The organism is Streptomyces sp. NPDC031474, from assembly GCF_055581185.1.
Genome location: NZ_JBVIJX010000020.1, coordinates 1 through 95698, shown reverse-complemented (window position 1 = coordinate 95698; position 95698 = coordinate 1). Strand labels below are relative to the sequence as shown.

79 protein-coding genes, 2 tRNA genes and 1 pseudogene are annotated in these 95698 nt (G+C 70.2%); 19 read left to right on the top strand and 63 right to left on the bottom strand.

From position 1 onward, the window contains the following. Positions 1 to 23 precede the first annotated feature (23 nt). Entirely contained in the window at positions 24 to 977 is a 954-nt protein-coding gene (gene era, locus ACZ5SK_RS36450; RefSeq protein WP_334579955.1) for a GTPase Era, read from the bottom strand. 173 nt (positions 978 to 1150) lie between these two features. Here era and ACZ5SK_RS36445 point away from each other — a divergent pair, with 173 nt between their 5' ends. Both ACZ5SK_RS36445 and ACZ5SK_RS36440 read left to right on the top strand, forming a co-directional pair. After that, a complete protein-coding gene (locus ACZ5SK_RS36445) occupies positions 1151 to 2461 on the top strand; it encodes an ammonium transporter (RefSeq protein ID WP_468577036.1) in 1311 nt (436 codons plus the stop codon). Further along, entirely contained in the window at positions 2458 to 2796 is a 339-nt protein-coding gene (locus tag ACZ5SK_RS36440; RefSeq protein WP_334579953.1) for a P-II family nitrogen regulator, read from the top strand. Before ACZ5SK_RS36445 ends, ACZ5SK_RS36440 begins: the two co-directional genes overlap by 4 nt. Positions 2797 to 2821: 25 nt before the next feature. On the opposite strand, the gene ACZ5SK_RS36435 is transcribed toward ACZ5SK_RS36440, so the two are convergent. The 5 genes from ACZ5SK_RS36435 to ACZ5SK_RS36415 all read right to left on the bottom strand — a co-directional run bounded on the left by ACZ5SK_RS36435 (position 2822) and on the right by ACZ5SK_RS36415 (position 7034). Further along, a complete protein-coding gene (locus ACZ5SK_RS36435; RefSeq protein WP_334581354.1) occupies positions 2822 to 3886 on the bottom strand; it encodes a WxL protein peptidoglycan domain-containing protein in 1065 nt (354 codons plus the stop codon). 106 nt (positions 3887 to 3992) lie between these two features. Next, entirely contained in the window at positions 3993 to 5333 is a 1341-nt protein-coding gene (locus tag ACZ5SK_RS36430; protein ID WP_334579952.1) for a beta-xylosidase, read from the bottom strand. A 172-nt stretch (positions 5334 to 5505) separates the two neighbouring features. Next, the gene (locus tag ACZ5SK_RS36425) at positions 5506 to 5982 is read right to left on the bottom strand and encodes a hypothetical protein (RefSeq protein ID WP_334579951.1); all 477 of its coding nucleotides are present in this window, start codon (positions 5980 to 5982) and stop codon (positions 5506 to 5508) included. Between the two features lie 277 nt (positions 5983 to 6259). After that, positions 6260 to 6613 carry a cytidine deaminase gene (locus ACZ5SK_RS36420; protein ID WP_334579950.1) on the bottom strand — a complete coding sequence of 118 codons (354 nt, stop codon included), beginning with the start codon at positions 6611 to 6613 and terminating at the stop codon, positions 6260 to 6262. 64 nt (positions 6614 to 6677) lie between these two features. Next, positions 6678 to 7034, bottom strand: a complete 357-nt coding sequence (locus ACZ5SK_RS36415) for a hypothetical protein (RefSeq protein ID WP_334579949.1) — start codon at positions 7032 to 7034, stop codon at positions 6678 to 6680. 44 nt (positions 7035 to 7078) lie between these two features. Here ACZ5SK_RS36415 and ACZ5SK_RS36410 point away from each other — a divergent pair, with 44 nt between their 5' ends. Then, positions 7079 to 7558, top strand: a complete 480-nt coding sequence (locus ACZ5SK_RS36410; protein ID WP_334579948.1) for a hypothetical protein — start codon at positions 7079 to 7081, stop codon at positions 7556 to 7558. A 15-nt stretch (positions 7559 to 7573) separates the two neighbouring features. On the opposite strand, the gene ACZ5SK_RS36405 is transcribed toward ACZ5SK_RS36410, so the two are convergent. The 7 genes from ACZ5SK_RS36405 to ACZ5SK_RS36375 all read right to left on the bottom strand — a co-directional run bounded on the left by ACZ5SK_RS36405 (position 7574) and on the right by ACZ5SK_RS36375 (position 14888). Further along, complete coding sequence (locus tag ACZ5SK_RS36405; protein WP_361706654.1) at positions 7574 to 7933, bottom strand: MmcQ/YjbR family DNA-binding protein; 360 nt, start codon at positions 7931 to 7933, stop codon at positions 7574 to 7576. Continuing rightward, positions 7930 to 9234, bottom strand: a complete 1305-nt coding sequence (locus ACZ5SK_RS36400) for a hemolysin family protein (protein ID WP_319336781.1) — start codon at positions 9232 to 9234, stop codon at positions 7930 to 7932. The genes ACZ5SK_RS36405 and ACZ5SK_RS36400 overlap by 4 nt, the downstream gene beginning before the upstream one ends. Continuing rightward, positions 9231 to 9728 carry an rRNA maturation RNase YbeY gene (ybeY, locus tag ACZ5SK_RS36395; protein ID WP_334579946.1) on the bottom strand — a complete coding sequence of 166 codons (498 nt, stop codon included), beginning with the start codon at positions 9726 to 9728 and terminating at the stop codon, positions 9231 to 9233. The genes ACZ5SK_RS36400 and ybeY overlap by 4 nt, the downstream gene beginning before the upstream one ends. A 13-nt stretch (positions 9729 to 9741) precedes the next feature. After that, the gene (locus tag ACZ5SK_RS36390; RefSeq protein WP_334579945.1) at positions 9742 to 10800 is read right to left on the bottom strand and encodes a PhoH family protein; all 1059 of its coding nucleotides are present in this window, start codon (positions 10798 to 10800) and stop codon (positions 9742 to 9744) included. A gap of 147 nt (positions 10801 to 10947) precedes the next feature. Further along, on the bottom strand, positions 10948 to 12090 hold the full coding sequence (locus ACZ5SK_RS36385) for a carbohydrate kinase family protein (RefSeq protein ID WP_334581353.1): 1143 nt from the start codon (positions 12088 to 12090) through the stop codon (positions 10948 to 10950). A 609-nt stretch (positions 12091 to 12699) separates the two neighbouring features. Beyond that, positions 12700 to 13995: a glucarate dehydratase family protein gene (locus ACZ5SK_RS36380; protein ID WP_457494342.1), complete on the bottom strand. Its 1296-nt coding sequence runs from the start codon at positions 13993 to 13995 to the stop codon at positions 12700 to 12702. Beyond that, complete coding sequence (locus ACZ5SK_RS36375) at positions 13992 to 14888, bottom strand: 5-dehydro-4-deoxyglucarate dehydratase (RefSeq protein ID WP_334581352.1); 897 nt, start codon at positions 14886 to 14888, stop codon at positions 13992 to 13994. Before ACZ5SK_RS36375 ends, ACZ5SK_RS36380 begins: the two co-directional genes overlap by 4 nt. A 149-nt stretch (positions 14889 to 15037) precedes the next feature. Here ACZ5SK_RS36375 and ACZ5SK_RS36370 point away from each other — a divergent pair, with 149 nt between their 5' ends. Both ACZ5SK_RS36370 and ACZ5SK_RS36365 read left to right on the top strand, forming a co-directional pair. Next, positions 15038 to 15820 carry an IclR family transcriptional regulator gene (locus tag ACZ5SK_RS36370; RefSeq protein ID WP_334579943.1) on the top strand — a complete coding sequence of 261 codons (783 nt, stop codon included), beginning with the start codon at positions 15038 to 15040 and terminating at the stop codon, positions 15818 to 15820. A gap of 207 nt (positions 15821 to 16027) precedes the next feature. Further along, positions 16028 to 17314, top strand: coding sequence for an MFS transporter (locus tag ACZ5SK_RS36365; RefSeq protein ID WP_334579942.1), 1287 nt, complete (start codon positions 16028 to 16030; stop codon positions 17312 to 17314). Between the two features lie 43 nt (positions 17315 to 17357). Here ACZ5SK_RS36365 and ACZ5SK_RS36360 read toward each other — a convergent pair whose 3' ends face one another. After that, the gene (locus tag ACZ5SK_RS36360) at positions 17358 to 18044 is read right to left on the bottom strand and encodes a glycoside hydrolase family 75 protein (protein WP_334579941.1); all 687 of its coding nucleotides are present in this window, start codon (positions 18042 to 18044) and stop codon (positions 17358 to 17360) included. A gap of 247 nt (positions 18045 to 18291) precedes the next feature. Here ACZ5SK_RS36360 and ACZ5SK_RS36355 point away from each other — a divergent pair, with 247 nt between their 5' ends. Genes ACZ5SK_RS36355 through ACZ5SK_RS36335 form a run of 5 tightly spaced genes read left to right on the top strand, consistent with a single transcriptional unit; the run spans position 18292 to position 27888 of the window. Beyond that, on the top strand, positions 18292 to 19491 hold the full coding sequence (locus tag ACZ5SK_RS36355; protein ID WP_334579940.1) for a glycoside hydrolase family 88/105 protein: 1200 nt from the start codon (positions 18292 to 18294) through the stop codon (positions 19489 to 19491). Between the two features lie 4 nt (positions 19492 to 19495). Continuing rightward, positions 19496 to 20284, top strand: a complete 789-nt coding sequence (locus tag ACZ5SK_RS36350) for a polysaccharide lyase family protein (RefSeq protein ID WP_334579939.1) — start codon at positions 19496 to 19498, stop codon at positions 20282 to 20284. Between the two features lie 11 nt (positions 20285 to 20295). Next, the gene (locus ACZ5SK_RS36345; RefSeq protein WP_457494345.1) at positions 20296 to 23577 is read left to right on the top strand and encodes a glycosyl hydrolase family 28 protein; all 3282 of its coding nucleotides are present in this window, start codon (positions 20296 to 20298) and stop codon (positions 23575 to 23577) included. Then, positions 23574 to 25832, top strand: a complete 2259-nt coding sequence (locus ACZ5SK_RS36340; RefSeq protein ID WP_334579937.1) for an alpha-galactosidase — start codon at positions 23574 to 23576, stop codon at positions 25830 to 25832. Before ACZ5SK_RS36345 ends, ACZ5SK_RS36340 begins: the two co-directional genes overlap by 4 nt. 10 nt (positions 25833 to 25842) lie before the next feature. Further along, a complete protein-coding gene (locus tag ACZ5SK_RS36335; RefSeq protein WP_334579936.1) occupies positions 25843 to 27888 on the top strand; it encodes a PQQ-dependent sugar dehydrogenase in 2046 nt (681 codons plus the stop codon). Between the two features lie 35 nt (positions 27889 to 27923). On the opposite strand, the gene ACZ5SK_RS36330 is transcribed toward ACZ5SK_RS36335, so the two are convergent. From ACZ5SK_RS36330 to hrcA, 10 genes and pseudogenes are all read right to left on the bottom strand, one after another. Continuing rightward, positions 27924 to 28913, bottom strand: coding sequence for an adenosine deaminase (locus tag ACZ5SK_RS36330; protein WP_334579935.1), 990 nt, complete (start codon positions 28911 to 28913; stop codon positions 27924 to 27926). Positions 28914 to 28933: 20 nt separating this feature from the next. Further along, positions 28934 to 29839, bottom strand: coding sequence for a ribonuclease Z (locus tag ACZ5SK_RS36325; RefSeq protein ID WP_334579934.1), 906 nt, complete (start codon positions 29837 to 29839; stop codon positions 28934 to 28936). Between the two features lie 6 nt (positions 29840 to 29845). Continuing rightward, positions 29846 to 30199: a histidine triad nucleotide-binding protein gene (locus ACZ5SK_RS36320; protein WP_079662349.1), complete on the bottom strand. Its 354-nt coding sequence runs from the start codon at positions 30197 to 30199 to the stop codon at positions 29846 to 29848. Positions 30200 to 30332: 133 nt separating this feature from the next. Further along, positions 30333 to 33539, bottom strand: a complete 3207-nt coding sequence (locus ACZ5SK_RS36315) for a S41 family peptidase (RefSeq protein ID WP_334579933.1) — start codon at positions 33537 to 33539, stop codon at positions 30333 to 30335. 63 nt (positions 33540 to 33602) lie between these two features. Beyond that, positions 33603 to 34091, bottom strand: coding sequence for a hypothetical protein (locus tag ACZ5SK_RS36310; RefSeq protein WP_361706634.1), 489 nt, complete (start codon positions 34089 to 34091; stop codon positions 33603 to 33605). Positions 34092 to 34164: 73 nt separating this feature from the next. Next, positions 34165 to 34558, bottom strand: a pseudogene (locus ACZ5SK_RS36305) (VOC family protein). A 15-nt stretch (positions 34559 to 34573) separates the two neighbouring features. Continuing rightward, complete coding sequence (locus tag ACZ5SK_RS36300; RefSeq protein WP_468157795.1) at positions 34574 to 35329, bottom strand: 16S rRNA (uracil(1498)-N(3))-methyltransferase; 756 nt, start codon at positions 35327 to 35329, stop codon at positions 34574 to 34576. After that, on the bottom strand, positions 35326 to 36465 hold the full coding sequence (locus tag ACZ5SK_RS36295) for a nitronate monooxygenase (RefSeq protein ID WP_468157793.1): 1140 nt from the start codon (positions 36463 to 36465) through the stop codon (positions 35326 to 35328). Before ACZ5SK_RS36295 ends, ACZ5SK_RS36300 begins: the two co-directional genes overlap by 4 nt. Positions 36466 to 36596: 131 nt before the next feature. Continuing rightward, complete coding sequence (dnaJ, locus tag ACZ5SK_RS36290; RefSeq protein ID WP_334579929.1) at positions 36597 to 37733, bottom strand: molecular chaperone DnaJ; 1137 nt, start codon at positions 37731 to 37733, stop codon at positions 36597 to 36599. Continuing rightward, positions 37734 to 38750 (bottom strand): heat-inducible transcriptional repressor HrcA, encoded by a 1017-nt coding sequence (gene hrcA, locus ACZ5SK_RS36285; RefSeq protein ID WP_334579928.1) that lies wholly within the window; start codon positions 38748 to 38750, stop codon positions 37734 to 37736. A 164-nt stretch (positions 38751 to 38914) separates the two neighbouring features. Here hrcA and ACZ5SK_RS36280 point away from each other — a divergent pair, with 164 nt between their 5' ends. Continuing rightward, the gene (locus ACZ5SK_RS36280; RefSeq protein ID WP_334579927.1) at positions 38915 to 39631 is read left to right on the top strand and encodes an MBL fold metallo-hydrolase; all 717 of its coding nucleotides are present in this window, start codon (positions 38915 to 38917) and stop codon (positions 39629 to 39631) included. A gap of 33 nt (positions 39632 to 39664) precedes the next feature. Continuing rightward, positions 39665 to 40504 (top strand): DUF3097 domain-containing protein, encoded by an 840-nt coding sequence (locus tag ACZ5SK_RS36275; RefSeq protein ID WP_361706620.1) that lies wholly within the window; start codon positions 39665 to 39667, stop codon positions 40502 to 40504. A 101-nt stretch (positions 40505 to 40605) separates the two neighbouring features. On the opposite strand, the gene hemW is transcribed toward ACZ5SK_RS36275, so the two are convergent. The 4 genes from hemW to lepA form a co-directional block, all read right to left on the bottom strand. After that, positions 40606 to 41838: a radical SAM family heme chaperone HemW gene (hemW, locus tag ACZ5SK_RS36270; protein ID WP_334579925.1), complete on the bottom strand. Its 1233-nt coding sequence runs from the start codon at positions 41836 to 41838 to the stop codon at positions 40606 to 40608. Positions 41839 to 42000: 162 nt separating this feature from the next. Continuing rightward, positions 42001 to 44049 (bottom strand): ATP-binding SpoIIE family protein phosphatase, encoded by a 2049-nt coding sequence (locus tag ACZ5SK_RS36265; RefSeq protein ID WP_334579924.1) that lies wholly within the window; start codon positions 44047 to 44049, stop codon positions 42001 to 42003. A gap of 201 nt (positions 44050 to 44250) precedes the next feature. Beyond that, on the bottom strand, positions 44251 to 46128 hold the full coding sequence (locus tag ACZ5SK_RS36260) for an AMP-dependent synthetase/ligase (RefSeq protein ID WP_468415680.1): 1878 nt from the start codon (positions 46126 to 46128) through the stop codon (positions 44251 to 44253). Between the two features lie 205 nt (positions 46129 to 46333). Further along, the gene (gene lepA, locus ACZ5SK_RS36255) at positions 46334 to 48202 is read right to left on the bottom strand and encodes a translation elongation factor 4 (protein ID WP_079662338.1); all 1869 of its coding nucleotides are present in this window, start codon (positions 48200 to 48202) and stop codon (positions 46334 to 46336) included. A 196-nt stretch (positions 48203 to 48398) separates the two neighbouring features. On the opposite strand from lepA, the gene rpsT reads away from it, so the two are divergent. Then, positions 48399 to 48665, top strand: coding sequence for a 30S ribosomal protein S20 (gene rpsT / locus ACZ5SK_RS36250; RefSeq protein ID WP_020127768.1), 267 nt, complete (start codon positions 48399 to 48401; stop codon positions 48663 to 48665). Positions 48666 to 48863: 198 nt separating this feature from the next. Here the strand turns inward: rpsT and ACZ5SK_RS36245 are convergent, their stop codons facing one another. The 9 genes from ACZ5SK_RS36245 to leuS form a co-directional block, all read right to left on the bottom strand. Continuing rightward, entirely contained in the window at positions 48864 to 49262 is a 399-nt protein-coding gene (locus ACZ5SK_RS36245) for a nuclear transport factor 2 family protein (RefSeq protein ID WP_079665079.1), read from the bottom strand. A gap of 67 nt (positions 49263 to 49329) precedes the next feature. Then, the gene (holA, locus tag ACZ5SK_RS36240) at positions 49330 to 50316 is read right to left on the bottom strand and encodes a DNA polymerase III subunit delta (RefSeq protein ID WP_334579922.1); all 987 of its coding nucleotides are present in this window, start codon (positions 50314 to 50316) and stop codon (positions 49330 to 49332) included. A 51-nt stretch (positions 50317 to 50367) separates the two neighbouring features. Beyond that, on the bottom strand, positions 50368 to 50613 hold the full coding sequence (locus tag ACZ5SK_RS36235; protein WP_334579921.1) for a hypothetical protein: 246 nt from the start codon (positions 50611 to 50613) through the stop codon (positions 50368 to 50370). A gap of 160 nt (positions 50614 to 50773) precedes the next feature. Then, the gene (locus ACZ5SK_RS36230) at positions 50774 to 51655 is read right to left on the bottom strand and encodes a YceI family protein (protein ID WP_334579920.1); all 882 of its coding nucleotides are present in this window, start codon (positions 51653 to 51655) and stop codon (positions 50774 to 50776) included. A gap of 466 nt (positions 51656 to 52121) precedes the next feature. Continuing rightward, positions 52122 to 54758 (bottom strand): ComEC/Rec2 family competence protein, encoded by a 2637-nt coding sequence (locus tag ACZ5SK_RS36225; RefSeq protein ID WP_468577024.1) that lies wholly within the window; start codon positions 54756 to 54758, stop codon positions 52122 to 52124. A gap of 263 nt (positions 54759 to 55021) precedes the next feature. Next, entirely contained in the window at positions 55022 to 56245 is a 1224-nt protein-coding gene (locus ACZ5SK_RS36220) for a ComEA family DNA-binding protein (RefSeq protein ID WP_334579918.1), read from the bottom strand. Between the two features lie 120 nt (positions 56246 to 56365). Further along, positions 56366 to 57211, bottom strand: a complete 846-nt coding sequence (locus ACZ5SK_RS36215) for a DegV family protein (protein WP_334579917.1) — start codon at positions 57209 to 57211, stop codon at positions 56366 to 56368. A gap of 163 nt (positions 57212 to 57374) precedes the next feature. Beyond that, positions 57375 to 58121, bottom strand: a complete 747-nt coding sequence (locus ACZ5SK_RS36210; protein ID WP_457494351.1) for a hypothetical protein — start codon at positions 58119 to 58121, stop codon at positions 57375 to 57377. A 225-nt stretch (positions 58122 to 58346) separates the two neighbouring features. Next, positions 58347 to 61232, bottom strand: coding sequence for a leucine--tRNA ligase (leuS, locus tag ACZ5SK_RS36205; RefSeq protein WP_334579915.1), 2886 nt, complete (start codon positions 61230 to 61232; stop codon positions 58347 to 58349). Positions 61233 to 61660: 428 nt separating this feature from the next. On the opposite strand from leuS, the gene ACZ5SK_RS36200 reads away from it, so the two are divergent. Further along, positions 61661 to 62971, top strand: a complete 1311-nt coding sequence (locus ACZ5SK_RS36200) for a ferric reductase-like transmembrane domain-containing protein (RefSeq protein ID WP_334579914.1) — start codon at positions 61661 to 61663, stop codon at positions 62969 to 62971. Beyond that, positions 62968 to 64578: an NADH-quinone oxidoreductase subunit NuoF family protein gene (locus ACZ5SK_RS36195; RefSeq protein WP_079662328.1), complete on the top strand. Its 1611-nt coding sequence runs from the start codon at positions 62968 to 62970 to the stop codon at positions 64576 to 64578. Before ACZ5SK_RS36200 ends, ACZ5SK_RS36195 begins: the two co-directional genes overlap by 4 nt. Positions 64579 to 64706: 128 nt before the next feature. Here ACZ5SK_RS36195 and ACZ5SK_RS36190 read toward each other — a convergent pair. The 10 genes from ACZ5SK_RS36190 to ACZ5SK_RS36145 all read right to left on the bottom strand — a co-directional run bounded on the left by ACZ5SK_RS36190 (position 64707) and on the right by ACZ5SK_RS36145 (position 70242). Next, positions 64707 to 64779: transfer RNA gene (locus ACZ5SK_RS36190), tRNA-Ala, on the bottom strand. Between the two features lie 148 nt (positions 64780 to 64927). Then, on the bottom strand, positions 64928 to 65161 hold the full coding sequence (locus tag ACZ5SK_RS36185) for a hypothetical protein (RefSeq protein WP_003976229.1): 234 nt from the start codon (positions 65159 to 65161) through the stop codon (positions 64928 to 64930). A gap of 3 nt (positions 65162 to 65164) precedes the next feature. Then, on the bottom strand, positions 65165 to 65338 hold the full coding sequence (locus tag ACZ5SK_RS36180; RefSeq protein ID WP_107472648.1) for a hypothetical protein: 174 nt from the start codon (positions 65336 to 65338) through the stop codon (positions 65165 to 65167). Positions 65339 to 65886: 548 nt separating this feature from the next. Further along, a tRNA-Ala gene (locus ACZ5SK_RS36175) sits at positions 65887 to 65959 on the bottom strand. Between the two features lie 93 nt (positions 65960 to 66052). Then, on the bottom strand, positions 66053 to 66724 hold the full coding sequence (locus tag ACZ5SK_RS36170; RefSeq protein WP_334579913.1) for a histidine phosphatase family protein: 672 nt from the start codon (positions 66722 to 66724) through the stop codon (positions 66053 to 66055). Continuing rightward, positions 66721 to 67167, bottom strand: coding sequence for a ribosome silencing factor (gene rsfS / locus ACZ5SK_RS36165; RefSeq protein WP_319336687.1), 447 nt, complete (start codon positions 67165 to 67167; stop codon positions 66721 to 66723). The genes ACZ5SK_RS36170 and rsfS overlap by 4 nt, the downstream gene beginning before the upstream one ends. Before the next feature lie 78 nt (positions 67168 to 67245). After that, positions 67246 to 69066 (bottom strand): LCP family protein, encoded by a 1821-nt coding sequence (locus ACZ5SK_RS36160; protein ID WP_468577020.1) that lies wholly within the window; start codon positions 69064 to 69066, stop codon positions 67246 to 67248. A gap of 16 nt (positions 69067 to 69082) precedes the next feature. Further along, positions 69083 to 69709, bottom strand: a complete 627-nt coding sequence (nadD, locus tag ACZ5SK_RS36155) for a nicotinate-nucleotide adenylyltransferase (protein WP_334579911.1) — start codon at positions 69707 to 69709, stop codon at positions 69083 to 69085. A gap of 97 nt (positions 69710 to 69806) precedes the next feature. Further along, complete coding sequence (locus ACZ5SK_RS36150) at positions 69807 to 69971, bottom strand: hypothetical protein (RefSeq protein ID WP_334579910.1); 165 nt, start codon at positions 69969 to 69971, stop codon at positions 69807 to 69809. Between the two features lie 109 nt (positions 69972 to 70080). Then, on the bottom strand, positions 70081 to 70242 hold the full coding sequence (locus ACZ5SK_RS36145; protein ID WP_230195748.1) for a hypothetical protein: 162 nt from the start codon (positions 70240 to 70242) through the stop codon (positions 70081 to 70083). 137 nt (positions 70243 to 70379) lie between these two features. On the opposite strand from ACZ5SK_RS36145, the gene ACZ5SK_RS36140 reads away from it, so the two are divergent. After that, entirely contained in the window at positions 70380 to 71504 is a 1125-nt protein-coding gene (locus tag ACZ5SK_RS36140) for a M48 family metallopeptidase (protein ID WP_319337277.1), read from the top strand. Positions 71505 to 71578: 74 nt separating this feature from the next. On the opposite strand, the gene ACZ5SK_RS36135 is transcribed toward ACZ5SK_RS36140, so the two are convergent. From ACZ5SK_RS36135 to ACZ5SK_RS36075, 13 genes are all read right to left on the bottom strand, one after another. Continuing rightward, positions 71579 to 72649 carry an SCO2583 family membrane protein gene (locus ACZ5SK_RS36135; protein WP_457494354.1) on the bottom strand — a complete coding sequence of 357 codons (1071 nt, stop codon included), beginning with the start codon at positions 72647 to 72649 and terminating at the stop codon, positions 71579 to 71581. Between the two features lie 123 nt (positions 72650 to 72772). Continuing rightward, positions 72773 to 73339, bottom strand: coding sequence for an SCO2584 family spore wall biosynthesis protein (locus ACZ5SK_RS36130; RefSeq protein ID WP_334579907.1), 567 nt, complete (start codon positions 73337 to 73339; stop codon positions 72773 to 72775). A 102-nt stretch (positions 73340 to 73441) separates the two neighbouring features. Continuing rightward, positions 73442 to 74728, bottom strand: coding sequence for a glutamate-5-semialdehyde dehydrogenase (locus ACZ5SK_RS36125; protein ID WP_319672220.1), 1287 nt, complete (start codon positions 74726 to 74728; stop codon positions 73442 to 73444). 166 nt (positions 74729 to 74894) lie between these two features. Further along, the gene (locus ACZ5SK_RS36120) at positions 74895 to 75410 is read right to left on the bottom strand and encodes a hypothetical protein (RefSeq protein ID WP_468415844.1); all 516 of its coding nucleotides are present in this window, start codon (positions 75408 to 75410) and stop codon (positions 74895 to 74897) included. 224 nt (positions 75411 to 75634) lie between these two features. Further along, complete coding sequence (proB, locus tag ACZ5SK_RS36115) at positions 75635 to 76741, bottom strand: glutamate 5-kinase (RefSeq protein WP_334581349.1); 1107 nt, start codon at positions 76739 to 76741, stop codon at positions 75635 to 75637. 300 nt (positions 76742 to 77041) lie between these two features. Further along, the gene (locus ACZ5SK_RS36110) at positions 77042 to 78271 is read right to left on the bottom strand and encodes a glycosyltransferase family 2 protein (protein ID WP_361706599.1); all 1230 of its coding nucleotides are present in this window, start codon (positions 78269 to 78271) and stop codon (positions 77042 to 77044) included. A 186-nt stretch (positions 78272 to 78457) separates the two neighbouring features. Beyond that, the gene (locus ACZ5SK_RS36105; RefSeq protein WP_468577016.1) at positions 78458 to 80551 is read right to left on the bottom strand and encodes a hypothetical protein; all 2094 of its coding nucleotides are present in this window, start codon (positions 80549 to 80551) and stop codon (positions 78458 to 78460) included. A 179-nt stretch (positions 80552 to 80730) separates the two neighbouring features. After that, positions 80731 to 82230, bottom strand: coding sequence for a D-ribitol-5-phosphate cytidylyltransferase (locus ACZ5SK_RS36100; RefSeq protein ID WP_457494357.1), 1500 nt, complete (start codon positions 82228 to 82230; stop codon positions 80731 to 80733). Positions 82231 to 83088: 858 nt separating this feature from the next. Beyond that, a complete protein-coding gene (obgE, locus tag ACZ5SK_RS36095) occupies positions 83089 to 84525 on the bottom strand; it encodes a GTPase ObgE (RefSeq protein ID WP_468577014.1) in 1437 nt (478 codons plus the stop codon). Between the two features lie 172 nt (positions 84526 to 84697). Beyond that, positions 84698 to 84952 (bottom strand): 50S ribosomal protein L27, encoded by a 255-nt coding sequence (gene rpmA, locus ACZ5SK_RS36090; RefSeq protein ID WP_010041940.1) that lies wholly within the window; start codon positions 84950 to 84952, stop codon positions 84698 to 84700. A gap of 14 nt (positions 84953 to 84966) precedes the next feature. Further along, a complete protein-coding gene (gene rplU, locus ACZ5SK_RS36085; RefSeq protein ID WP_007381993.1) occupies positions 84967 to 85287 on the bottom strand; it encodes a 50S ribosomal protein L21 in 321 nt (106 codons plus the stop codon). Between the two features lie 203 nt (positions 85288 to 85490). Then, complete coding sequence (locus tag ACZ5SK_RS36080; RefSeq protein WP_457494359.1) at positions 85491 to 86201, bottom strand: Uma2 family endonuclease; 711 nt, start codon at positions 86199 to 86201, stop codon at positions 85491 to 85493. Further along, complete coding sequence (locus ACZ5SK_RS36075; protein ID WP_457494360.1) at positions 86194 to 86655, bottom strand: ATP-binding protein; 462 nt, start codon at positions 86653 to 86655, stop codon at positions 86194 to 86196. Before ACZ5SK_RS36075 ends, ACZ5SK_RS36080 begins: the two co-directional genes overlap by 8 nt. 243 nt (positions 86656 to 86898) lie before the next feature. On the opposite strand from ACZ5SK_RS36075, the gene ACZ5SK_RS36070 reads away from it, so the two are divergent. Continuing rightward, complete coding sequence (locus tag ACZ5SK_RS36070) at positions 86899 to 87750, top strand: helix-turn-helix domain-containing protein (RefSeq protein WP_457494361.1); 852 nt, start codon at positions 86899 to 86901, stop codon at positions 87748 to 87750. Between the two features lie 9 nt (positions 87751 to 87759). Continuing rightward, positions 87760 to 87987: a DUF397 domain-containing protein gene (locus ACZ5SK_RS36065; RefSeq protein WP_457494362.1), complete on the top strand. Its 228-nt coding sequence runs from the start codon at positions 87760 to 87762 to the stop codon at positions 87985 to 87987. Between the two features lie 225 nt (positions 87988 to 88212). Here the strand turns inward: ACZ5SK_RS36065 and ACZ5SK_RS36060 are convergent, their stop codons facing one another. Both ACZ5SK_RS36060 and ACZ5SK_RS36055 read right to left on the bottom strand, forming a co-directional pair. Then, entirely contained in the window at positions 88213 to 88653 is a 441-nt protein-coding gene (locus ACZ5SK_RS36060) for an SUKH-3 domain-containing protein (RefSeq protein ID WP_457494363.1), read from the bottom strand. Between the two features lie 11 nt (positions 88654 to 88664). Then, the gene (locus ACZ5SK_RS36055) at positions 88665 to 93122 is read right to left on the bottom strand and encodes a polymorphic toxin-type HINT domain-containing protein (RefSeq protein ID WP_457494364.1); all 4458 of its coding nucleotides are present in this window, start codon (positions 93120 to 93122) and stop codon (positions 88665 to 88667) included. 51 nt (positions 93123 to 93173) lie between these two features. On the opposite strand from ACZ5SK_RS36055, the gene ACZ5SK_RS36050 reads away from it, so the two are divergent. Then, positions 93174 to 93533, top strand: a complete 360-nt coding sequence (locus ACZ5SK_RS36050; protein ID WP_457494365.1) for a hypothetical protein — start codon at positions 93174 to 93176, stop codon at positions 93531 to 93533. Between the two features lie 220 nt (positions 93534 to 93753). Here the strand turns inward: ACZ5SK_RS36050 and ACZ5SK_RS36045 are convergent, their stop codons facing one another. Then, entirely contained in the window at positions 93754 to 95109 is a 1356-nt protein-coding gene (locus ACZ5SK_RS36045; RefSeq protein WP_457494366.1) for a VCBS repeat-containing protein, read from the bottom strand. Between the last annotated feature and the right edge of the window lie 589 nt (positions 95110 to 95698).

Below are 95698 nucleotides of genomic sequence, written 5' to 3'. Positions count from 1 at the left end.
ACGCGACACCCCTTCAACCAACCCTAGAAACCCAGCTTGCGCAACTGCTTCGGATCGCGCTGCCAGTCCTTGGCGACCTTCACATGGAGGTCGAGGAAGACCGGGGTGCCGAGCAGGGCTTCGATCTGCTTGCGGGACTTGATGCCGACGTCCTTGAGGCGCTTGCCCTTGGGGCCGATGATGATGCCCTTCTGGCTGGGGCGCTCGATGTAGATGTTCGCGTGGATGTCGAGCAGCGGCTTCTCCGCCGGACGGTCCGGGCGCGGGAGCATCTCCTCGACGACCACCGCGATGGAGTGCGGCAGCTCGTCCCGGACGCCCTCCAGCGCCGCCTCGCGGATCAGCTCGGCGACCATCACCTGCTCGGGCTCGTCCGTCAGGTCGCCCTCGGGGTACAGCGGCGGGCTCTCCGGCAGCATCGGGATCAGCAGGTCGGCCAGCAGCTCGACCTGCTGGTCACCGACCGCCGAGACCGGCACGATCTCCGCCCACTCGATGCCCAGCTCCTTGCCGAGCTGGTCGATCGCGATGAGCTGCTCGGCGAGCGTCTTGGAGTCCACGAGGTCGGTCTTCGTCACGACGGCGACCTTCGGCGTCCGCTTGATCCCGGCCAGCTCCTTGGCGATGAAGCGGTCGCCGGGGCCCAGCTTCTCGTTCGCCGGCAGACAGAAACCGATGACGTCGACCTCGGCCCAGGTGGTGCGCACGACGTCGTTCAGCCGCTCGCCGAGCAGTGTGCGCGGCTTGTGCAGGCCCGGCGTGTCGACCAGGATCAGCTGGGCGTCGGGGCGGTGCACGATGCCCCTGACCGTGTGCCTGGTCGTCTGGGGCTGGTTGGCGGTGATCGCCACCTTCTTCCCGACCAGAGCGTTCGTGAGGGTGGACTTGCCCGCGTTGGGGCGACCCACGAAGCAGGCGAAGCCGGCACGGTGTACGGACTCGGCCGACTGCTCGGATGACTGGTTACGAACGCTCATGGCCCCCATTCTCCCTGATCCACCAAGCCCCGCCGTACACACGAGCGGCGATGGCCCGCGCCGTGAGCTCCCGGAAACCTCCACGCAACGAAACGTCACGGAAACACATCCGTGCATTACCGGAAACGCGGGGCGGTGAACCTCTGACGAGCCCCCGCATCGTTGGAGACCCCGTGACTCTGGCCGCCGCCCAAGCGAACACCGGCGACACCGCCTGGCTGCTCGCCGCCACCGCCCTCGTCCTGCTGATGACCCCGGGCCTGGCCCTCTTCTACGGCGGCATGGTCCGCACGAAGAGCGTCCTCAACATGCTCATGATGAGCTTCGTGTCGATCGCGCTGGTCACGGTGGTGTGGCTGGCCGCCGGCTACTCGCTCGCCTTCGGCGACGACATCGGCGGCGGGCTGATCGGCGGCCTGAAGCACGCGGGGATGGCCGGTCTCGGTCCGGACAGCGTCCAGGGGACCGTCCCGACCCTGCTGTTCGCCACCTTCCAGCTCACCTTCGCGATCATCACGGCCGCGCTGATCAGCGGAGCGATCGCCGACCGGGCGAAGTTCGGCGCCTGGCTGGTCTTCGTCCCGGTCTGGGCGCTCCTCGTATACGTTCCCGTCGCCCACTGGGTGTGGGGCCCGGGCGGCTGGATCCTGGACCGGCTCGGCGCCCTGGACTTCGCCGGCGGTCTCCCCGTCGAGATCGCCTCCGGCGCCTCCGGTCTGGCGTTGTGCCTGGTCCTGGGCCCGCGGCTGGGCTTCAAGAAGGACGCGATGCGTCCGCACAATCTGCCCATGGTGATGCTGGGCGCGGGACTGCTCTGGTTCGGCTGGTTCGGCTTCAACGCCGGTTCCGCCCTGGGCGCGAACGGCCTGGCGGCCGCCGTCTTCCTCAACACCCTCGCCGCCGGCTGCACCGGTCTGCTGGGCTGGCTCTTCGTCGAACAGAAGCGCGACGGCCACCCGACGACGCTCGGCGCGGCCTCGGGCGCCGTGGCCGGTCTGGTGGCGATCACCCCGTCCTGCGGCTCGGTCTCCCTGCTCGGCGCACTGGTCGTGGGCCTCGCGGCCGGCGTCGTCTGCTCCTACGCGGTGAGCTGGAAGTTCAAGCTGAACTACGACGACTCCCTCGACGTCGTCGGCGTCCACCTGGTCGGCGGCGTCATCGGCACCCTCCTCATCGGCGTCTTCGCCGTGGACACCATGACCGGCGGCGCCGAGGGCCTCCTGTACGGCGGCGGGCTCGCCCAGCTCGGCAAGCAGCTGGTCGCGGTGGTCGTCGTGGCCGCGTACGCCTTCACCGTGACGTACGGCCTCGGCAAGCTGCTCGACAGGATGGTCGGCTTCCGTGCGGACGAGGACCACGAGCACACCGGCCTGGACCTTACGGTGCACGCCGAGACCGCATACGATCACGGCGTCCTGGGCCATGGCGCCCCGGTCGGCTCGCACTCCGTCCTCTCCGCCCAGAAGGTCAAGCCACAGGCATGAAGCTCATCACCGCGATCGTCAAGCCGTACCGCCTCGACGAGGTCAAGACGGCCCTGCAAGAGCTCGGCGTGCACGGGCTGACCGTGACCGAGGCCAGCGGCTACGGCCGTCAGCGCGGCCACACCGAGGTGTACCGGGGCGCCGAGTACCAGGTCGACCTCGTGCCGAAGGTGCGGATCGAGGTCGTCGTCGAGGACGCGGACTCCGACGCCGTGATCGACGCGGTGGTGCTGGCCGCACGGACCGGGAAGATCGGGGACGGAAAGGTGTGGGCGCTGCCGGTCGAGACGATCGTGCGGGTGCGGACGGGAGAGCGGGGGCCGGACGCGCTCTAGCGTTGGCCTCCGGCGGGCCGGCCGATCAATTTCCGGCCGGCTGGCCGATTTTTGTCTGCGGGTTCGTTGTGGCTGGTCGCGCCCTGCGGCGGAGCCGCAAAATGTCACGGCCCCGCGCCCCTTCAGGGCGCATTCGCCGACGCCTGATCAGTAGCCACACCCCTGCTGCCGTGACCGCCACCGCTGCTCCCGTCGCCAGCCAGGGCACCGCCACGAAGGACGCTGTCGCCGACTCGCGCGTGTCCTTGGCGCTGGCCGTCAGTTTCACGTCTGTCCAGTCGAGCTGGGGCGCGTGGCTCCAGCGTTCGGTGAGGTGGACTCGTTGGCCGGGGAGGAGCTGGGAGGGGAGCTTCTTCAGGTCTCGGGTGAGGAGTGTGCGGCCGAACAGGCCGCTCGCGGTCAGCTCCACCTTGGGTTCCAGGGTGACGTTTCCGGTGTTGTGCAAGGTGTAGGAAATCGTCGCCGTGCTGTCGCCGAGGCCGGGGATCAGGGGCTGGTGGTGGCTGATGTGGACGTTCTCGACGGCGAGTGCGGGCAGCGTGGGGCCTTTGACCTGGAGGTAGACCCGGGCGCCGACGGCCCGCTGGACGCCGAGCGCGACCCCGCCGTCGCCCTTGTCGACCCGTTCGTCGAGCGCGACGATCGCACCGGGATGGTCTCCGGGTTCGGCGCCCTCGGGGACCTTGATGCTGAACGGCACCGTGACCGTCTTGCCGGCGGGCACGGTGACCCGGTCCTTGGGGAGCCGGGCCCACACGCCCACGCCCCGCATCTTCTCCCCGAGCGACTTCACGGCGAACCCGCCGTCGCGGGCGGTGTTGTAGGCGTCGGCCGCGTACAGCCGGAAGGTGAGGGGCTCGTCCGTCTTGTTGGCGACGACGACGTTGTCCTTAATCGTCTGCCCGGGATCGGCCGAGACATAGAAGTAGGGCCGCGCGGCGACGGCCGAGGAGACGGGGTAGACGGACCAGCTGCCGTTGTCGGCGGCGTGGACCGGTGCGGCGAAGAGCAGACAGAGCAGGAGTGGCAGAAGAAACGGCAGGAGGAACGGCAGCAGGAACGGCTGGAGGAGGACGGGCGGTTTGCGCATGGGCATGGGTGCGGACCCCCCACGGGCGGGCTGCGACGGTTGGCGGACGGGCGGGTGCGGACCTGTGGGGCGGGCGCCCGGCCACCGGTGGACGTGGTGCGTACGCTCAGGTGAGCGTGAGGGTCAGGACGCCGGCGTAGCTGCCCGGAGGCGTGAACGCCGGTACGTCGAGGGAGAGTTGGGCGTTGGCGGTGAACTCGCCGCCGGTGGCGGTGCCGTCGGGCGTGGACGCCAGGGTCGCCCCCGAGGCGCCGACCGAGCCCGCCGAACCGGCCTGACAGGTGCTCGGGCTGCCCGCCTTGGTCGTGCAGGCGGGCGTCCAGCTCAGCTTGCCGGCGTCGATCTTGGCGCCGGGGCCGGTGAAGTCGGTGACCTTGCCGGTCAGGGACCAGCCCGCGGGTCCGCCGCGGAAGTCCTTGACCGTCACCGCGTTGAGGTTCCCGGTCGAGGCCTGGCCGGAGCCGAAGTCGACCGCGGACATCGCCACGGCGTCCCCGGCCTGGGACATCGACAGCGTGCCGGCCTTCACGGTGGTCGTCAGCTTCTGACTGCCCGCGGGTACGGGCGTGTCGTCGATGACGACGTACGCGGCGGGCGGGGTGCCCAGGCCGGCGCTCCAGGTGGTGCCCTCGTACGCCACGATCCCGGTGGTGGTGAGGTCGTTGACGACGAGCGAGCCGGAGATGGCGCCCTGCGCGTTGGCGGTCAGGGTCGTCCGGTCCCCGGTCTCGCCTGATCCGGACCGGCCGGCGACGGTGACCGCGGCGCCCGCCGTGAAGCCGCTGCCGTTGACCGTGACGCTCGCGCCCGGGCTGCCGGAGGCCGAACCCAGGTTGATGTTACGGGTGTTGGCCGGGGGGTTGTCGGCGGCGGTGACGGTCTCCGACACCGGGGCGGGCGGGTTGGTCACCGTGCAGGGGGTGTCCAGTTCCAGGATGTAGCTGGTGTGGATGTTGTAGTCGCCCGGCGAGAGGGTGATCGCGCCGGGTGCGGTGACCGTGAACGCGCCGGTCATGGAGAACGACGGGAAGACGCCGCGGCCGGGCACCGGGTCGTTCTTCTTCGGGCCCGCGACGGTGACGGCGCCGCTCTGCGCGCCGCCGAGCGTGACCTTCCCCGTCGGCGTCATGATGTCGGCCGGCAGGGCGAGGTCAGTGGGGTTGTTGGCGGCGGGCGTGACCACCGTGTAGGTCACGTTGACGGTGTCGCCGACCTTCGGGCTGGGGTTGTCCACCGTGACCTTGGCGGTGGTGGTGCCGTCGATCGGCGGGAGGCCGGCGATCGCCGGCGGGATGCAGTGCGTGGGGAAGTCCACGTTGGTCGCGGCGCCGGCCGGACACGCCAGCGCGCCGCCCGCGGTGACCGCGAGCGCGGTCGCCCCGAGCAGTGACGCCCAGCGCCGTCTTCGGGAACCTCGGGAACTTCCGGAACTTCGGGGTGAACCCATGATTGCCCCCTCCTCCGGGGTGCGGGCGCAGCGGCTCTTCTGCGCCGACAGGGGGCATTGAGGTGCGGATCGCACAAGAAGTCAATGCACACGACGAGGTCAACTGATGGACCGTCAGCTTCCTGGTCCCGCAAGGAAACTGACGGCCCGTCTGCTCAGTTTTCAACCGCTATCAGTTGAACACGAACGGCCCCGGCGACTGGGCGGCGGACGTCGTACAGGTGACCGTGATCCCGAAGACGACCATCTTCAGGGAGCCCTTGTAGAAGTCCAGCTTGTCACCGGAGGCCACGGTGCCGTTGAGCGGACCGACCGTGATCGGGTCGCCGACGGCCATGGCGGGGTTCACCGTGCCGGTGAAGACACGGGCGGCCCCGGTCGAGTTCGCCATCGTGAGGGTGGAGGCGATGGTGTTGGCGTTGATCGCGATCGGCGCGGTGATCGCGGTGGACGTGAGTTTGATGGTGGCGGCCGTGCCCGTCTGGGTGGCCGTGAGGGTGGCGGCGCCGCCCCCGAACAGACCGCAGTTGGCGGTCACGGTGGCCGTCGTCGGGGTGACGGCGGCGGCTGAGGGTGCGAGTGCCAGCCCGGTGACCGCGAGGGTCCCTGCCAGCAGTGCCGCACCTGATCCGATTCGCTTGCCTCTCATGGCGTTTCCGGCTCCTTCCCGGATGTGGGGAGACGGACGGCCGTGGCGGGACGGGTGGGTGCGGACACCGGTGCCGGTGGGGGGTGAATCTGACGGTCCGTCGGAAATTACGGTTCCATTGACGCGTCAGGGACAAGAGAAGGGCAAGGCTGAATTCCGGCCTTAGTCGAGCCGGTGAGTTCCGATCCGCCGGAGAAGGGTGGGACGCCGGTGACAGCGGGTCCAGGGGGCGGAGCCCCCTGGTGCGTCAGGGGGCGTCCGGGGGCGTCCGGGCGCGTCAGCCGGCGGAGACGGTGAGCCGCACGCTCCCGTCCGGCCCCGCCACGAGCACCGGCGTCCCCGCCCCGCCCAGATCGGCGACGGCGGCGCGGTCCTCGTCGGAGGCGCCCTCCGCCTCGGTGACCACGGCCGCCGCCTCCAGCGACTTGGCCCCCGAGGCCACCGCCATCGCCACCGCCGTCCGCAGCGCGCTCAGCCGCAGCGACGGCAGATCCACCGTCCCGGCGACATAGGTACGTCCTGTCTCGTCCCGCACGGCAGCCCCCTCGGGCACACCGTTGCGGGCCCGCGCGGAACGGGCCAGGGTGACGATCTTGCGGTCCTCGGGGTCGAGCCCGTTGCTGTCGGTCATGCCCCGAGCATACGAAGAACCGCCTGCGAGGACGGAGCGCCCCCTCAGCTTGTCGTTCAACCTCTCAGACGCAGTCGGCGATGATGACGTTTCCCAGGACGGCCGGGCCCTGACCGTTGATGACGAGACTCATGGTGTAGTTGCCGGCGGGCAGATTGAAGGTCGCCGACCGGGACACCGACTCCCCCGCCCCCAGGGCCGAACACTTGATCGACTGGCTGTCACCGGAGCCCTGGTCGTCCATGTCGAAGATGTCCTGGTAGTCGCCGGACGCCTCGTCACCGACGTTCTTCTCCTGCCAGGTGACCAGGAAGTCGGTCCCCGAACACGGGTTCACCGGGTCCGTGACGAAGGTGACCTGGTCGTCCAGAGTGATGTTCGCCGGCATGATGTCCTCCACGAGCTGGGCATTTTGTCGCATTTACCCCTTTTTCTTGTGCGGGAAACGACGAAAGGCTGCGGCGCATGGACTGGATGCCCCTGCTCTCCACACTGGCCGGTGCCGTCATCGGCATCACCGCCACACTGATCGCCGATCGCAACCGGTGGCGGCGCGAGGAGTCCCGGCACGCGCTCCAGGTGCGCCGCGAGGTGTACACGGAGTTCGTCTCCGCGCTCAAGACAGCGAGTGAGGAGATACGCGCCGTCGCGCTGGGTGATCACATGTCAGGAGCGGCGCGTGACGCGGCCGTCCGGGAGGCCTTCCGCGGCACCGGCCTGTACACGGCGAGCGAACGTCTCTGGCTCGTGGGCCCGCAACAGGTCGTGACCGCCGGGAACGAGGCGTTCCACAGCCTGCGCCGACTGCGCGACGCCTACGCCCGGGGCGTCACCGTCGGCTCCCCCGAGGACGCGCCCCTGATCGCACAGCGGCGGACGGCCATGGCCCGGATGCGCGACCTCATGCGCGAGGACCTGGGCATCGGGCCCCTGGGCATCGAGTGAGCGCCTGCCGTGGCCTCAGGGCCGGTCGAGACGGAGCCGCTCAGCGCGCGGCAGACCGGCGACGACCAGGTCGTAGGAGTCCTCCACCAGCTCCCGGACCAGCCGGTCGGGGAGGTCGCCGTCGACCGTCACCGTGTTCCAGTGGCGCTTGTTCATGTGGTAGCCGGGGGTGATCAGACCCGGGTGCTCGGTGCGCAGCCGCACCGCGTCGTCCGGGTCGCACTTGAGGTTCACGGTCAGGGGCTGTGCGTCCAGCGTCGTCAGGGCGAAGAGCTTCCCGCCGACCTTGAAGACCGAGACCTCCGGGCGGAACGGAAAGTCCTCCACGACCGCGTTGAAGGACAGGCAGAAGGCGCGCAGCTCCTGGGGCGTCACTCGGGCTTCTCCTCCTCGGGCGGGTCCGCCGGATCCACCGGCTCCACCAGCACCGTCACGATCTTGTTCCGGCGGCCGGCCGCGGCCTCCGCCGTCAGCCGCAGGGCCCGGCCGTCCGGGAGGTCGACCGTGCTCGACGCGCCCGCGATGGGGACCCTGCCCAGGGCCTTGGCCAGCAGCCCGCCCACCGTCTCCACGTCCTCGTCGTCGTACTCCTCCAGGCCGTACAGCTCGCCGAGGTCGGTGATGTCGAGGCGGGCGGTGACCCGGTGACGGTCGTCGCCGAGGTCCTCCACGGGCGGGAGTTCACGGTCGTACTCGTCGGTGATCTCACCGACGATCTCCTCGAGGATGTCCTCGATGGTGACGATGCCGGCCGTGCCGCCGTACTCGTCGATGACGACGGCGACGTGGTTGCGGTCCTGCTGCATCTCGCGCAGCAGATCGCCGGCGTTCTTGGTGTCCGGGACGAACGCGGCCGGCCGCATGGCCGTCGAGACCAGCTCGCCCTCGGCGTCCCGGCTGATGTGCGTCTTGCGGACCAGGTCCTTCAGATACACGATCCCGACGATGTCGTCCTCGTTCTCGCCGGTCACGGGTATGCGGGAGAACCCGGAGCGCAGCGCGAGGGTCAGGGCCTGACGGATCGTCTTGTAGCGCTCGATGACGACGAGGTCGGTCCTCGGGACCATGACCTCCCGGACGAGGGTGTCGCCCAGCTCGAAGACCGAGTGCACCATGCGGCGCTCGTCGTCCTCGATCAGGGACTCCTTCTCGGCGAGGTCGACCAGCGCGCGTAGTTCCGCCTCGGAGGCGAACGGGCCCCGGCGGAAGCCCTTGCCGGGGGTCAGCGCGTTGCCGATGAGGATGAGGAGGGACGGGATCGGGCCCATGATCCGCGCCAGCGGAAGCAGGACGTACGCCGCCGCCGTCGCCGTGTTCAGGGGGTGCTGGCGGCCGATGGTGCGCGGGGAGACGCCCACCGCGACATACGACACCAGGACCATGACGCCGATCGCGGCGAACAGCGCGGGGGCCGTGCCGTCGATCTCCTTCAGGCAGGCGTAGGTGACCAGCGCGGCGGCGGCCATCTCACAGGCGACGCGGACCAGCAGCGCCACGTTCAGATAGCGGGTGGGGTCGGCGGCGATCTGCGCCAGCTTGGCGCTGCCGCGCCGGCCGCCGCGCACGGCCTCCTCGGCGCGGAAGCTGGAGACGCGCGCGAGGCCCGCCTCCGCGCAGGCGGCGAGCCAGGCGACGACGACCAGGGCGATCGCGCCGGAGACGAGGGCGAGGCTCATGACACGGTCGGGGCCGGCGAGGGGCCGGTCAGGCCCTTCTCCGCACGCCACCCGTCCACGATGGCCGCCTGAAGGCCGAACATCTCGGCCTTCTCGTCGGGCTCCTCGTGGTCGTAGCCGAGCAGGTGCAGCACGCCGTGGACGGTGAGCAGTCGAAGCTCCTCGTCCATGGAGTGCTGCGTGGGTGCTTCCTCGCCCTGCTTCTTCGCGACCTCCGGGCACAGCACGATGTCGCCGAGGAGGCCCTGCGGGGGCTCGTCGTCGTCCTTGGACGGCGGACGCAGCTCGTCCATCGGGAAGGACATGACGTCCGTCGGCCCCGGCAGGTCCATCCACTGCATGTGCAGCTGCTCCATGGCGTCCTCGTCCACGACGATCACCGAGAGCTCGGAGAGCGGGTGGATGCGCATCCGCGCGAGCGCGTAGCGGGCGATGTCGAGGATCGCCTGCTCGTCGACCTCGGTTCCGGACTCGTTGTTGACGTCGATCGACATGGCGCTGGCTTGTCTACTTCCGCTTGTTACGGCCGCCCTTGTGGGTGCCGTTCTCCGTACCGTTGTGGCTGTCGTACTTCTCGTACGCGTCGACGATACGGCCGACCAGCTTGTGCCGGACGACATCCTGGGACGACAGGCGGGAGAAGTGGACGTCGTCCAGCCCCTCCAGGATGTCCTGGACCTGCCGCAGACCCGACTTGGTGCCGTTCGGCAGGTCGACCTGCGTCACGTCACCCGTGATCACGATCTTCGAGTCGAAGCCGAGGCGGGTGAGGAACATCTTCATCTGCTCGGGGCTCGTGTTCTGGGCCTCGTCCAGGATGATGAAGGCGTCGTTGAGCGTGCGTCCCCGCATATACGCCAGCGGCGCCACCTCGATCGTCCCCGAAGCCATCAGCTTCGGGATCGAGTCCGGGTCCAGCATGTCGTGCAGCGCGTCGTACAGCGGGCGCAGATAGGGGTCGATCTTCTCGTAGAGCGTGCCGGGCAGGAAGCCCAGGCGCTCGCCGGCCTCGACCGCCGGGCGGGTCAGGATGATGCGGGTGACCTGCTTGGACTGCAGGGCCTGGACCGCCTTGGCCATGGCCAGGTAGGTCTTGCCGGTACCGGCGGGGCCGATGCCGAAGACGATCGTGTGCTTGTCGATCGCGTCGACGTACCGCTTCTGGTTGAGGGTCTTGGGTCTGATGGTGCGGCCGCGCGAGGACAGGATGTTCTGAGTCAGTACCTCGGCCGGGGTCTCCTGGCCGTCACTCGTCCCGTTCTCACTCGCCCGCAGCATGGCGATCGAGCGTTCCACTGCGTCCTCCGTCATCGGCTGCCCGGTGCGGAGCACCAGCATCATCTCGTCGAACAGGCGCTGGATGAGGGCGACTTCCCGTGGGTCGCCGACCGCGCTGATCTCATTGCCCCGGACGTGGATGTCGGCCGCCGGGAAAGCCGTCTCTATCACGCGCAGAAGGGAGTCTCCGGACCCCAGCACCGTCACCATGGGGTGCTGGGCGGGAACCGTGAACTGTGCTCTCGCCTTGCCCTGCGCGGGCGTGTGAGCTGTGGGTGTCTGAGTCATAGGCCGGCCCTAAGGCCTCTACGTCCTCCCGGATGCGTCTCGCCTGCCACGAGGGCGGCCTGGCGAGTTCAAGGGTACGCCAGGGGGCTGACAACGCCGTAGGGCTTTTACCGGGACCGGCGCCCCGGCTCCGGTGCCCGTGTCGGACTATGCCGAGCGGCCGAAACCGATCGTCGGGACCGCTCTGCGCAGCGGCCACGGGGCGGCCTCGTCCTCCGCCAGGAGCGGCGCCGGGAGCAGGCCGTCCAGGAACGCGTACCGGCGCAGTGCCTCGGGGTCCTGGCCCTCGACCGACTGGACCTTGCGCCACCAGGCCGCGATCTCGGACCAGCCGGGGGCGGAGAGGGAGCCGCCGAACTCCTGGACGGAGAGGGCGGCGGTGAGGCCGGCGAAGGCGAGGCGGTCGGCGAGCGGCCAGTCGGCGAGGGTGCCGGTGACGAAGCCGGCCACGAAGACGTCCCCGGCGCCGGTGGGGTCGAGGGCCTCTACGGCGATGGCCGGGACCTCGGCGCTCTCGCCGGTCCGGCGGTCCACGGCGTACGCGCCCTCCGCGCCGAGCGTGACGACCGCGAGCGGGACGTGCGCGGTGAGGGCGTGGGCGGCGGCGCGGGGGCAGGTGGCGCCGGTGTAGCGCATGGCCTCCTCCGCGTTCGGCAGGAAGGCCTCGCAGTGCCGCAGGTCGGCGAGTCCGGCGAGGTTCCAGGCGCCGGTGTCGTCCCAGCCGACGTCGGCGAAGATGCGGGTGCCGCGGGCGGCGGCCTGCTCGATCCAGGGGTCGCGTTTGCCGGGGGTGAGGGAGGCGACGGCGGCGCGGGCGGGCGGCGGGCAGGTGGGGGCGGGCTCCTGCGGGGGCGGTTCGTGGCCGTGCGAGACCATCGTGCGCTCCCCCTCGTAGGCCATGGAGACGGTGACCGAGGAGTGCCAGCCGGGGACTGTGCGGGAGGTGCTGAGGTCGATGCCCTCGCCCCGTTCGAGGGCGTCCCAGCAGTACTCGCCGTAGTGGTCGTCGCCGAAGGCCGCGGCGAGGGAGGTGCGCAGGCCGAGGCGGGCGAGTGCGGTGGCCATGTTGGCGACGCCGCCGGGGCTCGATCCCATGCCACGTGCCCAGGACTCCGTCCCGCGCACCGGGGCCGAGTCGAGCCCGGTGAAGATGATGTCGAGGAAGACGGGGCCGGTGAGGTAGACGTCCCACGGCGGATCGTCGGGGGCGCGGTGGGCGGCCAGCGGGTCGACCCCGGCGGCCGGGCAGTCGCGGCCGCGCTGGCCGGCCGGACCGTTCGGACTGCTCAGGCCGGTCTGACGGGTCTGGTGGTGGTGTCCCTCTCCGGTGGACGCGGTCACGGTGCGCTCCCTGACGTGGTGCCGATCTGGCCAGTGTGCACCACACCACCGACAACCCGCGGCCAGTCACACACCCCACCGACGCACGGGGGCGCACCCCACGCCCCCGCGCCCCCTCACCACCCCACCCACCGCCCCCGACCGGGCACTGCGGTCCACACCCCCGGGATCGCCTCGACGACCGAGCCCCGGCCAGCTTCGCGGGCTGCGCCCGGTGCCACCTCGGGAGCCGCCATCTCCGGAACCTTCGCCAGACGGTCCCCCAGACCAAGGGGCCGGCCCCCGGCGGGGCCTGCGGGCTGCGCCCGGTGCCGCCTCGGCAGCCGGGGACGCCGGGGCTTTCGCAGGGCCGTTGCGGCAGGCCGGGGGGGGCGGTCCCGCGCGGATGCTGCGGGCTGCGGCCGGGATCGGGTCGGGGGCCGGGTTCGGTGGTGTGGGCTGTGCCTGGTGTCGTTTCGGGGGTCGGGGCGGCGGGGGCTTTGCCGGGTGGGTGTGGGGCAGTGGTGGGGTGTTGAGGGGCGGCGCGGTGTCGGGGGGCTTTTGGGGAGGGGTGGGTGGTTACCAGCGGGGGACGGGGGGTGTGGACCAGTCGGGGTCGACTGCGCGCATCGCCGCTGCGTCGTCGCGGTCGCGCAGGGCGCCGTCGTCGTCGAGCCAGCGTCGGTGGAGGAACGCCAGCTTGGCGTGGTCGAGTTCGACGCCGAGGCCGGGTGCGTCGGAGACGGTGACCTTGGCGTCGGTGAAGGTGAGGCGCTCGGTGAGGACGTCCTCCGACTGCCAGGGGTAGTGGGAGTCGCAGGCGTGGTGCAGGTTGGGGACGGTCGACGCGACGTGGGTCATCGCGGCCAGGCTGATCCCGAGGTGGGTGTTGGAGTGCATGGAGACGCCGACGCCGAACGTGCGGCAGATCGCGGCGAGTTGCTGCGTGTTGCGCAGTCCGCCCCAGTAGTGGTGGTCGGAGAGGACGACCTGGACGGCGTCCCGGGTGAACGCCTCCTTGATCTCGGCGAACGTCGTCACGCACATGTTGGTGGCGAGCGGCACGTCGGTCCTCGCGGCGACCTCGGCCATGGCCGGGGTGCCGAGGGCCGGGTCCTCCAGGTATTCGAGGAGGCCGCCGATCTCCTCGGCGACCTTGAGCGAGGTCCGAACGGACCAGGCGCCGTTGGGGTCGAGGCGCAGGGGGTGGCCGGGGAACGCCTCGGCCAGGGCGCGGACGGCGGCGATCTCCTCGTCCGGCGGGAAGACGCCGCCCTTGAGTTTGAAGGAGGTGAAGCCGTAGCGCTCCTTGAAGCGGCGGGCCTGCTCGACGACTCCGGCCGGGTCGACGGCGGCGCCCCAGTCGTCCTTCTCCGCAGCGACGCCCTCGGGGTGGTCGGCCCACTTGTAGAAGAGGTAGGCGCTGTACTCGACCGCGTCGCGCACCTTGCCGCCGAGCAGCGCGTGCACGGGCAGGCCGAGCGCCTTGCCGAGGGCGTCGAGGCAGGCGACCTCGAAGGCGGAGACGACGGACAGGCGCAGCTTGTCGGCGGTCTGGACGCCGCGCAGCCCGCCGACGTCGACCTGCCCGAAGACCCGGGAGCTGTCGACGGCCACCTCGTCGGCGACGGTGAACAGGCCGTTCAGATCGCTCACTTGACGCCCGGTCAGCCTCTTTGCGAAGGGGCGGGCCAGTTCCAGGTACTTGGTGTCGCCGTAGGTCTCGCCGACGCCGGTGGTGCCGTCGGCCGTGACGACCTCGACGATCAGCCGGGGGGTGTAGGGCTGGTGCACGCCCTGGGTGTTGAGCAGGGGCGGGTCGGCGACCAGGATCGGGGTCAGGCGGACGTCCGTGATCGTGAGGTCGCGGCTCACAGGGCGGCTCCTACGAGGTCGAGGCCGACGGTCAGCAGGGCCGTGAGGTCGGCCAGGTCGGCGGGCGAGGGGTCGGTGAGCGGGGCGCGGACGGGTCCGACGGGGCGTCCGCGCAGCCGGGCCGCGGCCTTCACCAGGGACACCGCGTATCCGGGTACCCGGTCGCGGAGCTCGACGAGCGGGACGTAGAAGTCGCGCAGCAGCCGCTCCACGGTCTTGTCGTCGCCGTCCCGCAACGCTCCGAAGAAGGCGTTCGCGATCTCGGGCGCGAAGGCGTGGACGGCGGAGGAGTAGGCGGGGACGCCGACGGTGGCGTAGGCGCGGGCCTGGATCTCGGCGGTGGCGGCGCCGTTGAAGAAGAGGAAGCCCTCGGGCGCCGCGAGAGTGAGGCGCTGGAGGCGGTCGAGGTCGCTGTGGCCGTCCTTCACGCCGATGACGGTCGGCAGGGCGGCGATGCGGCGCAACGAGGTTGCCGTGAAAGCGACTTGACCGCGCTGGTAGGCGATGAGGGGCAGCCGGGTGCGGGCGGCGATCTGCTCCAGCTGGGCGACGAGGCCGTCCTGCGGGGCGGCGACGAGGTAGTGCGGGAGGACGAGGAGGGCGTCGGCGCCGGCCTCCTCGGCGATGCGCGCGAACCGCACGGCCTGGGCCCAGCCGTAGCCGACCCCGGCGACGACGGGCAGGCGGCCGGCCGCCTCCTCGACGGCGATGGTCACCACCTGCCGGTACTCGTCCTCGTCGAGGGAGAAGAACTCGCCGGTGCCGCAGGCGGGGAAGACCGCGCCGGGGGCGGTCGCGATCTGGGCCGCGACATGCGTGCGGAAGCCGTCGGGGTCGAGGGCGCCGTCGTCGTGGAAGCTCGTGAGCGGGAACGACAGCACGCCCTGCGCCATGCCGTCCCGCAACCGCCTGCGGGTCGTGTCCGTAGCGAGGTTCACCCTCAGCCATCTCCCTATGTAGACATAATCCACGTATGAAGATGGAGATTAGGTATGCGAACCGGGCGCGTCAACAAGCCGCACCGCCCGACTACCATCGCCGCATGTCGGAGACAGGCGGCGTCCGCGAGGTCAAGTCGGCGGCGCGCACGGTCGAGCTGCTGGAGCTGCTCGCGGCGCGCGGCGACCGGCCGGCGCGGCTGCAAGAGCTGGCGGACGAGCTGGACGTGCCGCGCAGCTCGATGTACGCCCTGTTGCAGACCCTGATCAGCCGGGGCTGGGTGCGCACGGACGTCACCGGCTCCCTCTACGGCATCGGCATCCACGCCCTGCTGACCGGCACCAGCTACCTCGACTCCGACCCGCGTGTCCGGCTGGTGCGGCCGTGTCTCGACGAGGCGTCGGAGGCGCTGGGCGAGACCATCCACCTGGGCCGGCTGGACGGCCGGGGCGTCGCGTATCTGGCGACCCGCGAGTCGCACGAATACCTGCGCACCATCAGCCGGGTCGGACGGCGGCTGCCCGCACACGTCGGCGCGCTGGGCAAGGCGCTGCTCGCGCAGCGGCCGGACGAGGAGCTGCCCGAGGGGCCGTACGAGGCGCTGACCCCGCACTCCCACACCGACCGGGAGTCGCTGCTCGCCGACCTCGCGGGGGTGCGGGCGCGCGGGTACTCCGTGGACCGCGAGGAGGGCGTCCTCGGCATCGTCGGCTTCGGCTTCGCCCTGCGCTACGACATCCCCGCCCAGGACGCGATCAGTTGCTCGGTGCCGGTGGCCCGGCTGACGCCGGAGCACGAGGAGCGGATCGTGACGGTGATGCGGGAGATCAGGGCGAAGATCGAGGCGACGGCGCCGGGTTCCGGAGGGGCAGCCCACTGGCGTTAGCGGTCCGCCCGCCGACGCGAGGCGCTGCGGCTACCCCGGCTCCCCCGCCCCAAACGCAGCCCAAACGTAAAGTGATCCACATCACCCACCCCGCCCTTCTTCCGCGACCGCGTGCTTGATACAAATTGCCCGCGCGTTCCTGTCCGTCGACGGTCGGCGCCCCACCTCCTTTCCTGAGCCGTCCCTTTCGCATGCCCTGGAACGCCCGTGTTCGCCCCTCGCACCACCGTGCCCTGGCCCGTCGTCGCCCTTTTCACGGCCGGGTACCTCGCCCCCTACCTGCTGCCGACCGTCGTCGGCCGGCTCGATGCCGGGCTGCCGCTGTCCGCCACCGAGGCGGGCGCCGTCGGCAGCGCCCTGCTGCTGAGTTCGGCCGCCGCCGGGTTCCTGCTCGCCTCCCGCGTGGAGCGGATCGGGGCGCGGACCCTCGCCCGCATCGGACTGACCCTCGCCGTCCTCGGCTACGGCGGCGCCGCCCTCGCCGGTGACGTGCCGGCCGTGGTCGCGGGCGCGGTCCTCGGCGGCTTCGGATCCGGTACGGCCACGACGGTCGCCGCCACCCGCATCGCCGCCCAGTCCGATCCGCACCGCGCCTCCACGCTGGGCCTGCTCGCGGTCTCCGCGCTCGCGGGCGCCGTCTATCTGACGGTGCCGCACCTCGGCGCGGGACACGGGCAGCCGCTCGCCGCGATCGCGCTCACCGCGCTGGCCGTGTGGCCGCTGACCGGACGGCTGCCCGACCGGACGGCGCCCGCCCGCACCCGCCCCGAGGACCGCCCCGGCCGCCTCCCCCACCTGCGCTCCGGCCTCGTCCTGGCCGCCGCGATGCCCTGCTGGTCGCTGGTGCAGAACTCCCTGTGGGGCGTCAGCGGTCGTATCGGCCTGACGCAGGCTCACCTCTCCGAGGCCGCCGTCGGCGTCGTCTTCGCGGTGGCGCTGGGCGCCGGGCTCATGGGCGTGCTCGGCGCGAGCGCGCTCGGGACGCGGCTGGGGCGGGCGGCGCCGATCGGCGCCGGGACCGTCCTCATCGCCGGCTGTGTCGTCGCCAGCGCGTCCGCGACCGGGCCGGTGAGCTTCGCGGCCGGCGAGATCGCCTGGAACGTCTTCTACCCGATCGTGCTGTCGTACCTGATCGGGCTCGCCGCCTCGCTCGACCCGCGCGGACGCTGGGCGGTGCTCGTCGGGTCGGCGGGCTCGCTGGGGACGGCGGCCGGGCCGCTCACCGGGAGCGTGCTGGCGGCGCAGGCCGGGTTCCCGGTGATGGGGCTGGTGCTGGGCGCCGGACTGCTCGTCGTCGCCGTCCCGATGACCGCCGTAGCCCTGCACACGGGCGGACGTCCGGTGCTCGCGGGCGGGGTCCTGCGGCGGGGCGGCCGCAGGCCGGAGCAGCCGGTGGTGGAGATCGCGGTGGAGGTCCCGGCCGTGCCCGACCGGGACGCGTACGACACGGCCGGACCCCGGCCGGCGGGCGCCGCACCGGGGTCGGGAACCTGACAGCCCAAACGTCTTGGCTGGTTGCCGCGGCTGAACGCCTTGGCTAGTTGTTGCGGATGAACGTCTTGGCCAGTTGGTCGCCGAGGGTCACCGCCGCGCTGTGGCTCTCGATGGGGGACACCTTGGAGTTCTTGAAGAGGATGTAGGTGACGCCGGAGTCCGTGCCGCCGTTCTCCGGGTCCGGGTCGATGCCGAGCGCCTTGGCCGTCGCGTACGAGGCCTCGCCGATGATCTTCGTGGGGCCGGTGTCGCCGACGACCGCGTACTCCACCTTGTTCTGGTAGATCACGGCGACGACCCCGCCGCCCTTGATGCCCGCGGAGCCGTAGTTCCAGATGGAGCTGGAGCTGGGCACGACGACGTAGGGCAGCGAGTCGGCGCGCAGCGCCTTGCCGTCCGACTGGTGGAAGGCCGTGTCGTCCTGGTACCAGGGGTCGGTGTCCTCGCTGCACTTGGAGGTGCGCTGGCCGTCGCAGTCGACGTCCATGTCGGCCTTCCAGAAGACGGCGCCGTTCTTGCCGCAGACCGGGACGGAGGCGGATGTCTCGTCGTCGGTCTTGTACTTGCCGTTCGAGATCTGCGAGCAGGACGTCACCTTGGCGAGCAGGTCGGACGCGCTGACCGAGCCCTCCTGTGTCGAGGCGGGACCTGCGGAGGCGGTTGCCGGGAGGCCGGCGACGAGGAGGGCGGCCGCCGCGGCCGCGGTGAGGGGCAATGTTCGAGAACGCACTGTGGGGGGACCTTTCTTCTGATAGGAAAGTTTCCTTACCAAGTGCGCTACAAGGTGGACCCGCCCCACGGGCCCCGTCAACCCCCTTGCCTTGAGGGGATATTGGCCGGAAAAGAGCCCGAGCCGATCGGTCCGGACCATTGACCGCGCCCGGTCCGGCCGGGACTCTGTTCCCCATCCCTCAACCCAGTGCGTGAACCTCATACACATATGTGAACGACGGTCGAGTCCTGAAGGCGGGAAAGCCATGAGACGTTTCCGTGCCACACCGACCCTGCGTCCCGTGCTCACGGCGGGAGCGCTCGCCGCGGCGGGTCTGCTGACGGTCTCGGCCGCGGCCCCGCCCACCGCCGCGCCGCCCCCGTCCGTCACCCGTCCGGCAGCCGCCACCGACTGGTCCGTCGCCATGGTCGACTCCACCACGGCCCGCTTCACCCCGAGCACCATCGGCGGCTGGTCGTACCCCGTCGGCCTGTATCTCTACGGCCAGTACCTCACCTACCGGCGCACGCACGAGCCGCGGTACCTCTCGTACATCCGGAGCTATGTGGACCGCTTCGTGCACGGCGACGGCAGCATCGACCAGAAGTTCAACAGCCTCGACAGCATGCAGGCCGGCCGGCTGCTGGTGATCCTGCACCACGAGACCGGCGACGACCGCTACCGCATCGCGGCCCGCACCATCCGCGACCGGCTGGACAGCTACCCGCGCACCTCCGACGGCGGCTTCTGGCACGCCGACACCAGCAGCCGCGCCCACCAGCTCTGGTCGGACGGCGTCTACATGGTGAACCCCTTCCTCGTCGAGTACGGCAAGGAGTTCGGCGACTCGGCGTACGCCGACGACGAGGCGGCGAAGCAGCTCGCCGTCTACGGGCGCCACCTCCAGGTTCGGAACGGGCTGCTGCGGCATGCCTACGACGAGTCGAAGACCGTGAGCTGGGCCGATCCGCAGACGGGTCTCGCCCCCGAGCACTGGTGCCGGGCGGTCGGCTGGTACTCGATGGCCCTCGTCAACGTGCTCGACGCCCTCCCCACGGACCACGCCCGCCGTTCCGAACTCGTCGGCATCCTCCGGCGCCTGGCCGCCGGCCTGGAGCGGTACCAGGATCCGAAGACCGGGCGCTGGTTCCAGGTGATCGACAAGGGCAGCCGGAGCGACAACTGGACCGAGACCTCCTGCTCCAGCATGTTCACCTACGCCCTCTCGCGCGGCGCCCAGCGGGGATACCTCGACGCGCACTACCGGTCCGTCGCACAGCGCGGCTACGAGGGCGTCCTCGCGAGGATCTCGCTCGGCTCCGACGGCCGCACCGCGCTCACCGACATCTCCATCGGCACCAACGTCGGCGACTACGACTTCTACGTCGCACGCCCCCGGGAGACCAACGACCTGCACGGTCTCGGCGCATTTCTGATCATGAACGAACAAATGCGAGGTGATTAGTGTCATGAGCACATCAAGAAGGGCACTCCTGGGCGCCACTCTCGGCGGAGCCGCCGGAGCGGCCGTCGGTCTGCCCGCCACCACGGCGCACGCCGCCTCCTGGCAGCAGAAGTGGGCGCCGTCGGCGAGCGCCGACGGCCTCGGCGCGTTCGAGACGATCGAGGACGACCGCGCCGACTCGCACCCCGCCGGGCATCCGCACATCTTCGCCACCGGCAACAACTGGCGCTTCAACATGCACACCGTCGACCGAGACACCTCCACCGACCGGCAGCGTCACGAGGTCACCGGGCTGCGCAACGGCAGCGGCAGCAACTACCTCAAGTGGAACGAGGGCCAGACCTGGCGGGTCACGTACTCGATGTACATCCCCAGCTCCCTGAAGGCCACGACGACCTTCACCCACATCATGCAGATGAAGCAGCCCGGCGCCGGCAGCTCGCCCATCGTCGTGCAGTCGCTGCGGCGCGTGAACGGCGTCCAGACCATCGAGTTGAAGCTCGCCATCGACGACATCCTGGTCGGCCGGACGGATCTGGAGCCGCTGCACAACAAATGGATCGACGTCGACTTCCAGATCAAGGTCGGCAACGGCTCGGCGGGTACGGTCCGCTGGATCCTCAAGAACGGGTCCACGACCGTCATCGACAAGTCCAAGACGGGCGTCGACACCTTCCTCGCCGACCGTGTGCGGCCCAAGTGGGGCATCTACCGCTCGCTCGGTGACACCTCCGGGTCCCTGCAGGACTGCTACCTGCTCCTCACCAACCTGCGCGGCTACCAGCTGGTGTGAGGAGCCTCCCCATGAAACCCCCCACGCACCACAGGAGTTGGGTGGCATCCGCGTTCGTCGCGGTCCTCGCGTTCGCCGTCGTCCTCGGACTGAGCCACCCCTCGGCCCTCGCGGCCCCGAACCCCCGTCCCCGGGCAGGCGTCCACGACGTGCGCGACTACGGCGCCAAGGGCGACGGCTCGACCAATGACACGCCCGCGATCAACAAGGCGATCACGGCCGCCAACGACGCGGGCGGCGGCACCGTCCGCTTCCCGTCCGGGTCGTACAAGTCCAAGAACACCATCCACATGAAGAGCAACGTGACGCTCCAGGTCGACACGGGCGCCACGATCCAGGGCTCCTCGGCGGACACCTATGACCCGCCCGAGAGCAACCCCAACGACGACTACCAGGACTACGGGCACAGCCACTTCCACAACGCGATGATCTACGGCGACCGGCTGACGAACATCGGCTTCGTCGGCGGCGGAGTGATCGACGGGGCGGGCAACCTCATCACCGGCAACCCCGACTCCGGCGAAGCCGACAAGATCATCTCCCTGACGCGGTGCGACGGCCTGCGCATCGGCGACGGCCTCACGTTGCGTCGGGGAGGCCACTTCGCGGCCCTGATCAACGGCTGCAAGAACGTCACCTCGGACCACCTCGCCATCGACACCGCGAGCGACCGCGACGGCTGGAACATCATCTCCACGACGAACGTCACCGTGACCAACGCCAACATCAAGGCCAACGACGACGCCCTCGTCTTCAAGAGCGACTACGCCCTCGGCGCCAAGCTGCCCAACGGACATGTGCGGGTGAGCGACTCGTATCTCTCGGCGGTCTGCTGCAACGCCCTGATGTTCGGCTCGGAGACCTGCGGTGACTTCTCCGACTACCAGTTCGAGAAGATCCGGATCGAGGGGTCCGACAAGTCGGGGCTCGGCATGGTCTCGATGGACGGCGCGAAGATCTCCGACGTCCACTACCGCGACATCACCATGACCAACGTCCACTCGCCGATCATGCAGAAGATCGGCACACGCAAGCGGTGCGGCAACAGTCCGGGAATCGGGTCGATCAGCGATGTCACGTACGACAACATCACGGCCACCGGCAGCAGCCCCTCCTTCAGCCCGACCCTGTGGGGCGAGAGCGGCCACCGGATCAACGGCGTCACCTTCAACAACGTCAACATCACCGTGCCCGGCGGCAACGGCACCATGTCCACGGGTGTGCCGAGCAACGACCCGAAGGACTACAACCCGAAGGCCATCGGCACCCGGCCCGCGTACGGCTGGTACCTCCACAACGCCGACAACGTGACGTTCACCGACAGCTCGGTGAAGTTCGCGGCCAATGACGGACGCCCGGCGGTGATCGCGAACGCGGCCAGTGGAATCCGCTTCAACCGGTTCACCGCTCAGCGCGGCAGCAACGCCCCGCACGACATGGGCTTCCAGTCCGTCACCGGCTACTGCCTGACGGACAGTCACAACACCTCGGGCGGCAGCCTGCGGGTGTCGAACTCCGGCTCGACCGAGGACTGCGCCACAGCCGCGAAGCCCCTCGGCGTGGCGAAGCCCGCCGGCCCGGCGAAGCCTCTCGACCTGGACAACCCCCGGCAGGACTTCCTCCGGGCCTCCGTCGGCGGCCTCTTCCTGCACTGGGGCCTGCGCACCGCCCCCGCCCACACCAGCTGCACCGCCTGGGAGAACGACGTCACCAACGGCGGCTGGAGCCCCGACTACTGGGTGAACGAGGCACAGAAGCTGCACACCCAGTACCTGGTCCTCGCCACGTTCCACAGCCGCCTCGGCTACGCCCGCCCCTGGCCCTCGAAGATCCCCGGCAGTTGCACCACCAAGCGGGACTTCGTCGGCGAACTGATCACCGCGGCCAAGGCCAAGGGCATGAAGGTCATCCTCTACATGACCGACGACCCCCAGTGGCACGACGAGGGCGGCCACGAGTGGCTCGACTCGGCGGCCTACTCCGCCTACAAGGGCACGAACGTCGACCTCACCACCCGCGACGGGTTCGGCCGCTTCAGCTACGACAACTTCTTCGAGGTCATGGACCGCTACCCCGACCTCGGCGGTTTCTGGATCGACAACGACAACGCGTACTGGGAGAGCCACGACCTCTACGCGCAGATCCAGCAGAAGCGTCCGAGCTACACCCTCAGCAACAACAACGAAGACACGCCGATCATGGACATGATCAGCAATGAGCAGAAGACGGGCATGACTCCGTCGTACGACTATCCGCAGGCGGTCTACACCGCCCAACCCCGGCTGACGGAGGCCGACTTCAAGCTCCCGTCCACCGGCGCCTGGTGGTACGACGGCTCGGACCCGTCCGTCGACAGGAAACTCACCCTCGGCCGGCTCATCACCAACGCCGGCTCCTCGGTGAAGGCCCTGATGGCCGAGACCGCCCAGGTCAACGGGAGGTTCCCGAGCAACCAGAGCGCCTTCAACACCTTCGCCGACTCCTACCTGGCCCCCATCTGGCAGTCCCTGCACGGAACCGAGGGCGGCGGCTACATGTACGGCGGCCTCAAGCCCGGGTTCTGGAACGACGGCGCACACGGGGTGACGACGGTCAGCAAGACCGACCCGAACCTCCAGTACGTCCATGTCCTGACCCCGCCCAGCACGACCGCCCTGCGCATCCGCGACAACGGCTACCGGATCGCGTCCGTCACCAACCTCCGTACGGGCGCGGCGATTTCGTGGTCGCAGTCCGGAGGGGTACTCACTCTGACCGGGCTCGGCTCCTGGGACCCGTACGACACCGTCTTCAAGGTGACGACCGCCGGCCGCCAGGGCATCCTGTCGGGCGTCACGATGTCCGCGAGCGCCTCGGCGAGCGGTCATGGCGCGACGGCCGCGGGCGACGGCGACTACCTCACCTACTGGGACAGCGGCAAGACGCTCCCCGTGAGCCTCACCTTCGACCTCGGGTCGGCGAAGAAGGTGCAGTACGTCGGGCTCAACCAGCGGGAGGACTCGGTCGCCTACGCCCGTTCCGACACCGAACAGTCGGCGCGGATCAAGGCGTACAAGGTGTTCCTCAGCTCCGACGGCAGCACCTGGGGCAGCGCCGTCAAGACCGGTGAGCTCCCCAGCCGGCGCGGAATCCAGGGCATCGACCTGACCGCGGCCGACGCTCGTTACGTCCGCCTCGAAGTCGACTCCACCTGGGCCGCGTCCAGCGACTCCACCCGCTACAAGCGGCTGCGGATCGACGAGGCATGGATCGGCACCTCATACGCCACACCCGCGAACAAAGGACAGTCATGACCCGCATCAGATCACTGGTCGTGGCGGTGGTCGCGCTGATGATCGCCTCGGCGATCCCACTGCTCGCCTCCGCCCGACCCGCCGCCGCGTCCGACAACGGCCAGTCCGTGCGGCCCGCCATGGGCTGGAGCAGCTGGAGCTTCGTCCGCCGCAATCCCACCGAGGCCAAGATCAAGGCCCAGGCGGACGCCATGGTGGCGAGCGGCCTCAAGGACCACGGCTTCGTCTACATCAACCTCGACGACTTCTGGCAGAAGTGCGACTCCAACGGGTTCGTCGTCGACTCCTACGGCCGCTGGGCCGTCGACACCGCCAAGTTCCCGTCCGGCATCAAGGCGCTCGCCGACTACATCCATGGCAAGGGCCTGAAGTTCGGCTTCTACGTCACCCCCGGCATCGCCAAGAACGCGGTCACCGCGAACACACCGATCGAGGGGACCTCTTACCACGCGAAGGACATCGCCGACACCTCGAAGACCGAGAAGAACTACAACTGCAAGAACATGTACTACATCGACTACGAGAAGCCCGGCGCACAGGAGTTCGTGAACTCGTGGGCGCGGCAGTTCGCCTCCTGGGGAGTCGACTACCTGAAGATCGACGGCGTGGGCAGCGCGGACATCCCGGACGTGCAGGCCTGGGACAAGGCACTGCGCGCGTCCGGACGGCCCATCAACTTCGCGCTCTCCAACAACCTGCCGATCGCGAACGCCTCCACCTGGCGGCAGCTGTCGAACAGCTGGCGCACCCAGGGCGACGTCGAGTGCTACTGCGGGCCGGGCTCCAACGGCAGCGGCTACCCGCTGACCGACTGGTCGCACGTTTCCGGCCGCTTCAACTCGGCCGCCTCCTGGCAGCAGTACGCCGGTCCGGGCGGTTGGAACGACCTGGACTCGCTGGAGCTCGGCAACGGCGACCAGGTGGGCCTGACGGCCGACCAGCGCCGCTCCCACTTCACCCTGTGGGCGATGGCGGCCTCCCCGCTGCTGCTGGGCACCGACCTCACCCACCTCGACTCCGTCGACAAGGCGATGCTGACCAACGACCGGCTGATCGGCGTCGACCAGGACGGCGTGGCAGCCAAGCGGATCGTGAACAGCGGGGTCAAGCAGGTGTGGAGCAAGAAGGAGAGCGACGGCCAGTACGTCGTGGCCCTCTTCAACACCGGTACGTCCGGCAGCACTTCGGTGAGCGTGAACTGGTCGCAGGTCGGCTTCAGCGGCTCCGGCGACGTCACCGACCTGTGGTCCGGCTCCCACAAGGGCGTGATCGCGGACTCCTACAGCGCGACCCTGCGTCCCGGCGAGACCCGGCTGATCCGGGTGAAGCCGGTGAGCACGGCCGGCACGCTCAGGACCGCTGCCGCGTCCCCCGGGATGGCCGTCGCCCCCTACGAGTACCTCGGCTGGGGCAGTCCGCAGAACCCCACCTCGGTGATGTCCGCGACCGGCGTCAAGTGGTTCACCCTCGCGTTCATCCTCTCCGACGGCTCCTGCAACCCCAAGTGGGACGGCTCGCGCCCGCTGACCGGCGGAAACGACCAGTCGAAGATCAACGCGATCCGGGCGGCCGGCGGTGATGTGATGGTGTCCGTCGGTGGCTGGAGCGGGGCGAAACTCGGCGAGAAGTGCTCCAGCGCCTCGGCGCTCGCGGGCGCCTACCAGAAGGTGATCAACGCGTACGGCCTGAAGGCCCTCGACATCGACATCGAGAACACCGAGTGGTCCAACGCCACCGTACGGCAGCGTGTGGTGGACGCGCTGAAGACCGTGAAGGCGAACAACGCCGGCCTGAAGACCGTCATCACCTTCGGCACGACGACCTCCGGCCCGGACTCCACCGGCGTCGACATGATCAAGCGGGCGGCCGACTCCGGCCTGGCGAACGACGTCTGGTGCATCATGCCGTTCGACTTCGGCGGCGGCAGCACGAACATGGGCACCCTCACCACCCAGGCCATGGAGGGACTCAAGGGCCGGGTCAAGTCGGCGTACGGCTACAGCGACGCCACCGCCTACGCCCACATCGGGCTGTCGTCGATGAACGGCAAGACCGACGACTCCGGTGAGCGCGTCCGCGTCGCCGACTTCAAGACGATGCTCGCCTACGCCCAGCAGCACCACATCGGACGCCTCACCTACTGGTCCGTCAACCGTGACCGTGCCTGCGCTTCCGGCACCGACGGCGACGCCTGCAGCGGCGTGTCACAGCAGCCGTACGACTACCTCAAGGTCTTCGCCCAGTACACGGGCTGAGGGGACAACCATGAAACGCGCCAGAGCACTTCCCTGGGGCCTCTCCCTGGCCCTCTCCCTGACCCTCGCGCTGCCCTTGGCCGGTCTGACGTCCGGCACGGCACACGCGGCCACCGACTACCAGGCCGAGGACGCGACCGTCTCGCAGGGCGCCGTCGCCACCAACCACACCGGGTACACGGGCACCGGCTTCGTCGACTACACCAACATCCAGGGCTCCTACGTGGAGTTCACGGTGAGCGCCGCCGCCGCGGGCACCTCGTCCGTCACCCTCCGGTACGCCAACGGGACCTCCACCGACCGGCCCATGGACATCTCCGTGGGGGGAACGGTCATCGCCTCGGGCGTCTCGTTCCCGGCCACCGCCGACTGGAACACCTGGGCCACCAAGAGCGTCAACGTGCCCCTGACCGCGGGCACCAACAAGATCCGCGCGACCGCCACCACGGCGAACGGCGGACCCAACCTCGACCGCATCGGCGTCGGCGCGGCGGCCGACACCCAGGCGCCGTCCCGGCCCGGTCAGCCGAGCTGCTCGGCCATCGGCGAGGACGGCCTCACCCTCTCCTGGGGCGCCTCCACGGACAACGTCGGCGTGGCCGCGTACGACCTCTACGAGCACGGCAACAAGCTCGGCGAGGCGGCGGGCGACGCGACGTCCCAGGCGCTCACCGGCCTGCGCCCGAACACCGCCTACAACCTCACCGTCATCGCCCGCGACGCCGCCGGCAACGCCTCCCAGGCCAGCCCGGCCGTCGACTGCACGACCCGGCCCAGCTCCGACACCACCGCGCCCACCAGACCCGGCACCCTCACCTCGTCGAACGTCACGGCCACCGGCGCCGACCTGAGCTGGGGCGCCTCGACCGACGACAAGGCGGTCGCCGGCTACGACGTGCGCAGCGACACGACGGTCTACAAGAGCGTCACCGGCACGTCGACGTCGACCACGCTCACCGGGCTCGCCTGCGACAGCCCGTACACCCTGAACGTGGTGGCGCGCGACGCCGCCGGAAACGTGTCGCCGCAGAGCAACACGGTCACCTTCACGACGAAGGCCTGCGCCACCGACGGCGGGGTCCCGTCGTCCATCGGGACCGTCTCCAGCGGCTGGACCATCCCCTGGGGCATCCACTGGCTGCCCGACGGACAGACGGCACTGGTCACGGAGCGGGACGACTTCCGGGTCTGGAAGGTCACCAAGGACGGCACGAAGACCCGCGTCGGCACCGTTCCGAACGCCGTCACCACGGACGGCGAGGGCGGGCTGCTGGGCGTGGCCGTCGACCCGAAGTGGGCGACCAACCACCGCGTGTACTTCATGCACACGGCCGCCGAGGGCAACCGGGTGGTCCGCATGACCTACGACGGCAGCTCCCTCACCGACTACACGATCCTCCTTCAGGGCATCAAGAAGAACCGCTACCACAACGGCGGGCGCCTCGCCTTCGGCCCGGACGGCTATCTGTACGTCTCGACCGGCGAGGCCCAGACACCCGAACTGGCCCAGGACAAGACGTCGTTGAACGGCAAGATCCTGCGGATGACCACGGACGGCAAGGCCGCCCCCGGCAACCCGTTCGGCACCTACGTCTACAGCTACGGCCACCGCAACCCGCAGGGACTCGCCTTCGACCGCAACGGGCGGCTGTGGGAGGCCGAGTTCGGCAACAGCTCCAAGGACGAGCTGAACCTGATCAAGCCGGGCGCCAACTACGGCTGGCCGACCTGCGAGGGCGCCTGTGACGTCGCCGGCATGACCAACCCGAAGAAGACCTGGAACGTCTCCGAGGCCTCACCGAGCGGGATCGCCATCGTCCGCAACGTCATCTACATGGCGTCGCTGCGCGGCGAGCGGCTGTGGCGGATCCCGATCAACGGCGACACGGAGAACGTCGGCACGGCGACCGCGTACTACGTGGGCACCTACGGGCGGCTGCGAACCGTCACCAAGGTGCCGGGAGCCGACCAGCTCTGGCTGTCGACGACGAACTGCGACAACAACGGAGGAGCGGCGGACGGATCGGACAAGATCTTCCGCATCGCCATCGAATAGAAGACCGAACGGAAGACCGAACAGAAGCCGGACCGCTAGAAGACGTACGCGTCGACCTCTGCGAGGCACCGGGCCCGCCGCTCCTCGTCGTCCTCCAGGAAGGAGGCGACGAAGGAGTTGCGGGCCAGCTCGCGCAGCCGCTCCTCGCTCAGGCCGAGGGTGGTGCGTACGGCGTCGAAGTTGTCGCCGGCGTAGCCGCCGAAGTAGGCGGGGTCGTCGGAGTTGACCGTGCAGACCAGTCCCGCGTCGAGCATCGCGGGCAGCGGGTGGTCGGCGAGGGCGTCGACGGCGCGCAGCCGCACGTTGGACAGCGGGCACAGCGTCAGCGGGATCCGCTCCCGCACCAGCCGCTCCACGAGGGCGGGGTCCTCCATGCAGCGCAGCCCGTGGTCGACGCGCTCCACGCCGAGGACGTCGAGGGCCTCGGTGATGTACTCCGGCGGCCCCTCCTCACCGGCGTGCGCGACGCGCCGCAGCCCCAGTGCGGCGGCGGCCTCGTACACCTCGCGGAACTTCACCGGCGGATGCCCGACCTCGGCGGAGTCCAGCCCGATGCCGACGATCCGGTCGAGGTAGGGCTTGGCCGCGTCCAGCGTCGCGAGGGCCGACTCGGCGGACTCGTCACGCAGGAAGCAGAGGATGAGCCGGGTGGAGACGCCGTGGTGGGCCTCGCTGCTGCCGAGGGCCCGCCACAGGCCCTCCACCACCGTGCCCATGTCGATGCCGCGCGCGAGGTGGGCCTGCGGGTCGAAGAAGATCTCCGCGTGCCGCACGCCCTGCGCGGCGGCGCGGGCGAGGTAGGCGTTCGCGAGGTCCTCGAAGTCCCGCTCGCTGCGCAGGACCGCCATCAGCTCGTAGTACAGGTTCAGGAAGGACTGCAGATCCTCGAACCGGTACTTCTCGCGGAGCTCTTCGGTGTCGGCGTACGGCAGCGCGACGCCGTTGCGGGCGGCCAGCTCGAACGCCAGCTCCGGCTCCAGGGTGCCTTCGATGTGCAGGTGCAGTTCAGCTTTGGGGAGGGGCATCAAAGCATCGTACGGCCGATTCATCTCCGTTTCGGAACCGGCACCCTCAGGAGGTCGTGGGCCACGGTCAGCTCGCCCTCGAATCCGGCGGCCCGCGCCTGCCGCTCGAACTCCTCCGGCTCGGAGTAGCGCTGGCTGAAGTGGGTGAGGACGAGGTGGCGGACCCCTGCGTCCCGGGCGGCGCGGGCGGCCTGGCCGGCGGTCAGATGCCCGTGGTCGACGGCGAGCGGCTCGTCCTCGTCGAGGAAGGTCGACTCGATGACGAGCAGGTCCGCGCCCTCGGCGAGGGCGTGCACCCCGTCGCACAGCCGGGTGTCCATGACGAACGCGAACCGCTGTCCGCGGCGCAGTTCGCTGACGTCGTCGAGAACGACGCCTGAGATGGATCCCTCCCGCTGGATCCGGCCGACGTCGGGGCCCTTGATGCCGTGCGCGGCGAGGCGGTCGGGCAGCATGCGGCGGCCGTCGGGTTCGACGAGCCGGTAGCCGTAGGACTCGACGGGGTGGGAGAGCTTGACGGCTTCGAGGGTGTAGGAGGCGGTGGCGGCGAGGGGGCCGTCCGCGTCGACCGGGGCCTCGGTGACGCCGACGGTCTCGCGGTAGGCGGTGGAGTAGCGCAGCCGGTCGAAGAAGCGCTGCCCGGAGCGCGGGAAGTGCGCGGTGACCGGGTGCGGGACCTGGTCCAGGTTGATGCGCTGGATGACGCCGGCGAGGCCGAGGCTGTGGTCGCCGTGGAAGTGCGTGACGCAGATCCGGTTGAGGTCGTGCGCGGCCACGCCGGCGCGCAGCAGCTGCCGCTGGGTGCCCTCGCCCGGGTCGAAGAGGATGCCCTCGCCGTCCCAGCGCAGGAGGTAGCCGTTGTGGTTGCGGTGCCGGGTCGGGACCTGGCTGGCGGTCCCGAGGACCACGAGTTCGCGTACGGACACGGCGACTTACCCGGGGGGCCAGTGCAGGCCGCGGCCGCCGAGGACGTGCGCGTGGGCGTGGAACACGGTCTGGCCGGCGCCGGCGCCGGTGTTGAAGACGATGCGGTAGCTCTCCAGCTTGTCCTCGTCGGCGACGGTCTGCGCCTCGCGCAGCATGTCCGCGGCGATCGTGGGTTCGGCGGCGGCGAGTTCGGCGGCGTTCGCGTAGTGCACGCGGGGGATGACCAGGACGTGGGTGGGCGCCTGGGGGTTGATGTCCCGGAAGGCGATGGTCGTCTCCGTCTCACGCACGATCGTCGCCGGAATGTGCCCTTCGACGATCTTGCAGAACAGGCAGTCGTCCTGCGGCTCCCCTGCCATGCGGGTCTCCTTTTGGCCGGTGATCTCTTGCCGGGGCATCGTATCGACCCGCGGCGGGCTGCCGTCGCCTGTCCACTCACCGAGCGGGGACGGGGGTCCCCCGCGCGAGCGCAGCCGCGCGGGGGGAGGGTGGTCAGGGCAGCGGGGGCGGCGGCGTCTTGGCGGGGGTCGACTCCAGGGCCGTCAGAGCCAGCCTCACCGCCTCGTCCAGTTGGACATCACGGCCCGCGCCGTAGTCCTGGGGGCGGCAGACGACCTCGACGTCGGGGTCGACGCCGTGGTTCTCCACGCCCCACTCGTACCCCTCCAACCAGGTCGCGTACTTGGGCTGGGTGACGAGCGTCCCGTCGACGAGGTGGTACCGGCTGTCGATGCCGATCGTCCCGCCCCAGGTGCGGGTGCCCACCACCGGCCCGATCCCGAGCGCCTTGATCGCCGCGTTGACGATGTCCCCGTCGGAGCCGGAGAACTCGTTGGCGACGGCGACGACGGGCCCCCGGGGCGCGTCCTCCGGGTAGCTGGACGCCCGCATGCCGCGCGGCACGTCCCAGCCGACGATGCGCCGGGCGAGCTTCTCGACGACCAGCTGGGAGGTGTGCCCGCCCCGGTTCTCCCGGACGTCCACGATCAGCCCCTCCCGCGCGACCTCGACCCGCAGGTCACGGTGGATCTGGGCCCAGCCGGGCGCCTGCATGTCGGGCACATGGAGATACCCGAGCCGTCCGCCGGAGGCTTCGTGCACATACGCCCGCCGGTCCGCGACCCACGCGTGGTAGCGCAGCGCCTCCTCGTCGGCGACGGGGACGACGACGGCGTGTCGCGGCTCTCCCCCGCCGGACGGCGAGATCGTCAGCTCGACGACCTTGCCCGCCGTGCCGACGAGCAGCGGCGCGGGCCCGGTCACCGGGTCCACGGGATGGCCGCCGACGGCGACGATCGCGTCCCCCGCCCGCACCGCGACGCCGGGTGCGGCGAGCGGCGAGCGGGCGTCGGGGTCGGAGGTCTCCGAGGGCAGGACGCGGTCGATGCGCCAACTGCCGTCCTCGTGACGGGAGATGTCCGCGCCGAGCAGGCCCTGCCGGGCGCCGCCGCCCCCGGGGCCGCCGCGCGGCATGACGTAGGCGTGCGAGGTGCCGAGTTCTCCGTGCACCTCCCACAGTAGGTCGACGAGGTCGTCGTGGGTCGCGACGCGCTCCAGCACCGGCCGGTAGCGGTCGAGGACGCCGTCCCAGTCGACGCCGCCGAGGTCCGCCCGCCAGAAGTTGTCCCGCATGATCCGGCCGGTCTCGTCGTACATCTGCCGCCACTCGGCGGTCGGGTCGACGGTGCGGCGGATGCGGGCGAGGTCGACGGTGATGTTGCTGTCGCTGTCCTCGTCGCCTGAGGCGCGCCGGTCGCTGGGGACGACCTTGAGCTTGCCGTCGGTCCACAGCAGCAGCCGCTTGCCGTCGCCGCTGACCTCGAAGCCGTCGGCGTCGGCGGCGAGGTGCTCGATGCGCTGCTGGGCGAGGTCGTAGCGCTCCAGCTCGGTGTCGGGATCGGGGTCGTCCGGGGTGGCACGCGAGGCGCCGAGGACACCGCGCACCGGGTAGCGCAGCCACAGCACGCCGTCCTTCGCCGCGGCCAGGCCGGCGTAGAGGCCGGCCTCTACGGGGAAGGGCACGATCCGGTCGGCGAGGCCTTCGAGGTCGATACGGGTGGTCGGGGCGCCCTCGCTGTCGGGCGTCTCGTCCTTGTCGGGGGCCTCGAAGGGGCGGCCGTGGCGCTGCGGCCCGAACGGGGACGGGGTCGTCGCCGCGAGGGTGATGAGGTGCGGGCGGGCGCCGGCCACGAAGGACAGGTCGAAGACGTGCTGGTCGTAGACGGGGTCGAAGGCGCGCGTGGAGAGGAACGCGAGGTGCTTGCCGTCGAGGGTGAAGACGGGCGCGTAGTCCCTGAAGCGCAGCGGGGTCGCCTCGGTGACCGACAGGTCGGTGACGCCTGCGAGCTTGATCTGGGAGAGCGGGCGCGGGCCCGGGTGCGACCAGGCCAGCCAGGCCGAGTCCGGCGAGAAGGCCAGGTCGCCCACCTCGCCGTCCGGACTGCGGTCGACCTCGCGGACCTCGCCGGTCTCCCGCTCGACGAGCAGCAGCCGCCCGTCGTGGACGGCGACGGCGGCCCGGCTGCCGTCGGGCGCCATGGCGAGTTCGAGGACCCGGCCGAGCCGTCCGGCGGCGAGCCGGCGCGGGGTGGCGCCGGGGGCCGTGCCGGTGGCCGGGGCGAACTCCAGCGCGTCCTCGCCCTCCGCGTCCGTCACCCACACCACCCACTCCTCGCCCTCCGTGCGGAAGGTGCGCGGCAGCCGGGCCCGTACGCCGGGTTCGGCGGCGAGCGCACGGGCGGGCCCGGAACGGTGGGTGATCCAGTGGACGGCCCCGCGGATCTCCACGGCGCTGCCGCGCGCGGTGTGGTCGGGCGCGGCCCCGCCCAGCCAGCGGGCGGCGCTCACCTGGTAGGGGCGACGGTCGGTGCGCTGGCCGCCGAGGCGGATGTCGAGCCGGCGCGGTTCGGCGCCGTCCAGGTCGTCCAGCAGCCACAGTTCACCGGCGGACATGTACACGATCCGCGTGCCGTCGCCGGCGGCCTGCCGGGCGTAGAAGCCGTCGAGGGGGGTGTGCCGGCGCAGATCGGAGCCGTCGGCGAGGGAGGAGTACAGGGCTCCCGTGCCCTCGTGGTCGGACAGGAACGCGAGCCTCTCCCCCGCCCACACCGGGTACTCGATGTTGCCGTCCAGCTCCTCGTGCAGCCGGACGAACTCGCCCTGGCCCTCCCGGTCGATCCACAGCTTGCCGGCCGTGCCGCCCCGGTAGCGCTTCCAGTGGGCGGCCTCGCGGCCCATCGGCGCGGACAGCAGCACGGTGTGCGGGCCGTGGGCGACCGCGCCGACGGGCCCGTACGGCAGGGTGGTCGCGGGTCCGCCGTCGACGGGGACGGCGCGGGCCCAACTGCGCCGCAGGGTCGCCTGGTCGTGGGTGCTGACGGCGAGGACCTGGCCGTCGGGGGTCCAGCCGCGCACCCGGGTCTGCCGACTCCCCCAGTACGTCAGGCGGGTGGACGGTCCGCCGTCGACGGGGGCGATGTGCACCTCGGGGGCGCCGTCGCGGGTGGAGGTCCAGGCGACGGTGGCGCCGTCGGGCGAGATACGCGGCATGGAGACCGGCATGTTGTCGGCGCTGACCCGCCAGGCGCGGCCCCCGTCGAGGGGGGCCAGCCAGACGTCGTCCTCGGCGGCGAAGGCCACCAACTCGCCGTGCAGGTGCGGGAATCGGAAGTATGCGGCAGGCGTCGCGGACTGTGTCACCAGATCACTGTATTCAGCTGCGGCACCGCAGGTCAGGGGTTTCGATCACTTCCGGGGTTTCGATCACTTCCCTGCCCCGCCGCCTCCGTCCACGGTCTCGGTGACGGTCACCGTGACCGTGACGGTCGGCCGGCCGCCGGGCTGTGCGGAACCGGACGGCTTGACCGGCGACGGCGTCGCCGACTTGCAGTCGCCGAGGCCGCTCACCCGGAACAGCTGCTTCTTTCCCACGACGGCGGTCAGATCCCCGCGCACGCACGCACCGTCGACCGCCCGCGTGATCTTCCCGGTGACGGTGATGTCCTTCCCGTCACCGGTCTGCCCCTTGCAGTCGACGGCGGCGACCGACTCCGCCTTCGCCTGGTCCTCGTACCGAGCCGTGCAGGTCAGCCAGCGCACGTTCACGTCCCGCCGCTCGATCTCCGCCGTCGCGGCCTGGTCGGTGGTGTACGCCACGGACATGGCGCTCAGCCCGCCCGGCTCGCACGCCACGGCGGCGCCCGCCACGGCGACCACGACCGGGAGTAGCCAAATCCGCCTCAAAGCCCCCATGGAGGGCAGCGTGCCACTCGGGCAGGGGGTGCGGAAGACCTCATACAGCCGTTCTACGCCGACCTCATGGAACTCAGCCGCGCAGCAGCAGCCACTCCTGGAGTTCCACCAGGTTGCCCTCCGGGTCCTTCAGATGGGCGACGCGCATGCGGTCGGTCATCGGAGCCGGGCCGTGCAGCACGGGTCGCGCCGCGGGCGGTGAGCTGCGCGCAGTAGACGTCCAGGTCGTCGACGCGCAGCACCACCAGCGAGCGGTGGCCCGCCGTCGCGTCGCCCAGTTCGCCGAGGACCGCGGCCATCATCGCCCGGTCCTGCAGGGCGATCCCCGCCGAGCCGGTCGCGGGACTGAACTTCTCGTACGGCCCGTTCGTCGCTCCCGACTGCGGCCTGAGGCCGAGGACCTCGGCATAGAAGCGGTAGCAGGCGGCGAAGTCGGTGACGAGCAGCCGCACTTGGGCGAGTTCCACGATGTCCCCCGGCGTTCAGGACCAGCGGCCGGTGCGGCCCAGCAGCAGGGCGGTCGCGGCCGTCCCGGCGGTCGACGTACGCAACACGGTACGACCGAGCCGGTACGTCTTCGCACCCGCCTCCTCGAACACGGCCAACTCCTCTGGCGAGACACCGCCTTCGGGGCCGACGACCAGCACGATCTCACCGGAGGACGGGAGTTCGGCGGTCGCGAGCGGCTCGCTGCCGTAGTCGCGGTCCTCGTGCAGGACGGCGGCGAAGTCGGCCGCGGCCAGAAGTGCCGCCACCTGCCTGGTCGTCGCCGCCTCGGCGACCTCGGGGAAGCGGATCCGGCGGGACTGCTTGCCGGCCTCGCGGGCGGTGGCCCGCCACTTGGCGAGCGCCTTCGCTCCGCGCTCTGACTTCCACTGCGTGATGCAGCGCGAGGCCGCCCACGGCACGATCGCGTCGACGCCGGTCTCGGTCATCGTCTCGACGGCCAGCTCACCGCGGTCGCCCTTGGGGAGGGCCTGCACGACGGTGATGCGGGGCTGCTCCTGCGGCTCCTCGTAGACGGTCGACCCCATGACGACAAGGCGGTCCTTGCCCTCGACGGTCTTGACGACGCCGTCCAGATACCGGCCACGCCCGTCGGTGAGAATGACGTCCTCGCCGGGTCGCAGGCGCTTCACCGAGACGGCGTGCCGTCCCTCGGGGCCGTCCAGGACGACCTCGCCACCGCTGAAGTCCGGGATGACCAGGGGATCGAGGACGAACATCGGCGCGGTCACCGGCCGTCGCCTCCCGCCCGTCCCGCCCCGAACTCCGACAACGCTGTCCGCGCCTCGGCGAGTTCGGCCGCCAGTACCTCCACCAGCCGCCCGGCGGGCAGCTCCCGGGCCAGCCGGTGGCCCTGTCCCGCCCACAGCGCCATGCCCTGCGCGTCGCCCGCCTTGGCGGCCGCCTTGCGCAGCGGCGCGGTGAGGTGGTGGACCTCCGGGTAGGCGGCGGGCGCATACGGGCCGTGTTCGCGCAGGAAGCGGTTGACCAGGCCGCGGGCCGGGCGGCCGGAGAAGGCACGGGTCAGCTCGGTGCGCACGAAGAGCGGGTTGGTCAGCGCCTGCTTGTGCACGGCGTGCGCGCCGGACTCGGCGGTGGCGAGGAACGCGGTGCCCAGCTGGGCGGCGCTCGCGCCGGCCGCGAGGACCGCGGCGATCTGGCTGCCCCGCATGAGGCCGCCGGCGGCGACGATCGGCAGCCTCACGGACTCGCGGACCTGGGCGATCAGGGAGAGCAGCCCGATGCCGGTGCCGTCGTTCTCCGGGATGTCCCGGTGGGTGCCCTGGTGGCCGCCGGCCTCCACGCCCTGCACGATCACCGCGTCCGCGCCGGCCCGCTCCACCGCGAGGGCCTCCTCGACGGTCGTCGCCGTGACGAGGGTGAAGGTTCCCGCGCGCCGCAGGGACTGAAGCACCTCGGGGCCGGGCACGCCGAAGTGGAACGACACCACCGGCACCGGGTTGTCCAGCAGCACGGCCAGCTTGGCGTCGTAGCCGTCGTCACGGCCGCTGTCGGGGTCGCCGAGCTCCGCCTCGTACCAGGCGGCCTCGCCGGCCAGCTGGTGGGCGTAGACCTCGACGGCGCCGGCAGCAGGGAGCGCGGCCTTGGCCGCTCCGGTGGAGCCGGTGCTCGCACCGGGGTACTCGGGCTGCGGCATGAAGAGGTTCACGCCGAAGGGGCGGGCGGTGAGGCTCCGCAGCTGCTTGATCTCCTGGTACACGCCGTCGGCCGTCTTGTACCCGGCGGCCAGGAATCCGAGCCCGCCGGCCTCGGCCACGGCGGCGGCGAGTTTCGGGACGGAGACGCCGCCCGCCATGGGGGCCTGCACGATCGGGTGCGGGAAAAGATCGGTCAGTGCGGAGGACATGACGGCATGTTGTCACGTCCTTTGAACAAGTCCGAATCCGGCCGCCGGTTGGCATAGTCCGCCGGCGGACATGCCGGAAGGGCACCCGTGGAGGGTGCCCTTCCGGGCGGCTCAGCGTGCGCGGGAGTGCCTCAGCGCCCGTTGAACGCGTCCTTCAGCCGTGAGAACAGACCCTGCTGACCGGGCTGGAACTGCCCGGTGGGCCGCTCCTCGCCGCGCAGCTTGGCCAGCTCACGCAGCAGCCGCTCCTGCTCGGGATCCAGCTTCGTCGGCGTCTGCACCTCGACGTGGACGATCAGATCGCCGCGCCCGCCGCCCCGCAGATGTGTGACGCCCCGGCCGTGCAGCGGGATCGACTGCCCGGACTGGGTGCCGGGCCGGATGTCGACCTCCTCCAGCCCGTCCAGCGTCTCCAGCGGCACCTTCGTGCCGAGGGAGGCCGCCGTCATCGGGAGGGTGACCGTGCAGTGCAGGTCGTCGCCGCGCCGCTGGAACATGTTGTGCGGCAGCTCGTGGATCTCGACGTACAGGTCGCCGGCGGGACCGCCGCCGGGGCCGACCTCGCCCTCGCCCGCGAGCTGGATCCGGGTGCCGTTGTCGACACCGGCCGGGATCTTGACCGTCAGCGTGCGACGGGACCGCACACGGCCGTCGCCCGCGCACTCCGGGCAGGGAGTGGGGACCACGGTGCCGAAGCCCTGGCACTGCGGGCAGGGCCGGGACGTCATGACCTGGCCCAGGAAGGACCGCGTCACCTGCGACACCTCACCGCGACCGCGGCACATGTCACACGTCTGGGCGGTGGTCCCCGGCGCCGCGCCCTCACCGCTGCAGGTGGCGCAGACGATCGCCGTGTCGACCTGGATGTCCTTCGTCGTGCCGAAGGCAGCCTCTTCCAGGTCCACCTCCAGCCGGATCATCGCGTCCTGACCGCGCCGCGTCCGCGACCTCGGGCCCCGCTGGGACGCCGTGCCGAAGAACGCGTCCATGATGTCGGAGAAGTTCCCGAAGCCACCGGCGCCGAAGCCCCCCGCGCCACCGCCGCCCGACTGGGACAGCGGGTCGCCGCCGAGGTCGTAGACCTGCTTCTTCTGCGGGTCCGACAACACCTCGTAGGCGGCGTTGATCTCCTTGAACCGCTCCTGGGTCTTCGGATCCGGGTTGACGTCCGGGTGCAGCTCGCGCGCGAGCCGCCGGAAGGCCTTCTTGATCTCTTCCTGCGACGCATCGCGGCGCACGCCGAGGACGGCGTAGTAGTCCGTGGCCACTTACGACTCCGCCAGGATCTGTCCGACGTACCGTGCCACCGCTCGTACCGCTCCCATCGTTCCCGGGTAATCCATGCGGGTCGGTCCGACCACGCCGAGTTTGGCGACTGCCTCGCCGCCCGAACCGTAGCCGACCGACACCACCGAAGTGGAGTTGAGTCCCTCGTAGGCGTTCTCGTGACCGATGCGTACGGTCATGCCCGAATCACCGGCCTCGCCAAGGAGTTTGAGGAGCACGACCTGCTCCTCCAAGGCCTCCAGGACAGGCCGGATGGTGAGGGGAAAGTCATGCCCGAAGCGGGTGAGATTGGCGGTGCCGCCGATCATCAGCCGCTCCTCGTTCTCCTCGACGAGCGTCTCCAGGAGGGTGGAGAGCACCGTCGTGACCGTACCGCGGTCCTCGGCCTCGAAGGCGTCCGGCAGGTCCTCCACCAGACGCGGCACGTCGGAGAACCGGCGGCCCGCGACCTTGCTGTTGAGCCGCGCGCGTAGATCCGCCAGCGAGGTCTCCCCGAAGGGCGCCGGGCAGTCCACCAGCCGCTGCTCGACCCGCCCGGTGTCCGTGATCAGCACGAGCATCAGACGCGCGGGCGCGAGCGAGAGAAGCTCCACGTGCCGCACGGTCGAACGGGTCAGGGACGGGTACTGCACGACGGCGACCTGCCGGGTGAGCTGCGCCAGCAGCCGCACGGTCCGCGCCACGACGTCGTCGAGATCGACGGCGCCGTCGAGGAAGTTCTGGATGGCCCGCCGCTCCGGACCGGTCATCGGCTTGACACCGGCCAGCTTGTCGACGAACAGCCGGTAGCCCTTGTCCGTGGGGATGCGCCCCGCACTGGTGTGCGGCTGGGCGATGTACCCCTCGTCCTCCAGGGCGGCCATGTCGTTGCGGACCGTCGCCGGGGACACGCCGAGGCTGTGCCGCTCGGTGAGCGCCTTCGACCCCACGGGCTCCTCGGTGCCGACATAGTCCTGGACGATGGCGCGCAGCACCTGGAGCCTGCGTTCACTCAGCATTGCGCGCACACCTCCAGCAGTCGTCGTCCCCCAGTGTCCACTGGGCGCCTCGCCTGGCACTCTTCACATCCGAGTGCCAGCGTTCCCCGGCCCAGTGTACGGCTGTGGGGTACACCGAGGGCAAGGTCGGCCCCGGTGCAGCGTCGTAGGGCTAGCGTCGCGGTATGACGGTGACTTGGGAAGAGCTCGGGTGGGAGCGGGTCGCGGCCGGGGTCGGGCGGTGCCGGCTGCCGGGCTGGGACTGCACGGCGGGGCTGGTCGTGGGGGCGAGCGCGACGCTGATGATCGACGCGGGGTCGACTCTCGCGGAGGGGGTGCGGCTGCGGGCGCAGGCCGAGGAGCTCACCGGCCGACATGTGACCCATCTCGCGCTCACCCACCCCCACTTCGACCATGTCTTCGGCGCGGCGGCGTTCGCGGGCGCGGAGGTCTTCGGGGCGGTGGGCGTGGACACCGTGCCGGGTGAGGAGCTGCGGGCGGACGCGGTACGCAACGGTTTGGACGAGTCGGCGGCCGCGGAGGCCTCGGACGCGCTCGTCCGGCCCCGGCACCTCGTCTCCGGCGAGCGGACGCTCGACCTGGGCGGTGGCCGGCAGGTGCTGCTGGCGAACGTCGGCCCCGGCCACACCGCGCACGACCTGGCGGTCCTCGTCCCCGGCGAACCCGAGGTCGTCTTCTGCGGCGACCTGGTCGAGGAGTCCGGCGAGCCGCAGGCCGGGCCGGACGCCGTCCCCTCCCGCTGGCCCGACGCCCTCGACCGGCTGCTGCGGCTGGGCGGCGAGGACGCGCTGTACGTGCCCGGTCACGGGGCGGTGGTGGACGCGGCGTTCGTGAGGGCGCAGCGGGACGCGCTGGCGGCGCGTTTCGGCGTGTCGCCGTAAACCCGTCTCCGGGCTTCTCCTATCGTCATCCGAATGCGCCAGTACTCCGCCGACCTGACTCCTCCCTGGAAGAAGCCGAAGCCCGTCCCCGAGGTCCCGGCGGAGCCCGGCCTGGTGGTGGAGGAGCCCGGCACCGGGTTCTGCGGCGCGGTGATCCGCTGCGAGGCGGGCACGGTCACTCTGGAGGACCGCTTCGGCAAGCACCGGGTGTTCCCGCTGGAGCCGCGCGGCTTCCTGCTGGAGGGCCGGGTGGTGACCCTCGTGAGACCGCCGTCCGCCGGGCCCGTGCGTCCCACCCGTACCGCCTCCGGTTCGGTCGCGGTGCCGGGCGCACGCGCGCGGGTCGCCCGCGCCGGGCGCATCTACGTCGAGGGCCGGCACGACGCCGAGCTCGTCGAGAAGGTGTGGGGCGACGACCTGCGCGTCGAGGGCGTGGTCGTGGAGTACCTGGAGGGCGTGGACGACCTGCCGTCGATCGTCGCCGAGTTCGCCCCCGGCCCGGACGCCAGGCTGGGCGTCCTCGTGGACCACCTCGTGCCCGGCACGAAGGAGTGGCGCATCGCCCGGTCGGTCACGAGCGAACACGCCCTGGTCGTCGGCCACCCGTACATCGACATCTGGGAGGCGGTGAAACCGGCCACGCTGGGGATCCCGGGGTGGCCGCGCGTCCCGCACGGCCAGGACTGGAAGACCGGCGTGTGCCGGGCCCTGGGCTGGCCGTCGGACAACACCGGGGCGGTGTGGCAGGCGATCCTGAAACGGGTGGACTCGTACAAGGACCTGGAGCCGGAGCTCCTTGGCCGGGTCGAGGAACTGATCGACTTCGTGACGGCCGCCGGCCCGTCTGGGGGTCCCCCCTCTGGGGGAGCTTGAGGACGAGGCCGTCCAGGCCGAAAAGCGGGGGTCCGGGGGCGGCGGTAGCCTCCGGGGGGACGGACGGGACGGGAAGGGAAGGGACGGCGGGGGCGAAACCCTCAGTCCACCAGGTCCCGCACCACCGCGTCCGCCAGCAACCGGCCCCGCAGGGTCAGCGCCGCCCGCCCCTCGTCGTACGGCCCCTGCTGCAGCAGTCCGTCCGTGAGCGCCCGGCCCGCGGCCGCGAGCCCCGCCTCCCGCAGCAGTGCCAGCGGAACCCCCTCCCGCAGCCGCAGCTCCAGCAGGATCCGCTCCACGCGCCGGTCCTCGACGGACAGGAGCTCACGTCCGGCGCCCGGCGAGCGACCGCCCGCGAGAGCAGCCGCGTACGCGCCCGGATGCTTCACGTTCCACCAGCGCACCCCGCCGACGTGCGAGTGCGCCCCCGGCCCCGCGCCCCACCAGTCGGCGCCCCGCCAGTACAGCTCGTTGTGCAGACAGCGGCCCTCCTCGGAGGTGGCCCAGTTGGAGACCTCGTACCAGTCGTAGCCCGCGGCCGACATCACCTCGTCCGCGATCAGATAGCGGTCGGCGTGCACGTCGTCGTCGGTCATCGGGACCTCGCCGCGGCGGATCCGGCGGGCGAGCTGCGTGCCCTCCTCGACGATCAGCGCGTACGCCGAGACGTGGTCGGGGCCCGCGCCCAGCGCCGCGTCCAGCGAGGCCCGCCAGTCGTCGTCCGACTCGCCCGGGGTGCCGTAGATCAGGTCCAGGTTGACATGGTCGAAGCCCGCGGCCCGCGCCTCCGCCACGCACGCCTCGGGCCGGCCGGGGGTGTGCGTGCGATCGAGAACCTTCAGCACATGCTGCCTCGCGCTCTGCATGCCGAAGGAGATCCGGTTGAAACCGCCCTCGCGGAGAATGGCGAGATATGCGGGGTCGACGGACTCCGGGTTCGCCTCCGTCGTCACCTCCGCGTCCGCCGCGAGACCGAACTCGTCCCGGATCGCGCCCAGCATCCGTACGAGGTCGGACGCGGCCAGCAGCGTCGGTGTGCCGCCGCCCACGAAGACCGTGCGGACCTCGCGCGGGTCGTCGCCGAGGACCTTGCGGGCGAGGCGGACCTCGTCGATCAGGGTGTCGGCGTAGTTGTCGCGGGAGGCGAGGACACCGCCGGTGCCGCGCAGCTCGGTGGCGGTGTAGGTGTTGAAGTCGCAGTACCCGCAGCGGGTCGCGCAGTAAGGGACGTGCAGATAGAACCCGAGGGGGCGGTCGGCGGCGCCGGCGAGCGCGTGCGCCGGAAGCGCGCCGTCGCCGGGGACCGGTTCGCCATCGGGAAGTGCGGAAGGCATACGCCCATTGTCCCGCACCCCCACACGGCCCCCGGACGCCTCCGCCCCCCGTCACCCGCCCCGTCACCCCACCCCGCCCCGCGTACCCGCTCTACCCCGTGGCCCCGACTGTCCTGCCTGCCCCGACTGTCCTGCCTGCCCCGCCTGCCCCGACTGCCCCGCCTACTCGGCCTGGAGGACCAGTAGGGCCAGGTCGTCCTCCGGGGGTAGGTCCCCGAACTCGTGCACCAGTTGTCGGATGCGTTCCGCGATCAGCTCGGCGTCCAGGCCGGCGCAGCCCGCGAGCGCGACGGCCAGTCCGTCCTCGTCGTCGAACTGGCGGGAGCCCGAGCGCCGCTCCGTCACCCCGTCGGTGACGCACAGCAGGCTGTCCCCGGTCCGCAGCTCCAGGCTGTCGCTGGTGTACGTGACGTCCTCGATGACCCCGAGCAGCGTCTGCGGGTGCGCGGCCGTGGCGACCGAGCCGTCCGGGCCCAGCAGCAGCGGCAGCGGGTGTCCGGCGGAGGCGAGGGTGCAGCGGACGCCGCCCTCGAAGGGGGCCAGTTCGCCGTAGAGGAGGGAGAGGAAGCGGGTCTGCGGGCCGTCGCCCGGTCCGGCGGGGCCGACGAAGGCGCGGGCGGCGGCGTCGGCGGCCTCCGTCGCGTCGTCGAGGAGGAGCTGGTTGAGGCGGTCCAGGACGTCGGCGACGCCGTACCCCTCGCGGGCCAGCAGCCGCAGCCAGGGCCGGGCCAGGCCGATGACGACGGCCGCCTCCGGGCCCTTGCCCTGTACGTCGCCGATCGCGAAGCACCAACGGCCGTCGCCCGCCGGGAACAGGTCGTAGAAGTCGCCGCTCGGGCCGCCCTGTTCACGCGGCTCGTAGACGAGGGCACTGCGCACCCCGGGGATCTCCGCGACCGCGCCGGGCAGCAGCCCCCGCTGAAGTACGGCGCTGATGGTGACCTGGCGGGCGTACTGGCGGGCCGCGCCGATGGCGAGCGCCACCCGCCGGCCCAGGTCCTCGACGAGCCCGGTGACCTCGTCGGGGAAGACGAGCAGCCCGGCCCGCCCGATGACCAGGGTGCCCAGCGGACGGCCGCCCGCGATCAGCCGATACGCGAGGGCCGCGCCCGGCCCGCCGAGCGCCGCGCCGGGCCAGGGAAACAGTTCGGGCCCGGAGCGCGGCCCGCCGTCCGGCGGACACGGCGGACACGGCGGGTCCTTCTCCAGGGCCCGGCGCAGGTCCTCGATGAGGTTCTCGCTGCCGTGCCAGACGCGGGCCAGCCGCGGCCCCGGCCCGCCGGTCCACTCGCCGCGCCCGCTGACCTCGTCCTCCAGCCACACCGCGCACCAGTCGGCGAGCCGCGGCACGAGCAACTGTCCGGTCAGCGCGGCCACCAGGTCCTCGTCGAGCTGTCCGGCGAGCAGGTCGGAGGCCTCGGCGAGGAAGGACAGCGCGCCACGGTTGAGCCACTCCCGGTCCCGGCGGCCGACCGGCTGCCCCGGCTCGGGCGCGAGGGGTTCGAGCAGCCCCGGGGCAGGGCCGAGGAAGCCGTCCGAGCGCTCGCCACAGCGGTCCGAGTGGTCCGGATGGTCCATGTGGTTCGTGTGATCCGAGTGGTTCCTGTGGTGCTCGTGGTTCCTGTGGTGGTCGTGGTCGTGATCGTGCTCGTGGTCGAAGGGGTCGTCGCCGAGGGCTTCGAGGTCGATGTCGTAGGGCGCGGCGCTCGGCAGGAGGCGGGCCCAGACCGTCTTCGTCCCCCTGCGGTACGTCACCCCCCAGGCATCGGCGAGCCCGGCGACTATGCGCAGCCCGCGGCCGTATTCCGGCGTCTCGTACGGCGGTTCGGGGGCGCCGTCGTCGCGTGGGGCGCGGGAGGGGTGGTGGTCACAGACCTCGACGACGAGCGCGAGCCGGCCGCCGGGGTGCCCGGGCTCCTCCTCCAGCCGGCACCCCAGCTCGACGTCGGTTCCGGCGTGCACGACGGCGTTGGTGACGAGTTCGCTGACGACGAGCGTGGCGTCCTGCGCGAGACGCTCGTCGAGTTCCTCGCCGCCCGGCAGGCCGAGGCCGGCCCACTCCGTCAGCGCGGCGCGGACCAGGTCGCGGGCGGCGCCGGGCGCGAGGGGACTGCCTGTCAGGTTCGCGCGGGTGTGCGGAAGCCCACCCGGACGCGCGGGCGCGCCGCCGGCCCGGGAGGCTGTCTCCCGTTGCGTCGGAATGGCCCCCATGCGCAGCTCCCCGGACGGTTCGGATGCCCACAGGGTGACAGACCGATCTCGGCCATGAGCGCTGGGTTACCGAACTCGGCCGTCCTGGGCGAGAACCGTGCTACGCGTGTGTACACATGTGTACGCGCGTGCTCGAAGAGGGGCGGTTGAGGGGCGGAATCCGAGCATGCGCGCTCCGCCCCCCGATACCGCGCGCCCGCGCTACGCCTCGCGCGCTCCGGCGTACATGTCGTCGATGAGGTGCTTGTACTCCCGCTCCACGACGGGCCGCTTCAGCTTCAGGCTCGGCGTGATCTCGCCGTGCTCGACGTCGAGGTCCCGGGGCAGCAGCCGGAACTTCTTGATGGTCTGCCAGCGCTGGAGGCCCTCGTTGAGCTGCTTGACGTAGCCGTCGATGAGCTCGACCGTCGCGGGCGCGGCGACGACGTCCGCGTACGACTTTCCGGCCAGCCCGTTCTCCTTCGCCCAGTCGAGGATCGACGGCTCGTCCAGCGCGATGAGCGCGGTGCAGAAGTTCCGGTCGGCGCCGTGCACGAGGATGTTGGAGACGTACGGGCACACCGCCTTGAACTGTCCCTCGACCTCCGCGGGCGCGATGTACTTGCCGCCGGACGTTTTGATGAGGTCCTTCTTGCGGTCGGTGATGCGCAGGTAGCCGTCGGGCGAGAGCTCGCCGATGTCGCCGGTGTGGAACCAGCCGTCGGCCTCCAGGACCTCCACGGTCTTCTCGGGCAGCCCGTGGTAGCCCTCCATGATGCCGGGGCCGCGCAGCAGGATCTCGCCGTCGTCGGCGATGCGCACCTCGGTGCCGGGCAGCGGCTTGCCGACCGTGCCGGTGCGGTAGGCCTCGCCCGGGTTGACGAAGGAGGCGGCGGAGGACTCCGTCAGGCCGTAGCCCTCCAGGATGTGGATGCCGGCGCCCGAGAAGAAGTAGCCGATCTCCGGGGAGAGGGCCGCCGAGCCGGAGACGCACGCGCGCAGCTTTCCGCCGAAGGCCTCGCGGATCTTGGCGTAGACGAGCGCGTCGGCGACCTTGTGCTTGGCGCCCAGCCCGAAGGGGACGGAGGCCGTGCCGGTGCGCCGGAAGTTGTCCTGCGCCTCCTTGGCGTACTCCCGGGCGACCTCGGCGGCCCACTGGAAGATCTTGTACTTGGCCCCGCCGCCCGCGCGGGCCTTGGCGGCGACCCCGTTGTAGACCTTCTCGAAGATGCGCGGCACGGCGGCCATGTACGTCGGCTGGACGACCGGCAGGTTCTCGATGATCTTGTCGACGCGGCCGTCGACGGCGGTGACGTGACCGACCTCGATCTGGCCGGAGGTGAGGACCTTGCCGAAGACGTGCGCCAGCGGCAGCCACAGGTACTGCACGTCCTCGCCGCTGATCAGCCCGGTCGCGGCGATCGCCTTCGCCATGTACGACCAGTTGTCGTGCGGGAGGCGGACGCCCTTGGGCCGGCCGGTGGTGCCGGAGGTGTAGATGAGGGTGGCGAGCTGGTCGGAGGCGATCGCGGCCACCCGCTCCTTGATCAGCCCGGCCTCCTTCTCCAGCCGGGCCGCGCCGCGCTTCTCCAGCTCGTCGAGGGTGAGGATCCAGTCCTCGGCGGTCTCGACGCCCGCCGGGTCGATCACGACCACATGGGTGAGGGCGGGCAGCTCGGCGCGCTTCTCGACGGCCTTGGCGAGCTGGGCGGCGTCCTCGGCGATCAGGACCCTGCTCTCGGAGTCCGAGAGGATGAACGCCGACTCGTCCGCGTTGGTCTGCGGATAGACGGTGGTCGTGGCGGCCCCGGCGCACATGATGCCGAGGTCGGCGAGGATCCACTCCAGCCGGGTGGAGGAGGCGAGCGCGATGCGCTGCTCCGGCTGTACGCCCAGTTCGATGAGGCCGGCCGCGATCGCGTAGACCCGCTCGGCGGTCTGCGCCCAGCTCAGCGACTTCCAGTCGTCGGGGCCCTCGCCGGACGCGGCCGGCACCGGGTACCGGTACGCCTCCGCGTCGGGCGTGGTCGCCACGCGCTCCAGGAAGAGGCCCGCGACGGACGGCGGACGGTTCTCGATCAGGGTCTGTGTGTCGCTCACGACATCCTCCGGGGCCCGCGGCGATGCGGCTGGCTTGGTTAAACGGCTGGCTTGTTTAACTCGCGAGTAACTATCGGGCAGGGACAGAGTAGAGGCCGACCGGCCCGGGCGTAAGGGGCCACAGAGGGTCACTTTCCCCTGGACACGGACCCGGGGCCCGTCACGCTTTCGCGCGACGGGCCCCGGAAATCGGCGTCCATGGTGGCTATTTCTTGCCCTTGCCCGAGCTCGCGTTGTCGTCGCTGCTCAGGACGGCGATGAAGGCCTCCTGCGGAACCTCCACGGAACCCACCATCTTCATCCGCTTCTTGCCTTCCTTCTGCTTCTCCAGCAGCTTCCGCTTCCGGGAGATGTCACCGCCGTAGCACTTGGCGAGGACGTCCTTGCGGATGGCGCGGATGGTCTCGCGGGCGATGACCCGGGAGCCGATGGCCGCCTGGATGGGCACCTCGAAGGCCTGCCGCGGGATGAGCTCGCGCAGCTTGGCGACGAGCCGCACACCGTAGGCGTACGCGGCGTCCTTGTGGGTGATCGCGGAGAACGCGTCCACCTTGTCGCCGTGCAGCAGGATGTCGACCTTGACCAGGCTGGACGTCTGCTCGCCGGTGGGCTCGTAGTCCAGCGACGCGTAGCCGCGGGTCTTGGACTTCAGCTGGTCGAAGAAGTCGAAGACGATCTCCGCGAGGGGCAGCGTGTAGCGGATCTCGACGCGGTCCTCGGAGAGGTAGTCCATGCCGAGCAGGGTGCCGCGCCGGGTCTGGCACAGCTCCATGATCGAGCCGATGAACTCCGACGGCGCGAGGATCGTGGCGCGCACGACCGGCTCGTACACCTCCGAGATCTTCCCCTCGGGGAACTCGCTCGGGTTGGTGACGACGTGCTCGCTGCCGTCCTCCATGAGGACGCGGTAGACCACGTTCGGCGCGGTGGCGATGAGGTCGAGGCCGAACTCGCGCTCCAGCCGCTCACGGATCACGTCGAGGTGCAGCAGACCCAGGAAGCCGACGCGGAAACCGAAGCCGAGGGCGGCGGAGGTCTCCGGCTCGTAGACCAGCGCGGCATCGTTGAGCTGCAGTTTGTCGAGGGCCTCGCGCAGCTCGGGGTAGTCGGAGCCGTCCAGCGGATACAGACCGGAGAAGACCATCGGCTTCGGGTCCTTGTAGCCGCCGAGGGCCTGAGTCGCGCCCTTCGCCTGGCTGGTGACGGTGTCACCGACCTTCGACTGGCGGACGTCCTTCACACCGGTGATCAGATAGCCCACCTCGCCGACTCCGAGGCCGTCGGCCGAGAGCATCTCGGGCGAGTTGGTGCCGATCTCCAGCAGCTCGTGGGTCGCGCCGGTCGACATCATCCTGATGCGCTCGCGCTTGTTGAGCTGCCCGTCGATGACACGGACGTACGTCACGACACCGCGGTAGGAGTCGTAGACCGAGTCGAAGATCATCGCGCGGGCGGGGGCGTCGGCGACACCGACCGGCGCGGGGATCTCCTTGACGACCTTGTCGAGCAGCGCGTCGACGCCGAGACCCGTCTTGGCGGACACCCGCAGCACGTCGGTCGGGTCGCAGCCGACGAGGTTCGCGAGCTCCTCGGCGAACTTCTCGGGCTGCGCGGCCGGCAGGTCGATCTTGTTCAGCACGGGGATGATCGTGAGGTCGTTCTCCATCGCCAGGTAGAGGTTGGCGAGGGTCTGGGCCTCGATGCCCTGGGCGGCGTCGACGAGGAGGACGGTCCCCTCGCAGGCCGCGAGCGACCGCGAGACCTCGTAGGTGAAGTCGACGTGCCCCGGGGTGTCGATCATGTTGAGGATGTGCGTGTTGCCGGGCTCGTGGGTCGGAGCCCAGGGCAGACGCACCGCCTGGGACTTGATCGTGATGCCGCGCTCGCGCTCGATGTCCATCCGGTCGAGGTACTGAGCGCGCATCTGCCGCTGCTCGACCACGCCGGTCAGCTGGAGCATCCGGTCGGCGAGCGTGGACTTGCCGTGGTCGATGTGCGCGATGATGCAGAAATTGCGGAGCAGAGCCGGGTCGGTACGGCTCGGCTCGGGCACATTCTTAGGGGTCGCGGGCACGCAGGGTCCTGATTCTTGAGATATCCGCAGGGTCAGCGGCTCGGGTCGGATCGATACGTAGGCTCCATGGTCCCACGGGCGGCGACCGGGGACCGGTTTGGGCCACTCACGGGGCCGCTGGTAGTCTGGGCAGCTGTGTCTCTTGCCCTCTCAGCGCGGGGCACATCGGAAACCTGAAATAGAAGAGGCTTACTTCGTGGCGAACATCAAGTCCCAGATCAAGCGGATCAAGACCAACGAGAAGGCTCGGCTGCGCAACAAGGCCGTCAAGTCCTCCCTGAAGACCGCGATCCGCAAGGCCCGTGAGGCTGCTGCCGCGGGTGACGTCGAGAAGGCCACCGAGTACCAGCGCGCTGCCGCGCGTCAGCTCGACAAGGCCGTCTCGAAGGGCGTCATCCACAAGAACCAGGCCGCCAACAAGAAGTCGGCGCTTGCTTCCAAGGTCGAGACCCTCAAGGGCTGAACCCCTTATCTGATCTGATCGCCGGAAGGATCCAGAGCGGGCCCTCTCTCATCCGCTCCCGTCCGGCACCCCCGAGCCTGTACGCGGCCTGCGTTCGCCACGCGGGTACGGGCTCACCAGCTTGATCAGCGTGACCCGAAGGCCCCGGTCCCTCGCCCTTCCCCAGGGTGGAGCCGACCGGGGCCTTCGGCATGCCGGTCACGACCAGAAGTCGTTGGCCCTGTCCATGTCCTCCAGGCACTCGTCGAGGTCGCTGATCTTGTCCCCGACGATCCGGAAGACGATGCCGCCGTTCTCCTCTATGTGCTTGGAGCCCCGGTCCGCGGTGAAGCGGTGCATGGACATGACGTGCCCACGGCCGTCGACGAACAGGTTGAGCAACTCGACCCGGAACGAGCCACCCGTCTCGGAGGAGAGTCGGCCGTAGTAGTCGTTGAGGACCGAGTCGATCCCCTTGTAGTCCCCCGAGAGCGGGTGCGAGCCGGGTACGTGGTGCGTACAGTCTCCGGTCATCAGCCCGCGCAGCGTGTCCATGTCTCCCCGCTGGAAGGCCTCGTAGCCCTCGCGAACGAGCTTGGCGTGCGGGTGTTCAGCCACGGTGATCGCCACCTTTCCGTGTTCGGCGACAGACGGCCGATGCGCCCGATTCTCCTCCCCGCGGTGCCTACCGTCCTCCGGAGCGGGCCGCGCGCGCGATCGCCACAACGGCCTTCTCCAGGGCGTACCCGGGATCATCGCCCCCGCCCTTCACTCCCGCGTCCGCCTCGGCCACCGCCCGCAGCGCGACGGACACCCCGTCCGGCGTCCACCCCCGCATCTGCTGCCGCACCCGGTCGATCTTCCACGGCGGCATGCCCAGCTCCCGCGCGAGGTCGGCCGGCCGGCCGCCGCGCGCGGACGACAGCTTCCCGATCGCCCGCACGCCCTGGGCGAGCGCGCTGGTGATCAACACGGGCGCGACGCCGGTGGCCAGCGACCAGCGCAGCGCCTCCAGCGCCTCCGCCGCACGTCCCTCCACCGCCCGGTCTGCGACGGTGAAACTCGATGCCTCGGCCCGCCCGGTGTAGTACCGCCCGACGATCGCCTCGTCGATGGTCCCCTCAACATCGGCGACCAGCTGGGACACCGCCGAGGCCAGCTCCCGCAGATCGCTGCCGATGGCGTCGACGAGCGCCTGGCAGGCCTCGGGCGTGGCCGACCTCCCGGTCGCCCGGAACTCCTGTCTGACGAAGGCCAGCCGGTCCGCCGGCTTGGTCATCTTCGGGCAGGCCACCTCGCGCGCCCCCGCCTTGCGCGCGGCGTCCAGCAGCCCCTTGCCCTTGACGCCGCCGGCGTGCAGCAGCACCAGCGTGATCTCCTCGGCGGGCGCTCCGAGGTACGCCTTGACGTCCTTGATCGTGTCGGCGGACAGGTCGTGCGCGTTGCGTACGACCACGACCTTGCGCTCCGCGAAGAGCGACGGGCTGGTCAGCTCGGCGAGGGTGCCGGGCTGCAGCTGGTCCGAGGTCAGGTCACGTACGTCCGTGTCGGCGTCGGCGGCCCGGGCGGCGGCCACCACCTCCTGCACGGCACGGTCGAGCAGGAGGTCCTCCTGGCCCACGGCGAGCGTCACCGAGGCGAGAGGGTCGTCATTCGCAGTCTTCCTGGCCATTGCGACAAGCATGGCACGGGCCACTGACAACGCGGCCCGCGAGCGTCTCCCCTACGGCTCCTCGCGCCAGCCCTCCCACTCGCCCGCGAACGCGTCCAGCTCCTCCGGGTCGAGCCGCCCGTCCTCGTCCCGCAGCACGACCAGCCACTGCGCGTCCTCCGCGTCGTCCTCCCCCGCCAGGGCGTCCCGGACGATCTGCGGCTCCTCGCGCACCCCGAACCGCTCGCCCAGCTCCTGAGCCGCCTCCTGCGCGGCATCACGATCGGGCAGCACCAACACATGTCTCACATCACTCACCCGCCCATTTTCCGACACCCGCACAGGGACCGACGGCCGGGTCCACGGACAGGGGGAAGGTGGCCAGCGGTCCGCGTAGGCGGCGGGGGGCGACAGCGACTCGGCGGGCATGCGGGCTGCGGGCCTTGGGCCGTGGGTGTGTGGGCTGCTGGGCTGTGGGTCAGGTCTTGGGGACGATCTGTACGTCCAGTTCGATGCGAATGCTCGGTCCGACCACCGCGATGCCCCGCGCCAGCATCGACTGCCAGCTGACGGTGAAATCGTCCCGGTGCAGCTCTGTCCGCGCCCGGCAGGCCGCCCGCGCCTCGCCGCTCATGCCGTTGCCGAGCCCGAGGTACTCCGCGTCCAGCGTGACCGTCCGCGTCACACCGTGCAGCGACAGCGCCCCGGTGACAGCCCACCGGCTGCCGCCCTTGTGCACGAACCGCTCGCTGTAGAACTCGAGCGTCGGAAACCGCCCGACGTCCAGAAAGTCCGCCGACCGCAGATGGTCGTCCCGCATCCTGACGTTCGTGTCGATGGACGCCGCGTCGATCACCACGTGCATCGCCGACTGCTCCACCCGCTCGGCGATCCGCACCGCCCCCGCGAACGAGTTGAACCGCCCGTGGATCCGGGCGAGCCCGATGTGCCGCGCCGTGAACCCGATCGAGGAATGCGTCGCCTCGATCTCCCAGTCCCCCGGCGCCGGCAACTCCGGCGGCCGCGCGACCTGCAGCGTCACATCACCGAGCTGGGCCAGCGCGTTCTCCCCGACCGTCGCGGTCGCCCGGTAGGGCGTGTACCCCTCGGCGGACACCGCGAGCCGGTACTCCCCCGCCGGCACCGTCGTCATGAACGCCCCGAAGGGGTCCATGCCGCCGCTGACGACCTTGCGCCCCATCGCGTCGCTCACCGCGAACTCCGCGTGTGGCACCGGTTCGTTGACCGGGTCGAGCACCCGGCAGCTCAGCACTCCAGCGTTCGCCGGGGTGTGGACCGCAGCGAGAGGACTCGTCCGCTGCACCCGGTTCGTACGGTTTCCCAGCCAACGGCCCAACATCCACGACACCCCTGCGCGACTTGACACCACTTGTTGTCGAAGAGGTATTCGATCACTGATGCGGCTTTCGAGGCAAGACACGCCCACATCACGGGAAACCAGCAGATGTGCTGGTACTACGCACAAGTAGCCCCGCATGACCGGAATCCACCGTCCGATCGCCGCCCCCGAACCGTCGGCACCCGCTCCACTCGATCCCGAACGTCTCCGCCTGGATCCTCCTGTCCAACCTCGCACTACCACCGAAGCGGGTAGTGACGGTGCGCCCCGAACCCGACCTCGACCGACCTCGACCGGCCGCTGCCCCGCGTCCACCAGCCCCACCAGCCCCACCAGCAGCGCAAGATGGTCTGACCTCGAAGCCCAGCCCCGCGAGCAGCGCCCGAACACCTGGTTCAGCTCGGTGTCGTTCTGTGCGGCGAGTGTCCGGGGCGGCTCGCCCTCGGTCCGGGCGGGATTCATGCCCTCAGTCTCGCGCCACCCGCACCTCCCCGCCCGCGCCCGCGACGACCGCCAGCGCCCCGTCCCGGTCGGTCCGCATCACCGCCGCCCCTCCCGCGCGCAGCGCCGCGACCGTACTGGGCGCCGGGTGCCCGTACGGATTGTCCGCACCGCACGAGATCAGCGCCAGCCGTGGGGACGCCGCGCGTATGAGGTCCGGGTCCTGGTACGCCGAGCCGTGGTGGGCCACCTTCAGCACGTCCACTCCGTGCAGCAACGCGGCCGCAGGGGAACGCAACAGCGCCTGCTGGGCCGGTGGTTCGAGGTCGCCGAGCAGCAGCATCCGCAGCCCGGCCGACCGTACGAGCAGTGTCACGCTCGCGTCGTTCGGCCCGTCCGGTTCCGGCGCCGGGCGCGGTGGCGGCCACAGCACCTCCCAGTCGAGAGCACCGAGCCGCCGCCGCTCCCCTGCCACGGCCCGCATCACGGGAACGTCCCGCGCCTCCGCCTCCTTCCGTACGAATTCCACCTGGTCCGCGGGCTCCTCGAACCCCGTCGTCTCGATCGCCCCCACCGCCCGGCCCCGCAGCACCCCCGGTAGTCCGGCCACATGGTCGGCGTGGAAGTGGGTGAGGACGACGAGCGGCACCCGGGTGATACCAAGCGTGTGCAGGCAATGGTCGACCAGCGTCGGATCCGGCCCGGCGTCCACCACCACGCCGGTTCCCTCGCCCGCCGCGAGGACAGTCGCGTCCCCCTGCCCGACGTCGCACATCGCCAACCGCCAGCCCGGCGGCGGCCAACCCGTCAACACCCGGGTCAGCGGCGGCGGCTGGACCACCGCGAGCAGAAGCAGCACCCCACAGACCCCGCACAGCCACGGGTGCCGGAGCAGTCGCCGCCCGAGCAGCACGACCCCGGCGGTGACAAGGGCGAGCAACAGAGCACCGCCCCAGCTCCCGGGCCAGTCCACTCCCCCGCCGGGCAGCGCCGCCCCGGTCCGCGCCACGCCCGCGATCCACCCGGCGGGCCAACTCGCGCACCACGCCAGCGCCTTGGCCACCGGCATCGCCACGGACGCCGTCGCCAGCACCGCGAAGCCCAGCACCGTCGCCGGAGCGACCGCGAACTCCACAAGGAGATTGCAGGGCACCGCCACCAGGCTCACCCGCGCCGACAACACCGCGACCACGGGCGCACACAGCGCCTGCGCGGCTCCCGCGGCCGCCAGGGCCTCCGCGAGCCGCGGGGGCACCCGATGCCGTCGCAGCGCGGCACTCCACCGCGGCGCCACCGTCAGCAAGGCCCCGGTGGCCAGGACGGACAGCAGGAACCCGTAACTCCGGGCCAGCCAAGGGTCGTACAGCACCAGCAGCAGCACCGCTGTCGCCAGCGCCGGGATGAGGGATCTGCGGCGGCCGGTCGCCAGGGCGAGCAGCACGATCGCTCCGCAGGCCGCTGCGCGCACCACACTCGGGTCGGGGCGGCACACGACAACGAATACGAGCGTGAGCGCTCCGCCCAGCAGTGCCGTCGCTCGCAGGGGGACGCCGAGGCGAGGCGCCAGACCGCGGCGTTCGACCTGTTGGGCCAGCCCCGGTGGGCCGAGGAGCAGGGCGAGGATGATCGTGAGGTTGCTCCCGGAAACGGCCAGCGTGTGGGCCAGATCCGTCTCCTTGAAGGCCTCGTCCAGTTCGGGCGTGATCCGCGAGGTGTCCCCGACGACCAGCCCCGGCAGCAACGCCCTGGCGTCCTCGGGCAGCCCTTCGGTGGCCGCCCGCAGTCCCGCCCGCAACCGCCCCGCCAGCCGCTGCGCGGCCGACGGTTCACGCACGACCGACGGCATCGCACGGTCCCGTACCCGAAGCACGGCCGCGATCCGGTCCCCGCCGGCCAACGCGGGCGCCAACCGCCCGGTCACCCGCACCCGGGTGGACGGCAACAGCCCAAGCCACGGCCCCGCCCCAGGCTTCACTCCGGAACCCCGCACACCGCCGGACACGGCCCGGCCGCCGGCCCCCGCACCCCCACCGTCGGGCACCCCCGAGCCACCGGACGCCGGACGCCCAACACCGGACGGCTCCCTCCCCACGCCGGACGGCTCCCGCCCACCGCCGGACGGTTCCCGCCGACCGAGCGCCGCAGGCTGCCCGCCCGCACCCCAGCCCGATCCGACGTCCACGAGCACCAGTACCGGGGCCCGCGTCGCCACCGTCGCCCGGACCGCTCCGGCACCACTGGGCAGCACCTCTTCGACGCTGCGCACCTCCCCGTTGATCAGGACGGAGTCCGGCGTCACATGGTCCCCTTTGACTCTGGGCCGGGTGAGCCGTGGGTCGGAGGTGATCTCCACCTCGGCGGTGACGGTCGCGTACTCCCGCGCCAACGCCGGCACCGGTCCTCGGCGCAGATCGGCTCCGTGCAGCCCGGCGGACGCGGCAGCCGCGGCCACGCAGAGCAGCGACGCGGCGACCGTGACACGAGGCCAGGCCGTCCGGCCGCCGACGGCCCGATCGCCCAGAGGCCGCGGGCTGCCCACGCCACGGCCCGTGCCCTGACCTGCCGCACGTCCCACCCCAGGGCCTGCCCCACGTCGTACGGCCCACCGTTCGGTGCGCCCAGTTCCCCGCCGTACCACGACGAGGAGGACGCCGGCTGTCATGAGACAGACGGTCACGACGACGCCCACCAGCCCGGGTGGCGCGTCCAAGGTCAGCGCCGCCGTCGCCCAGGCCGCGAGCGCAGGTGGCACGAGCCGTAGATCCACCGGCCCTTCCTGACGCGGGTTGGCATCGCCCAGTCGCTTCCCTGAAGCTGCGTGCACGGCTTGGCGGGTGCGGGAGCCACGTCCGGCTCGGACACCGGAGGCTTCGGCGTCCTCGCCGTGCCCTGTCCCGGGCGCGGTGCGCGCAGCGTCTTCTCCCCTCATGGCCGCACGAGATTCCGCAGGTCGGCGAAACGCCGCTCGCCGATGCCGTTGACCTCGCGCAGGTCGTCCACCGACCGGAAACCGCCGTGCTGGGCGCGGTAGTCGATGATGTGCTGCGCCAACACGGGTCCCACGCCGGGCAGGCTGTCGAGTTGATCCACGGTCGCCGTGTTGAGGGAGACGGGAACCGAGGGCCCGGCTCCCATGCCGGCACCTGCCGCACCCGCTGTTCCCGCCCCTGCCCCCGCTCCCGCCCCGGCGGCCCCGGTCGACGCGGGTCCGCCGACGACGACCTGCTCCCCGTCCACGAGGAAACGGGCGCGATTGAGACCGTCGGTGTTGGTCCCCGGTCGCACTCCACCGGCCGCGCCCAACGCGTCGACCACCCGCGAACCGGCCGGAAGTCGGTGGATCCCGGGCTTCCGCACCTTGCCGCTGACGTCCACCACGATCTCGGCCCCGGCCGTACTCGCCATACCCGGCGGACCGGCAGAACCGACAGAACCGGTCGGCTCCGCAGCCGGGCTCTGCTCACCCGCCTCATAAGGGGCAGCGGCTCGCACCACCTCCGGAGCCCGTACCGGCTGAACCCGGCCGACCCAGAAGTGCTGTACGGCGAATGCGGCCGCGGCGACCAGCAGCACCGTGAGCGCGAGCACGCTTCTGCGTTCCAGGCCGCAACGCGTCTGCAACCACACCGGCATCCGCTCCCGCAGAGCCAGCCTGGCCCGCTCCTGCCAGACCCGAGCGGCACGAGCAGGCACCCCCTCACGAGCCTCGTCAAGACCGAGACCGCGACCGAGACCGGAACCGGAACGGGGACCAGCATCGGGATCGGGATCCGGGTCGGGGTCGCGGTCACCGTCGACCTCACGGTCACGGTCACGGATGTACGCGTGGGGGTCGTCGTCGGCAGCGACGACATACTTCTCGCCCTCACCCCCACTCACGCCGCCCTCCCCCACACCGCCCTCCCCCACACGGGGCGCATCGGGCGTCCTCAGCGCGCCCGGCGGCCCCATCCCCGACTCCCCTCGCTCCCGGGCCCGTTGGGCGAACAGCGCCTGAGCCCGGCGGCGGTTCTGCTCCGCCGAGGCATGACGATGTCCCGCCGGGCCTCCGCCGGATGGACGGAGACGATGGGAGCGGCCGTCGGAGCCGGGGACCCGGCCGGGACCGCTGGTCGCGTTCGTGCTGCGTGAGCGTGATCGAAGTGCCATGCGTCGAGGATGGGACACTTCACCGAACCGCGATGATCTTGCTCAATTTCCGGGGACAACCGCCCCGTTGTGGATAACTCCGCCACCCGCACGAGTGAGAGAAGCCGGGAACCCTCAGCCTCAGCGCGGCGAGACCACGACGCCCAGCAACCCCGGCCCGGTATGCGCCCCGATCACCGCACCGACCTCGCTCACGTGCAGGTCGGCGAGCCCGGGCACGCGTGACCGCAGACGGTCCGCGAGGGCGGCCGCCCGGTCGGGAGCGGCGAGATGGTGCACGGCGATGTCGACCACCTCGCTGCCCGCCCGGTCGGCCACGAGCTCCTCCAGGCGGGCGATGGCCTTCGACGCCGTCCGCACCTTCTCCAGAAGGCCGATGTGCCCCTCGTTCAACTGGAGCAGCGGCTTCACCGCGAGCGCCGAGCCCAACAGGGCCTGGGCAGCGCCGATCCGGCCGCCGCGGCGCAGGTAGTCAAGGGTGTCGACGTAGAAATAGGCGGAGGTGGCGGCGGCCCGCTTCTCCGCCGCGGTGACCGCCTCGTCGATCGTGCCGCCCGTCTCGGCGGCCTCGGCCGCCGAGAGCGCGCAGAAGCCCAACGCCATCGCGACCATGCCGGTGTCCACCACCCGCACCGGCACCGGCGCCTCACGCGCCGCGAGGACCGCCGCGTCGTACGTGCCGGACAACTCGGCGGAGAGGTGGAGGGAGACAATGCCGGTTGCGCCGGACTCGGCGACTCTGCGGTACGTCTCGGCGAAAAGCTGAGGGCTGGGGCGCGAGGTCGTGACGGGGCGTCGCTTCTGCAGCGCCTGGGCGAGGGAGCGGGTCGAGATCTCGTTGCCCTCTTCAAGAGCCTGGTCGCCGAGGACGACGGTCAGGGGCACCGAGGTGATGCCGTGACGCTCCATCGTCCGCTGCGGCAGGTAGGCCGTTGAATCCGTGACGATCGCGACATGGCGGGACATGACCTGGAGGTTACCTGGCGTAGCCTCCGTGCGGCAGCCCGGCCCCTCGCAGCCGCTGGACCCTTGACCGAATCAAGTGCCGCCGGCGGGCAGCACCTGACTTGGGTCCCGATCACACCCGCTACCGGGACCTCGCCGGCATCAGCGGCGACGCCGTCTCGTGTCAGGTGGTGCTCTCGGGGCGCGGCTTCTTCTGCCACGGATAGGTGGGCCGCGGTCCGGGCGGAGTGATGGCGGGCCGGGCCGGCTCCTCCGGGGTGCGTGCGCCGGGTGTCTCCGGCCAGGTCTGTCCGGCCGCCGCACCGTCGGCGGCCGGCGCCTCGGGCCACGACGGCGGCGAAGGCGGCGATGTCTGGGTGGACTCCGCTGTGGTCCAGTGCCGCAGGGCACCGGCCTCGACGTCTATCTGGGCGCTGAGGGTGTCGAGGTCGTCGTCCGCGAAGCGGCGGGCCCGGTCCCGGGCCGCCCAGCGCAGCGACTCCGCCGATGACGTGATGCGCTCGGTGCGCTCCCGCAGTGAGGGCAGCCGCTCGGTGAGCTTCGCCCGGTCCGGCTCGGACTCCAGGCGCTTGAGCTCGTCGTCCAGTTCGTGCCCGTGCGCGCTGAGCCTCTGGAAGAGGCCGAGGGACTCCTTGAGGGACGCGTCCTCGGCGGCGCCCGCGTGCAGCGTGTCCTGTGTGGCCCGCATCGACGTGCGCAGCTGGAGCCGCAGCTGGGCGATCTCGCCGGCCGGTCCGAGCTGGGCGAAGGACTTGGCCCGCAGGGTGTGGTCCTCGACCGTGCGGCGGGCCTGGGTGATGGTGCGGTCGACGCCTCGCTTGGCGGCGCCGATCACCTTCACCGTGGCGTAGGCGCCGAGCACGAGGAAGAGCACGAAGAGCAGGGCGACGACTGTGATCACTGCTTCCACCAGCTCCTCCTCCGGCCTGCCACGACACATCCGGCGCCACAGCTCGCGCGCCGCACTTAAAACCGTAAACGACGCGGGCAGGCCCGGAGTTCCAGAAGAACCCCGAACCTGCCCGTAGGGGACTACCCGGAGCCGTGCTCACGGCCCGTGATGGTCACGCCCTCGCCATGGTCACGGCCTCGCCAACCTCGCCATGGTCACGCCTCGTGACGGTCCCGGTGCTGTTCACGCCGTAACGATGTTCACCAGCTTCGGCGCCCGCACGATCACCTTGCGGATACCGGCCCCGCCCAGTGCGGCCACCACAGCCTCGTCGGCCAGCGCCGCCTTCTCCAGCTCCTCGTCGGAGATGGCCGGGGACACCTCCAGCCGCGCCTTGACCTTGCCCTTGATCTGCACGACGCAGGTCACGCTCTCGTCCACGACGTACGCCGGGTCGGCGACCGGCAGGTCCTGGTGGACGACCGAGTCGGTGTGGCCCAGCAGGCGCCACAGCTCCTCGGTGATGTGCGGGGCCAGCGGCGCGACCAGCAGCACCAGGGGCTCGGCGACGGAACGCGGCAGAGCGCCGCCGGCCTTGGTCAGGTGGTTGTTCAGCTCGGTGATCTTGGCGATGGCCGTGTTGAAGCGCAGGCCCTCCAGGTCCTGGCGCACCCCGTCGATCGCCTTGTGCAGGGCCCGCAGGGTGTCCTCGTCGGGCTCGGCGTCGACGACGGTCAGCTCGCCGGTGCTCTCGTCGACGATGTTGCGCCACAGCCGCTGCAGCAGCCGGTACTGGCCGACCACCGCGCGCGTGTCCCACGGGCGCGAGACGTCCAGCGGGCCCATCGCCATCTCGTACAGGCGCAGGGTGTCGGCGCCGTACTCGGCGCAGATCGCCTCCGGAGTCACGGCGTTCTTCAGGGACTTGCCCATCTTGCCCAGCAGCCGGGAGACCTTCTCGCCCTGGTAGTAGTACGCGCCGTCGCGCTCCTCCACCTCGGCGGCCGGCACCGGGAAGCCGCGGCTGTCGCGGTAGACGTAGGCCTGGATCATGCCCTGGTTGAACAGCTTGTGGAACGGCTCCGCGGAGGAGACGTGCCCCAGGTCGAACAGCACCTTCGACCAGAAGCGCGCGTACAGCAGGTGCAGCACGGCGTGCTCGGCGCCGCCGACGTACAGGTCGACGCCGCCGTGCGGCCGGCCCTCGCGCGGGCCCATCCAGTACTGCTCGATCTCGGGGTCGACCAGCTTCTCGCTGTTGTGCGGGTCCAGGTAGCGCAGTTCGTACCAGCAGGAACCGGCCCAGTTGGGCATGGTGTTGGTCTCGCGACGGTACTTCTGCGGACCGCGGCCGTCGCCCAGGTCCAGCGTGACATTGACCCAGTCCTCGTTGCGCGACAGCGGCGTCTCGGGGGACGTGTTCGCGTCGTCCGGGTCGAAGGTGCGCGGCGAGTAGTCCTCGACCTCCGGCAGCTCCAGGGGCAGCATCGACTCGGGCAGCGAGTGCGCGATGCCGTCCTCGTCGTAGACGATCGGGAAGGGCTCGCCCCAGTAGCGCTGGCGGCTGAACAGCCAGTCGCGCAGGCGGAAGTTGACGGTGCCCTCGCCGATGCCCTTGCGCTCCAGCCACTGCGTGATGCGCGCCTTGGCGTCGACGACGCCCAGGCCGTCCAGGGAGATCTCCTCGTTCGAGGAGTTGATGATCTTCGCGTCGTACGACCCGAAGGCGTTCTCCCAGGTCGAGGTGTCGGTGCCACGGTCGTCGGTCGGCTCGACGATGCAGTGGATCGGCAGCTCGAAGGCGCGCGCGAACTCGAAGTCGCGCTGGTCGCCCGCCGGGACGGCCATGATCGCGCCGGTGCCGTAGCCCATCAGGACGTAGTCGGCGATGAAGACGGGGACCTGCTCGCCGTTGACCGGGTTGGTCGCGTACACGCCGGTGAAAACGCCGGTCTTGTCCTTGGCCTCGGCCTGACGCTCGACGTCGGACTTCGAGGCGGCCTGCGCGCGGTACGCGGCGACGGCCTCGGCCGGGGTCGCGTGGCCGCCGGTCCAGACGTCGTGCGTGCCCTCGGGCCAGGCGTCCGGGGTGAACTTGTCGACCAGCGGGTGTTCGGGCGCCAGCACCATGTAGGTCGCGCCGAACAGGGTGTCGGGGCGCGTGGTGAAGACGGTGATCTGCTCGCCGTCCACGGGGAAGTCGACGCGGGCGCCCTCGGAGCGGCCGATCCAGTTGCGCTGCTGCAGCTTGATGGCCTCGGGCCAGTCCAGGGCGTCCAGGTCGTCCAGCAGGCGGTCCGCGTAGGCGGTGATGCGCATGTTCCACTGGCGCAGCTTTGCCTTGAAGACGGGGAAGTTGCCGCGCTCGGAGCGGCCGTCGGCGGTGACCTCCTCGTTGGCCAGCACGGTGCCCAGGCCGGGGCACCAGTTGACCGGCGCGTCGGAGGCGTAGGCCAGGCGGAACTCGCCCAGGACGTCGGCGCGCTCGGTGGCGGTCAGCTCGCTCCACGCGCGCGTGTGCCCCGGCACGGGACGCTCACCGGACTCGAACCGGGCGACCAGCTCGGCGATCGGGCGGGCCTGGTTCGCCTCGTCGTCGTACCAGGAGTTGAAGATCTGCAGGAAGATCCACTGGGTCCACTTGTAGTAGTCCGGGTCGATCGTGGCGAACGAGCGGCGCTTGTCGTGGCCCAGGCCCAGCCGGCGCAGCTGGGACTTCATGTTGGTGATGGCGGCCTCGGTGGTGACCCGGGGGTGCTCGCCGGTCTGCACGGCGTGCTGCTCGGCGGGCAGGCCGAAGGCGTCGAAGCCCAGGGTGTGCAGGACGTTGTGGCCGGTCATGCGCTGGTAGCGCGCGAAGACGTCGGTCGCGATGTAGCCCAGGGGGTGGCCGACGTGCAGGCCCGCACCGGAGGGATACGGGAACATGTCCATGATGAACTTCTTGGGCCGCGCGACCAACTCGGCGTCACCGGCCAGGTCGCCCTTCGGGTTCGGCGCGGCGTACGTGCCCTCGGCGTCCCAGAAGTCCTGCCAGCGTGCTTCGATCTCGGCGGCCATGGCAGCCGTGTAGCGGTGCGGCGCGGCCTCCGCCGGGACAGCGGCGGCAGCGGGGTTCGTCTCGCTCATGGTCCTCAAAGCTCCATCGATCGTCTCTGCCAGCGGCATGTCGTCCAGGAAACGAAAAATCCCCTCGCACAGGAGGGGACGCCGCGCCGATTCCGAACCGTCCGTTCACCGGCGGTCGGGACTGATCAGCGCGGCTCGCTAAGCAGAAGGCGTACAGCACGCATGGCGCTAGGGTACCGCAGGCCTTGAGCACGCCGCGACGCGCTTACGTATGCATGGTCGCGGCAACGTTGCTGCTACCGGAAACGGCGGGTCGGGACTGAACCAAGGTCAAAGGTTACTTCGCGTAACAGCTACTAAGGGACATCACAACAGCCACATCGTCGTTTCATAACAACGCAATAACTCAAACCTCGTACCCATCGGTATGGAGCCACTTAGAGTTCGGCAGCGGGACCGCTTTCCCGAAACTGCGCGGAGTTGCCCCCATGAACCCTCGTTCTAGTAACAGCTCGCTCCCCAAGGCCGGCCGGTCGGCCTATGGGTTGGCGACCGCTGTCGTCCTGGTCCTCATACCCGTGGTCGTCCTGGTCGGCGGCGACCAGCTGCAGGCATTCCTCAACTTCGGTGCGGGCGTCCTGTCACTGGTCTGCCTCACCTGTTCGGTCATCTGGGGCCTCGTCGCCCAGGACCGGTTGATCCTCAACACACGTCAGCGGATCCTTGCCCAAGGCATCCACCGGGTGACCGCCGTCGGCTCGATCGCGTTCCTGCTGGTGCACATCACCATCAAGCTGGCACTGGAGCACACCGTCCTGATCGCCGCGCTGATCCCCTTCAGCCTCGGCATCAAGGGCAGCGCAGGACTCATCGGCCTCGGCTCCCTGGCCGCCCTCCTCATGATCTTCGTGGGCGTCACCGGCGCGCTGCGCAACCAGTTCGCCGCGCCGGCCGAGGTCGCCGCCCGCTGGCGCGCGATGCACATGCTGGCCTACCCGGCCCTGTGCGCGGCCCTGATCCACGGCTTGTACGCCGGACGTGCCGCGAAGCCGTTCTTCATGGTGTCGTACGAGCTGTGCCTGGCCGGCGTCATGGCCGCCCTCGCCCTGCGCGCCGCCCCGCGCCCGTTCAAGCGCAAGGTCGCCGACCGGCTCACCGCACTGCTGGGGGGCTCCCAGGAGCGCTCCATGGACGGCCTCGAGGCGTCACGCGCGCGCGTGACGGAGACCGGGTCGTCCGCGCTGCCCGGCTACGAGGGCCGCCCGGGCCGCCCGGGCCGCTCGCCGCTGACCGACACGACGGGCTCGACCCGGATGAGCCCGCAGGCGTCGCCGCTGTACGGCACGCCGCCCGCCCCGGAGCCCGCCAACGGCTTCGCGGCCGCCTACCGCGCGGTCAACACGCCTCCGCGCGGTCAGCAGCAGCCCTTCCCGGCCGACCAGACGGCGCGCATGAACATGCCGTTCGACGTGCAGGCCACCGAGGCCATCCCGCGCGTCGACAACGGCGGCAGCACCTCGGGCAGCTGGCCGATCCCGTCCCCGCCACCGGTCGGCGAGGCGCCCCCGTCGGTCTACGACCCGCTCCAGGACACCGGATTCAATATCCCGGTCTATGACAATTCGGGCACCGGTGGACGTGACGTGTACGACACCAGTGAGACGAACCCCCCTTACGGGACGTACAACCAGAACGACACGTACAACAGCGGTCCCGCCAATGAACCATCGCCCGGCGCGTCGTTCGACGCACCGGGTTCGGGCGAACCTTGGAACACGCCTTCCGGAGGCTATAGGTGAACGAGGCCCTGCCCGACGTCCCAGAAGTCCGCGTGGTCGGCCTTCCGCAGCTCACGTCGGGCTTCGACCTTGTCGAGAGACTCGACCTGCCCATGCACCTGAAGGTGCACGGGCCGCTCGAACCCCTGGGCGGAGAGGCGCTCGCGAAGCTCTCCGAGAACATCAACCTGAAGGGCCGCGGCGGCGCGGGCTTCCCCTTCCACAAGAAGCTGCGCTCGGTCGCCGAGGCGGCCATCAAGCGCGGCGTACGGCCGGTCGTCGTCGTCAACGGCAGTGAGGACGAACCGGCCTGCCGCAAGGACACGGTGCTCATCAACCGTGCCCCGCACCTCATCCTGGACGGCGCGCTGCTGGTCGCGGAGGCGTTGGGTGCCCGCACGCTCGTGGTGGGGGTCACCCGCGAATCCACCCAGCGGTCCATGGAGGCCGCGCTCGCCGAACGCGGTCTCAGCAACGGCCGTAGATCGGCGCTGAAGGCGTTCGTCCAGCGCAACCCGATCCGCATGGTCACCGGCGCCGCCGCGTCGCTGATCCGCTCGATCGACGGCGGCCCGCCGATCCCGCCCGGCCGCAAGGTCAGCGCCTCGCAGAACGGCGTCGGCGGCGCACCCACCCTGCTGTCCAACGCCGAGACGTTCGCCCAGCTGGCCATCGCCGCCCGCATCGGCCCGGAGCGCTACGGCAACACCGGCCTGTACGACGAGCCGGGCACCGTCATGCTGACGGTCTCCGGCGCGGTCGCCCGCCCGATGGTGATCGAGGTCCCCACCGGCGTGCCGCTGCGTTACGTCCTTCAGCTGGCCGGCGCTCCGCCGGTGCCCCAGGGCGTGCTGACCGGCGGTTACCACGGCAAGTGGATCGACGCGGCGACGGTCAACGAGGCGATCGTCTCCCGCAATTCCCTGGACGCGGTGGGCGGGGCGCTCGGCGCCGGCGCCATCCTGCCGATCAGCCAGGAGACCTGCCCGCTGGGCGAGTCGCTGCGGGTGGCGCAGTGGCTGGCCGACGAGAGCGCCGGTCAGTGCGGTCCCTGCTACCTCGGTCTGCCGGCCGCCGCGCGCGGCATGGAGGACATCCTCAACGGCGGCGGCCCGGCCGCCCTGGAGGCGCTCAAGCAGGTCGCCAAGAACGTCAAGCGGCGCGGTGCGTGCTCGCACCCGGACGGCTCCGCGATGTTCCTGGAGTCGACCATCAAGGCGTTCACGGACGACCTGGCCGCGCACGTCCTCGGCAATGGCTGCGGACGGCCCGTGGAGGGCGTTCTGCCGCTCTTCGAGGCGGGCATGGCCCCGGCGGGCATCACGAGCGGCAGCGCGCCGGAGGAGAGCGGCTCCAGCCGTCAGAAGATCTTCGTCGACTGGACGCTGTGCCGCGGGCACGGCCTGTGCGCCGACATCCTCCCGGAGGTCTTCCAGCTCGGCGCCGACGGATTCCCGACGGTGGCGCAGGCGAAGGTGCCGCAGTACGCCGAAGCCAAGGCTCTACGCGCGGTGCGCCGCTGCCCGGCACTGGCCCTGCGCATCGAGGAGGACACGCGCGCGCAGGCGCCCTCCCGCAACCTCCCGGTCCTCTCCCAGGGCCGCGGCCGTCGCGCCCTGGGCCGCTGAGCACGTAACGACGCGAGGGGCCGCCTGAATGCAGGCGGCCCCTCGCGCTTCCTCCGGCCGGCTCTGACGGAATGTCCGGAACGCAAAAAGATCCCGCCGGGTCGAATCCGATCCGGCGGGATCTGCTGTGGAGCTAAGGAGAATTGAACTCCTGACCTCCTGCATGCCATGCAGGCGCTCTACCAACTGAGCTATAGCCCCTCGCGGTCATGCGGTGAAACCGCATCTTGACCGTGCCGCCCGGTTTCCCCGGCGGCGACGCCAACTTTACCGGTCCGGGGGCGGACCACCAAATCGTTTCCGCCCTGTCCGCTTTCGCCCGAAATAAGAGGTGGAGCGGGGTGCGGGGTCAAGCGGTGACGAAGGAATAGAACCGCTTGAGCGTGCAGTGCTCCTCGAGAAGCCGGCCGTAGATCGGCTCGCCCTCCAGCTCTCGGTACGTCTCGATCGGGTCGCCTTTTATGATCAGCGCCCGCGCGCATTCCTCGCACCAGTACTGGTAGTCGGGGTTGACCGGCTCCATGTCACGGACGATCGGGGTGCCGCTCCCGCACCAGTCGCACTTTCGCCTGTGTGCACCCATCGATCAGCTCCAGCTGTGGCCGCAGGCCGTGCACACGTAGGAAATCCCGCCGTTGTCACCGAGAACCTGGGCCACATGGGCGGAACCGCAGGAGGGGCAGCTGAGCCGGGTGGCCTTGTCCCGTGTCACCACCGCTTCGGAGAGGTGACCGACCTCTCCGAAGATGCTCGCAGGCATCGCTACTCCCTCCCGTCGGGCCGCGCCCCCTTCCGGCCGTTTGATTCTGCCACGGCCGGGCCAATACGGTCAGCGACGCCTCAGTACCAGTCCGGACACGGCACCGAGGACGGCTGTCGTAGCGAGCGCGAACATGCATGTGAGAAGCGCTTCCGAAGAGGTATACGCCTCCGGTGCCCCAAGTGACTCAAGCCGGTTGAAGAACAGTGTGCCGAAGACCGCACCGCCGATCAGCCGCCCGAGCCGGGTGACCCTGGCGAGTAGCCCGCCGGCGTGAGTGTGAACCCCGCCGGGATCAGGGCCCGTTGCCAGAAGGCCAGGAGCACGGGACCGGGCCGGTCCGGGCCGCGCGCCCCTTTTCGCAACCCTGCGCCCCCCGTTTCTCCTTCCGCTCCCCCGCCACGCGGCAGGACGCGCCCGCAGACGGCCGACAGGACGAGGCCCGCCGGCCCGCTCGCGCGGCCCTGCTGTGGAAGGAGGCAACAAAAAATCCCGCCCCCTGAGGGACGGGATCTTCGTGAATCGATCTCGATCCACCAGCCGATCTGTGGAGCTAAGGAGAATTGAACTCCTGACCTCCTGCATGCCATGCAGGCGCTCTACCAACTGAGCTATAGCCCCTTCTGTCCTCCCCGCTCCGCGGGGCGAACAAGAAGAACTTTAGCCTGCGACCTGCCGGAAAGTGAAATCCGGGTCCCGGCCGCCCCGCGGCGGTCAGTCGTCGTCGCCGAGCACCGGCTCGGGCAGGGTGCCGGCGTTGTGCTCGAGCAGACGCCAGCCGCGGGCGCCCTCGCCGAGGACGGACCAACAGCAGTTGGAGAGACCGCCGAGGCTCTCCCAGCTGTGCGCCTCCAGGCCGAGGAGACGGCCGATGGTGGTGCGGATGGTGCCACCGTGGCTGACGACGACGAGTGTGCCGTCCTCGGGCAGCTTCTCGGCGTGCCTCAGCACGACGGGGGCGGCGCGGTCGGCGACCTCGGTCTCCAGCTCGCCACCGCCGCGGCGGACCGCCTCACCGCGCTTCCACGCGGTGTACTCCGCGCCGTGGCGGGTGATGATCTCGTCGTGCGTCAGCCCCTGCCACACGCCCGCGTACGTCTCGCGCAGGGCCTCGTCGTGGGTCACCTCCAGGCCGGTGAGCGCGGCGAGCTCGGCGGCCGTGTCGGCGGCTCGCGACAGGTCCGAGGCGACGATGGCGTGGGGCTGGAGAGAGGCGAGCAGCCGGGCGGCACGGCGGGCCTGTGTGACGCCGGTCTCGGTCAGCGCGACGTCCGTCGTGCCCTGGAACCGGCGCTCCACGTTCCAGGCGGTCTGGCCGTGCCGCCAGAGGATGACGCGGCGGCCACGACCCGGCCCCCGGTCGGCGGCTCCGGCGGGGCCACTCACCGAAGCTCCCCGAATCCGGCGGCCTCGTCCTCCTCGGCCTGCAGCTTGGCGTGCTCCTGGGCCTTGCCTCGGGTCGCCTTGGCGTCGGCGGGCAGCTCCAGCTCGGGGCAGTCCTTCCACAGCCGCTCGAGGGCGTAGAAGACACGCTCCTCGCTGTGCTGGACGTGGACGACGATGTCGACGTAGTCGAGGAGGATCCAGCGGGCGTCTCGGTCGCCCTCACGGCGTACCGGCTTGGCGCCGAGCTCCTTCTGCAGGCGCTCCTCGATCTCGTCGACGATCGACTTGACCTGGCGGTCGTTGGGAGCGGAGGCCAGCAGGAAGGCGTCCGTGATCGACAGCACGTCGCTGACGTCGTAGGCGATGATGTCGTGCGCGAGCTTGTCGGCGGCCGCCTGTGCGGCGGCGGTGATGAGCTCGATGGAGCGGTCGGTGGCGGTCACTACGTGGCTTTCCGTCGGCGGACACTTGTGCTCAAGGGTCTCACGGACCGCCGACGGCACCCCACGCGATTTAAGCGATCACCCGGACGCCGAGGGCTTGTAGTCCTCACCCAGGACGACCGCCACGTCCGCGTTCCCGGGGACGGTGCCCTTCTTCACGGCGCCGTCGTCCAGGCCCAGGGTCTTGGCGACCTCGGTGGCGTTCTCCTTGTCGGCGGCGTCCGCGTAGAGCACCTGGGAGGTGGCCTTCGTGTTCGACGAGGTGCCGGCCTCCAGGAAGGTGAAGCCGCCGTTGAGGAGCACCACGCGCGCGTTCTCGGTGTTGGCCTTGGCGCCGCTGGCGTTCTGGACGGAGACGCTGACGGCCGCGTCCTTGTCGGGGCTCTTCGCGGTGCCGCCGAGGACGTTCTTGACGACGCTCGCGCTCGCGTCGGCGCTGAGTGTGCCGTCGGTCCGGACGGGCAGCAGGGTGGTCTTGTAGTCGCCGCCCTTGGCGAGCTCGGCGAGTTTGGCGAGGAAGGCGCCGAGATCCTTGTCGGTCAGCGAGGGGTCGAGGATCTGCGCCAGGGTCTGGACGGTGACGGTGGCGCCCTGCGCGTCGGAGGACATCTTGCGCAGCACGCCCTGCATGACCTGGCCGAACCGCTCCAGCTGGGCGTTCTGGGCCTCGCCGGTGGCGCGGTAGGTGGCGTAGGCGACGGCCATCTTGCCGCTGAGGGTCTGGTCCTCCCCCTTGGTGACGAGCGGGGCCTCGCCCTTCTTGGCGCCGGGGGCGGGCACGGCCGTGTCGGTGTCGACCTCGATGTTGCCGACGAGGTCGACGAGGTTCTGCAGGTAGGGGGTGTCCAGGCGCCAGGTGCCCTGGATCTGGGTGCCGAGGACGGTGTCCAGGGCGTCGCGTGTGCCGGCCGAGCCGTCGCCGTCGACGGACTTGGCGAGGGTCGTGGTGCTGCCGTCCTCGTCCGTGAGGACGAGGGAGTTGGGCAGCAGGACCGTGGTGGCCTGCTTGGTGGTGGTGTTGTCGACGAGCAGCGCCGTGGCGGTGCCGCCCCCGGCGGTGTTGTGCAGGTGGACCACGATCACGTCGCGTTTCTGGGCGGCGGTGGCGGTCGTGGTGCCGGTGCCGGAGTCCGCGGACGACGACAGACCGGGCAGCTTTCCGGCGTACCAGAGGTAGCCCACCCCGCCGGCCGCGAACACCGCCAGGACCACGACGAGGGCGACCAGACGGCCGCGGGCGCGGCGTTTGGCCTCCTCGCGGCGCTCGGTGCGGTTCTCGGTGAAGTTCAGCCAGTCGATGACGTCCTCGGAGTCACCGTCAGGTTCCTCCACGAAGGCGAACTGCTCGGTGTGGTAGTCCCGTTGGGCCGCCGCGTCGTCGGACCCGGCTTCGTTCCCGGTGCCGTTGCCGTTCCCGGTGCCGTTGCCGTTCCCGGTCCTGGTCTCGTTCTCGACCGGACCGGCCTGCTGCGGGATGTAGGCGGTCTGCTCGGCGACGCGGGGCTGTTCGACCCGTGGCTGCTGACCGCTGGTGGCGGTCTGCCCGTAGGGGTCGTACGGGGTCTGGGTCGCGGTGCCGTAGGGGTCGTAACCGACGGGTGCCTGGCGACCGGTGTCGTACGCGGGGGTGGGTGGCTGCTGACCGGTGTCGTACGGGTCGTAGACGGGCGTCTGCTGCCCGCCCGTGGCGTACGGGTCGTAGCCGTACCCCTGCCGGCCCTGACCCTGGCCCTGGCCCTGGGGCTGGCCCTGGGGCTGGCCCTGCTGCCCGTACGGGTCGTAGGCCTGCTGAGGCGCCTGCTGGGGCGGGACCTGTCGGTAGACGGGCTGCCCGTACTCGTCGTAGCCGACGAGTTCGTAGGGGTCGCCGCCGTACCCCGCGTCGTATCGGTCGTTCACCGGCACCCCTCTCGGCTCACTCGCCGCGGTACAGCTCGCGCTTGTCGATGTAGCGCACAACACCGTCCGGCACCAGGTACCAGACGGGGTCGCCCTTGGCGACTCTCGCACGGCAGTCTGTGGAGGAGATGGCGAGCGCGGGCACCTCGACGAGCGAGACGCCCCCCTCCGGGAGGCCGGGGTCGGACAGGACATGTCCCGGCCGGGTGACCCCGACGAAGTGCGCGAGGGAGAACAGCTCCTCGCTGTCCCGCCAGGTCAGGATCTGACCGAGGGCGTCCGCACCGGTGATGAAGAAGAGGTCGGTGTCGGGGTTGAGGGCCCGCAGGTCGCGCAGGGTGTCCACGGTGTAGGTGGGGCCGCCGCGGTCGATGTCGATGCGGCTGACCGAGAACTGCGGGTTCTCGGCGGTCGCGATGACCGTCATCAGGTAGCGGTCCTCGGCCGGGGAGACACTGCGGTGGGTCTTCTGCCATGGCTGGCCGGTCGGGACGAACACGACCTCGTCCAGGTGGAACTGCGCGGCGACCTCACTGGCCGCCACGAGGTGTCCGTGGTGAATCGGATCGAACGTCCCGCCCATGACGCCGAGGCGGCGCTTGCCCGGGTTCGACGGGCCGGTAGGCATGTCCTGCTCTCCCATGCGTGCAGACCCTACCGGCCCGGTCCCGGCGCCCCGGCCGGCGGATGCCCGGAGCGCCCCGCTATGCCGGACTGCCCGTCGGTGAACATGTGGCGTCTCAGCGGTCGCGGTTGAAGCGGGTCGTGATCCACAGCAGGAGCAGCAGGATGACGAAAGCGCTGCCGCCGGTGATGTACGGGCTGAGGCTCTCGTGGTTGCCGCCGTGCTCCTCGCCCTCGGCGGCGAGGGTGACCAACTGGGCAGCGGCGCTGTGAAGGCTCATCTTCGGCAGGACCTATCCGGTGAGGGTGGGATAAAGATGTCGGCCCATCGTAAGCGGGCGGCTCGGCGGCGATCACGCCGACTCCGCCTTTGGGAACCTTCCCGACGGCTCAGTCGTCCTTCCGCTTGTATCCCCGCAGCAGGAACCACGCGGTGAGCACACAGCCCAGGATCATCACGACCAGTACGACGCGGAGCAGATTCCCCGCCCCCTGCTGCTGGGCGGCGCCGGCGGCTTCGGTGAGCCAGGCGGCTGCGGGTCGGTGCTCCATGGCGTGGGACTCCTTCGGTGTAGTGCCCGTCCAAGGTAACTCCGCCTAGGCTGGGCCCAGCTTCGGGGGCGCAAAGGACCGCACAAGGGTCCGTAAAGGGTCAGGTAAAGGCCACACAGACGCACATGGGGGAAGACATGTCCGACGACGGCCACGACAACGACGGCACGGGCCACGAGAACGTGCCGAGCAGGCAGCGCAGGCGCTTCCCCGGAATCTCCTCGCGTGCGTACGAGCACCCCGCCGACCGCTCCGCGCTGGTGGCGCTGCGCAAGCTGAGCGGCTTCGACACGGTGTTCAAGGCGCTCAGCGGACTGCTGCCCGAGCGAAGCCTCAGGCTGCTGTTCCTGTCCGACTCCGTGCGGGTCTCCGACCAGCAGTTCACGCACCTCAACGACATGCTGCGGGACGCCTGTTACATCCTGGACCTGGAGAAGGTCCCGCCGATGTACGTCAACCAGGACCCGCAGCCCAACGCGATGTGCATCGGTCTGGACGAGCCGATCATCGTGGTCACCACCGGGCTCGTCGAACTGCTCGACGAGGAGGAGATGCGGGCGGTCATCGGCCACGAGGTGGGCCACGCCCTGTCGGGTCACGCCGTGTACCGGACGATCCTGCTGTTCCTGACGAACCTGGCGATCCGGGTCGCCTGGATCCCGCTGGGCAACCTCGCGATCATGGCGATCGTGACGGCGCTGCGCGAGTGGTTCCGCAAGTCGGAGCTGTCCGCGGACCGCGCTGGTCTCCTCGTCGGCCAGGATCTGAAGGCGTCGATGCGCGGCCTGATGAAGATCGCCGGCGGCAACCACCTGCACGAGATGAACGTGGACGCGTTCCTGCAGCAGGCCGAGGAGTACGAGGCGGGCGGCGACCTGCGCGACTCCGTGCTGAAGATCCTCAACGTGCTTCCCCGCACCCACCCCTTCACCACCGTGCGTGCGGCCGAGCTGAAGAAGTGGGCCGAGTCCCGCGACCACCAGCGGATCATGGACGGCCACTACACGCGGCGCAGCGAGGACAAGGACACCTCGGTCACGGACTCCTTCCGCGAGTCAGCCTCCCACTACGCGACCAGCGTCAAGAGCTCCAAGGACCCGCTGATGAAGCTGGTCAGCGACATCGCGGGCGGGGCGGGCGACCTCGGCGGCCGGGTGCGGCGCGGCTTCGGCGGCTTCACGGGCCCCACCCCGTCGGACGACCAGCCGCCGCGCAACGGCTCGGACGGCCCGACGGACACCCCTCCTCGTGACGGGGAGTGACCGCCCTCACGACGAGAACCGTCGGCCCTCGTGACTGACGGGAACCGGCGGCTCGGGCGACGGGAACCCGCGCTTCACGTCCTCGGCTGGGCGCTCGGCGCCAGGGCGCCGCACAGGGGCGTCGCGCCACCGGTTGCGTAGGGGTCCGTGCCGGCCGGTCCGCCCGCCTTCGCGGTCTGGCCGGCCAGCAGGGGGCGCAGGTGGTTGGTGGAGTCCTCGGCGCAGGACAGGGGGCCGGCCTGGACGTAGGACACGATCAGCTGGACCTGGTGGGTGCGCAGGTCCTCGCGGTCGAAGCGGAAGTGCAGCTCGCGGCGGACGGTGAACAGGGAGGCCGGGGCCGTGGCGGCGGCGCCGGTGGGCCGTAGCGCGTATACGAAGGTGTGGTCGGCGGTGACCTCGAGGGTCGCGGAGTCGGTCTCGGCGGCCTGCAGTGTGCCCTGGACTCGGATGTTGCTGTCGGCCAGCTGGGCCTGCGCGGGGTCGAAGCGGACCAGCCAGCCGGTCGGCGCGTGCCTGCCGTCGGCGGCCGGGTGGCTGAAGCTCTCGTCGAACTGGTCGAGCTGGTCGGCGTCGATCAGGGCGCGCACGGGCCGCACCTGCTGCCCGGTGAGCACCTCCGGGAAGAGCGAGGAGTGCACGATGTAGTCCTTGGCCGTGAACAGCGCGGTGACGACCTGGCTGTCGGAGAAGTGCGCGGTGCTCCGCGACGGGGGCAGCGAAATGCCCTCGGCGCCGATGCGGAACTGCGCGGCGGGGCTACGCGCGAACAGGGACTCGGGGTCGGCCGCCCCGGGCACGACGCCCTGCGGGGAGAGCGGGATGACGGTCATCCGCAGGGGCTCGACCGGCCCGCGCGCCATCGCACTCTGGTAGGGGCTGCGTACGCCCATGTAGACGGCGGTACCGAAGGCCACGGCGATCAGCAGGACGAGCATCAGCGCCTGCCGGGACAGCCCGCGCCGCAGGGGCGGGCGGCGGCGGACGGCGGGCGCGTGGTCTGCTATGCGCTCCTGGGCGGAGTATTCCTGAAGGCGGGCAGCACGGACGAACGATTCGTCGAAGACGACGGATCGGTACTCGTCCTCGCCACCTCCCGGAGTGCCCTCGGGTGTCCCCTCCGGTGGGTCTCCAAGCCCGGCCATACTTTCAGAGTAGGTCGCGCGGACCCCAGGTAAACGCCCTGCTGTACGACAACTTCTGACAGGTTCTCACCAGCTTCGGCCCCGCACCCACCGCCCTCGCACGCCCCTGCGTCGCACATGTGTTCAGGGCGTGCGCGGGACCGCCGAGACGGGTGGCTGAGAGTAGCTGGCGGAGGCCGACGGTGGAGGCACGCTGCCCTGTTCGAGACCGGTCGTGGCGGGCGGCGGCACCGGGTCGCGGTTGCCCGAGGACGCGCCCCGGTAGACCGCGGCGAAGGCCAGCGCGACCATGCCGACGCCCATGACAACGGCCAGCATCCAGGCCACGGGGCGGTGCCAGCGGACCTGCCTGCCGTAGGTCCCGGGAGCGCCGTAGCGGCCTTCGAGGAGGTCGGCGTCGTCCAGGTCGTCGAGATCCGGATCATGGCCGAAAACGCCGGGTCCGTAGGCGTCGTCGTAGCGGTCGCCTCGGGCGCGGGCTCTGCGGGCCTCGGCCTCGGAGGCCTCGGCTCTCGCCTGCGCGGCGGCCAGGAGGCGTTCGACGGCGGTCGGCTCGTGCACCACGGCCGCCTGTACGAAGGCCTCGTCGAAGACCACGGAGGCGAACTCTTCGTCCGACGCTCCGCGGTCGTGGTCGTCGTCGGGCTCCCAGCCGTCAGGGAACGGCATGCCCCCCACGTCCTCCGGCACGGATCCAGAGTAGACCTGGGGGGTCAATTTGGGCAGACGGTATGGAAATTCATCCGCCGGATGAGACGCCTGTCACGGCGCCCGTCCGGCCCGGCGAACGCGTCAGCGCCGTACGTGCCCGTCGCCCGTGACGATGTACTTGGTGCTGGTCAGCTCCGGCAGGCCCATCGGGCCGCGGGCGTGCAGTTTCTGGGTGGAGATGCCGATCTCCGCGCCGAAGCCGAACTGGCCGCCGTCGGTGAAGCGGGTCGAGGCGTTCACGGCGACCGTGGTGGAGTCGACCAGCTGGGTGAACCGGCGGGCCGCCTGCTGCGACGTGGTGACGATGGCCTCGGTGTGACCGGAGGTCCACAGCCGGATGTGCTCGACGGCCCGGTCGAGGGAGTCGACGACGGCGGCGGCGATGTCGTAGGAGAGGTACTCGGTCTCCCAGTCCTCGGGCGTGGCCTCGACCACGGTCGCCTTGGAGTCCTTGGCGTAGGCCAGCACGCGCTCGTCGGCGTGCACGGTCACACCCGCCTCCGCGAGGGCGTCGAGGGCGCGGGGCAGGAAGACGGGGGCGATGTCCTGGTGGACCAAGAGGGTCTCGGCGGCGTTGCACACACTCGGCCGCTGCGCCTTGGAGTTGATCAGGATGTCGATCGCCATGTCGAGGTCGGCGTGGGCGTCGACGTAGACGTGGCAGTTGCCGGTGCCGGTCTCGATGACCGGGACGGTGGACTCCGTGACGACGGTCTGGATGAGCGAGGCGCCGCCGCGCGGGATGAGGACGTCGACCAGACCGCGGGAGCGCATCAGCTCGCGCACGCTGTCGCGGCCCTCGCCGGGCACCAGCTGGACGGCGTCGGCGGGCAGCCCGGCGCCGCCGACGGCGTCACGGATCACCCGGACGAGAGCGGTGTTCGATTCGAAGGCGGAGGACGAGCCGCGCAGCAGGACGGCGTTGCCGGACTTCAGGCAGAGGGCGGCGGCGTCCACGGTGACGTTCGGGCGGGCCTCGTAGATGATGCCGACGACGCCGAGCGGGACCCGGACCTGGCGCAGGTCGATGCCGTTGGGGAGGGTGGAGCCGCGGACGACCTCACCGACGGGGTCGGGCAGCGCCACGACGTCCCGCACGTCGGAGGCGATGGCCCGCACCCGCTCCGGGGTGAGGGTCAGCCGGTCGATGATCGACTCGCTGGTCCCGGCCTCGCGGGCCTTGGCGATGTCCTCGGCGTTGGCCTCGACGATCTCGCTCGTGCGGACCTCCAGCGCGTCCGCGATGGCGAGCAGCGCGTCGTCCTTGGCGGCCCGGGGCAGCGGCGCGAGGTCGGCGGCGGCCGCCTTGGCGCGGTAGGCGGCGCGGGTGACCGGGGACATGGAGTCGTACGGCGAAAGCGTGGTCATACGGGAAGGGTAGTGCGCCACGCGGACCCGTCCACCCTTCGTTCCACCCCGCGAGACATCCCTGAGGCGAACTTTGGGGCACCCCCGAGGCGGGCCTGGCCACCCTGAGGCGTCCCCCGAGCGCGCCGCGCCGCGACACACTCGCGAACGGTGTCAATAAACGGTGTCAATAGGGGTGAACCCCGACAGGGGTCGCCGGCGCCGGGCCGTAGCCTTCCGCGATGCGCTGGTGGTAGGTCTGGCGGTCGATGACCTCCAGGCCGACGATCTCCCAGGGCGGCAGCCCCGCCGTCTGGCGGTGCTCCCCCCACAGGCGCAGGGCGACGGCGGCCGCGTCATGCAGGTCGCGGGCCTCCTCCCAGTACCGGATCTCGGCGTGATCGCCCGCATATCTGCTGGTCAGGAGGAAGGGGTGGTCGTGGGCGAGCTGTTCGAGGGCGCGCCGGACCTCCTTCACCGGGGCTTCCTCGCCGGACACGCTGAGGGTGACGTGCCACAGCCGGGCGACGTCCATGGGCTGCTCGCCCTTCGCCTCGGCGGCCTCCTGGGCCCGGTACCGCTCACCGGCCGCCACACTGGTCAGGGCGCGCTCCTCGCCGGGCGCCCGCGACGACGAACCCGCCGCGCGTGACGACGCCGGCCCGGCCGTACGCGAGGACGACGCCGAGGACGCCGACGACACGGACGACGTCGATCCGGTTTCGCCGGTACTCCCACGGGTCGCTGCCACCCCAGGGCGCACTCGTCTCACGACGGCCTCCTTTACGCAGCGCTCGTGCGGAATGTGTGCCGCGGTCGCCCGCCGGACTCCCGCAGCCTGTCCCTGAGACAAAGTTGAGCAGGCCGCACGCCTCCGTGGGGCGGTTTCACGGAACGTCCCCCACCGGTACGGACCGTTCGAGCGGTTTACGGGTGAAGGATCACCAGGTCGTCCCGGTGGACGACCTCGCGTTCGTACTCCGCGCCGAGCTCCCGCGCCAGGTCCCGGGTCGACCGGCCGATCAGCTGGGGGATCTCCTTGGCGTCGAAGTTGACGAGGCCGCGGGCCACCGCGCGCCCGGCGGTGTCGCGCAGTTCGACGGGGTCGCCGGCGCTGAACTCGCCCTCGACGGCCGCGATCCCGGCCGGCAGCAGCGAGGTGCGCCGCTCGACGACCGCCCGCACGGCCCCGTCGTCCAGGGTCAGCGACCCCTGCGGGGTCGACGCGTGCTGAAGCCACAGCAGCCGGTCCGCCGAGCGTTTGCCGGTGGGGTGGAAGTAGGTGCCGGTGTCGCCGCCGGTGAAGGCGTCGGCCGCGTGGACGGCGCTGGTGAGGACCACGGGGATGCCGGCGGCGGCCGCGATCCGGGCGGCCTCGACCTTGGTCACCATGCCGCCGGTGCCGACGCCCGCCTTGCCGGCGCTGCCGATCTCGACGTGCGCGAGATCCGCGGGGCCGCGCACCTCGGCGATCCGCGAGGTGCCGGGCTTGCTGGGGTCGCCGTCGTAGACGCCGTCGACATCGGAGAGCAGGACGAGCAGGTCGGCGTGGACGAGGTGGGCGACGAGGGCGGCGAGCCGGTCGTTGTCCCCGAAGCGGATCTCGTCGGTGGCGACGGTGTCGTTCTCGTTCACGATCGGGAACGCACCCATCGCGAGCAGCTTGTCCAGGGTGCGGGAGGCGTTGCGATGGTGGGCGCGCCGGCTCATGTCGTCGCTGGTCAGCAGCACCTGGCCGACGCGGACGCCGTAGCGGGCGAAGGAGGCGTTGTAGCGGCCCACGAGCAGGCCCTGGCCGACGCTCGCGGCGGCCTGCTGGCGTGCGAGGTCCTTGGGGCGGCGGCGCAGGCCCAGCGGGGCGAGGCCTGCGGCGATGGCGCCGGAGGAGACGAGGACGATCTCCTTCTCTCCCCCGCTGCGGCTCTTGGCGAGGACGTCGACGAGCGCGTCGACCCGGTCGGCGTCGAGGCCGCCGGAGGCGGTGGTCAGCGACGAGGAGCCGACCTTGACGACGATCCTGCGGGCCTCGCCCACGGCCTGCCTTGCCCCTGCCACCTTGTTCTTCGCCCCTCGCGTAGGTCCACGGCTGCCCGCCAGGCAATCTACGCGAACAGGGGCGCAGGCCGCGCGCGGGTTTCACTTCGCGGACAGCGGCGGACCCTTGGACGTCGTCCCCGTCGGGGAAGCCCTCCACCGCGATGTGATGGCCGCCAACGGCGGCAACCTGATCTTTGCGCTAGTTCGACTACTCGTTCGACTCGCGCATCCACGGCACGGCAACATCGCGGCGCTCCTGGCGGGCACGCCCGCGGACCTCGACCCGGTGGGCCTCGCTCACACCGCCGCGGGTCCCCCCGGTCTGACCGTGCGTCGGCGGAGTCTGCTGAGCCTTCGGCGGACCTTGCGGGTGAAGCCTCGCAGGAAGGCTTCGGTGGGGTCCTTGCGCCAGCCGGGGTACGCCTTGGCCTCGCGGGGTTCGGCGAGGTAGACGCGGTCGGGGATGCCGGCCTCGGCGGAGCCGTAGTGCGGGTAGGCCAGATAGAGCTGGGTGTTGCGCTTCTTCAGCACGGGCGTCGGCTCGGTCTTGGCCTGGATGAACTCGAGGACGTCCACGAGGAGGTCGGCGCGCTGCCGGGCGACCAGCTCCAGGCGCAGCCGCTCATGGACGTTGAGGCGTTGGGCCACGCCCTCGTTCCAGTAGGCGTCCATCAGCGGCTTGGCCAGCTCCAGCTTGGTGCGCCGGATCTCCTCGTCGTTCTTGAGGAAGATGGGCCCGAACTGCGGCAGCACGGTGACCAGGAACGGACGGACCATGAGCACATCACGCTTGGCGCCGGGCGGAACCAGGCGCTCCAGCAGGCCCATCAGGGCGCGCGCGGAGTCGAAGCGCAGCGTGTAGCTCCCGGTCTTCGTCACCTGCTTGCCGTCGGTGCGGCCCACCAGGTAGTAGCAGGTGTAGTCGGCGACCACGGAGATGCCGTCGGCCCGCAGATAGGCCTCCATGGTGAACAGGGCGTCCTCGCCCGTCCACAGGGACTCGTCGAAGCGCATGTCGTGCCGGGTCAGCAGCTCGCGGCGGAACAGCTTCTGCGCGCTCAGCGTGAACTTGATGTTGGAGGAGAACACGTCCGTACGCCCGACGTTCTTGCCGAACATCGACTTGGCCGCGTTGCGGTTGACGCCTTGGATCTTGCCGAGGACGACGTCCGTGGCGTTGGCGTCGGCCATGGCGACCATGCGCTCCAGGGCCTCGGCGCCGAGCCTGTCGTCGGCGTCGAGGAAGAACACATAGCGACCGGTGGCCTTGTCGAGGCCGACGTTGCGCGGGCCGCTGGGGCCGCCGGAGTTCTCCTGCCGGATCACCGTGACGGCCATGGGGGCGCGGGCGGCGAACTCCTCCAGGTACTCCCCGGTGCCGTCCCGGGAGCCGTCGTCCACGGCTATGACCTCGATGCGGGCCGGGTCCAGCGTCTGTGCCTCGACCGATGCCAGGCATTCGACCAGGTACGGCATCGCTTCGTACGCCCCGATGACCACGGTGACGTCAGGCTGCGCAACGGTCACTGTTCCCTCTCACCACGCAACTGTCCCCCCAATGAACCTCTGGACATCCGGTAGACGACGGATGAACGCAGAGGGTTGCCTCGGTTTCCTCACGTGTTCCATTTCACAGGATGCGCGAAAGGCCGGGCCCTCCGGAGATTATCCCTCCGAGGGGCCCGGCCTCAGCACACGTCCGTCAGGCGGGCGTCAGACGGCCGTCACACCCTTGGACAGTTCCGCCTCGTCGTCCGGCGGGCCGTCCAGCGGATCCATCAGCACCGCGCCGTGGGACTCCTGGCCGACGTTGCGTGCCTCGGCCTTCAGCGCCAGGTCGGTGAGCGCGGTGTCGAACCGTTCGAGGGACGTGGGCTCGTCGGTGCCGAGCAGGTACTCCTTGAGTTCCTTGCGGTCCTTGGCCAGCGGATCGGCCCCCGGGTCGCGCACCGCGTCCAGCAGCTGGTCCAGCTCGGCGGCGCTGTTGCTGAGGAGCACCGCCGCACGCACCGCGGTGTTCTGGCGCCGGAACTCCTCCGCGCCCAGCTCCGCGGAGTCCGTCACCGCATACGGCTTACCGCTCGCGATGAAGTCGGAGACCACGCTGGAGATGTCGGAGACCATCGCCTCGGAGGCGTTGAAACAGTCGTACAGCCGGGGTCCCGCGCCGGTGATCACCCGGTGCTCGAAGGAGGGGAAGGAGCGCCAGTAGGTCTCGTTCCACTCGGCGCGCAGCCGGGCGGCCTCCTCGTGCTTGCGGACGTCGACGATGCCGTCACGGCTGGTCACGGCCTCGTCGGCGCGCTCGTCGAAGGCCAGCGAGAGGCCGTCCAGGCGGGCCTTGAGGCGGGTCAGCTCGGCCTTGGCCTTCGCCTGTGAGGCCGGGTCCGCGGTGAAGCGGGAGTCGGCCGCGCGCTCGGCGGCCGCCTTCTTGATCAGGGCGGTGATCCGCCGGTGCGCGGCGGCCGCCTTGGCGCTGCGGTTGCCCGTGAACGGGTGCGGCTTGTACAGGACGCGGACCGGGGGCTCGGCCGCGATCAGCTTCTTGACGATGTTCTCGCCGGCCAGGATGAGCGAGGTGTTGCCCGGGTTGTCGTCCCAGCCCTCCCAGGTGGGCGCGTAGAGAACCGTGGGGATCCGGTCCCGCGGGGGAGCGTCGTGCCCGGCCGCGATCGGCGCGAGCTGCGGGCGGCCGACCTCGACGACGTCCTCGTCGCGGATGCCGACGTCGGCGATGGCGTACCGGTCGCGGCCGGCGCGGCCGGCGACCCACACCTCGTCGTAGGCCTTGGTGAACGGGTTGACGCTGGCGGCCTTGTCGCTGTCGCCGTGGCCGATGAACACGTGCTTCATGGTCGGCACGCGCAGCAGGTGGATGTTCTTGCCGACGTTCGCGCAGTACAGCGCGACCCGCACCATGGACAGGTCGAGGTTCATCAGATGGATCCCGCCGGGCACGCAGATGACCGGCACGGAGGTGGGCGCCATCTTCTCCAGGATGGTGCGCTCCCGCAGGAGGATCAGCGGCCGGGCCTCCATCTGCTCCATGGTCTCCAGCCACATGTTGACCTGGTAGGCGGAGTCGTCGGAGCCGGAGAAGTACAGCACCGTCTCCGGGCGGTACTCGCGCAGCCAGGCGCTGACCGCGGCCAGGACCTTGGGGGCCCTCGGCGGGAGCCGTCGCCCGCGCAGGTGCGGCACCAGGGCGAGGACGTACAGCGCGCCCAGACCGAGCGTGACGGCGATGCCGACGTAGCCCGGGCGCACCGAGTCGGTGAGCGCGCAGACGAGCAGGCCCACGACGGCCGCGAGGTCGAGGTGGAGCATCTTCACGGTGGCGCGGCGCAGCAGGAGACGCGGCGGGGCGTCCGGTATGCGCAGCCGGGAGGCCATGTCGACGTTCCTGGTCGCGACCGGCATCTGACGGCGCTTACCGATCAGGGTGACCAGCGCGCCCTGCGGGGCCTGGAGACCGAAGAACACCGTGAAGCACGCGATCGCCGCGTAGAAGACCGGCTCCTGGGAGAGGTCCAGTCTCGCCAGCAGCAGGATCAGCAGCAGCTCGCGGACCAGGAACCGGGTGGACAGACCGGCCCGCACCTTGGACAGCAGGCCGATGAGGCGACTGCCCTTGCGGTGAAGGTAGAGGTCCGCCAGGTACGTCACGGCGGCCGCGGCGGCGAAGGCAGGGGCGCTCGGGACGAGCGCGGCCGCCATGAGGCCGGGGTAGCCCAGCATCATGAGGACCGCCGCGGCCAGTTCGGCCGCGGAGCCCACCCGGGCTACGCGAATAGCGGTGGATATCACGGAGAAACCTGCTCTGGGAGGGGGCCGGTCATAGGTGCCTAAAAAGTCCGGAAAATCCTTTGTGAAGGTTTCGGAGGTTTTTCGGATGTTTCGAAAGCTTTACGGGTTCAGGCCTCTGTGAATTCTCCGTAAACAGGGAGCCACAGAGGCCTGAAAATTCGCTGGCTATTTACGCTTGATTATGCCACGCCGTCCTGACGGTCCAGGACGCCGGCCAGGGCCTGCTCGAAGCCGGAGGCCTTGCCCGCGGCCGCCGTCGGGTCCTGCTGGCGGACGTCGATGACATGGCCGGTGAGCTCGGAAAGCAGCACGTCAAGAGAGGTGCGGGCGACCGCCTCGGAGGAGAGCAGGCTGCCCGCGGGCTCCTGACCGAAGGCCTTGGTGCGCATGGGCGTCGCCGTACGCTCCGGGTTGACGCAGTTCACCCGGATGCCGTCACCGGCCCACTCGTCGGACAGGGCCTGGGTGAGGTTCACCATCGCGGCCTTGGTCGAGGAGTAGAGGCTGTACTCGGCACGGCCGCGGGTGTAGCTGCTGGAGGTGTACAGCAGCAACTGGCCCTTCGTCTCGGCGAGGTACTTGTAAGCCGAACGTGCGATCTGCACCGGGGCCAGGTAGTTGACCTTCAGCGCTTCCTCGATGGTCGCGTTGTCGGTCTCGGCCAGCTTGCCGATGCGCAGCACGCCCGCGGTGTTGACGACGTAGTCGATGCGCCCCGTCTCGCTGTACGCCTTGGACAGGGCGTCGTCGACCTCCTCCGGGTTCTCCACATGTGTGCCGGTGGTGGAGCGGCCCAGGGCGTAGACGTGGGCGCCGTAGGACCCGGCGAGTTCGGCGATGTCCTTGCCGATGCCGTACGAACCGCCGAAGACGACCACGGTCTTGCCGGTGAGGAGCTCGCGGTAGACCTCTTCGCCCATCTGCTCGGGGGCGGCCGAGGAGGCCAGTTGGAACAGTTTGTCGGCGAGGAACACGTCGACGGGCTGGGTCACCTTCATGTTGTACTCGTCGCCCGCCACGACGTGGATCGGCACGTCGGGCAGGTAGCGCAGTACGACCGTGCAGTCGTCCGTGGCCTGGAAGTTGGGGTCGCCCGCCGCCACCTCGTACGCCCGGCGGATGGTGGACAGCTTGAACGCCTGCGGGGTCTGGCCGCGGCGCAGCCGGGAGCGGTCCGGGATCTCCGTGATGAACTCGCCGTCCTCGCCGTGCGTGCGCGTGACGATGATGGTGTCCGCGGACGGGATGGCGACGTCGACGGCCTGGTAACGCTCCAGCGCCGCCACGCAGTCGTCGATGACGCGCCGCGAGAGCAGGGGGCGTACGGCGTCGTGGAAGAGGACGTTGAGGTCCTCGCCGTCGGCCAGTCCCTCACCCAGGGCGGCGATGGCGCGCTCGGTGGTCTCGTTGCGCGTGGAGCCGCCCTCGATGATCGCCCGGACCTTCTCGAACCCGGCCTTGGACACGATCTTCTCGACGTCCGACACATAGCCCGGCGCCATCAGCACGATGATGTCGTCGACCGAGTCGGCCTTCTCAAAGGTGGTCAAGGTGTGTTCGATGACGGCCTTGCCGGCGATCTTCAGCAGCTGCTTGGGGATCGACAGACCCACCCGCTGACCGGTGCCACCGGCCAGGATCACTGCGGTGGTACGGGGCTTGGCTATGCGCTGGGACACAGAGGACCTACCTTGGGACGACAGGGACGGTGAAAGCGTCCCACTTTCGGTTACCGCGATGCAAGGTGAGCGTCGTTCGCTGCAAATATGCTCGCAACCTGGCATTCACCTTCCACCGCAGGCGATTGCTGAGCCGTCGACGCGGCTTCCCATGGAAGCCCCCTGGAAATCCTGTGAGTAACTCCACAAGGCGTAACCCATTGCCGAGAGTGACGAGAATGACCGCAGTGACAGCGGCGGTGACGAGGCTGACTCTAACGTCTGTGGACGGGTGTCAGCGCCGCCGCAGCCGTTTGAGGCACCGGTGTCCGGGTACGCGTACGAGTTCCTTCGGCTAGGTCCGGCGCACGGCGCGCGCCGCGGTCCGGGCGGGCCCGCGACCACCGCCGCCGGCGCCCCGTACAGGGTCTGAGCGGCCACCTCGGGCACGATCCGATCCGGGCGACCCCCGGCCTGCCGGGCCCCCGACCATTCGTACGTCCATCCGTTGGATGTGGAGATCTTCACGTCCCGTGAGGTCGGACTACACGTGTTCTTCATATGCATGACCGGCCCGTCGCGGATCGGTTCCGGCCGGCCTCGAATAGAGCCCGTCGGACAGGTCATTGCGACGGACAGGTCATTGCCGCGGAATTCCACACGTTCCGCGAGGGCAGCCTTTACGGGGGCCTGAGCGTCGTTACGCGGCCCGGCCGGTCCCTCTTTTCGCTGCCATCGGCTGAACTCAGGATTCGCGTGCATGACAAGTGACGGGACAAAGAAGGACCCGTTGCGGGCTCACCGCAACGGGTCCGACAGGTGAAGGGAAGAGGGCTGGACGGGCTAGACAAGCTCGGAGGGCTGGACGAGCTCGGAGGGCTAGAAGGGCTCGAAGCCCTCGAACTCCTGGGCCGCCTCGTCGCGTTCGGCCTGCTTGTCCCGGCGGCGCTGGGTCGCGGGGCGCGGCTCCTCGAAGCGGTGGTCCTCTCCGCGGCGGCCGAGCATCTCGGCGCCGGCCGTCACGGACGGCTCCCAGTCGAAGACGACCGCGTTGTCCTCGGGGCCGATGGCGACGCCGTCGCCGCCGCGGGCGCCCGCCTTCATCAGCGCGTCCTCGACACCGAGACGGTTGAGCCGGTCGGCGAGGTAGCCGACGGCCTCGTCGTTGTTGAAGTCGGTCTGCCGAACCCAGCGTTCGGGCTTCTCGCCCCGGACGCGGAACAGACCGTCCTCCTCCAGGCTGACGGTGAAGCCGGTGTCGTCGACCGCCTTGGGACGGATGACGATCCGGGTCGCCTCCTCCTTCGGCTTGGCCGCGCGCGCCGTACCCACCATCTCGGCGAGGGCGAAGGAGAGCTCCTTCAGCCCCATGTGGGCGACCGCGGACACCTCGAAGACGCGGTAACCGCGATCTTCCAGCTCCGGTCGCACCATCTCCGCGAGGTCCTTGCCGTCCGGCACGTCGATCTTGTTGAGGACCACGAGCCGCGGACGGTTGCCGAGGCCGCCGTACTGCTTGAGCTCCTCCTCGATGATGTCGAGGTCGGAGAGCGGGTCACGCTCGGATTCGAGCGTGGCCGTGTCGAGGACGTGCACCAGCACACTGCACCGCTCGACGTGGCGCAGGAACTCCAGGCCCAGGCCTTTGCCCTGGCTGGCGCCCGGGATGAGGCCCGGCACGTCGGCGATGGTGTACACGATCTCGCCCGCCGTCACCACGCCCAGGTTCGGGACGAGGGTCGTGAACGGGTAGTCCGCGATCTTCGGCTTGGCGGCGGACAGGACGGAGATCAGCGACGACTTGCCCGCGCTCGGGTAGCCGACGAGGGCCACGTCCGCGACCGTCTTCAGCTCCAGGACGATGTCGTGGAAATCGCCGGGCTCGCCGAGCAGCGCGAAGCCGGGTGCCTTGCGGCGGGCCGAGGAGAGGGCGGCGTTGCCGAGGCCGCCACGACCACCTTGGGCCGCGACGTAGGACGTCCCGTGGCCGACCAGGTCGGCGAGCACGTTGCCGGCCTTGTCCTGGATCACCGTGCCGTCCGGGACCGGCAGGACCAGGTCCTGGCCGTCCTTTCCGGAGCGGTTGCCGCCCTCACCGGGCTTGCCGTTGGTGGCGCTGCGGTGCGGCTTGTGGTGGTAGTCGAGGAGCGTGGTGACCGACTGGTCGACGACCAGGATCACATCGCCGCCACGGCCGCCGTTGCCCCCGTCGGGACCGCCGAGCGGCTTGAACTTCTCACGGTGGACGGAGGCACAGCCGTGGCCCCCGTTACCCGCGGCGACATGCAGTTCGACGCGGTCCACGAAGGTGGTCATGGTGGGTGCCTCCAGCACTACGAAAACAGGGGTATTACGCGGGTACTACTTGTACCGACTACTTGGTCAACACGCGAAAGGCGGACCCGCCTTCCCGTAAGGGAAGTGAGGTCCGCCTCGCGAAACGCTCGGTCTGAGCCGTGAATCAGGTGACGCAGGTGATGCGACTGATTCAGGCGACCGGGACGATGTTCACGACCTTGCGGCCACGGTGGGTGCCGAACTGCACCGAACCGGCCTGCAGGGCGAACAGCGTGTCGTCGCCGCCACGGCCGACGCCCGCGCCGGGGTGGAAGTGCGTGCCGCGCTGGCGGACCAGGATCTCACCCGCGTTGACGACCTGACCGCCGAAGCGCTTCACGCCGAGCCGCTGGGCATTGGAGTCGCGACCGTTCCGGGTGGACGATGCGCCCTTCTTGTGTGCCATGTCTCCTCAGTCCCTTACTTCGCAGCCGCGGGGATCTCAGTGACCTTGATCGCCGTGTACTGCTGGCGGTGGCCCTGACGACGGCGGTAGCCGGTCTTGTTCTTGTAGCGAAGGATGTCGATCTTGACGCCCTTGTGGTGGTCCACGACCTCGGCCTGGACCTTGATGCCGGCCAGCACCCACGGGTCGCTGGTCACAGCGTCGCCGTCGACAACGAGCAGGGTCGAGAGCTCGACCGTGTCGCCAACCTTGGCAGTGGAAATCTTGTCAACCTCAACGATGTCGCCGACAGCAACCTTGTGCTGGCGACCACCGCTGCGCACGATGGCGTACACGCTGATCTCACTCTCTCGCTCTGGGACGGCACCCCCGAAGTCCAGCCACCCGGGAACGAACACGGACGGCCTCTCCCGACCACCGAAGTACCGGCAACCAGGAGGAAAAGGTTTACGGGGATGTGGCATGCCAGTCGACACGCCGAGGGTCAAGGCTACGGGGCGCGTCTCCGGGGGTCAAACCGGGCCGGGGCCCGCTCATCTCACCTCTGCTCGTCCTCGGGGTTCTCGCCCCCCGGGACGCCGAACCCGGACGTGTCGAGCTCGAAGTCGAACGGCGCGGGAATCCGCACAGGCCGCCCGAAGGGAACGTTGGTCCGCGACCGGTACCCCTTGGGAGACGGATCCCAGAGAACGTTGATCTCCCCGACCCGCATATCAAGCAGCAGGTAGACCGGCACAACCCGCCCATACGTCTCCATCTTGTCGACCCAGTCGACATCCTTGGTGGAGTCGGAGGTCAGCTCGGCGGCGAGGGAGAGGGCGGCGCCGTCGGCGTGCCGGCCTTCGACGTCGAAGGCGGATACGTCGGCGACGAAGAGATCGGGCCCGTAGCCGCGCTCGGAGGGAGGGAAGACGAAGAGAAAGGGGGAAGTCTCCGTGACATGCCCGTCGGGCGCGTGCGCCTCCACCTGCTCACGCAGACTTCGCATGGGACGCAGGTAACGCAGCTTCGACCACGGCGACACGACGATCTTCCCCCGAATGAGCTCGGCCTTGTAGCCGGCAGGTGTGTCCAGTCCCTCGACGATCCGGAGCATGTCCTCAAAGGACCCACTCACAGGGGTGTCTATGGCCCGGGGGCGCTCGGTCATGACGGTCACCACGATCCTCCACTGATTACAGAGCGTGTCGCCTGCACCACGATAGCGCCGGGCTGTGACAGCCGCCCGCCCCTCGGCACGCTCACCCACCCACCTCGCACCACAGAAGCTTCCCGCCGCCCCCGGAGAGGCCGCCGCCGAGCGGATACCCACCCCACGCCTCGGCGTAATGGCATACGAGAAAGAGCCCGCGCCCACCCTCGGCGTCAGCGCCCGCCGAAACGGGGAGACGGCGGGACCCGGACCGCTTGTCGAAGGGGGGTGGGATGTAGGGGTTGGCGTCCCAGACACTCACGCGGAGCCGACTGCCGCCGAGGCCGCGAAGGCGCAGGGCGGCTGGACCTGCGGAGTGCCGGTAGGCGTTGGTGACGAGCTCCGTGGCCAACAGTTCGGCGGGGTCCTGGAGTTGGCGCATGCCGTGTCCGACGAGAACGGCTCTGAGCGTGACGCGGGCGATCCGGGCGGCCCGTGGGTCATGGGGCAGTTGAAGTGTGTACGCCCAGGTTGGAACCGCTTCGCACTCCGACGGGGATACGGTGACCATGAACGCCTCCTGCGGTGGGGGAAGTTGGCTCACTCGACGGTCCGGCCCGACCGGTCGGTGGCAGTGCCGCGCACGCATGTGAAGTGCGGCGCGGTGCGCTTCCGGGTTGTCGGCGGGGCCGGGTGAGCGGCTCGGGACTCACCGTAGCGGGGTACGTAGAATGGTTTCTACAGAATCTTCGGATGTATCCGACGTTCCACTCGTGTGGGTGACTCGTACAACGCAAGGCAAGGGAGCGGAAGCATGCCGCCACGGCAGACACCCACGGCACGCCAACTCCGCCTGGGCACCGAACTGCGCAAGCTCCGCGAGCAGGCGGGCCTCACCGCCCGCGCGGCCGGCGAGATGATCGGCGCGAACCAGGCACGCATCAGCAACATCGAGACAGGCCGCTTCGGCCTCAGCGAGCAGCGCATCCGCACACTCGCCCACAACTACGACTGCACCGACGAGGCCCTCGTCGACGCGCTCGTGGCCATGGCGACGCACCGCGAACGCGGCTGGTGGGAGGAGTACCGGGACACGCTGCCACCCCGCTTCCTGGACGTCGCAGAGATGGAGCACCACGCGGTCGCTCTACGCGTCGCCCAGGTCATCAACATCCCCGGCCTGCTCCAAACCCCGGAGCACGCCCGCGCCTTGTTCCGCCAGGTGGTGCCGGCTCTACGCCCACATGAGATCGAGTACCGCATCTCCCACCGGATCAAGCGCCAGGCCATCCTCCACCGGGACCAGCCACCGCAGTACACGGCGATCATCCACGAAGCCGCCCTACGTATGGGCTTCGGCGGCCGGGAAGTGGCGCGCGCCCAGCTGGACCACGTCATGAAGATGAGCGAACAGCCCCACGTCGCCGTCCGGGTAATCCCGTTCGACGGCACGGCCTTCCCCACCGTCGGCCACGGCCTGGACTACGCGCACGGGCCGGTCCCCGCCCTCGACACCGCCCAGCTCGACGCGGCCCATGGCAGCGAACTCATCGACTCCGTCGCACAGTTGGCCAAGTACCGACTCATCCTGGACCGCATGGAGCAGGCCACTCTGGAACCCGCGCCTTCCCGCGACCTCATCCACCGCATCGCCCAACACACCTAAGGCCAAGCCATGACCGAACTCAACTGGCAGAAATCCACATACAGCGAGGAAGCCTCATCCTGCGTTTACCTCGCCACCACCCCCACCGGAACGATCCTCCTCCGCGAAAGCGACGAACCGCACCGCATCCTCACTACCGACACGCGCCCACTGGCAGCGCTGATAGCCGCCTTCATAGCCCCAGAGGATCCGTTTCATTCTCCGAAACCGGCAGCTCACCAGGACCGAAGCGGGTAGGTTTCAGAAAACTGCCAGCACCGGTCGATATCTGTCGCGGGCGCAGCGATGCTCGACTACCACGGCCAGAGCGGTTGTTCGCTCTACCGGAAAAGCAATTTCTCCGCGGTCGGGCGAAAGCCAACACCCTCGGAAGAGAAGTACGGCTTGCCGCACATCAGTCGCCACGCTGAGGCGTCAGGGCTATGGGGCCCGGCTTGAGGTGTCAAACCGGGCCCCGACCCCTCAGTCGGGGAGCGGCAGTTTCACCGCCTTCACTCCGTTGATCAGGTTCTCCAGCGCCTCATCCGACGGACCTAGGCGGAAGGCCCAGGCAGCGAGCAGGTACAGGACGCCGTCCTCATCGATCGCCAGCAGGAACTCTCCGCGCCCGATCTCCCCAATGGGGAAGAACTTGCGGCCGAAGCGTTCCGACAGTTGCTGGAACGCTCCCTCCTCCCCTACGGCCAGTTCCGGATCGATCTCGAACGGCTCCCGCGCAACGTTGACCCCGCGACCGCTCACGTCAACCGCCATACCGCCGAACTCCGTCAGGAACCGCTCCGCTGCCGGATGCCACGTGAAGTCAGAGAGTTGCTCCTTCCAGGCCTCAATGTCCGTCTGCCGACCCGGGGACCAGCCGGAGAGACGTAGTACGCGCTCCACTTCGGGAGTGAATCTCGCCATTCTTCGTCCCGTCATGTCAGAAAGTCGATGCTGAAGTGCTCGACCAGCACCTTGCAACTGTCGCACGGACCAATTGTGTCCTTGAATCTCGAGTTCGTCCGGGCGCGCCCCAGAGCGGCGGCCGCGGTGGCTCCGGTCGGATCCTGTCCTGCATTCAACGCCTGCGTGAGGCATTCCACCAACCCACAACCTCCATGATTGTTCCCCCGCGCGGTATCGGGGATGGAGTCGAGGACGGCCTGTACCTGCGGGTGCACAGCCCGTGTGCCGACACCGCCGTCGCTGTGGGCGATCAGAGGCTTCTGATCTCCGATCTGGAGCGCCTCAATCACCTTGGGTCGCTGCGAGTTCGTGAGATCCGCGACGTTCTCCGCCTCCTCGAGGACAGCCTCGACGGCGCTACCGCAGTTGTGCACGAGAAGTGGCGTGTCTTCCGCCAAGACGTAGTACGTGTGCACGTCGCTGACCGTCAGGTCGTGCGTTCGCTGGCGCTTGTCGAAGGCGCGGATGCCTGTGAGCTCGACCGACCCATTCTCCGCGGTGTGCAATCGCATGCCGGGCTTAAGGTCGCCGGCGTCGATCCACGCCTTCTTGGAGTCTGCCCAGAAGGGGTGAGTTGTGGTGGAGACCAAGGTCTCGGGCTTGCCCGACTTACCCTTGATCGTCAAGTCGACGAAGTGCTTGTCGTCCTCGGTGACGATCGTGCCGACGACCTCGTGAGCGGTCGTCTTCCCGGTCTTGGGATCCGTGGCGGTGATCTTGTCGCCAAGTTTCACCTGCTCGATCGGCTTGTTCTTGCCGTTGGCGAGCAAAACCTTCGTGCCGGGCAGGAAGCTGTGCTTGAGTCCTGGCACCGGGCAGGAGTCGTTGCCCTTTTTCTTCAGTGCCGCCGCGGCTTTCTTTCTAGCCTCCGCCAGCTTCTCCGTCGCCTTGGCCAGCCCCATTCTGGCCTTGCCCAGGGCCTTGTTCGCCTTGAAGAGGCCCTTCGCGCCGCCGATCAGGTCCTTGACCAGGCCGGTCACTCGTTTGACGAGTTTGAGGCCCTTGGCCCACTTCCACGGAGCCCCGTACTTGGCCATGATCTTGCCGGCGAGGCCGCCCGCGAAGCTGCCCGCGATGTTGAGCAGGGTCTCGCCACAGGCTCCGACGTCTCCGCTGGAGATGCAGTCCAGAGCCGCGTCCACGCCCAGGATGTCCCGGGCGATCTTGATCAGCGCCTTGCCCGCGGACTGAATGCGTTGCTTGGCCCTTGCCTGCTGGCCCTCAGCCTCGCTGACCGCTGCCTTCGCCTCGGTGACCTTGGTCTCTTCGGGCGCGCACAAATTGCCGCAGCCACTGGTGCAAGAGATCCCGGCGAAAGTGCACGCCGCCGACAGCAGTCCGCTCGGGTCCGCCTCCGTGACCGGCGAGTTGTTGGCGTAGGCGTAGCCGTTGATCTGTTGCGGTTGGGTGTAGTCGATGATCGGGTCGACCGAGATGAACTTGCCGATCGCCGAGTCGTACTCCCGCGCCCCCAGGTGGGTCAGGCCGGTCGAGGCGTCGATCGTGCCGCCGACAAAGCCCTTCTCCCCCGGCCACGGGCCGAGTTTCTCGCCACGCTCCACTCCGTAGGGGTCGAAGCGCCGTTGGGAGATCGCGCCGGTTGCCGCGTCGATCGCCAGTTCGCCCGTGCCGTGGTGGTCGGCGGCGACGAAGGAGAGCTTTGCCGCGGTACGGACCGCGACGGTCTGGCCGGCGTACTCGTAGTAGCGGGTCGCTTCCTTCTTGGTGCCGTCAGCCGACAGCTTCAGCTCAGTGCCCGGCAGGTAGACGGTCGTACCCGAGGGATCCTTGCGGACGAGACGGTTGCCGGACGCGTCGTACAGGTAGCTGGTCTTCGAGCCGTTCGCCTCGGTGACCTCGCTGACCTTGCCAGCGTCGTTCCAGGTCAGGGACTGGGCGTTGCCGCCGATGGTGCGCTTGGTGGTGTTGCCCGCGTCGTCGTACTCGTACGACGTCTGCCTGTCCCCGGTCGGGGTCTTCTCGGTGACCTTGGTGACCTGGTGCGGTCCGTCGCCGAGCGCGCCCGCGCCGCCGTACTCGTAGGTGCGGGTGATGTTCTTCGTCGCGTCGAGACCGGTGTCGTGGTTGGTCTCGGAGATTCGGTTGCCGATGGCGTCCGTCTCGTACGACTTCCAGTACGGGGCCGGACCGCCCAGCGTGCTCGAACCGGCCGCGGTGTCACAGGCCGTGGGGCCCGTGCCGTTCACCGGTGTCGTGGAGCCGCGGGTGCCGGAGCCGGCCGCGGTCGTCGCGGTGGCCGCCGGGGTCCAGGCGTCCGCGAGTCGCTGCCGGCCGTCGTAGGCGAAGCACTGCAGGTCCGGCGTCGAGGTGTTCGCCGTGTCCGAGATGGAGAGGACGTTGCCTGACTGGTCGTAGGAGTAGTACGAGTCCTTCGCCGGGGCGGTGGCGCCATAGACGTCGACCATCGAGCGGGTCAGCCGGTCGGTGCCCTTCTCATGGTTGAAGGTCTGCCAGACCTTCTTGCCACTGCCGTTGGACAGCTCCAACTGCTGGAGTTGGCTGGTCTCGGAGTAGACGGTGTCGGTGACGTACGAGTTGACGTCGCCCGTCATCGACGTCGGCCGCTGCAGGTCGTCGTACGTGTAGACCAGGCTCTCCGCCGGCAGATCGCCGATGGCGGGCATGCCTGCGGTCTGGACCGTTCCGTCGGTGTGGTACGTGGTGGTGAAGGCGTAGGTACCGGCCAGGGAGCCCTGGGAGGCGGGGATCTGGTAGGCGGTTTTCAGCGGACGGTAGAGCGAGTCCATCGACTGCACGACCGTGGCGAAGTACTCCGTCGGCGAGATGTAGCTGAGGAAGCCGTAGGCCTGGCCCAGCCAACCCGCCTTGTCGTACCTGGTCTCGCTCAGCTTGGTGCCGGTACCGGCGTCGCCCTGCCAGGTCGAGAGCACGCGTCCGAGCTCGTCGTAGACCGTGGAGGTCTTCTTGTTGCGTCCGTCGTACGTGGCGATCGGGCGGTCCAGCTCGTCGTACTCCGTGCGTGACGTGCCCGCGTCGGGATCGACACTCAGCTTCTTGCGGCCCAGCTGGTCGTACTCGTAACGCCAAACGTTGTTCTTGGCGTCGGTGACCGTCTCCAGCAGACCCGCCGTGTTGTAGGTGTACTTCGTCGAGTCGTACGGAACCCCTACACCGGGCGAGGAACCCCGGTAGTGGCGGATCTCGGAGACGTTGCCCTGGCCGTCGGTGATCGTCGTCGTGGGCACGCCGCCGGTCGGCGGGTTCACATGGGTCGACTCACCGTCGTAAGCGGTCGTGGTGCGCCACTGTTCGGCGCCAGAGACCGCGAAGATGTCGGCCGTGGTCCGGCCCAGACCGTCGTGCTCGATCAGGTTCTGAGAGCCCACCTGGCTGTCGCTCACGAGGAGCAGTTCGCCCTCGGCCGCGCCGGCCGCGTTGTACGTCGAGTTGGTCTTCCTGACGTTGCCGGTGGCGTCGTAGAACGTGTCGGCGACCATGCGGGTGCCGTCCGGGCCTTCGGTCTGGATCTGGCGGGGCCTGAGCATGCTGTCGTAGAGCTGGTACTCGGCGCCGTAGGTGCCGTCGTTCTCGATCTTCTCCGTCTTGATCGAGGTGACCTTGTCCTTGCGGACGTTGTACGAGTACCTGATGCTCGGCGTCTGCCTGCTCGCCCGGTCCGCCAACCACACGGAGGTCAGGCGGCCCAGGGCGTCGTAGGCGAGGTCGGTGCGCTTGCCGTTGGGGTCGGTCTGGCCGGCCGACATGCCCCACGCCTGGGCGTAGTCGGTGGTGGTGGTGTGGCCGAGGGCGTTGGTGACGACCGTCTTCGACAACAGGCCGTTCGTCTCGGTGTAGACGGTCTTCGTCTGGCTCGTCGTCCCGTACTGCTTGGCGTCCTGCTGGGACAGCGGGCGACCGAAGTCGTCGTAGGTCGTGGCACCGGTGACCTGGTAAGTCGCCGTGGTGCCGTCGTGCGACGTCATCCGCTCGGTCCTGGTGGCGTCGCCCTTCGTGGGCGCCGCACCGAACGCACCCTTGTCGTAGGAGGTGCGCTCGTCCGCCAGCACCTGGGTCCTGCGGTCGGGGGCCGTCGCGCACTTCACAGTGACGGACTCGCTGCGCGCGGGCAGCGAGAGCATGTTCTTCGCCGCGTTGTCCGCGTAGGTGGTACGGGTGCAGGTGTCGTCCTTGGCGGTGGAGACGTCACCAAGGTCGTCGACCTCCAGGACGCGGCCGGTGCCGTTGGACGTGTCGTACGTCGTCGTGGACTTCGTTTCGCGCCAGGTGCCGTCGGACTTCAGGCTGAAGCCACGGCCGGTCTGACTGCGCACGATCGCCGCGCGGGTGGTGCCCCAGCTCCTGGTCTGGGTGGCCGTGTAGTACTTCCACGGGGCGTCGATCGTCTTGGAGACCAGCTTGCCGCCGTCGTAGGTCGCCGCCTCCAACTGGTGGCCGGTGAACTCCTCCGCATCCGTGTAGGAGGCGCCACCGTCGGCGTGGGCAGGTCGCCATACGGCCAGGTCAAGGCGAACTCACGGCCCGCCCGCTCCATCACCACGAACGGCTTCCCCGCATCACCGGCGGAGAAGCTGAGGTCCACGGTGGCCGCCTTCGGCCCCCAACTCCCGTCCGCCCGCTTCACCAGCCTGGCATCGACGTCCACCCACTTCCCAGCCTGGACCGTGCGCACCGGCTCGGTGTACTCGCGGGCCGTGAAGGTGCCGTCGGGCTCGGCGAAGACATCCCTGCGCTCGGTACGCAGCCCCTCGACCTCCGTCTGCTTGCCGCTCTTTTTCGCCACGGCCATCGCCTGCTGCTCGGTCACCATCGGCTGGTCGGCGACACTCTGTGCCTGATCCCGCGCCGAGGTACCCCCGTTGACCGGGAGAGCCGCGACCCCGGTCACCACCACGCCGGTGACGGCCGCCGCAGCGGCGGCGCGGAGAACCAGGCCCCGCCGTGTCGATCTGGGTCTGCCTGCGGACACGCGTCCACTCTCCACTCGGCTCGTGTCTGTCTGCGAAGTCCGTTCGCCTGAAGGCCCTTTCCGGCGGATGACGCGTGGTCGACGAGAACTCATCGGACCGCCGCCCCGAAGGCGACGCCGCCCGCGGGAATGCCGCCCTCACCGGGCTTCCACGTCTGCGTCGGCGCAGCACCCGAGGCTGTATTCCACGGGAAGCCGTGGACCGCCCGCCCGTCGACCGGCCCGTAAGGCAGGCCCACGTACAGCAGCGACGGACTCGCGCCGAGGCTGATGCCCGCGTACGTCCGGGCCGACGGTCCGAAGGGAATGCCGCTGCCGGGCTCGATCCAGGTGTCCGAGGCACCAGGCGCGCCGATCAGCGGAAAGATCTGGATACCGCCCGCCTCCGGGGCCTCCTCCGTCGACTCCTCGCCGGGCACGCCCACAGCAAGGCGCATGGTGCTGGCCGTACCCACCACGTTGGTCGTGGTGTTCACCGCCGCGAGCTGCTGGCCGAAGAAGTCACCGGGTTCGGCCTTCTCCTCGACGCCTTCGGCGTTCTGGTCTATCCAGTTGAGCAGGACCACTGTGCCGTCCGCCTTCATCTGGTAGACGTGCACCGCCCCGGCGTCGACCGTGGTACCGAGGTCCTCTCCCGGCACCCCCACGGCAAGGATCGAGTCGGTGGTGGTGGCCGCTCCCGACGGACGGTAGGGAGCCATCGCAAGGGCGGAACTGTACCGGTCGTCCGTCTGGGCTGCGGTGTCGGACGTTCCCGTACGGCCCTGCCCCATGCCGTAGAGGGGGTTGGGGACGCCGTCCGTGTTGAGCGACGGCTGGAGGGCCTGGAGGCCGCCCGCGAAGGCGACCGTTCCGATGCTCTCCCCTGGAGCGCCGACCACGAAGTACCGGCTGGTGGCGGCGACCGAGGCGCCGAAGCGGTCGTACGGCTCCGCGTCCTCCCACATGCCGGGACTGTTCTGATGGAACGAAGTGACGGCCGGAGTGACCCCGTACGCGTAGGCCGCGAGCCCCATGTCCGTGAGCCCCGAGCTGTCCTCCCCCGGGACCCCGATCACGAGGAACGGCACGCCCGTAGCCGACACACCGCCCGCGACCGAGTAGCCGACCCAGTCCTCGGCCTCGTAGGCGTCGGCCATGTTGCCGTCGGCGCCCTGGCGGAAGCCGAGCGAACCCGTGGTCCCCTGGCCGAGGCCCGCTGTCGACCCGTAGATGAGCTGCACGAGGCCTGCGTCCTGGACCGAGCCGACGTCCTCGTACGGCATTCCGACAGCGATGTCACTGCAGCCGTCGAGGTTGGCGTCGTACACGGCGAGCGAGAAGCCGAACTGGTCGCCCGCCTCGGCGACGTCGGAGATGTTCGGCGTGTCCTGCGACAGCGTGGTCACGCCCTTGCCGCCGCCGAGGACGATCTGGATCGCGCCCGCGCCCTCCTGGCCCGACACCGTCGCCTGCGGGTCCGCTATCGCCGTGTCCCGTATGCCGTCCGCCGTTGAAGTCGGAGTCCACTCCGCCGGTGCATCCGGCCGCGTAGGCGGAAGTCGAAGGAACGATTCCACATGCACCTGACATGAGCAGAGCCGCCGATACGACACCGGCAGCCCTACGCCTCCAACCAGTCCCCAAGTCCACCCCCGCCCCGAACACCAAAAGTCACCGCCCCCGAACAGTCAGTTAAACGACCTCGATCCTTTACCGGCTTTTGATTTCGCACCATGCGCATATATCCGGCACCGACGCATACGGCAGATCACATTTCCATCACAGAACACCCTCACCCCTAGCCAAACATCCCGCAACGCACCGTTTTGCCCCAACTACCCCTCCCACACCTTCGGTTGAACTTCTCTTGACCCACACGGAAACCCACAGGTTTCACATACGATCCACAACACCGCCAAACAAGATCATCTAATGATCACTGCTGCTCAACACCCTTGGGGGGGACCAGAGTTATGGCTGGAAAGAGGCGTGCCGAATACGGCCGGAGACGGTTCATTCGGCTGGCCGGCGGCACCGCCGCGGGGGCGGCGG

Coding starts and splice junctions, on each gene's coding strand:
- era (WP_334579955.1), bottom strand. CDS start 977: ATGAGCGTTCGTAACCAGTCATCCGAGCAGTCGGCCGAGTCCGTACAC.
- ACZ5SK_RS36440 (WP_334579953.1), top strand. CDS start 2,458: ATGAAGCTCATCACCGCGATCGTCAAGCCGTACCGCCTCGACGAGGTC.
- ACZ5SK_RS36435 (WP_334581354.1), bottom strand. CDS start 3,886: ATGCGCAAACCGCCCGTCCTCCTCCAGCCGTTCCTGCTGCCGTTCCTC.
- ACZ5SK_RS36430 (WP_334579952.1), bottom strand. CDS start 5,333: ATGGGTTCACCCCGAAGTTCCGGAAGTTCCCGAGGTTCCCGAAGACGG.
- ACZ5SK_RS36425 (WP_334579951.1), bottom strand. CDS start 5,982: ATGAGAGGCAAGCGAATCGGATCAGGTGCGGCACTGCTGGCAGGGACC.
- ACZ5SK_RS36420 (WP_334579950.1), bottom strand. CDS start 6,613: ATGACCGACAGCAACGGGCTCGACCCCGAGGACCGCAAGATCGTCACC.
- ACZ5SK_RS36415 (WP_334579949.1), bottom strand. CDS start 7,034: ATGCGACAAAATGCCCAGCTCGTGGAGGACATCATGCCGGCGAACATC.
- ACZ5SK_RS36410 (WP_334579948.1), top strand. CDS start 7,079: ATGGACTGGATGCCCCTGCTCTCCACACTGGCCGGTGCCGTCATCGGC.
- ACZ5SK_RS36400 (WP_319336781.1), bottom strand. CDS start 9,234: ATGAGCCTCGCCCTCGTCTCCGGCGCGATCGCCCTGGTCGTCGTCGCC.
- ybeY (WP_334579946.1), bottom strand. CDS start 9,728: ATGTCGATCGACGTCAACAACGAGTCCGGAACCGAGGTCGACGAGCAG.
- ACZ5SK_RS36390 (WP_334579945.1), bottom strand. CDS start 10,800: ATGACTCAGACACCCACAGCTCACACGCCCGCGCAGGGCAAGGCGAGA.
- ACZ5SK_RS36375 (WP_334581352.1), bottom strand. CDS start 14,888: ATGGCGCAGGGCGTGCTGTCGTTCCCGCTCACGAGCTTCCACGACGAC.
- ACZ5SK_RS36370 (WP_334579943.1), top strand. CDS start 15,038: ATGTCGGAGACAGGCGGCGTCCGCGAGGTCAAGTCGGCGGCGCGCACG.
- ACZ5SK_RS36355 (WP_334579940.1), top strand. CDS start 18,292: ATGAGACGTTTCCGTGCCACACCGACCCTGCGTCCCGTGCTCACGGCG.
- ACZ5SK_RS36350 (WP_334579939.1), top strand. CDS start 19,496: ATGAGCACATCAAGAAGGGCACTCCTGGGCGCCACTCTCGGCGGAGCC.
- ACZ5SK_RS36345 (WP_457494345.1), top strand. CDS start 20,296: ATGAAACCCCCCACGCACCACAGGAGTTGGGTGGCATCCGCGTTCGTC.
- ACZ5SK_RS36340 (WP_334579937.1), top strand. CDS start 23,574: ATGACCCGCATCAGATCACTGGTCGTGGCGGTGGTCGCGCTGATGATC.
- ACZ5SK_RS36335 (WP_334579936.1), top strand. CDS start 25,843: ATGAAACGCGCCAGAGCACTTCCCTGGGGCCTCTCCCTGGCCCTCTCC.
- ACZ5SK_RS36330 (WP_334579935.1), bottom strand. CDS start 28,913: ATGCCCCTCCCCAAAGCTGAACTGCACCTGCACATCGAAGGCACCCTG.
- ACZ5SK_RS36320 (WP_079662349.1), bottom strand. CDS start 30,199: ATGGCAGGGGAGCCGCAGGACGACTGCCTGTTCTGCAAGATCGTCGAA.
- ACZ5SK_RS36310 (WP_361706634.1), bottom strand. CDS start 34,091: ATGGGGGCTTTGAGGCGGATTTGGCTACTCCCGGTCGTGGTCGCCGTG.
- ACZ5SK_RS36295 (WP_468157793.1), bottom strand. CDS start 36,465: ATGTCCTCCGCACTGACCGATCTTTTCCCGCACCCGATCGTGCAGGCC.
- hrcA (WP_334579928.1), bottom strand. CDS start 38,750: ATGCTGAGTGAACGCAGGCTCCAGGTGCTGCGCGCCATCGTCCAGGAC.
- ACZ5SK_RS36280 (WP_334579927.1), top strand. CDS start 38,915: ATGACGGTGACTTGGGAAGAGCTCGGGTGGGAGCGGGTCGCGGCCGGG.
- ACZ5SK_RS36275 (WP_361706620.1), top strand. CDS start 39,665: ATGCGCCAGTACTCCGCCGACCTGACTCCTCCCTGGAAGAAGCCGAAG.
- hemW (WP_334579925.1), bottom strand. CDS start 41,838: ATGCCTTCCGCACTTCCCGATGGCGAACCGGTCCCCGGCGACGGCGCG.
- ACZ5SK_RS36265 (WP_334579924.1), bottom strand. CDS start 44,049: ATGGGGGCCATTCCGACGCAACGGGAGACAGCCTCCCGGGCCGGCGGC.
- holA (WP_334579922.1), bottom strand. CDS start 50,316: ATGGCCAGGAAGACTGCGAATGACGACCCTCTCGCCTCGGTGACGCTC.
- ACZ5SK_RS36230 (WP_334579920.1), bottom strand. CDS start 51,655: ATGTTGGGCCGTTGGCTGGGAAACCGTACGAACCGGGTGCAGCGGACG.
- ACZ5SK_RS36225 (WP_468577024.1), bottom strand. CDS start 54,758: ATGACAGCCGGCGTCCTCCTCGTCGTGGTACGGCGGGGAACTGGGCGC.
- ACZ5SK_RS36220 (WP_334579918.1), bottom strand. CDS start 56,245: ATGGCACTTCGATCACGCTCACGCAGCACGAACGCGACCAGCGGTCCC.
- ACZ5SK_RS36215 (WP_334579917.1), bottom strand. CDS start 57,211: ATGTCCCGCCATGTCGCGATCGTCACGGATTCAACGGCCTACCTGCCG.
- leuS (WP_334579915.1), bottom strand. CDS start 61,232: ATGAGCGAGACGAACCCCGCTGCCGCCGCTGTCCCGGCGGAGGCCGCG.
- ACZ5SK_RS36200 (WP_334579914.1), top strand. CDS start 61,661: ATGAACCCTCGTTCTAGTAACAGCTCGCTCCCCAAGGCCGGCCGGTCG.
- ACZ5SK_RS36185 (WP_003976229.1), bottom strand. CDS start 65,161: ATGGGTGCACACAGGCGAAAGTGCGACTGGTGCGGGAGCGGCACCCCG.
- ACZ5SK_RS36180 (WP_107472648.1), bottom strand. CDS start 65,338: ATGCCTGCGAGCATCTTCGGAGAGGTCGGTCACCTCTCCGAAGCGGTG.
- nadD (WP_334579911.1), bottom strand. CDS start 69,709: ATGGGAGAGCAGGACATGCCTACCGGCCCGTCGAACCCGGGCAAGCGC.
- ACZ5SK_RS36150 (WP_334579910.1), bottom strand. CDS start 69,971: ATGAGCCTTCACAGCGCCGCTGCCCAGTTGGTCACCCTCGCCGCCGAG.
- ACZ5SK_RS36145 (WP_230195748.1), bottom strand. CDS start 70,242: ATGGAGCACCGACCCGCAGCCGCCTGGCTCACCGAAGCCGCCGGCGCC.
- ACZ5SK_RS36140 (WP_319337277.1), top strand. CDS start 70,380: ATGTCCGACGACGGCCACGACAACGACGGCACGGGCCACGAGAACGTG.
- ACZ5SK_RS36135 (WP_457494354.1), bottom strand. CDS start 72,649: ATGGCCGGGCTTGGAGACCCACCGGAGGGGACACCCGAGGGCACTCCG.
- ACZ5SK_RS36125 (WP_319672220.1), bottom strand. CDS start 74,728: ATGACCACGCTTTCGCCGTACGACTCCATGTCCCCGGTCACCCGCGCC.
- obgE (WP_468577014.1), bottom strand. CDS start 84,525: ATGACCACCTTCGTGGACCGCGTCGAACTGCATGTCGCCGCGGGTAAC.
- rpmA (WP_010041940.1), bottom strand. CDS start 84,952: ATGGCACACAAGAAGGGCGCATCGTCCACCCGGAACGGTCGCGACTCC.
- ACZ5SK_RS36075 (WP_457494360.1), bottom strand. CDS start 86,655: ATGGTCACCGTATCCCCGTCGGAGTGCGAAGCGGTTCCAACCTGGGCG.
- ACZ5SK_RS36070 (WP_457494361.1), top strand. CDS start 86,899: ATGCCGCCACGGCAGACACCCACGGCACGCCAACTCCGCCTGGGCACC.
- ACZ5SK_RS36065 (WP_457494362.1), top strand. CDS start 87,760: ATGACCGAACTCAACTGGCAGAAATCCACATACAGCGAGGAAGCCTCA.
- ACZ5SK_RS36060 (WP_457494363.1), bottom strand. CDS start 88,653: ATGGCGAGATTCACTCCCGAAGTGGAGCGCGTACTACGTCTCTCCGGC.